Origin of the sequence: Streptomyces sp. NPDC047841 (assembly GCF_040704085.1) — a bacterium.
GTDB classification, from domain to species: Bacteria; Actinomycetota; Actinomycetes; order Streptomycetales; family Streptomycetaceae; genus Streptomyces; species Streptomyces argyrophylli.
Genome location: NZ_JBEYRP010000014.1, coordinates 231,306 through 320,126 on the forward strand (window position 1 = coordinate 231,306; position 88,821 = coordinate 320,126).

Annotated in this window: 73 protein-coding genes, 1 tRNA gene and 6 pseudogenes; 33 read left to right on the forward strand and 47 right to left on the reverse strand. The window is 73.6% G+C overall.

Annotation, left to right across the window (positions count from 1 at the left end):
• Positions 1 to 49 precede the first annotated feature (49 nt).
• The gene (locus tag AB0947_RS24825; protein WP_366752536.1) at positions 50 to 1,186 is read right to left on the reverse strand and encodes a glycerate kinase; all 1,137 of its coding nucleotides are present in this window, start codon (positions 1,184 to 1,186) and stop codon (positions 50 to 52) included.
• A gap of 166 nt (positions 1,187 to 1,352) precedes the next feature.
• On the opposite strand from AB0947_RS24825, the gene AB0947_RS24830 reads away from it, so the two are divergent.
• The 3 genes from AB0947_RS24830 (at position 1,353) to AB0947_RS24840 (ending at position 3,800) form a co-directional block, all read left to right on the forward strand.
• Complete coding sequence (locus tag AB0947_RS24830) at positions 1,353 to 2,426, forward strand: ADP-ribosylglycohydrolase family protein (protein ID WP_366752537.1); 1,074 nt, start codon at positions 1,353 to 1,355, stop codon at positions 2,424 to 2,426.
• A gap of 28 nt (positions 2,427 to 2,454) precedes the next feature.
• Positions 2,455 to 2,949, forward strand: coding sequence for an NUDIX hydrolase (locus AB0947_RS24835; protein WP_366752538.1), 495 nt, complete (start codon positions 2,455 to 2,457; stop codon positions 2,947 to 2,949).
• Positions 2,950 to 3,074: 125 nt separating this feature from the next.
• The gene (locus AB0947_RS24840; protein WP_366752539.1) at positions 3,075 to 3,800 is read left to right on the forward strand and encodes a Sir2 family NAD-dependent protein deacetylase; all 726 of its coding nucleotides are present in this window, start codon (positions 3,075 to 3,077) and stop codon (positions 3,798 to 3,800) included.
• 39 nt (positions 3,801 to 3,839) lie between these two features.
• Here the strand turns inward: AB0947_RS24840 and AB0947_RS24845 are convergent, their stop codons facing one another.
• The 3 genes from AB0947_RS24845 to AB0947_RS24855 form a co-directional block, all read right to left on the reverse strand.
• On the reverse strand, positions 3,840 to 4,331 hold the full coding sequence (locus tag AB0947_RS24845) for a methylated-DNA--[protein]-cysteine S-methyltransferase (RefSeq protein WP_366752540.1): 492 nt from the start codon (positions 4,329 to 4,331) through the stop codon (positions 3,840 to 3,842).
• Positions 4,332 to 4,340: 9 nt separating this feature from the next.
• The gene (locus tag AB0947_RS24850) at positions 4,341 to 5,819 is read right to left on the reverse strand and encodes an AlkA N-terminal domain-containing protein (RefSeq protein WP_366752541.1); all 1,479 of its coding nucleotides are present in this window, start codon (positions 5,817 to 5,819) and stop codon (positions 4,341 to 4,343) included.
• 87 nt (positions 5,820 to 5,906) lie between these two features.
• Positions 5,907 to 6,779 carry a methylenetetrahydrofolate reductase gene (locus AB0947_RS24855; protein ID WP_366752542.1) on the reverse strand — a complete coding sequence of 291 codons (873 nt, stop codon included), beginning with the start codon at positions 6,777 to 6,779 and terminating at the stop codon, positions 5,907 to 5,909.
• Between the two features lie 321 nt (positions 6,780 to 7,100).
• Between AB0947_RS24855 and AB0947_RS24860 the strand changes: the two genes are divergently transcribed.
• A complete protein-coding gene (locus tag AB0947_RS24860; protein WP_366752543.1) occupies positions 7,101 to 7,808 on the forward strand; it encodes a phenylalanine--tRNA ligase beta subunit-related protein in 708 nt (235 codons plus the stop codon).
• A gap of 167 nt (positions 7,809 to 7,975) precedes the next feature.
• Positions 7,976 to 9,535, forward strand: a complete 1,560-nt coding sequence (locus AB0947_RS24865; RefSeq protein ID WP_366752615.1) for a PLP-dependent aminotransferase family protein — start codon at positions 7,976 to 7,978, stop codon at positions 9,533 to 9,535.
• 30 nt (positions 9,536 to 9,565) lie between these two features.
• On the opposite strand, the gene AB0947_RS24870 is transcribed toward AB0947_RS24865, so the two are convergent.
• The 5 genes from AB0947_RS24870 to AB0947_RS24890 form a co-directional block, all read right to left on the reverse strand.
• On the reverse strand, positions 9,566 to 10,030 hold the full coding sequence (locus AB0947_RS24870) for a hypothetical protein (protein WP_366752544.1): 465 nt from the start codon (positions 10,028 to 10,030) through the stop codon (positions 9,566 to 9,568).
• Between the two features lie 163 nt (positions 10,031 to 10,193).
• Entirely contained in the window at positions 10,194 to 10,703 is a 510-nt protein-coding gene (locus tag AB0947_RS24875; protein ID WP_366752545.1) for an O-acetyl-ADP-ribose deacetylase, read from the reverse strand.
• A 21-nt stretch (positions 10,704 to 10,724) separates the two neighbouring features.
• Positions 10,725 to 12,143 (reverse strand): NAD(P)/FAD-dependent oxidoreductase, encoded by a 1,419-nt coding sequence (locus AB0947_RS24880; protein WP_366752546.1) that lies wholly within the window; start codon positions 12,141 to 12,143, stop codon positions 10,725 to 10,727.
• Between the two features lie 88 nt (positions 12,144 to 12,231).
• Positions 12,232 to 13,077 carry an inositol monophosphatase family protein gene (locus AB0947_RS24885; protein WP_366752547.1) on the reverse strand — a complete coding sequence of 282 codons (846 nt, stop codon included), beginning with the start codon at positions 13,075 to 13,077 and terminating at the stop codon, positions 12,232 to 12,234.
• Positions 13,078 to 13,190: 113 nt separating this feature from the next.
• Complete coding sequence (locus tag AB0947_RS24890) at positions 13,191 to 15,011, reverse strand: gamma-glutamyltransferase (RefSeq protein WP_366752548.1); 1,821 nt, start codon at positions 15,009 to 15,011, stop codon at positions 13,191 to 13,193.
• 257 nt (positions 15,012 to 15,268) lie between these two features.
• On the opposite strand from AB0947_RS24890, the gene AB0947_RS24895 reads away from it, so the two are divergent.
• Both AB0947_RS24895 and AB0947_RS24900 read left to right on the forward strand, forming a co-directional pair.
• Positions 15,269 to 16,333 (forward strand): biotin/lipoate A/B protein ligase family protein, encoded by a 1,065-nt coding sequence (locus tag AB0947_RS24895; RefSeq protein WP_366752549.1) that lies wholly within the window; start codon positions 15,269 to 15,271, stop codon positions 16,331 to 16,333.
• A 218-nt stretch (positions 16,334 to 16,551) separates the two neighbouring features.
• Positions 16,552 to 17,220 carry a hypothetical protein gene (locus tag AB0947_RS24900; RefSeq protein ID WP_366752550.1) on the forward strand — a complete coding sequence of 223 codons (669 nt, stop codon included), beginning with the start codon at positions 16,552 to 16,554 and terminating at the stop codon, positions 17,218 to 17,220.
• 142 nt (positions 17,221 to 17,362) lie between these two features.
• Here the strand turns inward: AB0947_RS24900 and AB0947_RS24905 are convergent, their stop codons facing one another.
• The 4 genes from AB0947_RS24905 to AB0947_RS24920 form a co-directional block, all read right to left on the reverse strand.
• On the reverse strand, positions 17,363 to 17,917 hold the full coding sequence (locus AB0947_RS24905) for an FHA domain-containing protein (RefSeq protein ID WP_366752551.1): 555 nt from the start codon (positions 17,915 to 17,917) through the stop codon (positions 17,363 to 17,365).
• The gene (locus AB0947_RS24910; protein WP_366752552.1) at positions 17,892 to 19,904 is read right to left on the reverse strand and encodes an AAA family ATPase; all 2,013 of its coding nucleotides are present in this window, start codon (positions 19,902 to 19,904) and stop codon (positions 17,892 to 17,894) included. Before AB0947_RS24910 ends, AB0947_RS24905 begins: the two co-directional genes overlap by 26 nt.
• 100 nt (positions 19,905 to 20,004) lie before the next feature.
• Positions 20,005 to 21,630, reverse strand: coding sequence for a hypothetical protein (locus tag AB0947_RS24915; RefSeq protein WP_366752553.1), 1,626 nt, complete (start codon positions 21,628 to 21,630; stop codon positions 20,005 to 20,007).
• Positions 21,627 to 24,275, reverse strand: a complete 2,649-nt coding sequence (locus AB0947_RS24920) for a protein kinase (RefSeq protein ID WP_366752554.1) — start codon at positions 24,273 to 24,275, stop codon at positions 21,627 to 21,629. The genes AB0947_RS24915 and AB0947_RS24920 overlap by 4 nt, the downstream gene beginning before the upstream one ends.
• A 167-nt stretch (positions 24,276 to 24,442) precedes the next feature.
• Between AB0947_RS24920 and AB0947_RS24925 the strand changes: the two genes are divergently transcribed.
• Positions 24,443 to 25,627: a macro domain-containing protein gene (locus AB0947_RS24925; RefSeq protein ID WP_366752555.1), complete on the forward strand. Its 1,185-nt coding sequence runs from the start codon at positions 24,443 to 24,445 to the stop codon at positions 25,625 to 25,627.
• On the opposite strand, the gene AB0947_RS24930 is transcribed toward AB0947_RS24925, so the two are convergent.
• A complete protein-coding gene (locus AB0947_RS24930) occupies positions 25,602 to 26,279 on the reverse strand; it encodes a 4Fe-4S single cluster domain-containing protein (protein WP_366752556.1) in 678 nt (225 codons plus the stop codon). The genes AB0947_RS24925 and AB0947_RS24930 overlap by 26 nt on opposite strands.
• Positions 26,280 to 26,516: 237 nt before the next feature.
• On the opposite strand from AB0947_RS24930, the gene AB0947_RS24935 reads away from it, so the two are divergent.
• The 3 genes from AB0947_RS24935 to AB0947_RS24945 all read left to right on the forward strand — a co-directional run bounded on the left by AB0947_RS24935 (position 26,517) and on the right by AB0947_RS24945 (position 29,654).
• Positions 26,517 to 27,203: a hypothetical protein gene (locus AB0947_RS24935; protein WP_366752557.1), complete on the forward strand. Its 687-nt coding sequence runs from the start codon at positions 26,517 to 26,519 to the stop codon at positions 27,201 to 27,203.
• 77 nt (positions 27,204 to 27,280) lie between these two features.
• Positions 27,281 to 28,045, forward strand: a complete 765-nt coding sequence (locus AB0947_RS24940; protein WP_366752558.1) for a hypothetical protein — start codon at positions 27,281 to 27,283, stop codon at positions 28,043 to 28,045.
• The gene (locus AB0947_RS24945; RefSeq protein ID WP_366752559.1) at positions 28,020 to 29,654 is read left to right on the forward strand and encodes a hypothetical protein; all 1,635 of its coding nucleotides are present in this window, start codon (positions 28,020 to 28,022) and stop codon (positions 29,652 to 29,654) included. The genes AB0947_RS24940 and AB0947_RS24945 overlap by 26 nt, the downstream gene beginning before the upstream one ends.
• Positions 29,655 to 29,736: 82 nt before the next feature.
• On the opposite strand, the gene AB0947_RS24950 is transcribed toward AB0947_RS24945, so the two are convergent.
• From AB0947_RS24950 to AB0947_RS24960, 3 genes are read right to left on the reverse strand one after another with little or no spacing between them, the layout of a single operon-like run.
• Positions 29,737 to 30,387 carry an RES family NAD+ phosphorylase gene (locus tag AB0947_RS24950; protein ID WP_366752560.1) on the reverse strand — a complete coding sequence of 217 codons (651 nt, stop codon included), beginning with the start codon at positions 30,385 to 30,387 and terminating at the stop codon, positions 29,737 to 29,739.
• Positions 30,387 to 31,067 carry a hypothetical protein gene (locus tag AB0947_RS24955; RefSeq protein ID WP_366752561.1) on the reverse strand — a complete coding sequence of 227 codons (681 nt, stop codon included), beginning with the start codon at positions 31,065 to 31,067 and terminating at the stop codon, positions 30,387 to 30,389. Before AB0947_RS24955 ends, AB0947_RS24950 begins: the two co-directional genes overlap by 1 nt.
• On the reverse strand, positions 31,064 to 35,212 hold the full coding sequence (locus AB0947_RS24960) for a CHAT domain-containing protein (RefSeq protein ID WP_366752562.1): 4,149 nt from the start codon (positions 35,210 to 35,212) through the stop codon (positions 31,064 to 31,066). Before AB0947_RS24960 ends, AB0947_RS24955 begins: the two co-directional genes overlap by 4 nt.
• Positions 35,213 to 35,413: 201 nt before the next feature.
• Here AB0947_RS24960 and AB0947_RS24965 point away from each other — a divergent pair, with 201 nt between their 5' ends.
• Together AB0947_RS24965 and AB0947_RS24970 are read left to right on the forward strand one after the other, a co-directional pair.
• Positions 35,414 to 35,731: a hypothetical protein gene (locus tag AB0947_RS24965; RefSeq protein WP_366752563.1), complete on the forward strand. Its 318-nt coding sequence runs from the start codon at positions 35,414 to 35,416 to the stop codon at positions 35,729 to 35,731.
• Positions 35,728 to 36,381, forward strand: a complete 654-nt coding sequence (locus tag AB0947_RS24970; protein WP_366752564.1) for a hypothetical protein — start codon at positions 35,728 to 35,730, stop codon at positions 36,379 to 36,381. Before AB0947_RS24965 ends, AB0947_RS24970 begins: the two co-directional genes overlap by 4 nt.
• A 14-nt stretch (positions 36,382 to 36,395) precedes the next feature.
• Here the strand turns inward: AB0947_RS24970 and AB0947_RS24975 are convergent, their stop codons facing one another.
• The 7 genes from AB0947_RS24975 to AB0947_RS25005 form a co-directional block, all read right to left on the reverse strand.
• Complete coding sequence (locus AB0947_RS24975) at positions 36,396 to 37,919, reverse strand: NCS1 family nucleobase:cation symporter-1 (protein WP_366752565.1); 1,524 nt, start codon at positions 37,917 to 37,919, stop codon at positions 36,396 to 36,398.
• A gap of 120 nt (positions 37,920 to 38,039) precedes the next feature.
• Positions 38,040 to 39,059: a TIGR03842 family LLM class F420-dependent oxidoreductase gene (locus tag AB0947_RS24980; protein ID WP_366752566.1), complete on the reverse strand. Its 1,020-nt coding sequence runs from the start codon at positions 39,057 to 39,059 to the stop codon at positions 38,040 to 38,042.
• 11 nt (positions 39,060 to 39,070) lie between these two features.
• Complete coding sequence (gene hydA / locus AB0947_RS24985; RefSeq protein WP_366752567.1) at positions 39,071 to 40,465, reverse strand: dihydropyrimidinase; 1,395 nt, start codon at positions 40,463 to 40,465, stop codon at positions 39,071 to 39,073.
• A 25-nt stretch (positions 40,466 to 40,490) separates the two neighbouring features.
• A complete protein-coding gene (locus AB0947_RS24990; protein ID WP_366752568.1) occupies positions 40,491 to 41,333 on the reverse strand; it encodes a nitrilase-related carbon-nitrogen hydrolase in 843 nt (280 codons plus the stop codon).
• 155 nt (positions 41,334 to 41,488) lie between these two features.
• Positions 41,489 to 43,054, reverse strand: coding sequence for a PucR family transcriptional regulator (locus AB0947_RS24995; protein ID WP_366752569.1), 1,566 nt, complete (start codon positions 43,052 to 43,054; stop codon positions 41,489 to 41,491).
• A gap of 17 nt (positions 43,055 to 43,071) precedes the next feature.
• Complete coding sequence (locus tag AB0947_RS25000) at positions 43,072 to 44,355, reverse strand: aspartate aminotransferase family protein (protein WP_366752570.1); 1,284 nt, start codon at positions 44,353 to 44,355, stop codon at positions 43,072 to 43,074.
• Entirely contained in the window at positions 44,352 to 45,194 is an 843-nt protein-coding gene (locus tag AB0947_RS25005) for a nitrilase-related carbon-nitrogen hydrolase (protein WP_366752571.1), read from the reverse strand. The genes AB0947_RS25000 and AB0947_RS25005 overlap by 4 nt, the downstream gene beginning before the upstream one ends.
• Positions 45,195 to 45,519: 325 nt before the next feature.
• Here AB0947_RS25005 and AB0947_RS25010 point away from each other — a divergent pair.
• A pseudogene (locus AB0947_RS25010) lies at positions 45,520 to 46,020 on the forward strand (WYL domain-containing protein); the annotation flags it as partial.
• On the opposite strand, the gene AB0947_RS25015 reads toward AB0947_RS25010, so the two are convergent.
• Positions 45,978 to 46,229 carry a helix-turn-helix transcriptional regulator gene (locus AB0947_RS25015; RefSeq protein ID WP_366752572.1) on the reverse strand — a complete coding sequence of 84 codons (252 nt, stop codon included), beginning with the start codon at positions 46,227 to 46,229 and terminating at the stop codon, positions 45,978 to 45,980. The pseudogene AB0947_RS25010 and the gene AB0947_RS25015 sit on opposite strands and share 43 nt — an antisense overlap.
• A 63-nt stretch (positions 46,230 to 46,292) precedes the next feature.
• On the opposite strand from AB0947_RS25015, the gene map reads away from it, so the two are divergent.
• Complete coding sequence (map, locus tag AB0947_RS25020; protein WP_366752573.1) at positions 46,293 to 47,069, forward strand: type I methionyl aminopeptidase; 777 nt, start codon at positions 46,293 to 46,295, stop codon at positions 47,067 to 47,069.
• Between the two features lie 202 nt (positions 47,070 to 47,271).
• Positions 47,272 to 49,815 carry an ATP-dependent Clp protease ATP-binding subunit gene (locus tag AB0947_RS25025; protein ID WP_366752616.1) on the forward strand — a complete coding sequence of 848 codons (2,544 nt, stop codon included), beginning with the start codon at positions 47,272 to 47,274 and terminating at the stop codon, positions 49,813 to 49,815.
• A 58-nt stretch (positions 49,816 to 49,873) separates the two neighbouring features.
• Here the strand turns inward: AB0947_RS25025 and ggt are convergent, their stop codons facing one another.
• Positions 49,874 to 51,676, reverse strand: a complete 1,803-nt coding sequence (ggt, locus tag AB0947_RS25030) for a gamma-glutamyltransferase (RefSeq protein WP_366752574.1) — start codon at positions 51,674 to 51,676, stop codon at positions 49,874 to 49,876.
• A gap of 110 nt (positions 51,677 to 51,786) precedes the next feature.
• Here ggt and AB0947_RS25035 point away from each other — a divergent pair, with 110 nt between their 5' ends.
• The gene (locus tag AB0947_RS25035; RefSeq protein WP_366752575.1) at positions 51,787 to 52,533 is read left to right on the forward strand and encodes a hypothetical protein; all 747 of its coding nucleotides are present in this window, start codon (positions 51,787 to 51,789) and stop codon (positions 52,531 to 52,533) included.
• A gap of 48 nt (positions 52,534 to 52,581) precedes the next feature.
• Positions 52,582 to 52,842, forward strand: a pseudogene (locus AB0947_RS25040) (CocE/NonD family hydrolase C-terminal non-catalytic domain-containing protein); the annotation flags it as partial.
• A 70-nt stretch (positions 52,843 to 52,912) separates the two neighbouring features.
• Here the strand turns inward: AB0947_RS25040 and AB0947_RS25045 are convergent.
• The 5 genes and pseudogenes from AB0947_RS25045 to pcaC form a co-directional block, all read right to left on the reverse strand.
• Positions 52,913 to 53,099, reverse strand: a pseudogene (locus AB0947_RS25045) (amino acid ABC transporter permease); the annotation flags it as partial.
• Between the two features lie 175 nt (positions 53,100 to 53,274).
• On the reverse strand, positions 53,275 to 53,694 hold the full coding sequence (locus AB0947_RS25050) for a DUF6278 family protein (protein WP_366752576.1): 420 nt from the start codon (positions 53,692 to 53,694) through the stop codon (positions 53,275 to 53,277).
• 15 nt (positions 53,695 to 53,709) lie between these two features.
• Complete coding sequence (locus AB0947_RS25055; protein ID WP_366752577.1) at positions 53,710 to 54,489, reverse strand: exodeoxyribonuclease III; 780 nt, start codon at positions 54,487 to 54,489, stop codon at positions 53,710 to 53,712.
• A 45-nt stretch (positions 54,490 to 54,534) separates the two neighbouring features.
• Entirely contained in the window at positions 54,535 to 55,170 is a 636-nt protein-coding gene (locus AB0947_RS25060; protein WP_366752578.1) for an MBL fold metallo-hydrolase, read from the reverse strand.
• 36 nt (positions 55,171 to 55,206) lie between these two features.
• Positions 55,207 to 56,496: a 4-carboxymuconolactone decarboxylase gene (gene pcaC / locus AB0947_RS25065; RefSeq protein ID WP_366752579.1), complete on the reverse strand. Its 1,290-nt coding sequence runs from the start codon at positions 56,494 to 56,496 to the stop codon at positions 55,207 to 55,209.
• A 293-nt stretch (positions 56,497 to 56,789) separates the two neighbouring features.
• Here pcaC and AB0947_RS25070 point away from each other — a divergent pair.
• Positions 56,790 to 57,007: pseudogene (locus tag AB0947_RS25070) on the forward strand (PIG-L family deacetylase); the annotation flags it as partial.
• Positions 57,008 to 57,101: 94 nt separating this feature from the next.
• Here the strand turns inward: AB0947_RS25070 and AB0947_RS25075 are convergent.
• Both AB0947_RS25075 and AB0947_RS25080 read right to left on the reverse strand, forming a co-directional pair.
• Positions 57,102 to 57,878: an XRE family transcriptional regulator gene (locus AB0947_RS25075; protein ID WP_366752580.1), complete on the reverse strand. Its 777-nt coding sequence runs from the start codon at positions 57,876 to 57,878 to the stop codon at positions 57,102 to 57,104.
• Between the two features lie 212 nt (positions 57,879 to 58,090).
• A complete protein-coding gene (locus AB0947_RS25080) occupies positions 58,091 to 58,639 on the reverse strand; it encodes a hypothetical protein (RefSeq protein WP_366752581.1) in 549 nt (182 codons plus the stop codon).
• 720 nt (positions 58,640 to 59,359) lie between these two features.
• Here AB0947_RS25080 and AB0947_RS25085 point away from each other — a divergent pair.
• The 4 genes and pseudogenes from AB0947_RS25085 to AB0947_RS25100 all read left to right on the forward strand — a co-directional run.
• Positions 59,360 to 60,013, forward strand: a complete 654-nt coding sequence (locus tag AB0947_RS25085) for a response regulator transcription factor (protein ID WP_366752582.1) — start codon at positions 59,360 to 59,362, stop codon at positions 60,011 to 60,013.
• A complete protein-coding gene (locus AB0947_RS25090) occupies positions 60,004 to 61,272 on the forward strand; it encodes a HAMP domain-containing sensor histidine kinase (RefSeq protein ID WP_366752583.1) in 1,269 nt (422 codons plus the stop codon). Before AB0947_RS25085 ends, AB0947_RS25090 begins: the two co-directional genes overlap by 10 nt.
• Before the next feature lie 38 nt (positions 61,273 to 61,310).
• A complete protein-coding gene (locus tag AB0947_RS25095) occupies positions 61,311 to 62,585 on the forward strand; it encodes a hypothetical protein (RefSeq protein ID WP_366752584.1) in 1,275 nt (424 codons plus the stop codon).
• A 415-nt stretch (positions 62,586 to 63,000) separates the two neighbouring features.
• Positions 63,001 to 63,256, forward strand: a pseudogene (locus AB0947_RS25100) (ATP-binding protein); the annotation flags it as partial.
• 28 nt (positions 63,257 to 63,284) lie between these two features.
• Here the strand turns inward: AB0947_RS25100 and AB0947_RS25105 are convergent.
• A complete protein-coding gene (locus AB0947_RS25105; protein WP_366752585.1) occupies positions 63,285 to 64,076 on the reverse strand; it encodes a hypothetical protein in 792 nt (263 codons plus the stop codon).
• Positions 64,077 to 64,524: 448 nt separating this feature from the next.
• On the opposite strand from AB0947_RS25105, the gene AB0947_RS25110 reads away from it, so the two are divergent.
• On the forward strand, positions 64,525 to 66,210 hold the full coding sequence (locus tag AB0947_RS25110) for a ribonuclease J (RefSeq protein ID WP_366752586.1): 1,686 nt from the start codon (positions 64,525 to 64,527) through the stop codon (positions 66,208 to 66,210).
• A gap of 375 nt (positions 66,211 to 66,585) precedes the next feature.
• Here AB0947_RS25110 and AB0947_RS25115 read toward each other — a convergent pair whose 3' ends face one another.
• The 3 genes from AB0947_RS25115 to AB0947_RS25125 form a co-directional block, all read right to left on the reverse strand.
• Complete coding sequence (locus AB0947_RS25115) at positions 66,586 to 66,990, reverse strand: ATP-binding protein (RefSeq protein WP_366752587.1); 405 nt, start codon at positions 66,988 to 66,990, stop codon at positions 66,586 to 66,588.
• Positions 66,991 to 67,277: 287 nt separating this feature from the next.
• A tRNA-Met gene (locus AB0947_RS25120) sits at positions 67,278 to 67,351 on the reverse strand.
• 195 nt (positions 67,352 to 67,546) lie between these two features.
• Entirely contained in the window at positions 67,547 to 68,023 is a 477-nt protein-coding gene (locus tag AB0947_RS25125; RefSeq protein ID WP_366752617.1) for an ATP-binding protein, read from the reverse strand.
• A 220-nt stretch (positions 68,024 to 68,243) separates the two neighbouring features.
• Here AB0947_RS25125 and AB0947_RS25130 point away from each other — a divergent pair, with 220 nt between their 5' ends.
• Positions 68,244 to 68,561: an STAS domain-containing protein gene (locus AB0947_RS25130; protein ID WP_366752588.1), complete on the forward strand. Its 318-nt coding sequence runs from the start codon at positions 68,244 to 68,246 to the stop codon at positions 68,559 to 68,561.
• A 272-nt stretch (positions 68,562 to 68,833) separates the two neighbouring features.
• On the opposite strand, the gene AB0947_RS25135 is transcribed toward AB0947_RS25130, so the two are convergent.
• The 7 genes from AB0947_RS25135 to AB0947_RS25165 form a co-directional block, all read right to left on the reverse strand.
• On the reverse strand, positions 68,834 to 69,154 hold the full coding sequence (locus AB0947_RS25135) for a MerR family transcriptional regulator (protein WP_366752589.1): 321 nt from the start codon (positions 69,152 to 69,154) through the stop codon (positions 68,834 to 68,836).
• A gap of 788 nt (positions 69,155 to 69,942) precedes the next feature.
• Positions 69,943 to 70,431: a GNAT family N-acetyltransferase gene (locus tag AB0947_RS25140; RefSeq protein ID WP_366752590.1), complete on the reverse strand. Its 489-nt coding sequence runs from the start codon at positions 70,429 to 70,431 to the stop codon at positions 69,943 to 69,945.
• 343 nt (positions 70,432 to 70,774) lie between these two features.
• Complete coding sequence (locus tag AB0947_RS25145; RefSeq protein ID WP_366752591.1) at positions 70,775 to 71,224, reverse strand: DUF393 domain-containing protein; 450 nt, start codon at positions 71,222 to 71,224, stop codon at positions 70,775 to 70,777.
• 7 nt (positions 71,225 to 71,231) lie between these two features.
• Entirely contained in the window at positions 71,232 to 72,077 is an 846-nt protein-coding gene (locus tag AB0947_RS25150) for a hypothetical protein (protein WP_366752592.1), read from the reverse strand.
• A 333-nt stretch (positions 72,078 to 72,410) separates the two neighbouring features.
• The gene (locus AB0947_RS25155; RefSeq protein WP_366752593.1) at positions 72,411 to 73,046 is read right to left on the reverse strand and encodes a DUF5819 family protein; all 636 of its coding nucleotides are present in this window, start codon (positions 73,044 to 73,046) and stop codon (positions 72,411 to 72,413) included.
• Positions 73,047 to 73,160: 114 nt separating this feature from the next.
• Complete coding sequence (locus tag AB0947_RS25160; RefSeq protein WP_366752594.1) at positions 73,161 to 73,409, reverse strand: hypothetical protein; 249 nt, start codon at positions 73,407 to 73,409, stop codon at positions 73,161 to 73,163.
• A 158-nt stretch (positions 73,410 to 73,567) separates the two neighbouring features.
• Complete coding sequence (locus AB0947_RS25165; RefSeq protein ID WP_366752595.1) at positions 73,568 to 74,545, reverse strand: cation diffusion facilitator family transporter; 978 nt, start codon at positions 74,543 to 74,545, stop codon at positions 73,568 to 73,570.
• An 853-nt stretch (positions 74,546 to 75,398) separates the two neighbouring features.
• Here AB0947_RS25165 and AB0947_RS25170 point away from each other — a divergent pair.
• Together AB0947_RS25170 and AB0947_RS25175 are read left to right on the forward strand one after the other, a co-directional pair.
• Complete coding sequence (locus AB0947_RS25170; RefSeq protein ID WP_366752596.1) at positions 75,399 to 76,370, forward strand: alpha/beta hydrolase; 972 nt, start codon at positions 75,399 to 75,401, stop codon at positions 76,368 to 76,370.
• A gap of 128 nt (positions 76,371 to 76,498) precedes the next feature.
• Positions 76,499 to 76,849, forward strand: coding sequence for a UBP-type zinc finger domain-containing protein (locus AB0947_RS25175; RefSeq protein ID WP_366752597.1), 351 nt, complete (start codon positions 76,499 to 76,501; stop codon positions 76,847 to 76,849).
• 176 nt (positions 76,850 to 77,025) lie between these two features.
• Here AB0947_RS25175 and AB0947_RS25180 read toward each other — a convergent pair whose 3' ends face one another.
• Complete coding sequence (locus AB0947_RS25180) at positions 77,026 to 77,982, reverse strand: helix-turn-helix domain-containing protein (protein WP_366752598.1); 957 nt, start codon at positions 77,980 to 77,982, stop codon at positions 77,026 to 77,028.
• 478 nt (positions 77,983 to 78,460) lie between these two features.
• Between AB0947_RS25180 and AB0947_RS25185 the strand changes: the two genes are divergently transcribed.
• The 6 genes from AB0947_RS25185 to AB0947_RS25210 all read left to right on the forward strand — a co-directional run bounded on the left by AB0947_RS25185 (position 78,461) and on the right by AB0947_RS25210 (position 87,658).
• Positions 78,461 to 80,776, forward strand: a complete 2,316-nt coding sequence (locus tag AB0947_RS25185) for a helix-turn-helix domain-containing protein (RefSeq protein ID WP_366752599.1) — start codon at positions 78,461 to 78,463, stop codon at positions 80,774 to 80,776.
• A 34-nt stretch (positions 80,777 to 80,810) separates the two neighbouring features.
• A complete protein-coding gene (locus AB0947_RS25190; protein WP_366752600.1) occupies positions 80,811 to 82,448 on the forward strand; it encodes a helix-turn-helix domain-containing protein in 1,638 nt (545 codons plus the stop codon).
• Positions 82,449 to 82,665: 217 nt separating this feature from the next.
• On the forward strand, positions 82,666 to 83,151 hold the full coding sequence (locus AB0947_RS25195; protein WP_366752601.1) for a DUF1269 domain-containing protein: 486 nt from the start codon (positions 82,666 to 82,668) through the stop codon (positions 83,149 to 83,151).
• A gap of 74 nt (positions 83,152 to 83,225) precedes the next feature.
• Positions 83,226 to 83,492 (forward strand): WhiB family transcriptional regulator, encoded by a 267-nt coding sequence (locus AB0947_RS25200; protein WP_366752602.1) that lies wholly within the window; start codon positions 83,226 to 83,228, stop codon positions 83,490 to 83,492.
• A 128-nt stretch (positions 83,493 to 83,620) separates the two neighbouring features.
• Positions 83,621 to 84,736 (forward strand): helix-turn-helix domain-containing protein, encoded by a 1,116-nt coding sequence (locus AB0947_RS25205; protein ID WP_366752603.1) that lies wholly within the window; start codon positions 83,621 to 83,623, stop codon positions 84,734 to 84,736.
• 171 nt (positions 84,737 to 84,907) lie between these two features.
• A complete protein-coding gene (locus tag AB0947_RS25210) occupies positions 84,908 to 87,658 on the forward strand; it encodes an AAA family ATPase (protein ID WP_366752604.1) in 2,751 nt (916 codons plus the stop codon).
• 79 nt (positions 87,659 to 87,737) lie between these two features.
• Here the strand turns inward: AB0947_RS25210 and AB0947_RS25215 are convergent, their stop codons facing one another.
• Both AB0947_RS25215 and AB0947_RS25220 read right to left on the reverse strand, forming a co-directional pair.
• On the reverse strand, positions 87,738 to 88,595 hold the full coding sequence (locus tag AB0947_RS25215) for an alpha/beta hydrolase (protein ID WP_366752605.1): 858 nt from the start codon (positions 88,593 to 88,595) through the stop codon (positions 87,738 to 87,740).
• A gap of 38 nt (positions 88,596 to 88,633) precedes the next feature.
• Positions 88,634 to 88,821 (reverse strand): annotated as a pseudogene (locus tag AB0947_RS25220) (alpha/beta hydrolase); the annotation flags it as partial.

The following is an 88,821-nucleotide window of genomic DNA, read 5'->3' on the forward strand; positions in this document are numbered from 1 at the left end:
GGCCGACGGGTGGGCGGCACCGGAGATCCGAGGGCTGCGCCCCAGGGCTTCAGCCCAGGTGGTCCTCGGCCAGCCGCGCCGCGACCCGTTCCAGGATCGGCCCCGCGTCCGCGATGCACCGGGCGACGTCGGGCTCGACGGATGTCAGGGGGTAGGCCCGGGCGATACCGGCCCGCAGCAGCGCCTCCGCCGGCAACGCCAGCCGCCCGCACACCGCCACGACCTCCTTGCCCGCCGCCCGCGCCGCCGCGGCGACCCCCGCCGGCGCCTTGCCGTGCAGCGTCTGCTCGTCCAGCGACCCCTCCCCGGTGATCACCAGCGAGGCCCGCTCCAGGGCGGGCGCGAAGCCCAGCACGTCCAGCATCACCTCGATGCCGGGGCGGAACCGCGCACCGAGCAGCAGGGCCCCGTAGCCGATGCCCCCGGCCGCGCCCGCGCCCGGCGCCGCCGCGTACTCGGCGGCCCGCGGCCCGGTCTCGGCCTCCAGCACCTTCGCGAAGCGGGCCAGCGCCGCGTCCAGCGTCTCCACGTCGTCCGGCGAGGCCCCCTTCTGCGGGCCGTACACCGCCGGCGCGCCCTTCGGGCCGGTCAGCGGGTTGTCGACGTCGCTGGCCAGCACCAGCTCGACCGAGGACAGCCGCGGATCGAGACCGGACAGGTCCGCCCGCGCGAGGCCGGCAAGTCCGCCGCCGCCCGGCGGCACCGGCTCGCCCTCCTCGGTCAGGAACCGCGCGCCCAGCGCGGACAGCATGCCCGCGCCGCCGTCCGTCGTGGCGCTGCCGCCGACGCCGAACACGATCGTCCGCGCGCCCGCGTCCAGCGCGGCGCGCAGCAGCTCCCCGGAGCCGTACGTCGAGGCGGTCAGCGGCGCGAAGACCCCGGCGGGCAGCCGTTGCAAGCCGCTCGCCTCGGCCATCTCCACCACCGCGGTGCCGCCGCGCAGCGCGAACGCGGCCGTGACCTCCTCGCCCAGCGGCCCGGCGACCCGCACCTCCCGGCGCTCGAAACCGGCCGCGACCGCCGCGTCCACGGTCCCGTCGCCGCCGTCGGCCACGGGCAGCGCCTCCACCTGGAGATCCGGCACGACCCGGCGCAGCCCGGCCGTCACCCGCTCGGCGACCTGCACGGCCGTCAGCGAGCCCTTGAACTTGTCCGCGGCGATGAGCACCCGACGGGTCTCGTTCACTGCAGCGTCCGCCACCTTGTCTTCCCCTTGCTCTCCGGGCCCCGCGCACGTCGGGGCCAGTCGCGCCGCTGTGACCATAACCGCAGGACACCCCCGCCGTCATGCCCCGCCCGAACCCTGGTCGAGCAGCGGGGAGCCGGCCGGGCGAAGTGGGTACACCCCTGCCATGAGCACCCAGCGCAGCGGTCCGGACCTCGCCGACCGCGTCCACGGCGGCTGGCTCGGCCGGATCGCGGGCAACATGCTCGGCAAACCGGTGGAGCAGGGCGAGGTGTGGACGCGCGACCGCATCGACCGCTATCTGCGCCGGGCCGCGGCCCTGCCGCTGACCGACTACCTGCCCGAGCCGGCCGACGCGGAGGAGGCCGCCGTACTGCGCCCGGAGTGGCGCGCCTGCGTGCGCGGCCGGATCCACGGCAGCTGCCGGGACGACGACATCGACTACGCGATCCTCGGCCTGCACCTGCTGGAGACCCACGGCTTCGGCTTCAGCACCGAGCAGGTCGGCGACCTGTGGCTGCTCAGGCTGCCGTACCTGCAGACGTTCACGGCGGAGCGGGCCGCGTACCGCAACCTCGCCAACGGGCTGAAACCGCCGCTGACGGCGACGTACGACAATCCCTGCCAGGAGTGGATCGGCGCGCTGATCCGCGCCGACGTCTACGGCTGGACCTGCCCCGGCGATCCCGTCCGGGCCGCCGGCCTGGCCCGCCGGGACGCGGTGCTCTCGCACACCGGCAACGGCGTGTACGGCGCGATGTGGGCCGCCGCGCTGATCTCGGCGGCGTTCACCGCCCCGGGCGTCCGGGACGCCCTGGAGACCGCGCTCTCGGTCGTGCCGGCGAGCAGCCGACTGGCCCGGACCGTGCGGCGGGTGGCGAGCCTGCACGAGGCCCGGCTGCCCTGGGAGGAGACCCTGGCCACGGTGTCCGCGGAGACCGCGGGGCTCGGCTGGATCCACACGGTCCCGAACGCCGCCGTCCTCACCGCCGGACTGCTGTACGGCGACGGCGACTTCACCCGGACCATCGCCCTGACCGTGCGCGGCGGCCTGGACACCGACTCCAACGGGGCGACGGCCGGTTCGGTGGCCGGGGTCCTCACCGGGGCAGAGGCCATTCCGGCGCGCTGGCGGGACCCGCTGGAGGACACGGTGCGCAGCGCGGTGTTCGGCTTCGACGGCGTGCGGATCAGCGCGCTGGCCGAACGCACCCTGCGCCTGGCGGCGAGCGGGACGTAGCCGGCGGCCGGCTGGTTACCCTTTCCTGATGACCACCACCCAGGATTTCGCCGCGTACATCGCGAGCCTGCCCCGTGTCCTCGCCGGGGCCGCCGCCCTCTTCCGGGACGCCGGGGGGCGGGTGCTGCTCGTCGAACCCAACTACCGTGACGGCTGGGCCCTCCCGGGCGGGACCATCGAGTCCGACGACGGGGAGACGCCGCGCCAGGGCGCCCGCCGGGAGACGCTGGAGGAGATCGGGCTCGACCGGGAACTCGGCCGGCTGCTGGCCGTGGACTGGGTGCACGGCGCGGGCCGGCCGCCGCTGGTGGCGTACCTGTACGACGGCGGTGTCCTGACCGGGGACGAGCTGAAGGCCATCCGTCTGCAGGAGGAGGAGCTGCTCTCCTGGCGCCTGGTCGCCCGCGAGGACCTCACCGCCCATCTGCCCGGGGCGCTGGGCCGCCGCGTGCTGGCCGCGCTGGACGTCCTCGCGGACGGCTCGGGCACGGCGGAGCTGGAGAACGGCCACCGGGTGGCCTGACCGCCCGGCCCGCCGTACGACCGCCCAGCCCTCCGTGTCGCACGGACGACGCGTTCGACGGCGTCCCGCGGTCCCGGTGGTTATCCGCTCGCGGCGGCCGCGCCGCGCGCCCTACCCTCGATGGCATGGCCAAGCCCCTCGTCGCCCTGCTCAGCGGGGCCGGTATCTCCACCGACTCCGGCATCCCGGACTACCGCGGGCCGAACGGACTGTGGCGGCGCGATCCGGAGGCCGAGAAGCTCGTGACGTACGAGTACTACATGACGGACCCGGAGATCCGGCGGCGGTCCTGGCAGATGCGCCGGGAGAACCGCACGCTCCAGGCCCGGCCGAACGCGGCGCACCGGGCCGTCGCCGAGCTGGAGAGGTCAGGGGTCCCGGTCCGGGTCATCACGCAGAACGTGGACGGCCTGCACCAGCTCGCCGGTATGCCCGCCCGCAAGGTGCTCGAACTCCACGGCAGCGCCCGCGGCGTGGTGTGCACCGGGTGCGGGGCCCGGGGACCGATGGAGGACGCCCTCGCCCGGGTGGCGGCCGGCGAGGCGGACCCGCCGTGCCTGGAGTGCGGCGGCATCCTGAAGTCGGCGACGGTGATGTTCGGCGAGCGGCTGGATCCGGTGGTCCTCGGGCAGGCCGTGGCGGTGACCAAGGCCTGCCAGGTGTTCATCGCCGTGGGCAGCAGCCTCCAGGTGCAGCCCGCCGCCGGCCTCGCCGGCGTGGCCGCCGACCACGGCGCACGCCTCGTCATCGTGAACGCCGAGCCCACGCCCTACGACGACCGGGCCGACGAGGTCGTCCGGGAGCCGATCGGCACCGCGCTGCCCGCGCTCCTGCGCACCCTGAGCGGCTGAGGGCGCCCGGCCTGCGCCGTCGGCGGGGCCGGACCGGGGTCAGAACAGCACGGCCCCCCGTTCGAAGTCCAGCAGGCGGCGCTTGCGGTGGAGGCCGCCGCCGTAGCCGGTGAGGCTGCCGTCGGAGCCGATCACACGGTGGCAGGGGACGATGATGCCCACGGGATTGCGGCCGTTGGCGAGGCCCACGGCGCGGGAGGCGCGGGGGTTGCCGAGGGCGTCGGCCAGTTCGCCGTAGGTGCGGGTCTCGCCGTACGGGATGGCGGTGAGCTGCTGCCAGACGCAGCGCTGGAACGGTGTGCCGTGCAGGCCGAGCCGTACGGTGAACTCCTTGATCTCGCCCGCGAAGTACGCCGTCAGCTGCTCGGCCGTCTCGGCGAAGACGGGCAGGCTGTCGTCGCGCGGGCCGAACCGCTCCTCGCCGGGGCGGTGCCGCTGGTCCACCATGTACAGGCCGCACAGGGCGCCGTCGGCGTCGGCGACGAGGGTGAGCGGCTCGTACGGGCTGTCGATCACGGTGTGGCGGTTCATCGAAGCCCTTCAGGCCGGGAGGAAGTTGATCGGGTGGCTGTCCGTCGCCCACAGGTACTGCACCGCGTACGACCGCCAGGGCCGCCACGTCTCCGCGCGGGCGGTGAGCGCGGCCGGGGTGGCCGGCAGGCCCAGCTCCTTCGCGGCGCGCCGGATGCCGAGGTCGGTGGGGAGGAAGGCGTCGGGGTCGCCGAGGGCGCGCATGGCGATGACGTCCACCGTCCAGGGCCCGAAACCGGGCAGCGCGAGCAGCCGGGCCCTCGCCTCCGCCCAGTCGGCCTCCACGCCCAACTGCAGTCCGCCGTCGGCGAGTTCGCGGACGAGGGTGGTGAAGGTGGTGCGCCGGGTCCGGGGCATCGCCAGGGTCTCCGGGTCGACGGCGGCCAGTGCCTCGGGTGAGGGGAAGAGGTGGGTGAGACCGCCCTCGGGGTCGTCCAGGGGCTTGCCGTGCGCGGTGACCAGGCGGGCGGCGTGGGTGCGGGCGGCGGCCGTGGAGACCTGCTGTCCGAGCACTGCCCGGACGGCGAACTCCGCCTCGTCGACCGTGCGCGGCACCCGGCGGCCCGGGGCCCGGTCCACCAGGGGCGCGAGGGACGGGTCGGTGCGCAGGTGGCCGTCGACCGCCAGCGGGTCGGCGTCCAGGTCGAGCAGCCGGCGGCAGCGGCTGATGGCCACGGTCAGGTCGCGCAGGTCGCTCAGGGTGAGGCGGCAGGCGATGTGGTCGGGGCGGGGCGCGAGCGCGGCGATGCCGTGGCCGTACGGCAGTCGCAGGGTGCGGCGGTAGGCGCCGTCGCGCCACTCCTCGACACCGGGTACGGCGGTGGCGGCGAGGTGGCCGAAGAGGTTGGACGGGTTCAGCGGGGCGCGGAACGGCAGCCGCAGGGAGAGCACGCCGGGGGTGCCCGCGCCGCTCTTCGGGGCCCGGGCGCGCAGCTCGCTCGGGGGCAGGGCGAAGACCTCGCGGACGGTGTCGTTGAAGGCGCGGACGGAGGCGAATCCGGCCGCGAACGCGATCTCCGCCATCGGCAGGGCCGTGGTCTCGATGAGCAGCCGCGCGGTCTGGGCCCGCTGCGCGCGGGCGAGCGCGAGCGGGCCGGCGCCCAGCTCGGCGAGGAGCTGGCGCTCCACCTGCCGGGTGCTGTAGCCGAGCCGGGCGGCGAGTCCGGGCACGCCCTCGCGGTCCACGACCCCGTCCGCGATCAGCCGCATGGCCCGGGCGACGAGGTCGGCGCGCGCGTTCCACTCCGGGGAGCCGGGGCTGGTGTCGGGGCGGCAGCGCTTGCAGGCCCGGAACCCGGCGTTCTGGCAGGCGGCGGCGCTCGGGTAGAACGTCATGTTCTCCGGCTTGGGCGGCACGACCGGGCAGCTCGGCCGGCAGTAGATCCGGGTGGTCAGGACGGCCGTGAAGAACCATCCGTCGAAGCGCGCGTCCTTGGACCGCACGGCGCGTACGCAGTGCTCCCGGTCGAGGGGCATCCCTGTCTGCATACGCCCAGCATGGCCCACCGCGCGCCCCTGCCGCTGGCGGGAATCCGACATCAATGTGGGCCTGGCCAGGGACCCCGGCCGCTTATCTCATGATCGAGCGGTCGGTCGGGTCTCGCTGGGCCGTTCGGATCCGTGGCGGAAGCGGGTGATCCAGTCGGCGGTGGTCCGCAGGCCGCCGAACGTGTAGAAGTGCACCTTCACCGTGCCGTGCCGGGCCGGGTCGTAGCGGTCGGCCAGTGCGTGCAGGAAGCGGTCCGGGCCGGCCGTGCCCACGAGGCTGGTCAGCGAGAAGCCGTACTTGCGGGCCACGGAGGCGCTGGTGCCGACGCCGAACCGGCCGGCGTAGCGCAGCAGCCGGCGCACCCCCGCCGGTCCGGGGACGCCGACGCGGACGGGCAGGGTCACGCCCCGCGCGCGCAGGGCCTCCAGCCAGGCGAGCACCGGGTCGGCGTCGAAGCCGAACTGGGTGATGACGTCGCCGGTGAACCGGTCGGCCCCGAGGGCCGCCGCCTTGTCCGTGAGCGCCTTCCACAGCAGCCGGTCGGCTATCCCGGGGTGGCCCTCGGGGTAGCCGGCGATCCCGACGTGCCGGACGCCGTGGGGACGCAGCAGCCCGGTGCGCAGGACGGCGAGGGCGTCCTCGTAGGGCCCCTCGGGCCGGGCCGGGTCGCCGCCGACGACGAACACGTTCCCGGCGGTGCCGTCGGCCGCCAGCCCGGCGAGGAACTCCTCCAGGGCGGCCCGGGAGGGCAGGCGGCGGGCGGAGAGGTGCGGTACGGGGACGAAACCGAGCCGTTTGACCGCGCGGGCGGCGGCCAGCCGGGTCCGGGTGTCCTCGCCGGCCAGGAAGGTGATGTTGATCCGGGTGCCGGGCGGGATGCCGTCCCGCGCCTCCTCCAGCCCGGGCACGTCCTTGCCGGTCATCTCCAGCGAGAAGTCGTCCAGCAGCGCGGGGTCCATCGTGTTCCTCGTACTCCTCGTGCTCCTCGTACCGCGACACGGCGCACCGCACCCGCCACGGGCGGCGCGCGGGCCCGGCCGATGATGTCACGTGGGGGCGGTGTTTCCGTGGGCAGGGGCCCGGGACGGCTGGTGGGCGGGGGCGATTGGTGGGGGGCGGGGTGCGGCCGGTGGGCCTCGGTCTGCGGAGTTATGGACCGGTGAAGCGGGCCCTGTTTGGTTCTGGTCGTCGGGCCAAGGGGTGGGCAGGGTGGGGGTTCCGATCGTCGAGGAGGTCCCGTTGAGCGTTTCGTCGAACCCGGCTGCCCGAGCGGTGGTGGCGTGACCGTGCGATTCCGGCATGCCGAACCGGTGCGGGCCGCCTTCCCCGGCCTGTCCGCCGGTGCGCTGTACGCCGCCGGCGTCGGCGCCCCCGTGGACACCGGGCCCCGCGCCGCCGCGTACACCGCCCGGGCCGCCGCACGGCTGGCGGGAGCCACCGAGGGCGAGTTCCCCGAGGTGCTGGCCTGGCGGCGGGCCTTCGCCCGGATGGGGCTGAAGCCGACGCGGTACCGGTCCGCCTCCGAGTCACTGCTGCGCCGGCTGCGCAAGGAGGGCGCGCTGCCGCGCATCCATCCGCTGGTGGACCTGTGCAACGCGGTCTCGGTGGCGTACGCCGTTCCGGTGGCCGTCCTCGACGTCGACCGGATCACCGGGCCGCTGCTGGAGGTGCGCCCGGCCCTCGGGGACGAGACGTACACGGCGTTCGGCGGCGCCGTCGAGCATCCGGCACCCGGCGAGCTGACCTTCGTCGACTCGGCGGGCCGGGCCCACGCGCGCCGCTGGACGCACCGGCAGAGCGGCCACTCGGCGGTGGGCACGCACACCGGACGGGTGCTGGTGGTGACGGAGGCGATGCACGAGGGCGGCGCGCAGAGCGTGGCCGAGGTGCTGAAGACGGTCGAGGAGGAGGTGGCGGCGCACTGGGCGGCCACCACGGCGGCGGCCGTGCTCACCCCGGCCGCCGCCGAGTTCGCCTTCGGCGGCTGACCGGCCGAGGGCAGTATGGGCGGGTGGACGAGGGGCGGGACACGGTGGAGATGCCTGCGCGCGGCTCGGACTTCCTGCAACTGGCGGTCGCCGACGTGCCCGCCGGAGGGAAGGCGGAGTGGCTGGCCGGACGGCTGCGGCAGGCCATAGCGGACGGCCGGCTGACGGTGGGCAGCAGACTGCCGCCGACCCGGGTGCTCGCCGCGGAACTGCGCGTGTCGCGGGGCGTGGTGACCGAGGCGTACCGGCGTCTCGCCGAGGACGGCCAGGTGGCGGGCCGCCGCCGCGGAGGCACGGTGGTGGTGGCGGCGCCGTTCGCCACCGTGCCACCGCCGGCTGTGGGTGACCGGTCCGCGGGCGGGTGCGTGCCGGGCACGGGGGACGCGGCGAGTGGGAGCGGGCCGCCGGGTGAGCGTGGGGCGGGCGGCGGCGGGATCGTTCGCGGCGGCGGGAGCGGTGCCGCCGCCGGAAGCGCCGGCGTCGCCGGGCCGGGAGGGCGGTACGCCGATCGGGGAGCGGACGGGCCCGCCGGGCCGTACTCCGGTCCGGCCGCCGTCGGCTCCCCCGGTCGAGGCGACGGTGGGCCCGGTGGGCTGTTCGGTGGGGACCCCGGCGCGGAGGTGTTCGACGCGTTGCGGGCCGCCCCGGCCGCCGTCGACTTCACGCCCGGGCGGCCCGACCTCACCACCTTTCCCCGTGCCGCCTGGCTGCGGGCCGAGCGGGCCGTGCTCGCCGAACTCTCCGCCGAGCAGCTCGGCTACGGCGACCCGCGCGGCGCGCCCCGGCTGCGGCGGGCGGTCGCCGACTGGCTCGCGCGGGTGCGGGGTGTGCGTGTGGAGCCGGACGCGGTGCTGATCGTCGCGGGCACCGCGCAGGCGCTCACCCTGCTGCACCCGGTGCTGCGGGCGGACGGCGTCCACGCGGTCGCGGTGGAGGAGCCCGGCTCGCTGGGGGCCCGCCGGCACCTGCGCAACGGCGGCCTGGCCACCCCGCCGGTACCGGTCGACGAGGAGGGCGTACGGGTCGACGCGCTGCGGGCGACCGGCGCCCGGGCCGTGCTGCTCACGCCCGCCCATCAGTTCCCCACCGGCGTGGTGACCAGCGGCGAGCGCCGGCGGGAGTTGCTGGAGTGGGCGCGGGACGGCGGGCTGATCCTGGAGGACGACTACGACGCCGAGCACCGCTACGACCGGCCCCCGGTCCCCGCGCTGCGCGCCCTGCTGGCCGACCGGGTCTGTTACCTGGGCAGTGTGTCGAAACTGCTCGCGCCGGCGCTGCGGATCGGCTGGCTGGTGGCACCGGCCCGGTACCGCAGGGCGCTGACCGACGCCAAACGCTTCAACGACCTGGGCAACGCGGTGCTGCCGCAGCTGGTGCTCGCCCGGCTGATGGAGTCGGGGGAACTGGAGCGGCACCTGCGGCTGGTGCGCGGGCGCCACCGCAGGCGCAGGGACGCGATGATCACCGCGCTCGCCGAGCATCTGCCGGGGGCGCGGGTGCACGGGGCCGCGGCGGGCCTGCACCTGACGGTGACGTACGCCTCCGACGTGCCCGACACGGAGTTCGCGGCGGCGGCGCTCGCACGCGGTGTGAAGTGCCAGCCGCTGTCCTGGCACCGGCAGGCGCCCGGACCGCCCGGTCTGGTCCTCGGTTACGCGGCCACCGCGCCGGGTGTGGTGGCGCAGGGCGTGGCACTGCTCGGCAGGACCCTGCGTGAGCTGGGGTGACGGGGGCGGGGCCGGAGGCCGGCGGGGGGCTCAGCTCACCGCTTCGTGCCGGGATTCGTGACCGGTTGCCAGCGCCCAGAGCACGAAGACGTCGATGGCCAGCAGGATCAGTGACCAGACGGGGGCGTACGGCAGGAACAGGAACTGGGTGATGAGGCTGAACGCGACGAGGACCATGCCGACGACGCGGGCCCAGGCCATGTGCATGAGCAGGCCCACGCCCGTCGCCAGGACCAGGGCGCCGATGACGATGTGGATCGTGCCCCAGCCGGTGAGGTTCATCTTGTAGATGTAGCTGCCGATGCGGTAGTAGACGGCGTCCCCGGTGACGGCGGCGATCCCCTGGAAGAGGGCGAGGAGGCCGCTGCACATCATCAGGACCCCGGCGAACGTGACGCCGCCGGTCGCCCAGGCGCCGCCCCGGGCGCCGGGCTGCCGCGGCGGCCACTTGCCGCCCGGGCTGGTCGGTCCGGTGGGCTGCGCTGCCTGGCTCATGAGCGTGTCCTTTCTGCCTCCCCGTTCGTCCGGATGCCCGCGCGCTCCCGGGGAGCGGGTGGGCACTCCGAGCGTTGGCCAGGCAGCCGCCGGGCGCACCGAGGGATACGCCGTTCGGGTGACCCCCGGTCGATCGGCCGGGGCCGGCCGGCGGCGGCGCGCGTCAGCCGGCCTCCCGGGCGAACGCCGCGTACGCCCGTTCGTCGAAGAGCACGAACCGCGCCTCCTCCACCGCCGTCGGCGTGTTCCGTACGGTCTGCACCGCGATGCGGGCCGCGTCCCGCATCGGCCACCGGTAGACGCCGGTGGAGACGGCCGGGAAGGCGACGGCCCGGGCGCCGAGTTCGTCGGCGACGCGCAGGGACTCGCGGTAGCAGGAGGCGAGCAGGTCGGAGCGGTCCTCGGTGGCGGACCAGACGGGTCCCACGGTGTGGATCACCCAGCGGGCGTCCAGTGCGCCCGCCGTGGTGGCGACCGCCCGGCCCGTGGGGAGGCCCTTTCCGTACCGGGAGGCGCGCAGGGCGCGGCACTCCTCGACGATGGCGGGGCCGCCCCGGCGGTGGATCGCGCCGTCCACGCCTCCGCCGCCGAGCAGGGAGGAGTTCGCCGCGTTGACGATGGCGTCGGCGTGCTGCCGGGTGATGTCGCCCTGGACGAGGGTGATGACGGTCATGTCTGCCTCGGCTGGTGGTCGTCAGGTCTGTCTCAGTCTCCGCCAGACGGCCTTGGCCGCGTTGTGTCCGGACATGCCGTGGACACCGGGACCGGGCGGGGTGGCGGAGGAGCAGATGAAGACGGCCGGGTGGGGGGTGTGGTACGGGAACAGGGTCGGCTTGGGGCGCAGCACCAGCTGGAGTCCGGAGGCCGCGCCGCAGGCGATGTCACCGCCGACGTAGTTGGCGTTGCGGGCGGCCATCTCGGCGGGTCCGGCGGTGGCGCGGGCGAGCACGCGGTCGCGGAAGCCGGGGGCGAAGCGCTCCAGCTGGCGTTCTATCGCGTCGGTGAGGTCGCCGGACCAGCCGTTGGGCACATGGCCGTAGGCCCAGAAGACGTGCTTGCCCTCGGGGGCGCGGGTGGGGTCGGCCAGGCTGGGCTGCACGGTGATCATGAACGGCCGGTCGGGGGCGCGGCCCTCGCGGGAGACGGCGCGCAGGGCGGTGCCGATCTCGGTGTGGCTCGCGCCGATCTGGACGGTGCCGGCGTTACGGGCCTCGGGCGCGGTCCAGGGCACCGGGCCGTCCAGCGCGTAGTCGATCTTGAAGACGCCGGGGCCGTAGCGGTAGCGCGCGTAGTGGTCGCCGAAGCCGGCGATCCGGGCGAGCGCGGTGGGCGAGGTGTCGAAGACGTACGCGCGCGCGGGCGGCAGGTCGTCGAGGCGCTTGACCTCGTAGTCGGTGTGCACGGCGCCGCCGAGGTCGGTCAGGTAGGCGGCGAGGGCGTCGGAGATGGCCTGGGAGCCGCCGCGGGGCACGGGCCAGCCGCGGGCGTGGGCGGAGAGCGCGAAGACGAGCCCGATGGCGCTGGTGGCCAGGCCGCCCAGCGGTGCCATCACATGGCCGACCAGGCCGGCGAAGAGCGTCTTGAACCGTTCGTCCTTGAAGCGGCGCATCAGCCAGGTGGACGGCGGGAGCCCGGCCAGGCCGAAGCGGGCCAGGGTGACGGGGTCGCGGGGCAGCGCGGACAGCGGCAGGGACATGAAGTCCCGCACGAGGGTGTCCCAGTGGGCGAGGAGCGGCTCGACCAGTCTGCGGTACGCGCCCGCGTCGCGCGGTCCGAAGGAGGCGGCGGTCTCGGCGACCGAGCGGGAGAGCACGGCCGCGGTGCCGTCCGGGAACGGGTGGGCCATGGGCAGCGGGGCGTGCAGCCATTCCAGGCCGTACCGGTCGAGCGGAAGGGCACGGAACGCCGGGGAGTTGATGCCGAGGGGGTGCGCGGCCGAGCACGGGTCGTGCCGGAAGCCGGGCAGGGTCAGCTCCTCGGTGCGGGCGCCGCCGCCGACGGCGGGTTTCGCCTCGAACAGGGCCACGGAGAAGCCGCGGCGGGCCAGCTCCACGGCTGCGGTCAGTCCGTTCGGCCCCGCACCCACCACGACCGCATCGAGCATCGACGACACCTTCGGACCCCTTCGTCAGCCGACGGTCATTCGCGATCAGGATATGCCGGGGGTCCGGCACTCCCCCGGCCCGGGTGGTCCCGGGGAGTCAGGACCCGGTGCGCAGCAGGTCCGCCACCCGGCGGGCGGTGGCGGCGTCCCGGGCGGCGGTGAACGGCAGGGCGTTGCCGCCGGTGACGCGGAACGGCTCGCCGGTCAGGGTGAGGTGCGTGCCGCCCGCCTCCTCGACCAGGAGCAGACCGGCCGCGTGGTCCCAGGCGGCCTCCCAGGAGAACGCCACGGCGTCCAGCTCGCCCCGGGCCACGGCGAGGTACTCCAGGCCCGCCGAGCCGCACGCGCGCGGGGCGATGCCCTCGGTCCACAGCGAGCGCAGCGCGTGCTTCTGCTCGTCGGTGGTGAAGTCCGGGTGGGAGGTGGCGACGACGAGGTCCCGGCCGGGCGCGGGCGGCCCCGCGAACAGCCGCTCGCCGTCGAGGTGGGCGCCCTGGCCGCGGACGGCGGTGGCGAACTGGTCGCGTGCCGCCGCGTAGGTCCAGGAGGCGATCACGGTGCCCCGCCGGACGAGCGCGACCAGGGTGCAGAAGCCGTCGTCGCCGTGCACGAACTGGCGGGTGCCGTCTACCGGGTCGACGATCCACACCGGTACGTCGTCCTGGATCGCCCGGTACACCGCCGGGTCGGCGTGCACCGCCTCCTCGCCGACGACGACCGAGCCGGGCAGCAGGGCGCCGAGGTCCTCGGTGAGCCGCAGTTCGGCGAGGCGGTCGGCGTCCGTCACCAGGTCGTGCGGGCCGCTCTTCTGGTCGACCTCGTGCGCGGCGAGGCGGCGGAAGCGGGGCAGGATCTCGGCCGCGGCGGCCTTGCGGACCGCCTCCTCCACGTCGGCCGAGCAGCGGGCGAGAAACTCCTCGATGGTTTCCGTCTCTTCGATCATGCCCCCCATGAGAGCACGTCCCACTGACAATCCCCGCCCCCGTCCGGTGTACCCGGGGTGGAATCGGGATGAAGAGCGGGGGCCGGTGCCGTCCGCGGGGCCGGGCACGGCCGTCAGCGGCCCACGGCGTACCCCTGCATGCCGCGCGGGTTGGCCGCCGCCGACAGGACGCCGGTCTCCGGGTCCCGGGCCACCGCGCACAGCCGCCCCTCGGACCAGGCGGGGCCGACGGTGACGTCGTGGCCGCGCCGCCGCAGCTCCTCGATCACCCCGGCGTCCATGCGGGACTCCACGGTCACGCCCCCGGCGTGCCGGCCGCGCGGATGGAAGGAGCTGGGGTGGTTGTCGTTGTGCCAGTTCGGGGCGTCGATGGCGCCCTGGAGGTCGAGGCCGCCGCGGACGGGGGCGCGCAGGGCGGCGGCCAGGAAGAAGTGCAGCTGCCACTGGTCCTGCTGGTCGCCGCCGGGCGTGCCGAACGCCATGACCGGCACGCCGTCGCGCAGCGCGAGGGACGGGGTGAGGGTGGTGCGGGGGCGGCGGCCGGGGGTGAGGGTGCCCGGCAGGCCCTCCTCCAGCCAGGTCATCTGCAGGCGGGTGCCGAGCGGGAAGCCCAGCTCGGGGACGACGGGGTTGGACTGGAGCCAGCCGCCGCTGGGGGTGGCCGCGATCATGTTGCCCCAGCGGTCGACGACGTCCAGGTGGCAGGTGTCGCCGCGGGTGGTGCCGTCGGCGGCGACCTCGGGCTCGCCGGGCAGCCCCGCCACGGTCGGTTCACCGGCGCCCATCGGGTCGAAGCCGTGCTCCGCGCCGTCCCGCACGCGCGCGCGTGCCTGCGCGGGCAGCCGTGGGGTACGGCCGCCGGGGCTGCCGGGGCGCAGCCCGTGGTCCGCCTTCTCCCCGACGAGGGCGCGCCGGGACGCGTTGTACTCCTCCGACAGCAGGTCCGCGAGGGGCACCTCGGCGGCGTCCCCGTACCAGGCCTCGCGGTCGGCCATGGCGAGCTTGCAGCCCTCGATCAGCAGGTGGACGTAGTCGGCGGAGCCGTAGGCGGGCAGCTCGGGCGGGAGCAGGGCGAGCTGCTGGAGCAGCACCGGGCCCTGGCTCCAGGGGCCGGCCTTGCACACCGTCCAGCCGTTCCAGTCGTACGTCACCAGTGTCTCGTAGGCCGCCGACCAGCCGGCGAGGTCGGCCTCGGTGAGGGTGCCGGTGTGCCGCTCGCCGCTGGTGTCCAGGGTGGGCCGGCGGGACTGCCGTACCAGGGCCTCGGCGATGAAGCCGGAGCGCCACACCTCGCGCGCGGCGTCGATCCGGGCCTCCCGGCCGCCCGCGCGGGCGGTCTCGGCCAGCAGCCGCTTCCAGGTGGCGGCCAGGGCGGGGTTGCGCAGCAGGGCGCCGGGCCGGGGTGCCCGGCCGCCCGGGAGGTACAGCTCCGCCGAGGAGGTCCACTCGGTCTCGAACAGCCGCCGTACGCTCTCGACGGTCAGGCCGACGTTCTCCACGGGCGCGTGCCCGTGCTCGGCGTAGCCGATGGCGTACTTCAGGACGTCGTCCAGCGACTTGGTGCCGTGGTCGCGCAGGAGCAGCAGCCAGGCGTCGAAGGCGCCGGGAACGGCGGCGGCGAGCGGTCCGGTGCCCGGTACGAGGTCCAGCCCGAGCCCCCGGTAGTGGGCCGCCGTCGCGCCCGCCGGGGCCACGCCCTGCCCGCACAGCACGCGCACCGCGCCGCCGGCCGGGGCGAGCAGGATGGGCACCTCGCCGGCCGGCCCGTTGAGGTGCGGCTCCACGACGTGCAGCACGAACGCCCCGGCCACGGCCGCGTCGAACGCGTTGCCCCCGTCCTCCAGCACCGCCATCGCCGACTGGGAGGCGAGCCAGTGGGTGGAGGACACCATGCCGAAGGTGCCGCTCAGGGTGGGACGGGTCGTGAATCGCATACCTGACCTCGGTGTCTGTGGACGTCGACGGGCCCGCGCGGCAGCGCGTACGGCCTCGGCGCCGGCCGCTGCTGCCCGCAGGGTAGGTAGGCGCGACCGGCCGGCGCCACCCCTTCCGACCGCCCGGACGGACCTCCGGACCGGCGGCGCCACCGCTGGGGAGGGCCGCGCGCGTGGTCGGCGGCGGCCCGCCGGCCGGGGGAACACCACGGCCGGTCCCCGCGTTGATCCCTTGCGGAGGGACGGAGGCCCAGGCAGTGCACGGTGAGTACAAGGTGCCCGGCGGCAAGCTCGTCGTCGTGGACGTGGACGTCGAGGACGGCGTGCTGCGGCACGTGCGCGTCGCGGGAGACTTCTTCCTGGAGCCGGACGAGGCGCTGGAGGCGGTGGACCGCGCGCTGGAGGGCGCCCCGGCGGACACGGACGCGGCGGGACTGGCCGCGCGGATCGAGGCGGCGCTGCCGGCGGGGACGGTGATGTACGGGCTGACGCCGGAGGGTGTCGGCACCGCGGTGCGCCGCGCGCTCGCGCACGCCACGGACTGGACGGACTACGACTGGCAGCTGATCCACGAGGCCCCGCAGCCGCCCGCCCTGCACATGGCGCTGGACGAGGTGCTGACCGCCGAGGTGGCCGCGGGGCGGCGGCCGCCGACGCTGCGGGTGTGGGAGTGGGGCGCCCCGGCGGTGATCATCGGCAGCTTCCAGTCGCTGCGCAACGAGGTGGACCCGCAGGGCGCCGCCCGGCACGGCATCGAGGTGGTGCGGCGGATCTCCGGCGGCGGCGCGATGTTCGTGGAGCCCGGCAACACGATCACCTACTCCCTGTCGGTGCCCGAGTCCCTGGTGCAGGGCCTGTCCTTCCAGGACAGCTACGCCTATCTGGACGACTGGGTGCTGGGCGCCCTCGGTGACATGGGCATCCGGGCCTGGTACCAGCCGCTGAACGACATCGCGACCGACCAGGGCAAGATCGCGGGCGCCGCGCAGAAGCGGATCGTCGGCCCCGGCGGCGGCCCGGGTGCCGTACTGCACCACGTGACCATGTCGTACGACATCGACGCGGACAAGATGGTCGAGGTGCTGCGGATCGGGCGGGAGAAGCTGTCCGACAAGGGGACCAGAAGCGCGAAGAAGCGGGTGGACCCGCTGCGGCGGCAGACGGGGCTGCCGCGCGAGGCCGTCATCGACCGGATGATCGCGTCCTTCCGCGCGCGGTACGGCCTGGAGCGGGGCAAGGTCACCGACGAGGAGCTGGCCCGGGCCGAGGAGCTGGCCCGCACCAAGTTCTCCTCGCCGGAGTGGACGGCGAGGGTGCCGTAGCCGTACCCGCGCCGCGCCGGCCGCCGTCGGCGGGTCGTGGTGCTCGGGGCCGGGCGGCGGGGCATAACGGGCAGAGCAGCACGTCGTGAACGGGCGGCCGTGACCGGGTGGGTACGCAGCGAGTTGGCCCTTCCGCCGCACAGGGAGTCGTGTGAGACTGTCGTCCCCGTCCACCATGCGGACTCCTTCCGCACCCCCTCCCCCACGAGAAGTGCGCCGTGCGTTCCCTTCCTCTGCCGCTCGCTCTCACCGCGCGTCTGACGCCGGTCGCGGTGCTCGCCTGTGCCGGCTGGGCGCTGACGTCCGGTCCGGCGGCGCCGCCCGCCTCCGCCGGGCGCCCGACGGCCCAGAAGACGCCCGCCGGGTCCTCCACGGCCGCCCCGTCGTCCACCACGGCGGCGAAGACGTACAGCTCCGCGCCCGCCCCCTGCTCCGCCGTGCCCGCCGGCACCGTCAAGTCCCTGGTGCCCGGGGCGAAGACGGCGGGCAAGGAGATACCGTCCACGGACACCGCACTGCGCCGCACCTGCTCCTGGAACGCGCTCCAGGGCTACGACTACCGCTGGCTCGACGTGTCCTTCGAGATCAGCGAGTCCGACCAGCAGGCGAAGAAGGAGTACGAGCAGCGGGTCGCCGAGAAGAGCGGCGGCGGGGTCGTCCCCGGCCTCGGCGACAGCGCCTACTCCGTCGTCAACCTCACCACGGAGGACGGCCAGCAGACCCGTGAGGGGGTGGTGCTGGTCCGTGCCGCCAACGCCCTCGTCGTCGTCACCTACAACGGCAGCGACTTCGAGAACAAGAAGGCCCCCGGCACGGACGAGATCAACAAGGGGGCCATCAAGGCGGCGAAGTCCGCGGTGGCCGCGCTGGGCGGCAGCCGGGGCTGAGCCGCACACCGGTCCGGTGACGAGCCGGAGCCGAAGCCCGTACACGCAGCCCCGTGCCGAGCTCAAGCACCGTGCTCCAGTGCCGAGGACGAACACTTCGTGCCGCCCTTCCGGAGGCTCGGGCGGTGCCCGTGTGCGGTGGTCAGTCCGGGGCGTCCGTGGGGTCGTCCTCGATGCCGCGGACCACGAAGCCGACCCGGGGGCCGAGTTCGACGCGGTCGCCGTTGCGCAGGCGAACGGCGCGGTCCGGCACCAGGACACGGTCGTTGACGCGCGTGCCGTTGGTGGCGCCCTGCGCGACCTCGGTCACCCAGGCCGCCCCGTCCCCGGTGTGCACGACGGTGGCGTGCCGGGCCGAGACCGTTTGCTCGTCGCCCAGGATCGCCGCCGCCTCGGGCGCCCAGCTGCTGCTGCGTCCCAGCCGGAGCTCCCCGCCGCGCGGCACGTCGAGATGCCGGCCGCCGGCCCGGAAGACGAGCCGGAGCACACCGCCCGGCAGCCGCTCCGGCCGCGGACCCGCGCCGATCCGGGACAGGCACCCGGGGCACACGGCCGTACCGGCGGGAACCACCCTGCGGCACCCCGGGCACCGCTCACCGACGGGCGGCGGGGACGGGCGGGAGACGGCGGCCGGGGAGCCGATGTCGGCGCCCACCTCCCACTCGTCGTCGTCATCCCAGTCGTGCACCTCCGTCACCCGCGTCTCCCTCCTTGAGCACGACCGTCGTGTCCACTCGTCCGCTGTCGGTCTCCCGTACGTCCGTCACCACGACCGTGGTGCCCGGACCGAGGTCGGGGGCGGCGAACAGTTTCCGGGCGAGCGGGTTGATGAGGTGCGTCTCCAGGACCATGCCGATGCCACGGCCGCCGTTCCACTTGTCCCGGGTGCAGTGTTCGAGGAGTTGGCGCCGTGCCGTGTCCTCGATCCGCAGGACGAGTTCGTGGCCCTGGGCCAGCTGGCGCTGGATGTTGCCGACCTGGAGGTCGAAGATCCGCTCGGCGACGTCGTCGGAGATGAAGTCGAAGACGACGACGTTGCCGCCGATCCGGTTCATCAGCTCCGGGCGTCCGATGACCTGTTCGAAGTGCTTCTTGACGTTGTCCCGGACGGTGGCCTTCAGCTTCTGGTACGGGGTACCGGGTTTCACGATCCACTCGCGTTCACCGGTCTCCGGGTCCGTGCGCTGCACGCCGAGGTTGGAGGTGAAGATGAGCACGCACTCGCTGAAGTAGGTGGTCACACCCTGCCCGTCGGTGAGCCTGCCGTCCTCCAGCACCTGGAGGAACTTGTCCAGGATTCCCTTGTCGGCCTTCTCGATCTCGTCGAAGAGGATGACGCGGAAGGGGTTCTCCCGTACGGCGGAGGTCAGTTCGCCGCCCGCCTCGTAGCCGACGTAGCCCGGGGGCGCGCCGACGAGCCGGTCGGCGGAGTGCGCGGCGGAGAACTCGCTCATGTCGAACCGGAGATACGCCTGGTCGCTGTCGAAGAGCACGGAGGCGACGGCCTTCGCCAGTTCCGTCTTGCCGGTCCCGGTCGGGCCGGCGAAGAACAGCACACCGCGCGGCCGGTGTCCGGGGTTGGTGGCCTGTGCCCCGGACAGTCCGAGCGCGGCGCGCTTGAGGATGTCCAGGGTCATCGCCACGGCGGCCTCCTGGCCCAGGACGCGGCTGGGGATGGACCCTTTGTTGCGCGGGTCCTCGCCGCGCTGGATGCGCCGGCGGATCTCGTCGCGGCTCCAGGGGTTCTTCTCCACCCCGAGCCGGTAGATCCGTACGGCGTCCGGCATGGCGGCGAACGGCAGGCCGCGGGAGCGGGCGAGCTTCACGCTCTCCTCCATGGCCCGCAGGCTCAGTCCGTTGGCCGCCCGGGCGAACGCGCCGACCGCCCGCGCCGCCTCCTCGGCGTCCGTACCGCCCGCGTTCGCACCGCCGTCGCGGGCGCCGTGCCCGGGGTAGCGCTCGTAGCGCTCGTGCAGGAGGCCGGCCATCGTGGTGCGCTCGTCCGCGTCCGGTTCGGGGACGGCGACCGCGCGGATCCGCTCGCTGCCGGAGACCAGCCACGCGGGGACGTCCCGCTCCCCCTCGGCCAGCCAGACGACCGGGTTGAACAGACCCGGCCCCTTCGGTACGACACCGGTCCCGACGCGGGGCTCCAACGGCTCGACCTCGTCGGCGAGTTTGAGGCAGGCGAGGAAGAAGTCCCGTTCCTCGGGGGTGACCCGGGAGGGGTCGCTGAGCAAGCGGGAGGCGTGGTCGATCACCAGGGCGACGCGCAGCGGCCGCAGCCGGCGCCCGTCGCGCACCGTCTCCTCCCGCTGCCGCGCCCATCCGCTGGTGATGTTCCGCAACTGCTCCAGCACCGCCTGGCGTTGCGCCGCCGTCTGGCCGGGGAACTCGTGCGGTCCCTGGAGCAGTTCCTCAACGGCCGCGCGGACCTCGCCCTCACCGACCTGCGCCACCCGGAAGCCGCTGACCTGGTCGCACAGCACCAACGCCTCGTAGCCCTTCTCCCGCAGCGGGTTCCAGAGCACGTCGTGCAGCGAGTGGAACCGGTCCCGGCCGCGCCGGCGCACCAGGTGCAGGTCACGGATGTTGCCGTGCAGGACGTACTGCGCGTGCACCCCGAGTGTTCCGGTCAGCTCCTCCACGAAGGGCGGGAGCCGGTCTTCCTTGGACAGGTCCATCGTTCCTCCCCGATGCGCGCTGTTGCGGGCCGCGCGCCCGCCTCAGGTGGTCCCGCCGGCGCGCGCCCGGCTTCCCGGCGGCGCGCGGCGCCCTTCGGTCTCAGCGGCGGCGGTCGCCGTCGACGGTCTGGTACCGGGGTCCGTCCCGGTGGTCGTCCCGGTGCGTGCCGGCGGCGCCGCGGACGTCCTCGACCAGTTCGTCGAGCACCCAGGCGTCCTCCCCCAGCACGCCCGGCAGGGCCCCTTCGGTGCGTTCGACCTGGATCTCCAGGTCCAGGCCCAGCGCGCCGGTGATCTCCTCGAACTCGGCGAACCGCTCCCGGGCCTCGGCGCAGCGGGCGTCGTCCAGGGCGCGCTGCTCGGCCGTCCGCTCCCCGGGCGCGCCCCGGTACATGGTCGCCACGCGCAGCCGGCCGTCGACGAGGGTCGCCCTCAGCCAGTGCCCGGGCTCCCAGCCGTCCGGCGTCCAGTCGAGGCGGATCTCCTGCCCCTCGGGCCGGCCCGCCCCGGCCGGGCCGCCGAACCTCCTGGCCAGCTCCGCGACGGCGCCGGCGCACTGCTCGCGCACGTACATCGCCTCCAGGGCGTGCAGCCGCTCCTCCACCCGGTGCCGGACCAGTTCCTGTTCGGCCGGGGTCAGCGCGGTCCCGTCCTTCAGGGTCCGGCGGAGCAGCGCGACGGCGTCCGGTGCGGGGGCCAGGTCCTCGGCGCCCTCCGGGGTCTCGTACACGAGGAAGTCGTGGTGCAGGGCGGCCTCCTCCTGGGCCTCCCGCGTCTCCTGCGCCCGCTTGTTGGCGTCCCGCACGAACTTGCGTGCCTCCGTGAGGTGGATGCGGGCCCGGCGGGGGTCGCCGGCGGCCCGGCGTACGGCGTCCCGGACGGCGCCCGCTGCGAGTTCGGCGGCGTGGGCGTCGGCGTACGGGTCGAGTTCGCCGAGGATCTCCGCCCCGGTGCGGCGGACCTCTCCGGGGTCGAGCGCGGCGGGGCCGCGCCGGGCGGCGGCCTGCGGGGGCAGCTGCCGTGCCTCGGCGTCCGCGGTGCGCTCGGCGGAGAACCGCCGCAGGGTGCGCTGCCGGCTCTCGCGCAGGGCGCGCTGCCAGTCGTCGTCCCGGTCCTCGTCCAGCCGCAGCAGGGCGGCGAGCCGTCGCTGTTCCCATGCGGCCTGCTGGTCCTCCGCGCGGCGCAGGGCGTCCTCGGCGCGGGCCAGTTCCGCCCGCAGTTCGCCCAGTCGTTCCCCGATGGGTGTCAGCGGCGGTGGCACGTCGGGCGGGGGCGGGGGTCCGGGCGGGCCGGAGTGCGTCGCGGCCCGCGCCACCCGGGACAGCAGGGCGCGCCTGCGGGCGTTGACGCGGACGGCGGCGAACGCGGCGGCCTCCCACTGCTCGGCGGCCGTGGCCGCGAGTCGCTGCTGCCGCTCCAGGCAGCGCTGTTCCTCCGCGGCCCGCACCGCCGCGGCGGCGAGGACCCGGGTGCCGAGCAGGGCGGCCCGCCCGGCGAGCAGGACGCCGCTGAGCGAGCCGAGCACCTGGAGCGCGGCGTCCGCGGCCTGGTGGACGGCGTGCCCGGCCGCGTCGGCGAGGTGGGCGGAGGCCTGTCCCGCCGCGTCGTGCAGGTGCAGCATGCCGGTGTGCGGCAGTGCCTGCGGGTCGAGGGGCGGCGGGGGCGGTGCGAAGTGCACGGCGGGTGCCACCGTCTGGATCATGGGGATGCCCAGACCCGAACTCATGCCTGCTCTCCTGTCGTGTCGGTCGTCGTCCCGGACCGCCGGCGGGCCGGCCGCCGTCCCCGGCTCTCGCGCCATCGCCGCCATGGGCCGCCGGCACCGGGGCCCACCGCCTGCCGCGTCCCGGGCCCCCGGTCCCCGGCACCCCGGCGCACCCCTTGCCGCACGCGCCGCGACGCGTCCCCGGCGATCCGGCTCACCGCCTGCCACGAGCGGAGCCCGGCGGCCCGGCGGACTGTCCTGCGCCACCGGTCCCCCACGACCCGGCCGACCGCCCGCCGCACCCGGCGCCACCCGTCCCCCGCGCCACGGCGCACCCTCCCCGGCAACTGCCGCCAGGTCCGGCCGCCCGGGTCGCCGGATCGGCGGCCGGGGCGGCGGTCGCGGCCCCGGCGGCGGGCCGTGCGCCGGGCCAGGTGGTCGCGGCGCAGGCGGCGCCACGCCCAGCCCCGGCGGACGCTCCACACGGCGACGGCGGCGGCCGAGGCGAGCGGCCACAGCCAGGGCACGACGGCGATGGCGTAGAACGCGACGACGACGGCGAGGACGAGCAGCGCGGCCGCTACGTAGCGCCCGGCCCGGGTGCGGGCCAGCCTGGCGGGGCGGTCCGCGCTGCGGATCAGCAGGCCCGCGAGCGACCGGCCGGGGTGGTAGAAGGGCGGGCCGATGTACACGGCGGTCCACAGTTCCACCACGAAGACGAACGCGGCGGCGGGCAGCGCCTCGAGCCAGGCCGTGACGACCGCCTCCTGGGAGGCGCGGCCCAGCACGTCCGCGAGGCCGATGACGAAGCTCCAGGGCGCGGTGACGACGGTGGCGCCGAGCAGCGCCCAGCCGAGGGTGGGCAGCCGGTCCAGCCGGCGCAGTACGGCGAGCAGGCCGTCCTGGTCGGCGGCGAGCAGCCGCAGGTGCTCCTCGGCGACACGGGCGCGTCTGAGTTCCTGCGCGTCCTCCTGGGCGCGGCCCGCGAGCAGGAGGGCGACGACCAGGCGCAGGTCGTCGTCCCGGGCGGAGAGCAGGGCGTCGAACCACGCCACCCGTTCCGGAAACTCGGCGCGCAGCCGCATGAGCCGGCCGGTGAGCCGGCTCCTGGTGCGTTCCGGTTCGCGCGCCAGCTGGAGCAGCCAGGCGTCCACGGCCACGGTGCGCTGGAGGGCCGCGCGGTCCCGGCGGTCGCGCCTCAGTTCGCGGGCGGTCGGCTCCCAGCGGGCGCGCAGGACCCGCCAGGCGCGGTCCGTGTCGTCCAGGCCGTCGCCGCCCGGCCGCTGCGCGAGTCCGGTCAGCACCTCCGGGTGCCGCGCCAGGTGCCGCAGCAGCGCGACCGCGCCGGCGTGTCCGTCCCGGGCGCCCTGGCACAGCCGGCGCGTGCCCGGCGCGTCCAGGGGGGCACCGTGCCAGGTGGCGTCGAGGCCGGGGCCGAGCCAGTTCAGGAGCCGTACGACGCCCGCGACGGACGGGGGCTGTGCCAGTTCCCGCCGCAGGTCGGCGAGCCGGCCCAGCTCCTCGGGGCTGCGGCCGCCGACGGTCTCGAACTGCCCCAGCCACGCGACCAGCCGGGCCCGGTCGCCGTCGTCGGCCAGCATGCGCGCCGCCGAGACGTGGTTCTGGTCGAGGTGGACGGCGAGGTGCTCGGTCCCGGTGAACTCCTGGCCCATGAACGGGAAGGGGTCGATCGCGGGGCGGGTGGGGTCGTCGGGGAAGATCCGCCCGTCGGTGCGCGGGGCGACGCCGGGGTCCCGGCCGTCGAGCCAGTCCCGCACCTCGGCCGCCTGCCAGCGCTGTTCGGGCGCCCGGGTGAGCAGGCCCTCGCAGAGCAGCCGGGTCCTGCGGTCGGTGATGCCGCCGACGTCGGGGTCGTGCGTGGCGATCTCCGCGAGCACGTCCTCGTCCCGGCGGAACTCGATGGGGTGCCTGCCGAGGGCGAGCTGGGCGACGACCATGCCGAGCGACCACCAGTCGCCCGCCTCGGAGACGGTCTGCCGGAGCAGTCCGGCCTCGGGCGCGAGGTAGAGGGGTTTGCCGCGCCAGTCGGTCCGGGGTTCCAGCGCTTCCTCGGGCCGGTGGGCGGCGGCGCCGAAGTCGACGAGGACGAGGTCGACGGTGCCGGCGCGGCGGGTCTGCACCATGATGTTGTCGGGGGTGATGTCCCGGTGGACTACGCCCCGTTCGTGCAGGGCGGTGACGGCACCGTGGAGCTGCTCCACCACGGCGCGGACGGCCTCGGGCGGCAGCCCGTCGGGGTGGTCCTCGTGGTACTTCTCCAGGGTCTCCTCGCCGTGCGACCAGTACAGGTGCCAGGGGTGCCCGTGCGCTTCCCCGGTCTCCAGGAGCCGTTCCAGGTGGGGGGTGGGGGGCTCGGCGAGGTCCCGCAGCTCCGATTCGACGTCCGGGTCGGGGGCGTGCAGACGGTGGTACCACTTGAGGACCAGGGGTATCTGCGAGGCTCCGTGACGGCCCGTCAGATCGCATACGCGCAGGACGACGGCCCCGGCGGGTTCCAGCGCCTCGGAGAGCAGGGCGACGAGCAGGAACCGGTCGGCCAGTTCGGGCGGCACTTCGGCGGTGACCGGACGTGTCTCGATGATCCGTGCATTGGTGAAACCCCCGTCCGCGGGGTCCACGAAACGGGTGGGCGGGGTGGTCGTCATCTTCCGGCCTTCCGGGAAACGCGCGGGGTGAACCGGGGGGCCACAATGCGGAGCGAACCGGCCCGACGCGCGGGCCGCGGGACGATGAAGATAACGCGATTCCCGTTCGCCGGCGGTGACTTTCCCGGATCTTCAGGGAATCCCCGGCCGGGGCTACGATGCGCATCATGCAGCCCCTGCCCCCGCACGAGAATGTCGTCGCCGAACTCAGGGAACTGAGGCTCCGCGGCCTGCCCGGGTTGCGCCACTGCGCCCGGGACGCGCTGCGCGCAAGCGCCGTGGCGGCCGGTCTGTGCACCGGGCCGGACGACGAGCAGACCGGCATCGAGGAGCTGCTGGGCTCGGCGGTACGGCGGCTGGCCGGCGGGCGTCCGGTGCGGGACGACGACTCCTGCGATCCGCTCGCCCGGGCCGCCGCCCACTCCTTCGGGATCTTCGCCGCACGGCGCGGGGTCCCCGGCACCGACCGGCGCAAGGCCGCGGCGGCCGTCTACGGCGTGACCACCGAGCGGTTCCGCAAGAGCCAGGAGCACGACGTCATCGCCGAACTCGCGGCGGCGGTCCTGGCCGTGGCCCGGGAGGCGGGCCTCGCGAAGACGCCCGGTCGGCAGGTGGTCGTGGTGGGGGAAGCGGCGACCGCGGCACCGGCCACCCCGCCGGCGCACGCGGCTCCGTCCGTCGCGGGGCTGCCGCCCCGGCGCCCGGGTGCCCGGCCGGCAGCCGTCGCACCGGTGGCCCCGGCGGGCAGCGTCACCGTCCGGGTGTGCCCGATCCAGGAGGTGCGGGACGTCGACGTCCTGGTCTCCTCGGAGAACACGTACCTGGAGATGTCCAAGACCTTCCATCCCACGGTGTCCGGCGCCCTGCGCCGGGCCGCCGCCCTGCGGGACGCCTCGGGGGAGATCGTGGACGACGTCCTCTCCCGCGAACTGCGCGTGTGGCAGCGCACGCACGGCCGGGCGGGCATGCCCGTGCGGCCGGGCACGGTCGTCGCCACGTCGTCCGGCGCCCTGGCGGCGCAGGGCATACGCCGCATCCACCACGCGGCGATCGCCACCCCGGTCGGCGACGGCGACCGCTATCACGTGTCCCCGGCCGTGCTCGCCGAGGCGGTGCGTGCGTCCTTCGAACTGGCGCGCCACGAGAGCGAGTTCCTCTCCCTGCCGATGTCCTCGATCTGCTTCCCGCTGCTGGGCTCCGGCCGGGGCGGGCTGCCCGTGGAGACGGTGGCCCGCCGGCTGCTCGCAGCGGTCCGGGCGGAGCTGCGCCGGGACCCGTCCTGGTCGGTGCTGCTGGTCACGCCGGAGGAGAGCCACGCCCGGCTGCTCACGGCCGCCAGCTCCGTTCCGTGAAGCCGACTCCGCCCTGCCCCAACCGCCGCTCCAGCTCCGTGAGTTCACCGCGCAGCGGGACACCGTAGAGCCGTAGCTCGCCGTCCCCGCCCGAGGCCACCTGCAGCCGCGGGCCCGGCGCCTGCCGGGCCAGGTACGGGCCGTAGCGGGCGGCGCCGAGCGCGGTCAGCGGGACGATCCGCTGGTTGGCCGAGCCCCGCCAGGCGAGCCGGGTGGGCTCCGCCACCCGGAACCGGCCGGTGATCACGGCGTCCGCGCCCCGTAGGGCGGCGCGCCGCTCGGGTGTCAGCTCCGCCCGCTCGTACCCCGTGTACACCAGCACGTCGGCGGGACGGCGCCCGGCGCTCCCCTCGTGGCGCCGGGCACCGTCCCGCAGGCGTACCGCACCGGCCAGGAGCCCGGCGAGGGCCGCCGCCTGCTGCAGGGGCTCGCCGCCGCTGACCGTGAGGCCGTCGGCCCCGTCGGCGAGGGCCCGCCGCCACAGCGCGAGCACCTCGGAGACCGTGGCCGGCGTGCCTGCCGCCGGGTCCCAGGTGTGCCGGGACATGCATCCGGCGCAGGCCAGGGAGCAGCCCTGGAACCAGACGCCGAGCCGTTTTCCGGGGCCCAGCGTTTCCAGCGGGTAGTGCGTCCCTTCGAGGCGCAATTCCACGGCATCTCCTCCTCGCACCGGCTTGGAGTATCCAGTGCGCCGAGGGGAGCCCGCAATTGCCGGAAGGCTTCGATCCGGCTCTCCGCCGGGCGGGAACCGGTTGTTTTCCGGAGCACCGCAAAGAATGATCGGTTCCTCTTAAATCACGTGTCCCGTTAGGGGTTTTGCTCCGCTACTCTCTCCCCATCGCGGCGCCTTCCCACCCGGACCGCCCGCGACGAATGGGGGCTCTTCGAAATGATCAACAAAGCTCGAATAAATGTCCGGGTCCGACGGCTGAAAGCGGGGCGCCTCTCCTCGGCACGCGCCCGGTTCCACGGCCGCCGGGACGCGGCCGGGCTCCGGGAATTCCTGACGGACGCCGCGGCCGGCCGCACACCGGCCGACGACGACGGCCTGCCGCCCTACATCCTGGGCCTGCGGGCCCAGGTCCGGCGCGGCACCGCACGGCTGCGCACCCGCACCCTCGCGGCACACCGCGCGCTGCACATCCGCATCCAGGCCGAGTCGGTGCGGGTCGTGACCCAGTACACGGTGCGCGGGGAACCGGCGCCCGCCGCGCTCGCCCGGTTCGGGCGGATGGTCGGCGAGTGGCGCTCCGCCGCCTCCGTCTGCCGCCAGCAGGCCCAGCAACTCGCCGACGAGGCCAACCAGTTGATCGCCTGCTACTGGGACGGCGCCTGGATCCGCGGCCAACGCGACGGCCATGTCAGCGGGTCACGGCCCACGGGCTGGCTGCCCGGGGAGATCTCCCTGGACCACACCTGGTCCCACCTGGACGACGGCCTGCTCAACGACCGCTGGTACGCCCCGGAACGCGCCGGGCGCGGCACCGATCCGTCGGCCGTCGCGCAGGCACTGCACATCCTCGACCACCAGGCGGCGCGCGGCGGCGACGCCACGAGCGGCGTCCGCGGGCGATGACCGCCCCTCTTCCGCCCGCCGTCCGCTCCCCGTCCGCTCCCCGTCCCCCGCTCCCAGGAAGGCCAAGGAACGTCATCGTGCATCACTCGGCCCGGACCGCTCACCGGTCCACCGCCCGCGCCGCCGCCCGGCTCGCCGTCGTCGTCCCGCTGGTGTGCGCGCTCGGCTCCCTCGTCTCCTGCACCAAGCAGGAGGAAGCCCTCACCACTCCGTGCGGGGTGGTCGTCGACGGCTCGGGGTCGGCCGCCGCGGTCAAGCAGGGGTTCGACTCGGAGGCCAAGCTCAAGGACAGCCTCATCGAGTTCCTCACCGACCAGAAGTGCGGCACCGTGGACTTCGCGCCCATCACCCGGTCCTCGCGCAGCTCCTCCTGCCGGCAGGGCCAGGTGGACCTCGACCCGCCGCACGACGCCAACACCGACCAGAAGGTCCAGCGGGCCGGCGCACAGCGGGACGCCGCCGTCGCCGCCCTCGCCGAGCTCAAGTGCGCCCGCGCGCAGAACGGTTCGGACGTATGGGGGGCGCTGGCCCGCATCGGGGAGACCGTTCCGGACAACGGCAAGGCACCGAAGGTGCTCGTCGTGAGCGACTTCGCCCAGGCCGACCCGGAGTTCTCCCTGTACCGCCACGACCTCAGCACCAAGGCCCGGCGGGCCAAGGTCATCGACTCGCTCGTCGAACAGCGGGGCCTGCCCGGCATCGAGGGCATGGACGTCTTCCCGGTCGGGCTCGGCATGCAGTACTCGGCGAAACCCAGCGAGGCCGACGACTTCGAGTCCTTCTGGGTGGAAGCCCTCGAAGGGAGGGCCAAGGCACATGTCGACACCCAGTACAAGCGCTGACACCCCGGAGCCGCGCCGCCGACGGCTCACCCGCTATGTGCCGTTCCCGGGACGGAGCACACAGCAGGCCACCCGGCCCCGGCCCGGCCCCGGCCCCGGCGGGTTCGCCGCGCGGCGGCCCCTGGTCCTCGACGACAGGGCCGAGAGCGGCCTGCTCGGCACCGCCCGCAAACGGGGCAGGCAGGCCGGCCGGAAGCAGACGCTGGACCCGTGGGTGCTCAACAGCGGCGACCGGCTGCCGTACTTCGCGGAACTGGCGTCCGTACGGGACACCGTGATCCACCGGATCGAGGAGGACCTGCGGCTGTGGGAGGAGGAGGCGCGGCTCCAGGACGCCCGGGCGGCCACCGCCGTCACCGCGGGCGAGGAGGAGACCCGGCTCCTGGACGAGCGGCTGAGGGAGGCCGACCGGGACATCGAGGCGGCCCGCGGCCAGCTCGACCTCCTCGCCCTGCGGTCCTCGCGCTGGCTCCGCTTCCGGGACCGGTTGCGCGAACGCGTCGAGGAGCGCTGGCTGCGCGCCCGCTTCCCGGACGCCGACGGACCCCCGGCCACCCGCGGCACGGACCCGGACGCCGACGGGCTCCCGTCCGCCCGCACCACGGACCCGGACGCCTCCACGGACGAGCCGGGGCCGTCGACCGGCAAGGACGGGAGCGCGGAGCCGGGGGACGACTGGCAGTCGGTGTCGACGGCGGGCGCCCCCGCGGACGGCCTCTCGCCCGCCGCGCTGCGCGAGGAGGTCCGCGCGGCACGGCGGGAGGCCGGCATCGGGTCGGGCGAGGGCTGGGAGGGGCTCCAGACCCGCCCCGGTCTCCCCCGGTGGCTGACCCTGGCCCTGCTGGTCGTCATCATGGCCGTCGAAGTACCGGTCTACTGGGTCGCCTACCAGCCCTTCCACGGGGTCGGCAGCACCGGCGGGGACGCGCTGTCCGGGACGCTCGCGGTCTCCTCCGCCGTCATCATGCTGATCCTGCCGCACCTGGCGGGAAACATGCTGCGGTGGCGCTCGGCCACCGGATCACCGCGTGGCGGATGGGTGCCCGCCCTGTCGCTGCTCGGCGTGTGGGGCGGGCTGACCTGGGTGCTCGGCACGCTGCGCGCCAAGTTCGTGATGCAGCACGACGCCCCGGCGCCCACCGGCGGGACGAGCGCGGGCTTCCGCGGGCTCGGCGGCTCGTCCGCCGGGACCTCGACCCTGGTGGACCGGCTGCACCTGTCGACCCAGACGGTGACCTGGCTGTTCTGCGCGCTGCTGCTGCTCTCCGGCGGGGTCGGCTTCCTGCTCGGCCTGTTCCGGGAACACCCGTTCCTCGACGCCTACCGCACGGCGCTCGAACGGCGCGCGGAGCTCCAGCGGCGGCGCGAGCGGAGCGCCGCCGCCACCGAGCGGGCCCGGGCCGCGCAGCAGACGGCCGAGGACCGGCAGGGGCACCGCAGGGAGGCCGCGAACGAGCGGATCGCCGCGGCCCGCCAGCTGTACGAGGCCGCCGCCCACGAGTACCTCGACGGGGTGATGACGGCCTCCCGGGACACCGCCGTCACCGAGTCGGCGATGCGCCTGTCCCGGAACTGGCCGCTGCTGCCGGCACCGCTGCGGGACCGGTGAGGCACGGCCGGCGTCCCGGAGCACCGCACGCGTGACTGCCCCGCCCCCGCGAGGGGACCGGGGCGGTCACGCGTCCTCGAGGTTAGTCCTCCGTGGCGGAGACGACGGCGTGCAGCGGTGCCAGCAGCCGGTTGACCTTGCGTACGTCGTCCGTCGACGCCAGCCGCAGGCACTCCCGCGGGCGGGGGTCGAGGGACGGGTCCGGGCAGCGGTCCTGGAAGAGCTGGAGGGCGGGGCGCGGCCGGCAGCGCTTGGACGTCCACCACAGCCCCTGGACGTCGTCGCAGCGTTCCCGGATCACCCGCACCCAGTACCGGGTCCCGGCGTACTCCTCGGTGTCGATCAGCCAGTCGTCCTGCCATACGGCGGCCAGGCCCTCGGCGGTCGTGAGGTCCACCAGACAGAGGTCCGCCGTGGTGCGGACCGCCGACAGGACGTACCGGGAGGCCTGCGCCCAGGGGATCTGGCGCACCCCGTCGTCACCGAACTCGACCGACCTGAGCAGGACTTCGGACAGCGCGGTGACCGGGTCGAGGGCCGCGTAGAGGTAGGGGTAGGGGTCCTTCTCGGTGGGGTCGAAGCGGCTGCCCTTGAAGAACTCGTGGGCGACGTTCGGGTTGAACTCGCCGGGCCCGAACCGCTCCTCGTGGCACCGCCACAGCACCGTGCCCGCCGCGAGGGTGTGCCGCACCGGCCGCATCGGGACGCCCTCGGGCGGCAGCTGACGTGCCATCAGTACGCCCCCACCAGCTCGGCCGCGGCGCGTTCCAGCGCGTCGTCCGGCAGGACGCCGAGCAGTTCCGCCGGGACGCCGCCCAGCCACCGGTTGCCGCCCAGCCACCAGTCGGCGGCTCCCCAGGGGTCGCGGTCCGCGCGGAGCAGTACGTTGATCCGGCGGACGACCGGCAGCGGTTCGGCGGTGCCGGGCCTGAACTGGAAGCGGGGGTAGCGGATGCCGCGGTCCGGGTCGCGCAGCCGGATCAGCCCGGTGGGCCCGTCGTCGGGACCCCCGGCCGGGGCGGCGGTCAGGGCCGTGTGCTCGGCCTCGCTCAGCGCGGGGGCGTCGAGGAGCCGGCGGCGGGCCGACCGCAGCAGTTCGGCCGGGGCGGGCGGCGGGGTGCCGAGGACGTCGATCACCGCGTCGATGGTGGTGAGGCTGGGGAGTTCGCGGGTGCCGGTGGCGTAGCGGTGGCCGCCGAGCGCCCGCGCCACGGGGTGGTCGGACGGCAGCGCGGACAGGGTGCGCCTCAGCCGGCGCACGACGCGGGCGACGGCCGCCGGATGGCCGGCGGCGGTCTCCTCGCGCATCTCCCGCAGTGCGCCGGAGACCTCTTCGAGGCCGTCGTCGTCCAGCCCCGTGATGACGGTGGTCCAGTGGCTCTCCAGGAGCCGGAGCAGTTCCTCCGACGTCATGCGCGCTCTCCTTCCCGCCGCCGGGCGGGGGCCGCCGGTGCCGGGTTGCCGTGGTGGACGAAGGCCGCCCAGGTGTCGGGCCGGTCGCGGAAGTCCTCCGCGAGCCGCCGGGGCGCGGACAGGCCGCGCAGCGCCGGGACGGGCGGGCGCTCGCCGGGCGGGGTGAGCATCCAGCGCTGGGCGGCGCGCAGCGCGTCCGGCGGGGCCATGCCCCGGGCGAGCGCGTCGTGCAGGACGAGCATCAGCAGTTCGGACCGCATGTCGTCGACCTTCCAGCGGGAGCCGATGGCGTCGGCGGCCAGCCGGTGCACCAGGACCGAGGTCACGGTCAGGGCCTCGTCGTGGTCGCGGGTGGTGAGGTCGGTCTCGCAGCCGCCGCACACGACGAGGGGACCGGCCGAGCGGAAGGCATCGCCTTCGGCGGGCGTCTCCAGCAGCGTGCTGAGCGTGAGCTCCCCGGACGCCTCCCCGGCCCCGTTCGATGCCGCCAGGTGCAGGGCCGAGCGCGTGGGGTCCGGCCCGGCGAGCCCGTGGCAGGCCAGGTGCACGAGGGACGCGGGGGCCGTGGCCCGGCCGCCCAGCAGGGCCAGTACGGTCTCCGGGGTGGCGGGGTCGTCGTCGGGATGGTGGACCAGGGCGCCCGGATAGAGCACGCCGGCCAGGGTCTCGATCTCCTCCTCGGCCCACTCCAGGTCGTCCACGGCGTGGAACACCAGGGCCGGCCGCTCGGTGAGCGCCATACGCCGACGGGCCGCGGCCCGCAGGAACTCCCGCCCGGAGGCGGCGTACGTGAGCACGCCGACCTCGCAGACCCGCACCGCGCGCGCCACGCCGGGCACCTCCAGCACCCCCGCCTGCCAGGGCACGACGCCCAGCTCCCCACAGGGCACGATGACGAGCCGTACGGCGGGGGGCGGGGCGGGGCGGGGGTGGGCGGAGGTCCCGGAGGCGACGGCGCTCGGCGGGGCGTCGGCCGTCCGGGAACCGGCGCCGTCGGCCGCCGCCCCCGTCAGCCCTGCCTCCGCCAGGGCCCGGTCCCACAGTGCCAGGTGGTCCAGGGCGGGGCCGAGTACGCCACCGGCCCAGACGCACAGGTCGTCCAGGGCCCGCAGCCAGCGGCGTTCGGCGCGCTCCCGCTCCCGCGGGTTGACGGTGTCCTCGTCGGCGGCCTCCAGGCGCTGGCGGTCGGCACCGGCCGCCAGGTACCGCGCGACGGGCTGGCGGCCACCGGGGGTGAGGCCCGGGAGGGGCAGCGCGGTGACGGGCCCGTCGGCGGGTACGACCAGGACCGCACCGTCGGCATCGTCCAGGCCGGGTATCAGGTACAGCAGCGCGTCCGCCCCCGTCGCCCGCAGCCCGGCACGCAGGTCGTCCACGGAGGCGACCACCGGCTCCACGTCGGCCCCGCCCCGGCCCCGCAGCAACTCCAGCGAGCGGCGCCGCAGGTCACCGGGGAGACCGGGAACGCCCGCGCCCACCGCGGCGAGCACCTCCAGCGGGCTGCGCTCCCGCGGCGCACCGGGGGCACCCGGCCCCCCGCCGGCATCCTTCCCCAGGGCGTCGCGGCCCGGCGTCTCGCCGCCGGCGTCCCCCCTCGCGTCAGCGGACGCCTCCGCCGCGGAGCGTTCCCGCACCGCGCCGGCCCCCGCGTCCACCTCGGCCGAGAGTTCCAGCAGGGAGCGGTCGTCGTCGGCCCGCTCCCAGGAGGGCTCGGCCGCGGCCTCGCGCCAGCGGCCGGCCAGTTCCGTCTCTCCGAGGGCCGTCAGCCGGTCGGCCACGCCCGCCGAGACGGCCGCAGCGCCGAGCACCAGCGAGCGGCCCGCCTCCAGGCACGCGATGGCCTCCTCGGCGAGTCCCGCGCGCAGCGCCCAGAACGCCGCTCGGCGGCCCCGGTCGGCCGCGGCACGCGCGATCCGCAGGCCGCGGCCGACGCCCTGCTGGAGCAGAACGTCGTCGGCGGACAACCGCAGTGACCTGCGGGCGAGCCCCACGGCGGCACGCAGATCGCCACCCACACCGGCCGCCTCCGGCGGAGAAGCGGCGCCGGCACCGGCTTCCCCCACCCGCGAGCCACCGTCCACACCGTCCGCCCCCACCGCAGGAACCGCGTCGCCACCGGACCCGCCCGTCCGCAGCGCGTCGTCACCGTCGGCGGACCCACCAACCCGCGAGCCGCCATCCACACCGGACACCCCAACCACAGAAGCCGCGTCACCACCGGACACCCCCACCGCAGGAACCGCGTCACCACCGGACACCCCCACCGCAGAAGCCACGTCGCCACCGGCCCCGCCCGCCCGGAGGGCAGCGTCGCCACCGGACCCATCCCCCCGTAGACCCGCCCGCTTCGCGTGCAGGGCCGCCAAGTCCCAGGTGAGGCCCGCGCTGCCCGGGCTGCCGTCGGGGAGTTCCGCCACCGCCTGGGTCAGTTCCCCGATCGCCTCGTCCAGCGCGCCGGTGTCCCCGGTGAGCAGGTGCAAGGTGTCCAGGGCGAGCGCGATGCCGCCGCGGGCGCGGGGGCGGAAGTCGGAGGTGAATCCGGTGGCGTCCAGGGCGGCCCGGGCGCGCTGGACGCCCTCGGCGATGCGGCCCGGGTCCGACTCGACGATCGCCGTCAGGGTGATCAGCGGGGCCCACGCGATGTCGAGGAAGCTGCGCAGGACGGGCACGTCCACGGACGTCTCCACGGCCCGCTGGAGGTGGTGCACGGCCGCACGCAGATGTGCGGTGCGGTCCTCCGCGTACGGCACGAGCACGACGTGGCTGAGGTAGGCCATGCCGAGGACGAAGCCGGTCAGCGCGCCGGTCCATGCCTCGGCACCGTCGTAGGTCTCGTCCAGTTCCAGTTCGCACAGCTCGTCGATGATGTCCTCGACCTCCACGACGTCACCCCGGTCCACGGCCGACGCAACCCGCCCGTGGAGCCGGACGGCCTCCCCGCACAGACGCAGGCTGGCGACGAGGTCGCTCGTGGGTTCACCCTCCCACCGCTGTGCCTCCAGCAGGTCCCGGGCCATGTCCTCGTCCTGGAGGCTGCCGCCGGTGAGGGCGGCGCCGAGGAGCAGTCCGGGCACGACGGCACGGAGCCACTCGCCGTGGGAGCGGCTGTCGAGTTCCCCGTTGGCCGAGGCCTCGTGCATCAGCCGGAGCGCCGTGCGGAATCCCTCCATGTCACCGGTGCGGGTGGCGAGGGCGACGTGGGCGAGCGCGGCGACCATCCGGGACGGCAGGGGCGCGGGGCCGTCCTGCGCCGCGGTGGCCGCCGGGTCCCCGGAGAGTTCGGCGAGGAGTGCGGAGAGCTGCTGCGGCGCCATCAGCCCGGGCGACATGACCTCGGCGAAAGCCAGCAACTGGCTCAGGAAGTGCCGGGTATCGGCGGACGAGCCGGAGGAGTCGTCGGCCGGCGCCCCGCCGGCCTCGTCGGACGGCCCCCGCTCCAACTGGTCGAGTAACAGCGACACCATGGTGCCCAGCGACGACGGCAGCGATCCGCCCGGCATGGTGCCGGCGATCCGCCGGCCCCCGCGGACGAGCGCGGCGGTGTCACCGGACCGCAGCGCGTCGGTCATCTCACCGAAGGTCCGGAGGTTCTCCCGGAGCTGGGGCTCCATCGCCGGGTGCTCGCGTTGCAGCAGCAGCCGGACGAGCAGCGCGCTGTCCTCCACCATCCCCGAGCCGCCTTTGGCGAGCGGGGTGCCGAGCGCGGCCAGGGACATGAGCCGGTCGACGGTCCACTCACCGTTGGGCATGGCCATGACCTCGCGGCTGAGCCGCACGAGCCGTGACCCGACCAGCGCCACGAGGTCCCGGTACACGGCGTCCCGGTCCGCCTCGGCGAGCAGGGGCGAGCCGAGGGCCTGCTCCAGCAGCGGCAGCGCCCGCTCGCGGTCGGCCGGGGCGCCCTCCAGGACGAACCGTACGGCGTGGCAGCGGCCGAGCCGGGCAGCCACCCCGGCGGCCGTCCCGTCGCCCTCGGCCGGTGGCAACTCGGCCAGCAGTGAGGTCAGTTCGTCCGTGAGGGCGTCGAGCTGCGGCCCTCGTGTCCCTGTGTACGCCTCCGGTTCGGCCGGTACGGAGAATCCGTCGGCGCGGGCGAGCGCGGCGGCGGCGCGGGCGGTCACGGGTGCGGTCCCGGCTTCGGTCATGCGTCCTCCCCTCCCGCCGCCATGGTCACCCGTTCCCGTGCCGCGGTGGCCGGGTCCGGCGGAGCTCACCGGCATCCTGCCGGACAACGCCCGGCTCCCGGCCGGTTTCCGCCCGATCCGCCGTGGCCCGGCGGGGGCCGGACGGGCATGCTGGGGTTGCCGGCCGAGGACGGCCGCACGGGTGAGCGAGGGGGGAACGCGGTGACGAACTCCGGACCGGGGCGGGGCCCCCTCGCGCCGTACCTGGAGACGACCCACGGGGACTACGCGGCCCGTTACACGGCCGGACTGCGAGTCGAGGCGGCCGACGCCGGCGTGGTCGTCCTGTACGGCCGCTGCCCCCGGTGCGGCTGCGCGTTCACGTACACGCACACGGACCGGGTGTTCCGCTCGCCGCGCCGCGGGCCCCGCCCGGCGCACGTGCCGGTGCTCTGCGCGTGCGAGGCGGGGCATCCGGGCCGGCCGGCCGACGAGACGGGGTGCGGCGCCTACTGGAACGTCGTCGTGGAGCGGGGGTGACCCCGCGCCCCCGGGTCCGGCCGGGACCGCCGGGGACCCCCGCCGACCGTCAGGCGGCCCGGCAGACCCGTGAGTTGCTCGCCGGTGAGCTGTCCCGGGCCCGGGAGGCGGCGCTCGCCTGGCGCAACGGGCTCGCGGCGCTCTTCGCCGGGCTGTTCGGGTTCGGCCTGGTCAAGGGCCGTACCGACGTGGGCGGACTGGCCTGGCCGTACGACGCCGTGGTGGGCGGCGCGCTGCTGCTGTGCCTGGTGTGCGGCACGCTGGGCGCGCTGCTGCTGCTGAGGGCGGCGCACGGCGCGCCCACCGGGGTCCGGCTGCCCACCGGCGTGCCCGCCACGGCCACCGCGCTGCACCTGGGCGATCACATGGAGACCCGCCGCACGGTACGGGCCCTCACCCGCGGGGTGGCGCTGACGATCTGCTGCGGGGCGCTGCTCGTCACGGCGGTGGCGCTGACCTGGTACGGCCCGGCGAAGGACGGACCCCGCGTCCTGGTGCGCACCCCGTCGGGGGTGGTGTGCGGTAAGCCGGGGCGCACGCGGGACGGGGTGCTGTGGGTCAGGACGGACACCGGCGAGGTCGCGGTGCGCCTGGCCCGGGCCGAGGCCGTGACCGCGGTCGACGACTGCCCGGGCGCCGCGCCCCCCTGAGGGTGCCGGCCGGTTCAGCCGCCGGCGCGCCGCCCGGAGGCCAGGGTGAGGGCCAGGTACAGCACCAGGGAGGTGCCGAGGCCCACCGCCCAGCCGTAGTCCGCGAGGGGTGCCAGCGCGGGGATGGGGCGGCCGTCGGTCAGGGGTCTGAGGCTCGCGCCGCCGAGCGCGAGGACACCGCCCGCGAGGAAGGCGACGACCGCCCGCCAGTTCCAGCCGCCCGCGTACCAGTACCGGCCGCCCGGGCGGTAGAGGTCGCCGAGGTCCAGGCGGGTGCGGCGCAGCAGCCAGTAGTCGGCGACGAGGATGCCGGCGACCGTGCCGAGCAGGCCGCCGACCAGGCCGAGCCAGGTGAAGATGTAGCCCTGCGGGTCGGAGTACAGCTTCCACGGGCAGATCAGTACGGCGAGGACGGCGGTGATCAGGGCGCCGGTGCGGAAACTGACCTTCCTGGGTGCGACGTTGGAGAAGTCGAAGGCCGGGGAGACCAGGTTGGCGGCGATGTTCACCGACAGGGTGGCCACCAGGACGGTCACGAGCGCGTAGAGCAGTCCGGCCACGTTGTCCGTCTTGGCCGCCAGCTGCACCGGGTCCCAGACCGGTTCGCCGTACACGGCCTGCGAGCCTGAGGTGACCAGCACGGACAGGAACGCGAACAGGGTCATGGTGGTCGGCAGGCCGAGTGCCTGGCCCCAGGTCTGCGCGCGCTGGCTCCTGCCGTAGCGGGTGAAGTCGGGGATGTTCAGCGACAGCGTCGACCAGAAGCCGATCATGCCCATGAGGGACGGCCAGAACAGCTTCCAGAAGTCGCCGCCCCAGCCGAGCCTGGACGGCTGGTCGAAGAGCGGCCCGACGCCGCCGGCCTTGCCGCTCATCCACCACAGCATCACGAAGGCGCCGATCAGGACGAACGGCGCGGCCCAGTTCTCGAAGCGGCGGATGGTCTCCATGCCACGGTGGATGATGGCCACCTGGATCGCCCAGAAGACCGCGAAGGACAGCCACATGGTCCAGGCGTGGCCGCCGATGTGCCCCGCGTTCTGCCAGCTGTCGCCGATCAGCTTCCCGGCGAGGAAGTAGATCGCCTCCCCGCCGATCCAGGTCTGGATGCCGAACCAGCCGCACGCCACCAGCGCCCGGACGACGGCGGGCAGGTTGGCGCCGCGCACGCCGAAGGAGGCGCGGGCGAAGACCGGGAAGGGGATGCCGTACTTGGGGCCCGCGTGCCCGGTCAGCAGCATCGGCACCAGCACGATCAGGTTGGCGAGGGCGATGGTGAACACCGCCTGCTTCCAGTCCATGCCCACCGCGATCAGCCCGGAGGCCAGGGTCCAGGAGGCGGTGTTGTGGGCCATGCCGACCCACAGGGCGGAGAAGTTGTACGTCGTCCAGGTGCGCCCGGCCGCAGGGACCGGGAGCAGGTCCTGGTTGGCGTGGGGGCCGCTGGGCGGCGGCGTGCCGGGGGCGAGTTCCACGCGCCCGTCGGGGAGGGTCACCTGGCCGGATATCGGTCTGGCCGTGGGAGCGGTGTCGGTCATGGGCTGGCCAATCGGGAGAGGCGGATCGGGATGGCCGTGCGGGCACCAGCCCCCTCCCCGGGACGGCGGGGAGGGGAGACCAAGAGGGGCGTGGGGGGACTCGGAAGGCGTGGGCGGGGGTCAGGAGTTGACGGCGGGGATGACGTGGCGGCCGTAGGCCTCGATGGTGGCCTCCTGCGCGTCGTGCATGTCGTACACCGCGAACTGGTCGACGCCCAGGGCGCGCAGCGCGGTCAGTTTCTCGATGTGCTTCCCGGCCGGGCCGATGACGCAGAACCGGTCCACGATCTCGTCGGGCACGAACGCGGTGTCCGGGTTGCCGCTGCGTCCGTGGTGGGCGTAGTCGTAGCCCTGGCGGGCCTTGATGTAGTCGGTGAGTTCCCCGGGGACCCGCGCGGAGTGCTCGCCGTACCGGGCGACGAGGTCGGCGACGTGGTTGCCGACCATGCCGCCGAACCAGCGGCACTGGTCGCGGGCGTGCGCCAGGGCCTCGGGCGAGTCGTCCTCGGTGACGTACGCCGGGGCGGCGACGCAGACGGTCACCTCCGACGGGTCACGCCCGGCCGCGGCCGCCGCGTCCTTGACAGCCTTCACCATGTACTCGGTCAGGTACAGGTCGGCGAGCTGGAGGATGAACCCGTCGGCCTCCTCGCCGGCCATCTTCAGCGCCTTCGGTCCGTACGCGGCCATCCAGACCGGGAGTTCGGCGCCCTCCTTGATCCACGGGAACCTGATCCTGGTGCCGCCGAGGTCGGCCTCCTCGCCCCGGCCGAGGGCGCGGATGACCTTCATGGCCTCGCTGATCCGGGCGAGGGTGTTGGGTTTGCGGCCCGCGACGCGCATCGCGGAGTCGCCGCGGCCGATGCCGCAGACGGTGCGGTTGCCGAACATGTCGTTGAGGGTGGCGAAGGCGGAGGCGGTGACCTCCCAGGTGCGGGTGCCGGGGTTGGTGACCATCGGCCCGACCTTCAGCTTCTGCGTGTTCGCCAGGATCTGGCCGTAGATCACGAACGGTTCCTGCCAGAGCACGGCGGAGTCGAAGGTCCAGCCGTAGCGGAAGCCGTTGCGCTCGGCCCGTTTCATCAGGCTGACGACCCGGGAGGCGGGCGGGTCGGTCTGGAGGACGAGTCCGAAGTCCATGGGCGTCACTCCTAGCTGAGGTACTGACAGGTGGAGCGCGGGGTGAAGACGCCGTGCCCGGCGCGTCCGGTGTACTCCCGCTGGTCGATGACGAGTTCGCCGCGTGACAGGACCGTCTCGACGCGGCCGGTGACGCGCCTGCCCTCGTACGCCGAGTAGTCGACGTTCATGTGGTGGGTCTCGGCGGACATCACCTGCTGCGCGTGCGGGTCGTAGATGACGACGTCCGCGTCGGCGCCCGGGGCGATGGTTCCCTTCTTCGGGTACAGGCCGAACATCCGGGCCGGGGCGGCGCAGGCGATCTCGATCCAGCGGCGGCGGGAGATGTGCCCGTCCACGACCGCCTGGTGGAGCAGGTCCATGCGGTTCTCCACGCCCGGCAGCCCGTTGGGGATCTTGGAGAAGTCGCCGCGGCCGAGTTCCTTCTGGCCGGTGAAGCAGAAGGGGCAGTGGTCGGTGGAGACGACCTGGAGGTCGTTGGTCCGCAGGCCGCGCCACAGCCTGGCCTGGTGCTCCTTCGGCCGCAGGGGCGTGCTGCACACGTACTTGGCGCCCTCGAAGCCGGGCTCGGCCAGGTTGTCGGTGGACAGGAACAGGTACTGCGGGCAGGTCTCGCCGAAGACGTTCAGCCCCTCGTCGCGCGCCCGCGCCAGCTCGGCCACGGCCTCCGTCGCGGAGACGTGCACGACGTACAGGGGCGCGCCGGCCACCTGGGCGAGCTTGATGGCCCGGTGGGTGGCCTCCGCCTCCAGCAGCGCCTTGCGCACCTCGCCGTGGTAGCGGGGATCGGTCTCGCCCCGGGCGAGCGCCTGCTCGACCAGGACGTCGATGGCGATGCCGTTCTCGGCGTGCATCATGATCAGCCCGCCGTTCTCGGCGGAGCGCTGCATGGCGCGCAGGATCTGCCCGTCGTCGCTGTAGAAGACCCCCGGGTAGGCCATGAACTGCTTGAAGCTGGTGACCCCCTCCTCGATCAGCAGGTCCATCTCCTTGAGCGTCTCCTGGTTCACATCGGAGACGATCATGTGGAAGGCGTAGTCGATCGCGCAGGTGCCCTCGGCCTTGGCGTGCCAGGTGTCCAGGCCCTCGCGCAGGGTGTGGCCGACGCTCTGCACCGCGAAGTCCACGATGGTCGTCGTACCGCCCCAGGCCGCGGCGCGGGTGCCGGTCTCGAAGGTGTCGGAGGCGAAGGTGCCGCCGAACGGCAGCTCCATGTGGGTGTGGGCGTCGACGCCGCCGGGGATGACGTACTTCCCGGTGGCGTCGATCGTGCGGTCCGCGTGCCAGTCCTGTGAACCGGGCGCGGCGAGAGCGACGACGCGGGAGTCCTCGATGAGGACGTCGGCGTGCATCTCGTCGGACGCGGTGATGACCAGGCCACCGCGGATGACGGTACGGCTGCTCATGGTGCTCCCTCTGTCAACGTTGCCGTCAGGGCGCCGTCAGCGGTCCGTAGGCCCCCGGCGCCCGGTCCCGGTAGAACTGCCAGCGGTCGCGGACCTCGCGGAGCTTGGCCGGGTCCAGGTCGCGGACGACGAGTTCGGTCTCCTTGTCGCTCGCGACCTCGCCGACGAACCGGGCCTCCGGGTCCACGAAGTACGTGGTGCCGTAGAAGTCGTTGTCGCCCAGGTCCTCCACGCCGACCCGGTTGATCGCGCCGACGAAGTACTCGTTGGCGACGGCCGCCGCCGGCTGCTCCAGCTGCCAGAGGTAGCGGGACAGGCCGCGCGAGGTGGCCGACGGGTTGAAGACGATCTCGGCGCCGGCGAGGCCCAGCGCCCGCCAGCCCTCCGGGAAGTGGCGGTCGTAGCAGATGTAGACGCCGATCCGGCCGGCGGCGGTGTCGAAGACGGGCCAGCCGCTGTTGCCGGGGCGGAAGTAGAACTTCTCCCAGAAGCCCTGGACCTGCGGGATGTGGGTCTTGCGGTACTTGCCGAGGTAGGAGCCGTCCGCGTCGATCACGGCGGCCGTGTTGTACAGGACGCCCGGCTGCTCCTCCTCGTACATGGGCAGGACCAGGACGATGCCCAGCTCGCGGGCGAGGGCCTGGAAGCGCCGGACGGTCGGGCCCTCGGGGATCCGTTCGGCGTACTCGTAGAACGCCTTGTCCTGGACCTGGCAGAAGTAGGGGCCGTAGAACAGCTCCTGGAAGCAGAGGACTTGCGCGCCCTGGGCGGCGGCGTCGCGGGCCGCCTGCTCGTGCACCTGGATCATGGACTCCTTGTCGCCGGTCCACGCGGTCTGGAAGAGGGCGGCACGGATCACTCGGCTCATCGGGACCTCCGGTAGCTCGGTGTGCGGTGAGCGTAGGGAGCCCGGACGGCCGGTTCGACGGGCAGCGTGTCACGTCCGCGGGTGGTCGGCGTGCCACCGTGTCACGCGTCCCCGGTCCCATGTTTCACCGCCGTTTTCGCAGGTCGTCGCATGTTTCAGCCCTGTTGCGCGTCGTGCGCGAGAAGCGCGATGTGCACGGAGGCCGCCTGTTCGAAGTCGTCCAGGTCGATCCCGAGGCGGATCTGTATCGCCTCCAGGCGGCGGTAGAGGGCCGGCCGGGAGACGTGGTGGAGCTGGGCGGTGCGGGACTTGTTGCGGCCCGTCGCCAGATAGGTCCGCAGGACGTTCAGCAGTTCCGGTTCGGCCTCGCACAGCAGCCCGTCCAGCTCGCGCTCGGCGAAGGACTGCACCTGCGGATCGTCGCGCAGCAGACGGATCAGCCCGCGCAGGTGGACGTCCTTGAGGCGGACGACGGCCGGCAGGTCGAGGGCGGCGGCGGAGCCGGCGACGGCGTCGGCGACGTGCCGGGCCTCGCGCAGCCCGGCGGGCACGTCGTCCCACGCGGTGCGGGGAGCGGCGGCGGCGACCACGGCCGGGGACGCGGCGCGCAGCCGGGTCGCGAAGTGCCCGGTGAGGGCCTCGGCGTCCTGGTCGCGGGCGAGGCTGAGCAGCACGGTGGCGGCGCCCTCGGCGAGCTCGGCGACGAGGCCGGGCAGCCCCAGCAGACGCAGCACCCGGTCGAGCTGTCCGGCCGTACGGCCCTGGACGACGAGCGGGACGAAGGTGCGGCGGTTGACGGGCAGCCCGGCGGCCCGTACCCGCGGCAGCAGCTGCCGGGCCGGTACGACCCCGGAGACCAGGTCGGTCAGCAGGCCCTGCGCGGACTGCTCCTCCCAGCTGCGCGCGGGGGCGCCGCCGAGCATCCGGTGCAGCACCAGGGCCTCGGCGGCCCGGTCCGCGAGCAGCCGCCCGGTGGCCGCGTCGCCCCGGTAGCCGCACAGCAGCAGCCGGCCCCACCGCTCGCCGCGCCCGCCCAGCTCGGCGCGGACCCAGCCGTCTCCGGCGTCGCCGCCGGCCTGCCGGGCGATCCGCTCCCAGTCGCGCAGCACGTCGTCGACCGCGGACCGCTCCCCCGCCGTGCCGACGACGCGGTGGGCGAGGTTGGTGACGACGACCGGGCAGCCGGCGTGCCGGGCGACCTCGTCGAGCAGCCGTTGCAGCGGCGCCCCGGCCGTGATCAGCCCGGTGAGGGCGGTGCGCACGCTCTCCGACAGGCTGATCGCGGCGAACTTGCGCCGCACGAGCCGGGACTGCACCTCCTCGGTGAGCTCGGCGAAGGGGAACGGCCGGTGCAGGACGACCATGGGCAGCCCGCACCGCTCGGCGGCCCGGCGCATCACCTCGGGCGGCGCGGGGAAGGCCCGGCCGAGACCGAGGACGACGGCCGCCGCCTCCGCCCGGTGCAGGGACCGGACGTACTCGGCCTGCCGGGCCTCGTCCCCGGCCAGCAGCACACCGGTGGTGAGGACCATCTCCCCGCCGCTGAGCATGACGCCGACGTCGGCGGCCTCGGCGACGTGCACCCAGCGCACCGGCCGGTCGAGCTGCGCGGCGCCGGCCACCACCTCGGGCTCCCCGGCGAGCACGCGCTCCAGGGTCAGCACCTGGCGCACGGAGAGGGTGGGTTCCAGCACGTACGGGAATTCCGAGGTGATGCTCATGGCCGTACACCCGTTCTCTAGTACGTGCTCCTCAGCGCCTCTTCCAGGATCGCCGCGCCCTCCTCGGCCTCGGCGACCGTCAGCGACAGCGGCGGGCTGATCCGCAGGGCGCTGGTGTCGTGCCCGCCGCCCTTGCCCAGGAGCAGCCCGCCCTCCCGGGCCGCCTCCAGCACCGCGGCGACGGCCTGCGGGTCGGCCTCGTCCGTGCCCGGTCTGACCAGCTCGACGCCGATCATCAGCCCGCGTCCGCGCACCTCCCGCACCCCGGGCAGTTGCGCGCCGACCGCCCGCAGCCGCTCCAGGAGCAGGCCGCCGACGCGCCGGGCGTTGCCCTGGAGGTCGTGTTCGAGGAGGTAGGTGAGGTTGGCGAGGCCGGCGGCCATGGTGATCTGGGTGCCGCCGAAGGTGGAGATGCTGTTGGCGTCCAGGCAGTTCATGATCTCGGAGCGGGCGATGACCCCGCCGATGGACATGCCGTTGCCGATGCCCTTGGCGAAGGTGACGATGTCCGGCGGGCCGCTGCGGGCGTGCGCCTGCCAGCCCCAGAAGTGGTCGCCGGTGCGGCCCCAGCCGGTCTGCACCTCGTCGGCGATCCACAGGACGCCGCGCTCCTTCAGCACCTCCCGGAAGGCGGCGTAGAGGGTGTCCGGCGGGGAGGTGAACCCGCCGACGCCCTGGACGGGCTCGGCGATCAGCGCGGCCGGCGGCCGGGTGTGGCCGAGGACGTCCTTCAGGTCGGCGACACAGGCGTCGATGAACGCGCGGTCGTCGAGGTGGGCGAACGGCCCCCGGGTGCGCACGCCGCCGTGGACGTAGAGGGTCTGGAGCGGGGAGAGGGAGGTCGGGGACCAGCCGCGGTTGCCGGTGACGCCGATCGCGCTGAAGGACCGGCCGTGGTAGCTGTTCCGCATGGCGAGGACGGTGTTGCTGCGCCGGTAGGTGGTGGCGAGCAGCAGGGCGGTGTCGTTGGCCTCGGTGCCGGAGGTCGTGAAGAACACCCGGGCGTCCGGGATGCCGCTCACCTGGGCGATCCGCTCGGCGAGTTCGACCATCGGCCGGTTGAGGTAGAGGGTCGAGGAGTGGATGATCCGGCCGGCCTGCTCGCTGACCGCCTTGGTCACCTCGGGCAGGGCGTGCGCGGTCAGCGTGGTCAGGATGCCGCCGAAGAAGTCCAGGTACCGCCGGCCGGCGGTGTCCCAGACGTGACGTCCCTCGCCGTGGCTGAGCTCGATCGGGTCGTCGTAGTAGAGGGCGAGCCAGTCGGGCAGGACCCTGCGGTGGCGGGAGTAGAGGTCGGTCACGGCTGCACCAGCCCTTCGTAGGCGTCGGGGCGGCGGTCGCGGTAGAAGGCCCACTGCCGCCGCACTTCCTCGATGAGGTCGAAGTCCAGGTCCCGCACGAGGAGTTCCTCGCTCTTGTCGCTCGCGACCTCACCCACGAACCGTCCCCGCGGATCGACGAAGTACGACGTCCCGTAGAAGTCGTTGTCGCCGTACTCCTCCTGCCCGACCCGGTTGATGGCGGCCACGTAGTACTCGTTGGCGACGGCCGCCGCCGGCTGCTCCAGCTGCCACAGGTGGGCGGACAGGCCCCGGTGGGTGGCGGACGGGTTGTAGACCAGCTGGGCGCCGTTGAGGCCGAGTTGCCGCCAGCCCTCCGGGAAGTGGCGGTCGTAGCAGATGTAGACGCCGACCTTGCCGACGGCGGTGTCGAAGACGGGCCAGCCGAGGTTGCCGGGCTTGAAGTAGTACTTCTCCCAGAACCCCTTGACCTGCGGGATGTGGTGCTTGCGGTACTTGCCGAGGTAGGTGCCGTCGGCGTCGATCACGGCGGCGGTGTTGTAGTAGAAGCCGGACCGCTCGACCTCGAAGACCGGCACGACGACGACCATGCCGGTCTCGCGCGCCAGTTCCCGCATCCGGCGCACCGTCGGGCCGTCGGGCACGGGCTCGGCCCAGCGGTAGTGCTCCGGTTCCTGGACCTGGCAGAAGTAGGGGGCGTTGAAGACCTCCTGGAACCCGATGATCCGCGCGCCGCGGCGGGCCGCCTCGCGGGCGTGTTCCTCGTGCTTCGCGACCATGGACTCGGTGTCGCCGGTCCAGGTGGCCTGGACCAGAGCGGCGCGGACGACGTTGGTCATGAGCTGCTCCTTCGACACGACGTCAGAGCCTCTACGCCCGTAGAGCAGGCCGTAGAGGGACGAAAGTAAGCCTCCGCGCGGCCCTTGCCAAGACCATCGCCGTCAACCCGCTGAGTCGATTTCGATTGGCACCCCTGTGGGTGAGCCGCCTGCCCGGCCCCGTGGCACGGATCGTGACACACCAGGACACTACCCAATCCGGCCCGTCACGTGACGCACCCGGCGGCACGCGGGGCGCACACGAGGCCCCGGTGCCGCCGGCCGGGACGCCGAGGTTTCTCCGGCAGAAGGGGCCGCTCATCGCGGCACCTCGACCGCCTCGCACCCGGTGTACGCCGACCGGGGCCGGGCCGGCGGGTACCGGACGCGGCCGACCGGGCCGGCCCGCGGCGAGGCGGAGGCTCTGTTCCCGAGCGGGGTGCCGGGGGCGCTGCGCGAGACGGGGCTTCAGGACGCGGCCCCGGCGGCCCGGCTGAAGGTGCCGGCGGCGCTGCTCCCCTCGCCACGGGGCACCGCCGCGCAGCGCTTCCACCCGGACGCTCCGGCCTGGTTCCGCGAGCCCGGGACCGCCGAGGCGGTGGGCGACCGGCGGGTCGACGCCGGCTGCCGGCGCGGGGACGGGACGGCCGAGCGGCGGCTTGAGCCGTACGGGCTCGTGCCGGAGGCGGGTGTCCGGTACCTGTGCGCGCGGGTCGCCGGGTCCGGCGCCTTCCGCACGTACCGGATCGACCGGTTCACCGCGGTGACCGGGCTCGACGCCCCGGCCCCGCCGCAGGGGTCCCTTCAGGCGGCCACCAGGGCACACCGGGCGACCAGGTCGTCCATCGACAGGCCCAGCACGCGCGCCAGCGCGGCCACGGTGAAGAACGCCGGCGTCGGCGCCCGCCCCGTCTCGATCTTGCGCAGCGTCTCGGCCGAGACGCCCGCCTCAGCGGCGACGTCGACCATGCTGCGTTCGCCACGCGCCGCCCGCAGCAACTGCCCGAGCCGCTCGCCGCGTTCACGTTCTTCGGGGGTGAGGGGGGTGCGCACCATGCGGCCCATTCTAATACCACCCCGCGTCCGGCACCCCATTCAAATACCGGTATAGTAATTGGCATGGTGGAACTGATGACGGACACGTCGATCGACGCGATGCACGCGGCGGGCCGGGTCGTCGGCCGCGCCCTGACGGCCGTACGGGAGGCCGCGCGCGTGGGCGTCTCCCTGCTGGAGCTGGACGAGGTGGCCCGGGAGGTGCTGCGCGAGGCGGGCGCGACGTCGCCGTTCCTCGGCTACCGCCCCTCCTTCGCCCCGACCCCTTTCCCTGCGGTGATCTGCGCCTCGGTGAACGACGCGATCGTCCACGGCATCCCCACCCGGTACCGGCTCCGCGACGGCGACCTGCTCTCCGTCGACTGCGGCGCGCTGCTGGACGGCTGGGCCGGCGACTCGGCGATCAGCTTCACGGTGGGCCGCCCGCGCCCCGCGGACCTCCGGCTGATCGAGACCGCCGAGCGGGCGCTGGCCGCGGGCATCGAGGCGGCGGTGGCCGGCAACCGCGTCGGCGACATCGCGCACGCCGTCGGCCGGGTCTGCCGTACGGCCGGTTACGGCATCCCGGACGGCTTCGGCGGCCACGGCATCGGCCGCCGTATGCACGAGGAGCCCGACGTCCCGAACGAGGGCCGCCCCGGCCGCGGCCTCCCGCTGCGTCCGGGCATGGTCCTCGCCATCGAACCCATGGTGGTCGCGAGCGGCAGCGACGCCTACTACCCTGCGGCCGACGGCTGGACCCTGCGCACCTCCGACGGCTCCCGCGCGGCCCACTGCGAGCACACGGTCGCGATCACGGAGGACGGCCCCCGGGTCCTGACGGCCCGCGAGGTTCCCTGAGCGGCGCGGGGCGTGCCACGGACGCGGCCGCGTCCTCCTGGCACGAGCCGCCACGACACGCCCGCGGACGCCGTGCCGGACCGGTCCCGCACCCCACTGGGCGAACGTGCCCGCCCCCACGGATCGTGTCATCGTGGGCATGAGCAACCCGCCCCCGGGTTACCCGGCCGCTCCGCATGTCGTCAGCGAAGGAACCCACGCGATGACCAACGGCTACCCTCCTGACCCCTTCGGTGAATTCCTGGCCCGCTTCTTCGGCGGCTCGGGCGGAGCCCCCGGGCCCCGCCACATCGACATCGGCCGCCTGCTCAGCCAGCCGGCCCGGGAGCTGGTCAGAGGGGCCGCCCAGTACGCTGCCGAGCACGGCAGCCGGGATCTGGACACCCAGCACCTGCTGCGCGCGGCCGTGTCGACGGAACCCACCCGGAGCCTGCTGAGCCGGGCGGGCGCGGACCCGGACTCGCTCGCCACGGAGATCGACGGCCGGGCGGGCCCCGTCCAGCACCCGCCCGGCGAGGCACCGCCGCCGACCTCGCTGTCGCTGACCCCGGCGGTCAAGCGCGCCCTGCTGGACGCGCACGACATGGCGCGGGCCAGCGGCGCCGGGTACATCGGCCCGGAGCACGTGCTGAGCGCGCTGGCGGCGAACCCGGACTCGGCGGCCGGGCACATCCTGCACGCGGCCCGGTTCTCGGCGGGCGGCATGCCGCCCGAGGCCCCGGAGGGGGCGCCGCCCCGCCCGGAGCGGCAGCGTCAGCGGCCCACCGGCACGCCGACCCTGGACAAGTACGGCCGTGATCTGACCGACATGGCCCGGCAGGGCCGGATCGACCCGGTGATCGGCCGGGAGACGGAGATCGAGCAGACCATCGAGGTGCTGTCGCGGCGCGGCAAGAACAACCCGGTGCTCATCGGTGACGCGGGCGTCGGCAAGACGGCGATCGTGGAGGGCCTGGCCCAGCGCATCGCGGACGGCGAGGTCCCCGACGTCCTGGCGGGGCGCCGGGTGGTGGCCCTGGACCTCACCGGGGTGGTGGCCGGCACCCGCTACAGGGGCGACTTCGAGGAGCGCCTCACCAACATCGTGGAGGAGATCCGCGCCCACTCCGACCGGCTGATCGTGTTCATCGACGAGCTGCACACCGTCGTGGGCGCGGGCTCCGGCGGGGAGGGCGGCACACTGGACGCCGGGAACATCCTCAAGCCCGCGCTGGCCCGGGGCGAGCTGCACATCGTGGGCGCGACCACGCTGGAGGAGTTCCGCCGGATCGAGAAGGACGCGGCGCTGGCCCGCCGGTTCCAGCCGGTCCTGGTGCCCGAGCCGACGGCCGAGGACACGATCGAGATCCTGCGCGGGCTGCGGGACCGGTACGAGGCCCACCACCAGGTCCGCTACTCCGACGAGGCGCTGGTCGCCGCCGTGGAGCTGTCGGACCGGTACCTCACCGACCGGCGGCTGCCGGACAAGGCGATCGACCTGATCGACCAGGCGGGCGCGCGGGTCCGGCTGGGTGCCCGGACGAAGGGCACGGACGTGCGCGCGCTGGAGCGCGAGGTCGAGCAGCTGGTCCGGGACAAGGACCAGGCGGTCGCGGACGAGGACTACGAGCAGGCGAAGCAGCTGCGCGACCGGATCGGCGAGCTGAAGCAGCGCATCGCCCAGGTGACCGGCGGCGACAAGGCCGACGAGGGCCAGGACCTGGAGGTGACGGCGGAGGCCATCGCCGAGGTGGTGTCCCGGCAGACCGGCATCCCGGTCAGCCGGCTGACCCAGGAGGAGAAGGAACGGCTGCTCGGCCTGGAGCAGCACCTGCACCAGCGGGTGGTGGGCCAGGAGGAGGCGGTCGCCGTGGTGTCCGAGGCGGTGCTGCGCTCCCGCGCCGGCCTGGCGAACCCGAACCGGCCCATCGGCAGCTTCCTCTTCCTCGGCCCGACCGGCGTCGGCAAGACCGAGCTGGCACGGGCGCTGGCGGAGGCGCTGTTCGGCAGCGAGGACCGGATGGTCCGGCTGGACATGAGCGAGTACCAGGAGCGGCACACCGTCTCCCGGCTGGTGGGCGCCCCGCCCGGGTACGTCGGCCACGAGGAGGCCGGCCAGCTCACCGAGGTGGTGCGCCGGCACCCGTACTCGCTGCTGCTGCTGGACGAGGTGGAGAAGGCGCACCCGGACGTCTTCAACATCCTGCTCCAGGTGCTCGACGACGGCCGGCTCACCGACTCGCAGGGCCGGACCGTGGACTTCACCAACACGGTCATCGTGATGACCAGCAACCTGGGCTCGGAGGCGATCACCCGGCGCGGTGCCGGGATCGGGTTCGGGCCGGGCGGCGCGGAGGCCGACGAGGAGGCGCGGCGCGAGCAGATCCTGCGGCCGCTGCGCGAGCACTTCCGGCCGGAGTTCCTGAACCGGATCGACGAGATCGTGGTCTTCCGGCAGCTGACGAGCGAGCAGCTGCGGCAGATCACCGATCTGCTGCTGGAGACGACCCGGCGGCTGCTGGACGGGCAGGGCGTCTCGGTGGACTTCACGGGCGCGGCCGTCGACTGGCTCGCCGAGCGCGGCTACCAGCCCGAGTACGGCGCCCGGCCGCTGCGCCGCACCATCCAGCGGGAGGTGGACAACCAGCTGTCGCGGCTGCTGCTGGACGGCACGATCTCCGAGGGCAGCCGGGTGACCGTGGACGCGCGGGACGGGCGGCTGGACTTCCGCACGGAAGCCGCCCAGCCGCCCGCACCCGAACTCTGATCCGACGGCCGGGGCCACCGACGCGTCACGGCCCCGGCCGGCTTGGCCGGTGTCTGCTTCAGCGCTCCGGGCGGACCACCATCGCCGAGCCGCCGCCGCGCCGTACCTTCTCGGCTGCGGCCAGCCACCTGCCGTCCGGCAGCCGCTGCACGCCCGTGGCCGCCCCGATCTCCGGGTTGAGGCTGAAGGAGTGCCCGATGGCCTCCAGCCGCTTGCGCAGGCCGCTGTCGTAGAGCCCGGGTTCCAGTTCGGTCCGGGCGGCGTTGCGCTGGCTGGCGCGCGGTGCGGCGATCGCGTCCACCAGGGGCAGCTTCCGGTCCAGGAACCCGGTGAGCGTCTGCAGCACGGTGGTGATGATGGTCGCGCCGCCGGGTGAACCGAGCGCCACGACCGGCCTGTTGTGCTGGTCCAGGACGATCGTCGGGGAGATGGAGGAGCGCGGCCGCTTGCCCGGGCCCGGCAGGTTCGGGTCGTGCACGGCCGGGTTGGCCGGGGCGAAGGAGAAGTCGGTCAGCTCGTTGTTGAGCAGGAAGCCCCGGCCCGGGACGGTGATGCCGCTGCCGCCGGTCTGCTCGATGGTGAGCGTGTAGGCGACGACGTTGCCCCACTTGTCGGCCACGGTGAGGTGGGTGGTGTTCTCCCCCTCGTAGGTCGTGGGGGCCGCCGTACCGCCCTGGCCGCAGGCCGCCGGGTGCCGGGGGTCGCCGGGTGCGAGCGGGCTGCCGAGGACGGCGTCGTCCTTGATCAGGCAGGCGCGGGAGTCGGCGTACCGCTGGGACAGCAGCTCCTTCGTCGGCACGTCCTCGAAGGCGGGGTCGCCGACCCAGCGCCCGCGGTCCGCGAAGGCGATGCGGCTGGCCTCGATGAAGTGGTGCAGGTACTGCACCTCGCTCGCCTTCGACAGGTCGGTGTTCTCCAGGATGTTCAGCGCCTCGCCGACGGTGGTGCCGCCGGAGGACGAGGGCGCGATGGAGTACACGTTCAGGCCGCGGTACGACGTCCTGGTGGGCGCCTGGAGCTTGGCGCGGTAGACGGCGAAGTCCTTCTCGGCCAGCTTGCCGGGGCGGGCGTTCCAGCCGGAGGCGGGGTCCACGGGCGGGTGTTCGACCGTCTTGACGATGTCGTCGCCGATGTCACCGCGGTAGACGGCGCCGATGCCCTGCCGGCCCAGCTGCTCGTAGGTCCGGGCGAGTTCGGGGTTCTTGAACGTGGAACCGACGACGGGCAGCTGTCCGTTCGGCAGGAACAGCTTGGCGGTGTCCGGGAAGTAGCGGAACCGGGTCTCGTTGGACGCGGTCTGCGACCGGAAGGTGTCGTCCACCGTGAAGCCGTCGCGGGCGATGCGCTCGGCGGGCTTCAGCAGGGTGCCGAGCCGCTTGCTGCCCCACTGGTCCAGCGCCTGCTGCCAGGTGGCGGGCGTGCCCGGGGTGCCGACGCTCAGGCCGCTGCTGACGGCGTCGGCGAAGGCGAGCGGTTTGCCGTTCTCCGTGAACAGGTCGGCGTCGGCGCTCAGCGGCGCGGTCTCGCGCCCGTCGATGGTGTGCACCGTGCGGGACTTGGCGTCGTAGTAGACGAAGTAGCCGCCTCCGCCGATGCCGGCCGAGTAGGGCTCGGTGACGCCGAGCGCGGCGGCGGTGGCGACGGCCGCGTCGACCGCGTTGCCGCCGTGCTTGAGCACTTCGATGCCGGCGGCGGAGGCGTCGGCGTCGACGCTGGCCACGGCGCCGCCGTAGCCGACGGCCACCGGGACCTTCGGCGGCGTTCTGTGCGCCGTGGCGGCGGGCGGCGCCGCCGCCCCCACCGACACCACGGCGGCCGAGACCGCCAGAACCGCCAGTTTCCGCGTGCCTGGACGACCCATCCGTACCTCCCGTCGGGACAAGTCCGCGCAGCGTAACCGGATGACCGGTAATACCGACAGTACGCCTGCCGCACCGTGGCCGTCGCCCGGGCCCGCTACCATGCGCGGCCATGAACGACGACGTGCGCAACATCGTCCTCGGAGTCATAGCCGCGGGCGTCTCGGCCGCGCTGGGCTGGGTCGCCCGGACGTACCTGTGGAAGCGCCGGCTGCGCCGCAAGCAGGCCTTCTTCGGGCTGCCCGACCACGCCGAGTCGCTGCTGGTGGTCAACCGCAACGCGGGCGGCCCGGAGCTGTCGGTGATGCGGCACGACGTGTTCGCCCTGCTGGAACTGTCCGCCCTCATCAAGGACTGCAACGCCCACGCGCAAGTGGTCGCGCACGACGCCGCCCAGCAGGGGTTCGGCGAGCGCACGGAGTTCTGCCTCGGCGGTCCCGCCTCGAACCGCCGGATGGAGGCCCACCTCTCCTCGCTGCTGCCCGGCGTGCGGATGAACGCGGAGGCCGCGACGGGCCCGGACGTCGGCGCCATCCGGATCGGCGGTGAGGAGTACCGCATGGACGGCGGGCGCAGCGAGTACGTGCTGCTCGCCCGGCTCACCGCGGACGGCGGCCCGGACACCCGCCCGGTGTTCCTCTTCTGCGGCCAGCGGGCGATCACCAACCAGGCGGCGACCCGCTACCTCGCCCGCCACCACGAGCGGCTGGCCCGCAAGTACGGCGGCGGTTCCTTCGTGTTGCTGCTGAAGGTGGTCAACTCCCAGGCGTACGGCCCGGACGTGGTGGAGCTGGTGGCGGACGTGACCCGGGCGGCGCGGGCACCGCTTCCGGAGCCCGCTCCCAGCGCCGCCGAGTGACACGCCGACAGTCGCTTCCGCGGCCCGGCGCGAGCTCGCGCTCACCGCGACGTGGGCCCGCCCGGCATCGGCAAGCTCGTCACGCACGCACCGTGGACCTGGCACGGGCGGACGCCCGGCGAGCCGTTCGCCGTCGACGTGGACCTGTACTCCACGGCCTACGACGTCCCCGCCGGGCACCGCCTCGCGCTGGTGGCCGACACGGTCGACCCGCTCTACGCCGAGCACAACCCGTCCGGCGCGCAGCTGACCTTCTCCTCGCCCCCGGACGACCCGTCGTACGTGTCCGTCCCGCTCGGCGAGCAGTGATCTCCGGCTGCCGCCGGACGAGCCTGGCCCGTTGAACTGCCGCCCCCCTGGCGGCAGCGCCCCCGGACCCGGGAGCGGCGACCACCGCCCCCTCGGTCCTGGGGCCGCGCCGCTCCCGCCGGGACACCCGGTCGGCGAACCGGAAGAGCAGCACGCACATCCGATGCGGATCGGCGACATCACCATCACCACAGGGATGAACGGCAAATCGTAGTCGAGGTTGGAGGCGATGGGTTCCCCGCATGGATGAACTCCTCGCAGGGGGCTCCCGCGCGCCGGGCGCGAACGCGGCCCCGGCCCGGCCGCGTTCGAGGGGCACCGGTGCTGCCGGGTGCGCGCCGCGGCGGTGCGCCGACGGCGAACGGAACAGCGGGGGCCCGGTGTTGATGCCCGGACGCGGGGCCCTTGTCGCGCGGCACGGTGGCCCGGGCGTCAGGTCTCGGCGATCTCCGCGTACAGCTGGGACAGCTCGGGGACCCCGCTCACCGCCCACTCCTCCCCGGCCGGCACCACCTCCACCGCACGGCCGGAGGCGAGGCGTACGACGGGCTCGCCGTCGGGCCGGATCCGCCAGGCGGCGCCGGGCACGGTACGCACGACGACCGTGCCCAGGTACAGCCCGGCGTCGTGGCCCAGCCAGGGCAGGGTCTCCGGGTCGTCCCGCCAGCGCGGCACCATCTGGTCCAGGGCCTCCAGGGAGGCCGGGGTGTCGTCGAGGAGGACGCCCGCCCGAGCCGCCTGCGAGCGCAGCAGCTCGCACTCGGACAGCAGCGCGGCGACCGCCTCGGGGTCGGCGCGGAGCGCCGCTCCGGCCTTCTTCGCGTGCCGGGGGCCCAGGAACGGAAGGTTCATGGACCCAGCGTGGCATCACACGTCCAGGTCGACCACCACCGGCGCGTGGTCGGAGGCGCCCTTGCCCTTGCGCTCCTCACGGTCGACGTAGGCGTCCTTGACGGCGTCGGCGAACGGCTGGTTGCCGTACACCAGGTCGATGCGCATGCCGCGGTTCTTCGGGAAACTGAGCTGGCGGTAGTCCCAGTAGGTGAAGGGGTGGTCGTACTTCAGCGGGCGCGGCACGACGTCGTTCAGGCCCGCCTCGCGCAGGGCGGCCAGCGCGGCGCGCTCGGCCGGGGTGACATGGGTGGAGCCCTCGAAGGCGGCCGGGTCGAAGACGTCGTCGTCCGTCGGCGCCACGTTGTAGTCGCCCAGCACCGCGAACGGGCGGCTGCCCTGCGCGTCGCCGTACACGGCCGCCCTCAGCGCCTCGAACCACTGGAGCTTGTACGCGTAGTGCGGGTGGCCGACCTCGCGGCCGTTCGGCACGTACACCGACCAGACGCGGACCGGGCCGCAGGTCGCCGCGAGGGCGCGCGGCTCGGTCACGCCGTCGAAGCCCGGGTCGCCGGGCAGGCCCTTGACCACGTCCTCGATGCCGACGCGGGAGAGCACCGCCACGCCGTTCCACCGGCCGGTCGCGTGGACCGCGGCCTCGTAGCCCAGCTCGCGGAGCTGGCCGAACGGGAACTGCTCCTCGGCGATCTTGGCCTCCTGGAGGCAGAGCACGTCGGTGCCGCTGCTCTCCAGCCAGGCCAGCAGCCGGGGAAGGCGGGCGGTGATCGAGTTCACGTTCCAGGTAGCGATGCGCATGCCTTCCAACCTACCCGGCGGGTCCGACAACGCCGGTCCGGGCGCTCAGACCTCGGTCCACGCCCCGGGGTGCAGCCGCTGGTGCTCCGTGCCGCCCAGGCGGCCGAGGTGGCCCTCGTAGAGCGGCAGGGCGAGGTCGGTGAGCAGGGCGTCGTGGACGTCGTACGCGCGCCGCGGGCCGACCTCGCGGACGTAGTCGATCACTTCCGAGATCTTGTTCCAGGGGGCCATCACCGGCAGCAGCAGCGTCTCGACCGGCTCGCCGGGCACGGTGAGGGCGTCGCCGGGGTGGAAGACCTTCCCGCCGTCGATCAGATAGCCGACGTTGGTGATGCGCGGGATGTCCGGGTGGATCACCGCGTGCAGTTCGCCGTGGACCTGGACGTCGAAGCCGGCGGCGGTGAAGGTGTCGCCGTGGCCGACGGTGTGCACCCGGCCCGGGAAGGCCGCCTCGACCTGGTCCGCGACCGACTTCAGCGTCCAGATGCGGGCGGCCGGGTTGTTCTCCATGGCGGCCCGCAGCCGGAACTCGTCGAAGTGGTCCGGGTGCTCGTGCGTGACCAGGATCGCGTCCGCGCCGAGGGCGGCGTCCTCCTCGGAGAACCCGCCCGGGTCGATGACGAGGGTCTGCCCCTCTTTCTCCAGGCGGACGCAGGCGTGGGACTTCTTCGTGAGCTTCATGTCTCCCCATCCTGCCGTCTGCGGCCGCCCGGGGCGCTACTCGGCGGGCGTGGTCTCCTCCCGGATCACCTGCTGGGCCACCCGGAACGCGCTGTTCGCGGCCGGCACCCCGCAGTAGACGGCCGTCTGGAGCAGCACTTCCTTGATCTCGTCCGGGGTGAGCCCGTTGCGCAGGGCCGCCCGGGTGTGGAAGGCCAGCTCCTCCAGGTGGCCGCCCGCGACCAGCGCGGTGAGCGTGACGCAGCTGCGGGTACGGCGGTCGAGGCCGGGCCGGTCCCAGATCTCGCCCCAGGCGTAGCGGGTGACGAACTCCTGGAAGTCCCCGGAGAACTCGCCGGCCTGCGCCAGCGCCTGGTCCACGTGGGCGTCGCCCAGCACCTCGCGGCGGACCTTCAGCCCGGTCCGGTACCGGTCCGGCTGCCCGTCGGGCCGCTCCGGTACGGCGGCCGGGGCGATCTCGGCGACCGGTGCGGGCTGCGGCGCGGCGGCCGGGACCGGGGCGGCCGGCATGCCGGGCAGGGCGGTCTGGCCGGTGTCGTAGGGCTGCTGCCAGGCGGTGGAGAAGTGGTGGACGAGCAGGTCGGTGACGGCGGCGGGCTGCTCGACCGGCACCAGGTGGGAGGCGCCGGGGACGACCGCGAGCCGGGCGTCCGGGATGCCGGCGACCAGGGTGCGGGCCTCGGCCGGGCCGGTGACCTGGTCGTCGGAGCCGACCAGCACCAGCGTCGGCACCCCGACCCGGCCCAGCTCGGGCCGTACGTCGAAGGCGGCCAGGGCCTCGCAGGCGGCGATGTAGCAGCCGGGGTCGGTGGTGCGGACCATCTGCACGGCCCACTCGGTGATCGCGGGCTGCGCGGCGGCGAACCCGCCGGTGAACCAGCGGTCGGGCGCGGTCCGGGCGATCGGGTCGAGCCCGTTGGTGCGCACGACCACCCCGCGCTGGCGGAACTCGTCGGCGGTGCCGAACCGGGGCGAGGCCGCGACGACGGCGAGGGAGGCGAGCCGCGCGGGGTGGCGCAGGGCCAGCTCGATACCGATCGCGCCGCCCAGCGCGCAGCCCGCGTAACCGAACCGCTGTACGCCGAGCGCGTCCAGCGTCGCCAGCAGCCGGGCGCTCAGCTCGGCGACCGATCCGGCCGGGTGCGCCGGGGCGCCGCCGTGCCCGGGCAGATCGAACCGGAAGACCCGCCACTGCTTGGCCAGCTCCGGCACCTGGCGGTCCCACATGTGCCATGTGGTACCCAGTGAGGGACCCAGGATCAGGACCGGAGCGTCTTCTGGCCCGTCGAAGCGGTATTGCAGGGTGTTCGGGGGTGTCTCACTCACGCCCCAGACCCTCTCACGTCTCACGACTGCCCCTCTAACGAGGGTTGCGACTGCACAGGTCCGACCAGGTGGAACGATTTCGCGCCGGGTCTTGCCCTCCTTGATCCGGCGCTCGTCATGGTCCTGGGTGCGCTCGCCTGGGCACGGGCCTTGACCGCGGCGTCCTTGGCGAGCTTGCAGATCCGTGCGCTGTGCACCGGACCGTCGCCGGACTTGGCCCGGGCCCGGGCACGACCGCCGAGCACGGCCCGCGCGGCGGCCTGAGCGTCGAGCGGGTCCGACTTCCCGAGCAGCGGGCGGGCGAAGCGATCGCCCTGGCCGCCTCCCGGGGCGAAAGGTCACCATCGCCTGCCTAACCTTCGGCGAGCGCGGCGAGTCCGCCAAGGCGTGGCGCGAGGGCAGGACGCCGGCGGAGATCAAGGCGGTACGCCGCGAGGAGGCGGAGCAGGCCGCCGCCACCCTCGGCGCCCCGGTCCGCTTCTACGGCGCCGACGACTACCCGCTCACCGCCCCTGCCGTACACCGGCCGCCCGCCGCCTGCCGTACTCGGGCGGCACCGGCCAACGGCTCGGCGGGCGGACCGTCGCCCGCCCCCGGGCAGGGGATCAGCCCTCGTCCGGATCCTGTACGTCCAGGCCGGTGCAGGCCAGTTGTTCGGCCACCTCCGCGCAGGCCTCAACGCCCCGGGGGGAGCGTACGGAGAGCATCGGGCTCGTGTAGCCGGTGGTGTCGTCGGCCGGGTAGGTCGTGGAGAGGACGTCCCGGCCCGCGCGTACCGAGACCTCGCGGGCGTGCGGGGAGCGCACCCGCACCTCCGACCAGGCGGTACCGCAGGCCGGGGAGTACCGCAGCCGGACGGTGTAGGCGGGGTCGGTGACGGTGCTGGTGGTCCGCGCGTCGCGTGCGCAGGCCGTCGCGTCGGGCAACTGGCCCCGGCAGGAGGGCCTGTGGCAGTGCGGGACCGCCATCACGACCGGCGTACCGGTCGAACCGCTCCGGTCGTGCGCGGCGACGGCGGCGCCCACCGCGGCCGTCACCCCCGCCAGCGCGAGCACACACAGTGGCAGCCACCGCCGCCCGCCCGAGCGCCGGGGTCCGATCCCGTCCGGGGTGCTCGCGGGCGACGGCCCGTCGGCGGTGTGCTCGGTGGCCTCCCACAGGGCCAGTACCGCGTCGGGATCGACGCGGGCCAGCCGGGTGAGCGCCTCCACGGCCGGCCGCGGTGGCCGCTGAGCACCGGTCAGGTAGCGGTGCCAGGCGGACTTGCTGTACGGGGTGCGCGCTGCCAGCGCCGCCAGGCTCAGCCCCGTACCGTCCTTCAGTTCCCGCAGTCTGACCACCAACGGTTCGTCGGGCGCGGTCGGTTTTTCGGGGTGGGGCATGGTGCGTCCCTCGACTCCTCTTCCGCTATGGGCGCTTCGCCCTTGATGCCGGAATGGCTTCCCGAGGGGAAGGCGGTTGCAACACTCAGTGAGGTGTGACGAGACTGAGGCACATGAGCGCGCCGAAGGCCTGTTCGGGGATGCGTGATCCTCGAACAGGCCTCGACGGTCGGGGTGGGCGGTGGTTCAGGGGGTACGGCGGTGGGGGACCGTCAGCACCACGGGAGCGTGGCGTCGACCCTGACGTAACGGGCGGAGACATAGCCCCTGTGGTGGGACAGCCGGTACCACGTGTGGTTGCCGGACACCCCGGTGCCGTAGCGCTTGCAGGTGAGGGCCACGAGCCGGTGGTGGTGCCGGTGGCCGACCACCCGGTAACCGGTGCCCGGGCCGGAGCGGACGTTCAGCGTGAGGCGGTGCGTGACCACGCGGCCCACGGCGGGGATGCCACGCCGGTACGACGCGGTGTGCACGATGACGCGGTGGAGCCGGTGGGTGCGGTACGCCGAGTGGAGGCGGCGCCCGGCGTGGTGCTTGCAGTGCACGCGGTGGACGCTGCGGTGGTGGCGGGCGGTGCGGTGCTTCGCGGACTGGTGCCGGGTCGGAGCGGGCAGCAGCGAGGGGAGGGTGTGCCGCACGCCGGCCGCGGGCGTGGGGTACGGGGTGGTGCCGCCCGCCGGGGCGGCACCGGCCGCCGTGGGCAGGATGGCGAGCACCGCGACCGCGGCCAGCAGGCCGCTCTGCAGGGTCCGTCGGATCATGGAAACCTCCGGCTGTCGTTCTCGTGACCACGCACCGTGATCACGACAGCCAGCGTTTCCGTGACGAGCTGTCAGAATGCCGTTCCCACGTCCCGTGGGACACCGGGGACGTCCCCGGGAACGGGCGGGGGACGGGGGAACCGCGAGGGCGGGACGAGGCCGGGCCGTCCAGGGGCCGCCTGGCTGTGCCTGCGTGCAGGGCCGGGTCCCCGGTCAGGGGTTCAGCGCGGCACGGATGGGAGCGCGCGGTTCACCGTCTGTGGCGGCCGCCATCTCGGTGGACCGCAGCCGAATGGTGGCCTTTCCGCTGATGAGCTCGGGAGGGCGGAAGCTGAAGCCACCATCGCGCTCCGTTGCCCACCCGTGGATCGAGACGCCGTGCTGCCAGACACCGACGTGCGGCCTGCGCTTTTCGACCCGGTAGGTGGGATTCCGTAGGACAGCGCCACACTCGCCTGCGGGAATTCCTCCAGGATCAGCCCGCTCACCCGGGCGAAGAGCCAACGGTGACCTGGCGCGATGGAGTCGACGTACCCCCGCACCGAGCCCATGCGACCCATTGCGGTCCTCCCGCGAACACCGCTGCTGCGGGCTCGGCCCTCGCACCCGGCCGTCGGGGCTTCAGGGCAGGGGCGTGCGGCACCAGCGGCCCGCTCCGGGCCGTCAGGCGGCTGACCTGGGAAGATGGAGAACCGGGCCGGGAGTATCTAGGGTCAGCCCGTGGCTCTCATCATGGTGTGTGAAGACGACGCGGCGGTCCGCGGCGTCCTCAAGCGCGCCCTGGAGCACGACGGGCACACCGTCTCCGTCGCCGCCACGGCCGACAGCCTGCTGCGGCAGCTCTCACCGGCGCCCCATCTGGTCGTCCTGGATCTCGGGCTCCCGGACGCCGACGGCCGCGACGTCTGCCTGGCCCTGCGGGCCCGCGGCGTCGACGCGCCGGTGCTGATGCTCACCGCCCTGGACGGCCTGCATCACAAGGTGGGCGGCTTCGAGGCCGGCGCCGACGACTACATGACCAAACCCTTCGACATCCCGGAACTGCTGGTCCGCGTCCGGGCGCTGCTGCGCCGGGCCACCGTGACGCCCGCACCGCGCGAGGTCGTCCTCGATCCGGCGAAGCACGTGGTGACCCACGATGCGGTGACCATGAGCCTGACCCCGACCGAGTTCCGGCTGCTGGGCCGCCTGATCGCCTCGCAGGGCGACGCGGTACGCCGCCACGCCCTCATCGCTGCCGGCTGGCCGCACGGAGCTCAGGTCAACGACAACACCCTCGACTCCTATGTGCGCCGGCTGCGGGCCAAGCTAGGTCCGCTGGGTGTTGCCGAGCGGCTGGCAACCGTCCGCGGTGTGGGCTACCGATGGCAGTGACGGGGTTCCGTAAGCGGGTCGTCGCACTCACCGTGCTGATCGCCACCGCCGTGGTCGCGATCCTGGTCGTCGTCTCGCACGTGCTGCTGAGCCGGGTGACGGACGCCGACGCACACGATCTGGCACGTACGCGCGCCGAGGCGGTCGCGGGGAACGTCACCGCGAAAGGCGGCCGTGTCGTATTGACGGAGAACGGCAGCGAGGCGCTGGACGAGGTCGCCTGGCTGTATGCCGACGGCCGGCTGATCGACGGAAACGTACCGCCGAGCCTGGTCGGTCGCGTCGAGGAGCTGGCGGACACAGGGCGCTCGCAGACCGCGTCGGTCGGCGATTACCTCCTGTACGCGCGGAAGGTCCCGGGCCACGGCCACCACGTCATGGTGATCGTCCGGGTCGACCTCACTCCCTACGAGACGTCCGAGCAGCGCAGCCTGACCTTGTCCCTGATACTGGGCGGCCTCACGGTCCTCCTCGCCGGCGGTGTCGCACACCTCGTGGTGCGCCGCGCGCTGCGGGTCGTCCACGAGATGGCCGCCCTCGCCGACGACTGGGGCCGGCACGAACCCGGGCGCCGCTTCAACCTCGGCGTCCCCCGCGACGAGTTCGGGGAACTGGGGCGGACCCTGGACCACCTCCTGGAGCGCGTCGACAACGCGCTGGCGGACGAGCGCCGGCTCACCGATGAGATCGCCCACGAGTTGCGGACACCGCTCACGGTCCTGCGGGCCGAGGCGCAGCTGGCGCAGCTCTCCGGCGAGCCGGTGCCGACGGAGGCGGTGCTGAGCGAGGCCGACCGCCTTGATGCGGCGATCACGACGCTTCTGCGCGCCGCGCGCGCACGGACGGACAAGGGAACCCGGTGCGACCTGCGCGCCGCCGCGCGGCAGGCGATCGCCGGCCGCGCGGTCGAGGTCGCCTTCTCCGCGAAGGTCGAGGTCGCCGTGGCGGCCGACGTCGCCGTGTCGCTGCTGTCGCCCCTGCTGGACAACGGCCTGCGGCATGCGAGGTCCCGGGTGTGGATCACCGCCCGCGACCAGGGCGAGGCCATCGTGGTCGATGTCCTGGACGACGGCCCCGGAATCGATCCCGCGGACGTCGACCGGGTCTTCGAAGCGGGGGTGACCGGCGGCGGCGGGTACGGGCTGGGGCTGCCGGTGGTCCGGCGCATCGCCGCCTCGGCCGGTGTGGAGGTCCGCGCGATCGCAGACGGCCGCGGTCACGTCGAGGTGACCCTCCCGGCCGCCCGTGCAACCGCGTAGTCAGGTTATGTGCAGATTCCCCGCGCCAACCTCGCTGCATGACAACGACAACGGAAGCACGCACGCGCAGCGGGCGTCTCATGCTCAACAAGGTTCCCGAGGTCACCGTCTGGTTCTGGGTGATCAAGGTCCTGTGCACGACCGTCGGTGAGAGCTTCGCCGACTGGATCAACATGAAGCTGGGCGTCGGCCTGGTGAACACGGCCTGGATCTTCACCGCGGTCTTCGTGGTGGTCCTGGCCGTCCAGCTGCGGCTGAAGCGGTACGTCCCGTTCCCCTACTGGCTGACCGTGGTCGTTGTCAGCGTCACCGGCACCCTGTACACCGACATCCTGACCGACCAGCTCAATGTGCCGCTGTGGATCAGTTCCGCGGTCTTCTCGGTACTGCTCGCCGTGGTCTTCGGCGTGTGGTGGCTGCGCGAGCGCACCCTGTCGATCCACTCGGTCACCACGCTTCCGCGGGAGTCGTTCTACTGGCTCGCCGTTCTCGTCACCTTCGCGCTCGGCACCGCGACCGGCGACTGGACCCTCGAGCTCACCGGCTGGAGCCCGGGAGTCTCGGTCCTGCTGCCGCTCGGCCTCATCGCGGCGATCACGCTGCTGTGGAGGTTCGGCGCCAACCCGGTGCTGTCCTTCTGGCTCGCCTACATCCTGACCCGCCCGCTGGGCGCGAACATCGGCGACTGGCTCGCCTCCCCCAAGGTCGCCGAGAACCCCGGCGACCCCACCGGTCTCGACCTGGGCACGTTCACCACCAGCTTGATCTTCCTCGGCCTGATCCTGGCGACGGTGGTCTACCTGACGGTGACGCGCCCGGATGTGACCGAGACCCACGAGGCTGCCCTCGCCGCACACGCCACCGGCGACCCGCGCAAGGAGCGCGTCGCACTGGCCGGCTTCGGACTGCTCGCCGTCGCCACCGCGGGCCTGCTGGTCTGGGCCCACGGCCAGCCGCACGTCGGCCCGGCGCCGGAGGAAGACAACACCTCCGCCGTCCGGATGGCTCCCGGCCAGGCGGTGAAGAAGTTCCCGCCCGCCAAGGTCGCCGCGCTGAAGACCCTCGCCTCCACCTCGCTCAAGGACGCGCGCTCGGGGAACGCGACCGGGGCCCACGCGGCCGCCCAGAAGCTGCGTGACCTGTGGGACGCCGACCAGGCGTCGCTGCAGCCGCTGGACCAGACCGGCTGGACCTCCATCGACGCTCAGATGGACAAGATGCTCAAGACGTTCGGCATCGACCACTCGAACCCGCCGATGTCGCCCGCGCAGCAGGAGAAGGAACTGAACGCCCTCCTGACGGACATGGGCTGATGACGGACATGGGCTGACAGACCGCACAGCGCCCGCCCGGCCCCCGGCCGACGGGCTCGGTGTGCCGGGGCGGCGCAGAGAACCGCGCTCCCTCGGCACACGCCGGCGGCCCGCGGACACCGCGATGCGGCCGCAGACCCGCGTGGGGCGGTCGCTGACCGGATGGCGTGGGCCACACATGAGTGCAGGCCCTACGGCGCGAGCAGGGGAGGGCCGCTCAGCGCTTCGCCCCAGCCCCATCGCTCCAGCCGCAGCACTCGAAACGGCAGCCATGCCCTCGGACCGCGCTGATGTGAGGCGACCGGCAAGGGGCGACCGGACTCCTCGGCGGCCTGGGTGGGACGTCGGCGCAGGCCGGCCATGGTGACGTCCAGAGCCTGGTGAGGGCGAACCAGTTCGCGTCCCACACCTCTGCATCGCCGTCCACGCCCACCGCGCACCCGACGGCGCACGCATCGACGTCATAGACGACAGCCCCCGGCGTACCGCCCCCGTTCGCCGGACAGCTCTGCGAGCACGGCCGGCGCGCGGATCCCGGCGACGGACACAGCGGAGCGGGCCTGGGACTGCCGCCGGCGCGGCGTCTGGCCCGCTCCGCCGGCGGCGAGGTGACGTACGACCCCGGACACACTCCCGGGGCACGGTTCGTGGTCAGCCTGCCTGCCGGGTGACCACGCCGCACTCGACGCTACCGGAGCATCACGGCGTGGTGTCGCGCTGGACGTCCTTGCGGGAGACGGCCAGGTAGCCGACGAAGCCGAGGATCGCCACCGTCCAGGCCAGCGTGACCGGCCCCAGGCCCAGGTCGAGTCCGCCCCTGCCGTGGCCGACGGCCATCCAGTCGGCGACAGAGGCGCCGAGCGGGCGGGTGATGACGTACGCGGCCCAGAACGCGGCGACCGCGTTCAGGCTCCCCCACCGGTGGGCGACAGCCGGGACGGCGATCGCGGCGGCGAACAGGACCGCGGAACCCAGGTAACCGAGGCCGATCGAGGCGGTGAGGTCGCCCGCGGCGGTGCCCAGCGCGAACGTGGCCAGCACGGCGGCCCAGTAGAAGCTCTCGCGGCGCCGGGTGTGGATGCTGTGGATGGACAGGGTGCGCTCTGCGCGGTACCAGAGGGCGAAGACGGCGGCCAGCGCGGCCATGAAGAACGGAGTCGACAGCGTGTACGGCACGCCAAGGCCGACGTGCAGGACGTCGGCGGCCATGGTGCCGAACACGCTGACCATCACGATCGCCGTCCAGTAGACCCAGGCCACGTACCGACGGACGGCGAACTGCACCGCCAGAGCGGCCACCAGGGCGATGCCGCCGAGGCCGACAGCGGGGATCGGGCCGAGCAGGTGGGCCAGGAAGTCGGACGCCGTCTCGCCCATCCCGGTGGTCAGCACCTTGATGATCCAGAAGTAGACAGTCACCTCCGGCACCTTGCTTGCCGCGTGACGGATGTGGCCCGCGGGCCGGTAGTGAGTGAGGTGATCAGTCGACATGGCAGGCACCATGACATGGTGCGCGGCACTCGCCCCAGACCCCTTTGCCAGAGTTTTGACGCTTCCAGTACGGGAGTTGCCCGAGGCTCAGCCGAACCTGAACGCGACCTGAACACAGAGACCGATGCACTGGTCAGAAGCGTGCGGCCAGTGATATTTGCCCTGGCGGACAGCCTTGCCGCCCGCCTTACGAGCTGTCGTTCGTCGACCATGGCACGAACGGCCCACAGACTGGCGAGGGACACCTCACTGCCGAGGCGTCTCGGGTCGTCCCCCGTCGAGCAGCTGCGACGGTCACGCTCGTTCACCTTCCGACCCGACGGCTCATCGCGTAGCCGGCGGCCAGCGGTCGGCGAACGGCAAGTACGTCGGCGGCAGGGCGTGTCGAGCACTCGGATCCCGCAGGCAATGGATCATCCTGCGCCGCTCTCCGGGTACCGTCAGGGGTATGAGTCATCCACACCCCGAACTGAAAGCCGCCCCACCCCTTGCCGAAGGAGGGCTGCGGGTCATCGCCCTGGGCGGCCTGGGTGAGATCGGCCGCAACATGACCGTCTTCGAGCACGCGGGCAAGCTGCTCGTCGTCGACTGCGGCGTCCTGTTCCCCGAGGAGACCCAGCCCGGCGTGGACGTGATCCTGCCGGACTTCACCTCGATCCGGGACCGGCTGGACGACATCGTGGCCGTGGTGCTCACCCACGGCCACGAGGACCACATCGGCGGCGTGCCGTACCTGCTGCGCGAGCGCTCCGACATCCCCGTCGTCGGCTCCAAGCTGACGCTGGCGTTCCTGGAGGCCAAACTCAAGGAACACGGCATCCGGCCGCGCACGGTGCGGGTGCGGGAGGGCGACCGGCGTGGCTTCGGGCCCTTCGACTGCGAGTTCGTGGCGGTCAACCACTCCATCCCCGACAGCCTCGCGGTCGCGATCCGCACCCGGGCCGGGCTGGTGCTGCACACCGGCGACTTCAAGATGGACCAGTTCCCCCTCGACGACCGCATCACCGATCTGCGCGCCTTCGCCCGTCTCGGCGAGGAGGGCGTGGACCTGTTCCTCACCGACTCCACCAACGCCGAAGTACCCGGCTTCACCACCTCCGAGCGTGAGCTGAACCCGGCGATCGAGCAGGTGATGCGCACCGCGCCGCGCCGGGTCATCGTCTCCAGCTTCGCCAGCCACGTGCACCGCATCCAGCAGGTCCTGGACGCCGCCCACCAGCACGGCCGCAAGGTCGCCTTCGTCGGCCGGTCGATGGTCCGCAACATGGGCATCGCCCGTGACCTGGGCTATCTGAAGGTCCCCTCCGGTCTGGTCGTGAGCACGAAGGAGCTGGAGAAGCTCCCGGACCACAAGGTCACTCTGGTGTGCACCGGCTCCCAGGGCGAACCGATGGCCGCGCTGTCACGGATGGCCAACCGCGACCACGTGATCCGTATCGGCAAGGGCGACACCGTCCTGCTCGCCAGCTCCCTCATCCCCGGCAACGAGAACGCCATCTACCGGGTGATCAACGGGCTCACCCGGTGGGGCGCCCACGTGGTCCACAAGGGCAACGCCAAGGTGCACGTCTCCGGGCACGCCAGCGCCGGCGAACTCGTCTACTGCTACAACATCGTCAAGCCCCGCAACGTCATGCCCGTGCACGGCGAATGGCGCCACCTGCGGGCCAACGGCGACCTCGCCATCCGTACTGGTGTCGACCCCGAACGGGTCGTCATCGCCGAGGACGGAGTCGTCGTCGACCTCGTCGACGGGCGCGCGTCCATCACCGGCAAGGTCCCCGCCGGCAACGTCTACGTCGACGGCATGGAAGTCGGCGGCGCCACCGAGGCGTCCCTCAAGGACCGCCTCACCCTCGCCTCCGAAGGCGTGCTCACGGTGGTGGCGATCGTCGACGCGGACACCGGCGCCCTCGCCGAGGCCCCCGACTTCCTGGCCCGCGGCTTCGTGCACGACGACACCACCTTCGAGCCGGTCATCCCCGTCATCGAGAAGACACTGGCCACCGCGGCCGAGGAAGGTGTCGGGGACGCGCGCCAACTCGAACAGCTCCTCGCCCGCGCCGTGGCGAACTGGGCGTTCCGCGCCCACCGCCGCAAGCCCCTCATCATCCCCGTCATCATCGACGCCTGAGCCACAGCCCGGCGGCACTGTCGCGTTCCGGCCGCGGGGCCGCCGGCACCGAGGCCGGGCACGGGGGTCGGCAGCCACCCCGGCGGGCCGGGGTGGCGCCCGCCGCGTTGTCGTGGTCGTCCGGGGAGGTAGCAGCGTAGGGCAGTGCCGTCGAGGCCGGTGTGGACACGGACGAGGTCCGCGGGTCGGCAGACGAGTAGGAGTTCCCTGCCGCCGGCTGCGCGGGAGGGGGCGGGCGGCGACCGGCCAAGAGATCGTTCAGCTGTCCGCCGCCGTGGACCTCGTAGACGATCCGGGCGCTCTCGGCCCGGATCCGTAGCGTGCCCGAGCCGGCGCCGTGGACGACCGCTGCTGGTGGTCGGCTCCGCACCGTGTTCAGGAGTCGAGGCCGAGTTCGGCCCAGACCGTCTTGCCGGGGTGACCCGGGGTGACGCCCCAGCGTCGGGCGAGCCGGTCGAGGAGTTGGATTCCAAAACCGCCGGGCTCGGTGTTCGCAGTGGCGCGCTTGCGGGGCAAGCGGTCGCTGGAATCGCTGACGGCTATGTGCAGCCACCGCCCGTTCCAGGTGACCTGGATCCGGGGCGGGCCGGAGCCGTGGCGGATGGCATTGGTGATCAGTTCGGAGGCGAGCAGTTCGGCGGTCTCGATCATCCGGTGCCGGCGCAGCGGGCCGCCGAAACCGTGCACGCAGTCGCGGACCCAGTGCCGGGCGGCCGTGATGCTCGCCGTGACTGCGGGGAAGCGCGTCTCGCAGGATGGGATGGTCGATTCACCGTTCACGAGGTTCCTCCAGCGCGGGTGACTCTGGGCCGCCGCCGACCGGTGCTCTGCCCAGCCGGTGGGAGCCCTCTGTCGGGTTACCCATGCCTGCCCGGTGAACCATCTGTGTCTGCCGGGTGACCGGCAGATCCCGTGAAAGTCATCCGCCGGGAATTCGACAGTGCCGGCGCGTGCCGGGTAGTGCGCTGCGGCCCCGGCCAGGAACCCAGCCCTGTTCGCCGAGAGCCAGGTCCGAACCGGCACACACGCAGTGAAGGCCCGGTGGATACCGGGCCTTCACGTTTGAGTAGCGGGGACAGGATTTGAACCTGCGACCTCTGGGTTATGAGCCCAGCGAGCTACCGAGCTGCTCCACCCCGCGTCGGTACGGTGAACTGTACGGCACCGATCGGCACCGGCCTAATCGACTTTCGCCTGCGCTCGGAGCGGGCCCGATTGCTCATGATCGACCGACATGGCTGCTCACCCGGTCTGGGCTGCCGCAGGGGGCGAGCGGTGGCAGCCGGGATGGCCGCGATGACGCACGCCGGCGAGGCTGCGGTGGCCGACCGCATTCCTAGGGTGTGTCGCGGATGCCGGCCGGGCCGGGGACGTCAGCGAGGGCGATGCGGGCGGTGATGCGTTTCCCGACCGGTTCGCGCCGGGCTTCCACCCCCTGCGCGACGGCCATCACGATCTCCAGGCCGTGCTGCCCTACGCGGCCGGCGTCCGAGGCACGCGCCACCGGCAGGACCGGGTCGGAGTCCCACACGACGACCTCCACCATGTCGCCTATGATCCGCAGTTCCATCAGTACGGGTCCGGGCGCGTACTTGCGGGCGTTGGTGACCAGTTCGCTGACCACGAGCTGGGTGAGGTCCACGGCACGCTGCGAGACCGGTACGCCGTGCCCGCTCCGGGCACGGGCGAGAAAACCTGCGGCCAGCCGGCGAGCCCGGGCGATGCAGGCGCCGTCCCCCTTCAGCGCCACGGCGGTCTGCAGGACACGGGCGTCAGGCGCGGTGTCGTCCTCCCCGGCCGGGCCCGACTCCATCACAGCCGCCATTCGTTCCCCGTTCACAACGCCCCGCGCATACCCCCGCAACCGAGGTTCACGCCTTGCCCGCCTTGTTGACTGTGCCACACAAAGACTCCGCCCGTACCATTCCGGGCGGCACTGCGTACGACGGCGTGAATATGCCAGGATCACCTATATGGCTGAGGCAGAGATGACCAATACCGGACCCGCTGAGCCGCCAGACCGACTGTCGGTCGTGTCCACGACCGTCGACGGCATCCGCGTAGTGACCGTGGCCGGAGAGATCGACCACCACACCGGCGACGCACTCCGCCAGGCCCTGGACGCCTTCCGTACCCCCCGCCCCGGCGTCGTGGTCGACCTGCACCGGGTCACCTTCATAGACTCCAGCGGCATCAACATCCTCATCGCCGCTCACCTCGCCCTCCGCGAAGCCGACGGCTGGCTGCGCCTGGCCGCACCCGGCGAATCCGTGATGCGCACCCTGAACATCGTCGGCGTCGACACCCTCATCGACTGCCGGGAAACGCTCGACCAAGCCCTCAGCAACTGACGCTTCAGCGCCGGCCTCTCTGTCGCCGGGAAGGAGTTGGGGTTGCTGGACATGGCAGGAGGCGGGGGCTGCCACGCCGAAGGGGAGGTTGGCCGCGAGCTGGACCTCTTCCCCCCTCGCCGCTCCTTCTCCCCGGGCTCGCGCGTCTGCACCCGGTAACTCCGTCGCGCCCGCTCGCGGCTTCTCTTCCGTCGACAACCTGGTTGACGCGTTCGGCCCGCCTGAGCTGTGGACCGGCGGTGGGGTTTCTCGGCCGCCTCGTCCGCCGGCGGCTAGCCGCCTTCGGCGCGCAGTTGCTCGTTGATGCGCTGGGCCTCTGCGAGCTGGTCTTCGAGGATGACGATGCGGCAGGCGGCCTCTATCGCGGTGCCCTGGTCGACGAGTTCGCGGGCGCGGGCGGCGATGCGCAGCTGGTAACGGGAGTAGCGGCGGTGGCCGCCTTCGGAGCGCAGCGGGGTGATCAGGCGGTGTTCGCCGAGGGCGCGGAGGAAGGCGGGGGTGGTGCCGAGCATCTCGGCGGCCCGGCCCATGGTGTAGGCGGGGTAGTCGTCATCGTCGAGGGGGACGATGGGACGGGAACTGGCAGGGGGCATAGACCTCTTCTTCCAGGGGACGCATCGGGGGGCCCGGGTGCCACATGGCACCCGGGCCCCGAGCTTTCAACACCATCTACCGGCCGACTGCGCCGGCCTTCTGTGTCCGCACGTTCCGCCTGGAAGGACGGGACTGCGGGGATCGCGGATGCGTGACCGGGGACCACCTTCCAATCCGGGGTCTTGCGGTACCCGGGCGGACTGCTTCCTCGCCCGGGCGATCCTGATGGCGTTCGGCTCCTTACCTTCGATTACTCGGTTGTACAGCTGGATACCGCGGGTACTGCTCGCGGCCCCCGTGGGGCCGGTCCTGCTTGACCTGCTTGCGCGGCAGTTCGTGTCTGCCGTGCCCTCTTCGACTTCCTGGGTACGACAAAACAGTAACCCCGCTACGGGCCAATGTCTACTCCAGCCATGACAGTTTTTCTCCACGGAGTGCGCGTCTGCTTCTGCCACAGGTACGCCAGCAAGAATGCTCACTCGAATGGCGGTCCCCGCTCAGGACCGCGCTCCGACTGGAGATCCCGCGGGACGTGGCCGCGCACGAGCCGCGTTCAGAGTGTCCTTCGGCCGGCGCCGGGGACGGGCTCAGGCCTCAGCAGGATCTCGGACCGTGCCGACCCACCCGTCAGTTTCCCGATGTCACAGCTGCTCACGGCGCCGCCTCGTACCGGACGGTGCTGGACCGCGTCGGCGTCTGCAAGAGGCGTGCGACGGAGGCACTGCGTGCTGCCGGTGGTAGCCGACCCCCGGCACGATCGTCCGGTGCCCTGCGAACCGGCGTCGCGTCACTGCGAAGGAATGCGGAACTCGAATTCGGGCCGGTCCCACGGCACGGCGGGCGGATTCGCGAACGCGGTCCCGGTCCGCACCGCACCTGCGCGGTGGTAGAAGTCCTCGGCGGGACGATGCGACACGACCTTGACACGGTCCAGCCCGGCGGCCCGGGCCTCGGACTGCATGTGCGCGACGAGCAGTCGTCCAATACCCCGCCCTTGCGCTTCGTCGGCGACGAACAGCAGGTCGAGTTCCGGTGGAGCGAGGACGAGCGAGTAGAACCCGAGGACCCGGCCTCCATGCTCGTCGGCCCCGACGGCCACGAACGTGCGGTGGGCCTCGATGTAATCAGGACCGACCCGGTAGCCCGCGACCGCGGCTGCGTACATACCCTGGTAGGCGCCTGAGCCGCGCACGAGCCGCGTGAGCCGCTTGGCATCCCGCGCGACGGCCCTCCGTATGGTGATCGGCCGGCTGACCGGGGAAGTGCGTGAACTCATCGGGAGAGTATTGCACCGGGAGGTGCCGTCATGCGGCGGGTCGGCCGCTCGGGCAGGACTCCCGCACCGCTTCCGGCAACCGCCTGCCCAGGCTTCGGTCGGCCGAGTCACCGCGGCCCCGCACCGGCCGCCCGCCGTGGCGACTTGGACGCCCGGACCGCTGCGGAGGAGCCGGGGAACGCGGTGGCCGACCGCTGCTTCCCCTGGGCCTGCCGCAGCGAATGCCAGCGTGTGCGGGACGACCTCGGGCCGGCCTCGTGACCCGCATCAGGAGACGCTGGACCGCACGCCGGCGAACGGATGCGCCCTGGTTGATCGCGTAAGCCCCCGGGCCCCCGTCACCTCAGTGCGACGGCGGGGCCGGCTGGGAGGATTGCGCCGGCCGGCCCGTACGGGCGCCCGCACGGCACGTCGCTGTGCCGCCCGGCAGCTGGTGGCGTCTGGCGGCGACCAGTCTGTAGACGCCGTGGGAGAGCCACCGGACGGGGACCGTGAGCAGGAGGCCGCCGAGGATGTGCCACCTGGGGCCTGCGCTCAGCAGGGCCTTGGCCAGGGCTTGGGAGCCGCCGTACACCGTGCCCGTCGGGGTGACCCAGAGCACTTCGTGCTGTGCCCGCCGCTCCGTGACGCCGAGTGCTTCGAGATCCGTGAACTGCCAGGCGGAGACGGTGCACTTGGGCCTGACATGGCGGGTGATGAACCGTACCGAAGCGGTGCAGAAGCCACAGTCGCCGTCGTAGACGAGCAGTGAAAGCTGTGGGAGCCGGCCGTCGGTGCGGTGGGAGAGGTTCATCGGATGCTCACGCCCCTTGCAGGCATCCGTCCGCGGATCGTCCGTGGCGCTCGCGGATCCCCCGCGCCAGCGCGGTGATCCGGCCGCCGGCCCAGACCAGAAGAGCTGTTGGCAGGAAGACCGAGTCGCTGACGATCATGGCGAGCGAGAGGAAGGGGATCCCCAGGATGACCGCGATCCCGACGTGCTCGAGGATCATGACGGCAAGCAGCACGTTCTTGACCTTGCGGTACATGAGGGTGAAGGGAAAGGAGATCTGCATGATCACTGTGCCGTAATACAGCAGGAAGACCAGCAGCATGTTCGCCGAGACGAGACCGGTCAGCCACGGCCAGGGGCGGAAGAGGTCCAGATGCATCGCATAGTAGACGGCGCTTCCGTCCTGCCACTTCGTCCCTTGGCTCTTGTACAGGCCCGCCGAGGCGTAGATCAGACAGACCTGGGCGGCGATGACCAGCATCGCGCAGTTGTGCAGCATGGCGGCGCCGGAATCCAGCAGGGCGCGCGTCTCATGGCGAGGGGCCCACCGGTTCAGGGCGAACCACACCCCCTGGAGGCTCCACATGGCCCAGAAGATTCCGAGCCAGCCGTCCCAGTGGACACACGAAGCCCACAGCAGCAGGGGGCCGAGCACGGACCACAGGGCCACCCCGGCCCGGTCTTGCCGTGTGCCGTCGGCACGATGTCCACGGCGGCGCGCGTCCAGCGACCAGACCCGGCCACAGCGGGTGAAGGCCAAGTACACCGCCATGATCCGGATGATGTCGTCACCCGCGTCGCCTGCGAACGGACTACGGTTCTCGATCGCCAGTACCCCCACGAGGAAGAACACCGCCGTGGCGCGGGTGCGCAAGCATCCTGTTTCATGGTCAGCGACCATGGGTTGTGGTCACCGAACAGCACGCGGCGGTTCGGCCACTCCCGGAGCAGGTAGCAGGCGAAGAAGAAGCCGTAGCCGATCCGGATGACAGCGGCCTGGTACGGGGAGTGGGTGCGGCCGGCGAAGGCCATGAGTCGCGAAAGCCGCGCGATGACGCGTTCGCGCACGGCGACCCGAACGGCAGGATGCCCGGTTGTCGACGGCTGGGGCTTTGCGGCCGATGAGGGCGGGGATGCGGTGACGCCGTCTGCGGGAGGTTGCGGCGCCGGAACGGCGACCGCCGCCGCGTTGCGGTTCTCGTACACGTCACAGCTCCTTGTAGGACTTCTCATCGACCGGCCACCACGGCAGGATTCTGTAGGCCGTCGCGTCCGGCGCCTTCTGCCCCGTCCACTTCGGAGGGGCGACGTCAGTGGTACGGCTCGCGAGTTGAATACGGGTGATCCGCTCGCCGTGCCACTGACGGCCGAATCGCTGAAGTGCGATCCGCTCCAGGTACTCGATGGAAAGCGCGCTGCGCATGCCGTTCGTAGGCTTTTCCTTCAAGTCATGCGTTTGCGTGTAGAAATCCCAGGACCGGCGGAGGACGTTCTGATCCAGATGACTGGGAACCGAGTTGTGTTCCATCGCTTCGAGATGCGAGAACGAGAGGTTTTCCCAGTCCCACGTGTGCCGGGCGCCATGGCGCCCCAGGGTCTGGACCCGCGCACCGACCGACACGTTCTGGGCCAACGGGTTGGGTGCGAACATCTGCCACTTCTGACCGAATTCAGGATAGATATAACCGTTGATCTTCTGTTGATATCTGTTGGTCACGGAACTGGCCGGCGCCAGAGTCAGGAAAACCATACACAGGTGCCATAAAGCCGCGCCGATCAGAACGGCGGCCGCGACCGTCAGCAGCGCCAGAGATGTCGACGGTTTCGGGGGCGACGCCGCCACGCCCGCGCCGAGAAGGACGGACGGTTCACTTTCGGCGCGCCGTGTTGCCTGACTGGCCGCCCCGGGGAAAACCGGCGGCGTGTCGGGGCTTCTGGGCGGCGCGATGTCGCCCGTTTAGGCGTTGGTCGGGTTGTTCGTGCCGTTGGATCCCCCGATGATGCCGATGGGAATCAGGGTCAGCGTCAGGGTCGGGTTGAACGTCGCGTTCTGAGTGCAGTACCCGAAGGTGCCACCCTTGCAGTTGTGGTCCAGGTTCAGGGACGAGGAGCCACTTCCGTGGTCCGGACCGCCGTAGCCGAGGGTGTGGCCGACGGACGAGATCACTCGGTGCGCGGGCAGGACGGACGGGTTCGCGAGCGCCACCCCTCCGCTTGAACACGCAGGGAAAGTTGACCCACATGCCTTAATATCCCCCGGAGATTCACCCGCCCGACCCAACCGCCCTCCATGGAAATAACAGGCCGTTGGATGTAATTTGAGCCGTTCGAGTTCTCGATGTGCGGCAGGCTCGTTCATCCGCTTCAGTCACGGCCGGAGGCTGATCCCCGCCCCACCACCTGCCCGAGACCCGGTGTCGGATCCAGGTACAGCTGTCTGATCACCGGGAACAGCTCCCGCAACTGCGCTTCGGCGCGTTCACATGCCCCCACGACGTCGGTCGCTGTCGCCGTTCCCTGGAAGTCGACCTTGGCGGCGACCAGGGCCTGGCGCGGACCCTGCACCAGGGTCGTCAACTCCAGGACGGCCTCGATGTGTTCGATCTGGAGCAGCTCGGCGCGTATCCGCTCCCGAACGTCACGCGGGAGAGCGCGGCCGATCAGGAACTCGGCGTTGGACCGGCCGAGCACGCAGGCGACGTACAGCAGGAGCGCGCCGATGCACAGGGAGGCGATGCCGTCCCAGACGCCGGAACCGGTCAGCTGTCCGCCGAGCAGCCCGGCCGCGGCGAGCAGCAGGCCCACCAGGGCGGTGGAGTCCTCCAGGACGACGGCCTTGACGGCGGTGTCGGGGGTGCGGCGCAGGAAGCGCCGGAAGGGCACTTCGACCCGGGCCGCCTCCCCGCGCGCCTGCTTCAGGCCGGTGCGCAGCGAGTAGCCCTCCAGGAGGAAGGCGACGACGAGGACGACATAGGAGACCAGGGGGTCGCCGGGCTCTTCGCCCTCGACCAGGGTGTGGAGGCCGTCGTAGAGGGAGAAGGCGGCGCCGCCGACGAAGGTGGCGACGGCGGCGAGCAGCGCCCAGATCCAGCGTTCGGGGCCGTGGCCGAGGGGGTGGTCCTCGTCGGCGGGGCGGGCGCTGCGTTTGAGGGAGGTCAGCAGCAGCACCTCGGTGACGGTGTCGGCGACCGAGTGCGCGGCCTCGGACAGCATCGCGCTGGAGCCGCTGATCAGGCCGGCGACGGCCTTGGCCAGGGCGATGCAGAGATTGGCGAGGGCGGCGACGACGACCGTGAGGAGGCTCTCGCCGTTCCCGGCCGCCGTGGGTACTGGTTTTGACATGGCCTCGAGTGTCCTGTGTGCGGTGAACGGGAGGGCGGGCCGGGCGCCCGCGGTGGAGGAGTCGGCGTGCTGTCGCGGCAGCGCCGGGCGGTGATCCACCACACGGCCCGCCCGGCGAAGGGCCGTCGCCGACGAGCTGGTACGGCGGCGGGCGGCTGCCGGGAGCAGGCCGGCCGGGGGCGCGGGGGCGCGGCCGGTGCGCACGGGAAGCGGCGTCGACGGCGGCACGGCCGAGCACCGGGTCCTGGGGCGGGGGTCGTCGTGGCGCGCGCGGTGGGCACCGGCAGGGCGGGGAGACTGACTGTGCCGTCGCCGGGTCCGCGGAGCACCGGGTGTGGTCTGCCGGCGAGCGCCGCACCGGCCTGGCGTCCCGCCCGGGAAGCGGTGGGCGCGTCACCGGCACACCGGTGACGCGCGGGACGTCCGTGTCACCGTCCGCTTCCGGGGGTGGTGCGTCGCGAACCGCGGGCATCTGGGCTCCCTCCGCGCCGTGGCGTCGCCGGCGGGACGCACTGCCACGAGTCCCTGCGCGCCGGTGCGCGTCCGTGCGGCGAACGCTAGGCGCACGGCCGCCGAGGACGTGCCGGTCGGTGCACGGCCAGGGCGCCGAGAGTGCACAGCGGTGCCCGGATGCCGTCCTGCGGTCCGGCCGGCACGGAGCCCCCCGGTACCAGCCGCCGCCCGGCCCGCCCGCACTCCGGATTGTGCGCGGGGTGGTCAGAGTCCGTGCGCACGCACGCAAGAGGGGGCGCGGCAGCGGCCATAACGTGGCCGCAGTCCAGTGGATCCCGCATCCGGTGGGCATGGCCGCGCCGGGACCACCGGCACATCCACGACGTCTCAGGAGTGTGCAATGTCTTACGTGTACGAGCCGGTGCAGCCGGTGCTGGAGCCCGCCGCGGCGGCGTTCGCCGAGGCGACCGGCAAGCCGCCGTACCTGGCCGACCTGGGCCCGGTCGAGGGCCGCAAGACGGTCGACGAGGTGCAGTCCGGCGACATCGCCAAGCCCGCGGTGGACGACGAGTGGATCACCGTCGAGGGCGGACCGACCGGCTCGGTGCGGGCCCGGATCGTCAAGCCGGCCGGGGCCGGGGGCACGTTGCCCGTCATCCTCTACATCCACGGCGCCGGCTGGGTGTTCGGCAACGCCCACACCCACGACCGCCTGGTCCGCGAACTCGCCGTCGGCGCCAACGCGGCCGTGGTCTTCCCCGAGTACGACCTCTCCCCCGAGGTCCGCTACCCGGTCGCCATCGAGCAGAACTACGCGGTCGCCCGCTGGATCGTGAAGGACGGCGCCGGCAAGGGCCTGGACGCGTCCCGCCTCGCCGTGGCCGGTGACTCGGTCGGCGGCAACATGGCCGCGGCGCTGACGCTGATGGCCAAGGAGCGCGGTGACGTCTCCCTGGTGCAGCAGGTGCTGTTCTACCCGGTCACGGACGCGAGCTTCGAGACCGGCTCCTACCACCAGTTCGCCGAGGGCTACTTCCTGCGCCGCGACGGCATGCAGTGGTTCTGGGACCAGTACACCACCGACGAGACCGAGCGCGCCCAGATCACCGCCTCCCCGCTGCGCGCCACCACCGAGCAGCTCGCCGGCCTGCCCCAGGCCCTGGTCATCACCGCCGAGGCGGACGTGCTGCGCGACGAGGGCGAGGCGTACGCGTCCAAGCTGCGCCAGGCCGGCGTAGCCGTCACCGCCGTCCGCGTCGAAGGCGTCATCCACGACTTCGTGATGCTCAACGCCCTGCGGGAGACCCACGGCGCGGAACTCGCCATCACCCTGGCGGCCCGCACGCTGCACGCCGCTCTGCACACCAGCTGACCGCGGGCGGGACGGCGCGCACGGAGCAGTACCGTGCGCGGGGAAAGGCGGCCAGCCCACCGGCTGGCCGCCTTTCGCCGTACGACCGGCCGCCGCCCCGCCCCCGCCCTACACCTCGTGGAGAGACAGTGACGACTTCCAACGGCATCGACCCCGACGTCCCGCCCAGCGGCACCGGCTGCGTGGAGTGCGAAGCCACCGGCGGCTGGTGGTTCCACCTGCGGCGCTGCGCGGGCTGCGGTCACATCGGCTGCTGCGACGACTCCCCCTCCAAGCACGCCACCGCCCACGCCCGGACGAGCGGCCACCCGTTCATCCAGAGCTTCGAACCCGGCGAGGACTGGTTCTGGGACTACGGCACGTCGACCTTGTACGAGACGGGGCCGCAGCTCGCTCCGCCGCACAGCCATCCGGCCGACCAGCCCGTTCCCGGACCCGCGGGACGCGTGCCGGCCGACTGGCAGGACCGGCTGGGCTGACGCCGGGCCGCCCCCGCCCCCTCCCTCCCGGCCTCGGGCGCGGGCATTGGTGGCAGGGGCGCGGGCGCCGGTGGCATCGGTGGGCCGTCGCCGCCGGGCCGCTGCCGACCGGCCCCCGCCGTCCTGACCGCGCCGGCCACCCCGCCTACCCCTCGGCCGGATGGAGCGTCAGTGCGTCAGGCCTGGAGGCGGACGCTGCGCCACTCGCGGGGCGAGAGGCCGTAGGCACCGCGGAACGCCCGGCTGAAATGTGTCGGGTTGACGAACCCCCAGCGCTGGGCGACGGCGGACACGGTGGGCGTGGTGCGGCCGCGCCGCGCCAGTTCACGGGCGCACTTCTCGAGCCGGCGCCGCTGTATCAGCCGGCTGACGGTGATGCCCTCGTCCTGGAAGAGCCGGTGCAGGTACCGCACCGAGATGTTGTGCGCCTTGGCCACGGACTCGGGTGACAGGGCCGGGTCGCCGAGGTTCTGGTCGATGAACTCGCGGACGCGGGCCACGAGATGGTTGCCGGTGCTGCCGTCGCCCTGGGCCTTCGCCTCCATCTGCTCGGCGACCAGGGTGGAGAAGAGGTCGACGAGACCGTTGGCCAGCCCGCCCGAGGCCGAGGGCAGGTACTTGTGCGCGGAGGCCACGACCGTGAGGATGAACGGCTTCAGGACCGCGGCGCACCCCCGTCGCGTACTCATGACCCTGCCCATGACGCCGTCCAGCTCGTCGTCCGTGAGGGCGAGCATGCGGCGCGGGATGTACACGACGCGCAGCGAGAAGGGCTCGGGGTTGTCCATGAGGCACGGGCGGGCCGTGCCGTAGACGAAGAGGTCGCCCGGTCCGGCCGTCCCCTCGTGGCCGTTCTGCGCGAGGACGGTCCTGCCCGTCGTCTGCACGCCCACGGCCACGAAGGGTTCCGGGGAGCGCTTGATGTGTGCGGCCGTCCGCCGGACCCGCTGTGCGTCGGCTTCCACGGTGGTCACCCGCAGCCCGCCGATCCTGTCGGTGACGATCCGCCCCCGGAAGGAGCTCTCCTTGTCCGGGACGACGCTCACGGGCACCAGCGCACGACCGAGGGCGTCGCGCCAGTAGGCGCCTTTCTGCTCGCCGGGCACCAAGGCCGTCGTCAACACCGGGCTCATCCGGTACTCCTCTCCCACCACATGACACTGGCGGGGACCGGTGCCTTGGCACGGTGCGGGCCGGCGTCCAGGCCGACCGCGGAACGTCCCGTCGGCTCCCTCGGCGACGGGTGCCAGGCGACGACCTCGCGGCCTGCGTCCCCGCACCGGACAGCCAAGCGGCCGGCCTGGGCGATCACCAGGCACGAAGCAGGCAGTCCGGACGAATCGTGAGCCACCGGCCCCCGCCGGGGCGGGGCGACCGGGCCCGGCCACGCGTGACCACGTCGCACGCGGCACCTCGTTGACCGGCTGCGCACGGGTCGTTGCACCAGCGCGAACTCCGGCCCCCCGGCGCCCTTCTCGCAGGCGCATCCCGTACGGCCCCGGCATAGCCTGAACTCGCATCAGCCGGCACGACCAGGGGCCGCTTGATGCCACTTCATCTGTTGGAACTCCGGTCAGCAGACAGTGGCGAGGTGCTTTGAACATGACAGCCGTGGAACCTGTGCGCGCGGCGGCGGAGCCGGCCTTCGGCTCCGTTCTCCGGGAGCTGCGCCTGGCGGCCTCACTCACCATCGAGGGACTGGCCGAGGCCAGCGGCGTGAGCGTCCGGGGCATCAGCGACCTGGAGCGCGGACACCGTACGGCGCCGCAGCGGCGCACCCTCGCCGCCCTCGCGCGCGGCCTCGGCCTGTCCGGGCCCGGTCTGCGGCGTTTCCTGGGGGCGGCCCGCGCCGGGCGCAGCGACGCGTACACACCGGTCGGTGTCCAGGCCGTACCGCAGGGCGTGCCCGGCTTCGTCGGCAGGGAGCGGGAGCTGTCCCGGTTCGCCGAACTGGCGGCGCTCGCGGCGCGCGGGCGCGCGGGGAACGGCGAGGGTTCCGCGTCCGCTGCGGGCACGGCACCGGTGGTCGTGGCGGTGTCCGGCCCGCCGGGCGTGGGCAAGACGACGCTGGCGCTGCAGGCCGCGCGCCGGCTCGCCGGCCGCTTCCCCGACGGCCAGCTGGTGGTGGACATGCGGGGGCTGGACGACGAGGCGCCCACGCCGGTGCAGCTGATGCTCGGCGTCCTGCGGGCCCTGCGGGTGACCGACCGTGAGCTGGGCACCGCCGGGCCTGAGGGCTACATCCCCCTCTACCGGCAGACGATGGCGCAGCGGCGCTTCGTGCTGGTCCTCGACAACGCCCGGGACGAGGCGCAGGTGCGCCCGCTCCTGCCCGCCGCCGGCGAGGGCGTGGTGATCGTCACCAGCCGGCGCATGCTCACCGGTCTGGAGGGTGTGCACCGTGTTCCCCTGGATGTCCTGAGCGCGGCCGAGGCCACGGCGCTCCTGGCGAGGCTCGGGGGCGACGAGTACGCGGCGGCCGGCGCCGGGGAACTGGAGCGGATCGCGCTGCTCTGCGGGCGCCTGCCGCTCGCCCTGCGCCTGGCGGGCCACTGGCTGGCCACGCGCAGGACCGGGCCGGTGGCCCGCCCCGCCGACCCGCTGGTGCCGGCCGCGGAGCGCTGGGGCCGCATGGTCGCGGGAGACGTGCGGGTGTCCGGGGCCTTCGACCTGTCGTACCGGCAGCTGAGTGACGCCGCCGGCCGCATGTTCCGGCGGCTGGCGCTGGTGCCGGGTCCCGACGTCTCCGCCGCGGGAGCGGCGCGGTTGTGCGGACAGCCCCTCTTCGACGCCGAGGACGCCTTGGAGGAACTGGTGGAGGCGGGGCTGCTGGGCGTCGAGCGGGACCGCTACCGCATGCACGACCTGCTGCGGATCCACGCGGGGAACAAGCTGGGCGAGGAGGAGGACGCGGCCGCCGTGGCGCGGGCCGGGGAGGCCCTGCACGACTGGCTGCTGCGGACCGCGATCGTGGCCGGCCGGTGGTACGAGCCGGGCTACGGGGCGCCGCCGGCCGGCTGGGAGGGGGACGTCGACCTGTCCACGGCGGACAAGGGCCGTGCGTGGCTCCAGGAGGAGAGCGCGAACTGGCTGGCCGCGCTGCGCGCCGCGGCGGCCTCGGGCCGGCACGCGACGGTGGTGGAGGTGGCGGAGTCCCTGCACTGGTTCTCGGACCAGTGGGTGTTCTGGGGCCACTGGCCCGAGGTGTTCGCCGTCTCCGCCGACAGCGCGGAGCGGACCGGCGACCCGGTCCTGCACGCCACCCACCTCAACTACCTGGCCTGGGCGCGCCTGGTGTGCGAAGGACGCCACCGGGACGGCCTCGCGCTCTCCACCAGGGCCCTCGACGTCGCGCGGCTGGCCGGCGATCGGCCGCAGCAGGCGTGGGCCCACTTCTACCGGGCCTGGGCACACCGCAAACTCTCCGCATACGGAACGGCGGCCGGCCACATGAGCCGGGCGAGCCGTCTCTTCGACTCGGTGGGCGACCTCGAAGGGGGCCTCTCCGCCCGGCACGGGGTCGCGCTGATCCTGACGGAAGCCGGCCACGCCAAGGAGGCGTTCGATGCCTTCCGCCGGGCCCTGGAGTACATCGACGCGGCGAGGGACCGTCTGGAGCCGCACGCGGTCGTCTTCGCCCGGATCGGGATCCACGGGGGCATGGCGGACTGCTGCGAGCGGCTGGGCAGGCCCAAGGAGGCCGTGTTCCACCTGCGCACGGCCGTCGGGCTCAGCGCCGAGAGCGGCAACACCGGTTTGCAGAGCCGCGATCTGCACCGGCTGGGCGTCATGCTGCTGGAGACGGGACGCACGGCGGACGCGCGCGCCGTCTTCGCCCGCGTCATCGCTCTGGGGCCCTCCGCGGACCCGCGGGTCGTCCGGGAGGCCGCCGCACGGCTCGAAGCCCTCGACGCCGTCACCCTCTGACCGTGTTCGCGCAAGACCGTGGGGAGCCGCGAGGGTGAGTGAGGGGACACACGAGTTCGGCGTGCTGCTGCGACGCCTGCGGACGGACCGGCTGCTGACCATGGAGGGCCTCGCCAGGGCTTCGGGGGTGAGCGTCCGGGGCATCGGGGACCTCGAACGGGGCCGGCGCGCCGCCCCGCAGCGGCGCACGGTGGCCGCGCTCGCGGCCGGCCTGCGCCTGGACGAGGAGCAGCGCCGGCGCCTGCTGGCCGCGGCGCGGGCCGACCGCTCCGGGTCGGTGCCTCCCGTGTCGGTCCGTACGCTCCCGCGCGGCATCGACGATTTCGTCGGGCGGCGGCACGAACTGGCCGCGCTGGCGGCAGCGGCGACGGCCCTCGCCGCGGCACCCGACGCCGCGGCCGGCGGTCCCCGGCCCACGGTCGTGGCCGTGTCGGCTCCGCCGGGCATGGGCAAGACCGCGCTGGCGCTTCAGGCGGCCCGGGTCCTCGCGGACCACTTCCCGGACGGCCGGGTGGTGATGGATCTGCGGGGCATGGACGAGGATCCGCCGTCGGCGACGGACGTCATGCTGAGCGTGCTCAAGGAGTTCCACGTCGCGGACGCCGAGATCGTGCAGGCGGGTGCCGCCGGACGGGCCGCGCTCTACGAGAGCGTCCTCGGCGACCGGCGGTGCCTGCTGATATTCGACAACGCCCGCGACGAGTCCCAGATCGCCCCGCTGCTGCCCCGGCGGGGCCGGGTCCTGTCCGTGGTGACCAGCCGCAAGGTGCTCACCGGCCTGCGGGACGTGCGGCGCATGAGTCTGGGGGAACTGTCTCCCGGGGAAGCCGTCGCCTTCCTCGGCGGGATGATCGGGGAGGAGCGCGCCCGCCGGGAAGCCGCTGCCCTCGGTGAGGTGGCCCTGCGGTGCGGGTACCTGCCGCTGGCCCTGCGGATCGCCGGCAGCCGGCTCGCGACGCGTACCGGCTTGAGCGTGCGCCGCCTGGCCGACCGGCTCGCCGTGGACAGGCGCCGGCTCGACGTCCTGGTGGCCGGGGACCGCAAGGTCTCGGCGGCCTTCGACCTGTCCTACCGTCAACTCACGCCCGACGCCGCCCGGTTGTTCAGGCGTCTGTCCGTCGTGCCCGGCGCGGACGCCGGCGCGGCCTGCGCCGCGCATCTGCTCGGCCAGGGCCTGTCCCGCGCCGAGGACGTCCTCGGCGAACTCGTCGGGGCCGGCCTCCTCGAGGCCGTCGGCGACCGCTTCCGGCTGCACGATCTCCTGCGTCTGTACGCGCACAACCATTTGGAGGCCGCGGAAGGGGAGGCCGGAGCCGAACGCGTGCGGGCCGGCCTGTACCGCTGGCTGCTGGAGACGACCGTCGCGGCCGGCCGGTGGTTCGAACCGGGACGCGCAGCCCCTCCGTCGTCCCGGCGGGGGCTGGTGGACCTGTCCTCCGCCGATCTCGCCGGTCGGTGGCTGCGCAGTCAGGGCACCAACTGGCTGGCCGCGTTGCGCGCCGCGGCGGACGCGGGAGAACACTCCGTAGTGGTGGAGGTGGCGGAGTCCGTGCGCTGGTTCTCCGGCCGGTGGATCCTCTGGGGCCACTGGCCGGAGGTGTTCCGGATGGCCGCGTTCAGCGCCGGCAGGCTCGGCGACGAGGCAGCCGGAACCATCCGTCTCGGCCCCTGACCGCGCGGACGCGATTCCGCGACGGGCGCGGGCCCGCTCCTCCCAGGACCGGGCTCACGGCACGCGCCCGTCTCGTCGGCATGCGGGCGGGCGGCGGCGTTTCTGCCTCTGCGTGCATCGATGTGTGCTGACACCGCACGCCGGGACGGCCGGGCCTGAAAAACGCCGCGGACGCATCTTTACTGGGACGCACAGCCGCGAACGGAAAGGTTCATCGATGGCCACGCTGACGGTCTGGAAATTCGACACGCCGGAAAGTGCGGAGCAGGTGGAGCAGACACTGCTCGAGTTGCAGAAGCAGGAACTGATCACCGTGGTGGACGCCGCCACCGTCAGCTGGCCCGAGACGGCGAAGAAGCCCAGGACCAGGCAACTGACCGATCTGGTCGGGGCGGGTGCCCTGTCCGGCTCCTTCTGGGGACTGCTCTTCGGCCTCATCTTCCTCATGCCGCTGCTCGGCGCCGCCGTGGGCGCCGCGGCCGGCGCCCTGGGCGGCAAGCTGACCGACGTGGGCATCGACGACGACTTCATCGAGTCGGTGAAGGCGCAAGTGACCCGCGGTACGTCCGCGTTGTTCCTGCTGACCCGGGACGAGGTGCTCGACCGGGTGAAGGAGGCGTTCCCCACGGAGCACGCCGAACTCATCCGCTCGAACCTCGACCGGGACCAGGAAGCCCGCCTGCGCGAGGTCTTCGCGGGCTGAACTCCACCGAGGGGCGGGCCGGTCCTCCACGGGAAGGAACTGGGGCAGCGCCAAGCAAGAGAGGAAGGAATCTCGTGAAATCCACCACCAAGCCACTGTTGCGTTTCTGGGAATGGCAGGCCCAAGCCGCTTGCCGTGGCATGAAGAGTTCGATGTTCTTTTCTCCGGCGGGCGAGCGCGGAAGTGCCCGCAGGCGCAGGGAGGCGCGCGCCATCGCCGTCTGCCGTGGCTGCCCGGTCCAGTCCGACTGCCGGTCCTTCGCCGAGAACTCCCGGCAGGCGTACGGCGTCTGGGGCGGTTCCACCGAACGGCAGCGCCGCGCCCTCGGCCCCGGCGGCTGAACCGGGCCCGGAAGCGTACGACGGGGTGCGCGGCCGGGCGGGGCGCGTATCTGGAACGTTCACGCGATGTACCGGCGTCCGGCGGCTGGCACGGTGTCCTGAGGCAGACAGGCTGAGGGGCAGGACACGTGCCGGCAGACGCAATCACACCGGGCAGGACACGGGGCAGGACCGGGAACTCGTTCAGTGCTCGTTACTCCACCGACGCGGTGCCCGAGCACCACAGAGCGGCTTACTGGTCCGACGCCCTGGCCCGCACGTTCGCGGGTGCCGAAGCCTCCGTCCCGGGTGACCGCTGCCGGGGCAGGCTCCAGACCACCCGGCTCGGCCCGGTGCAGGTGGTCACCGTCGAGGGCGGTCCCGTGCGGATACGCCGGCCCGCACAGCCGGCCGAGTCCCCGCCCGACGGCTGCCTGATGGTCATGTCCCTGTTCGAGGGCGGCGCCGTCGTGAGCCAGGGGCACCGGGAGACGCGCGTGGGGCCCGGCGAGACCGTCTTCTACGACGCCGCCCATCCCATGCGCATCACCTTCACCGGCACCTTCCGCGTGGCCTGCCTGGTCTTCCCCCGGGGGCTGATCGGCCTGACGGAGACGCGCCTGAAGCGGGTGCTGGCGACGCCGATCAGCAGGTGCGCGCCCTCCGCCGCGCTGCTGTCGCCGCTGCTCGCCCGCCTCGGGGACACCGTCGCGAAACTGCCGCCCGGCACCAGCGAGGTACTGGTGCGCCACGTCGTCGGCCTGCTCTCCGTCCTCGCCGAGGAGCAGCTGCCCGAGGAGGTCCCGCTGCCCGGGGGCGCGCAGGACCTGCTCGCCCGCGTGAAGTCGTACATCGACCAGCGGCTCGGCGATCCGGACCTGACCCTGCTGTCCATAGCCCGCAGCCACCACATCTCGACCCGCTACCTGCACAAGCTCTTCGAGGCCGAGGACACCACGGCCAGCCGGTGGATCCAGCGCCGCCGGTTGCAGCGGTGCCGCCGCGAGCTGGCCCGTCAGGGGTCCGCCGCCATGACCATCTCCGCCATAGCGCGCCAGTCCGGTTTCTCCAGCGCGGCCCACTTCAGCCGCGCCTTCCGCAGGATGTACGGGATGTCGCCGGCCGAGTGGCGGGAGAAGGCGCTCCTGGACGGTGAGCCCACGCCTGCCGGAGGAGCCGCCGCCCACCGGGCCGGGGCGGAACCGCGGGTGCCGCGTCTGAGCGCGCTTCCGGCCCGACGGCCGTCCGGGACGGCCGCGGCCTGATGCGGTCGGCCGCCCTCCCGGCCAAGGGGGCTTTCCCGTCATCCCTGTGTTTTTCGGCCGAACTCGCCTGTGCGTGCGATAGTGGACCACCGGCGCGTCGTGCGGGGCGCACGCAACGGTCGGTGATATGGCCTGGCCTCGGCCGGGTGCTCGTGGAGGAAGGGAACGCCTGTGACGGCGGCGGGGCAATCGCTGTCCAGAAGCGGTCTGCGCGGCCGGGAAGCCGAGGTGGAGCGGCTCCGGACGCTGGCCGGCTCGGTGGCCCGTACGGGCAGCGCGGCCCTGGCGCTGATCACGGGCGAGGCGGGCATCGGCAAGACGGCACTGCTAGAGGACTGCGCCGGACACGCGGAAACGCTGGGCTTCTCCGTCGGCCTCGGCAGGGCCGACGAACTGCACCACCTGGTGCCGCTCTCCTCGCTGCTGGCCTGCCTCACCCACCATGACCGGCCACTGCTGTCGGACGAGGCGTTCGCGGATCTGTCCCGGGGTCACGACCACCGGATCTGGCTGGTGCAGCACCTGGCGGAGCAGATCGAGGTGCTGGCCGCGCGTACCCCGGTGCTCATCGGCCTGGACGACGTGCAATGGGCCGATCCGCTGAGCCGCTTCGTCCTGACGCAGCTTCCGGCACGCGTGCGCGCCTCGCCCGTGCTGTGGCTGCTGACCAGGCGTCAGGATCCGTCCCGGGAGGCGGACGAGACGCTCGCCGCAGCGTCCCGCGCCCTGCCGGCCGTCGACGTGCGCCTGGGCCCGCTCTCGTCGTCGGCCATCGAGCAGCTTGCGGACGACGTGCTGGGGACCGACGTCGACGAACAGGTGCGCGACCTGCTCGCGGGCGCCGGAGGCAATCCCTTCCTGGCGGTCGAGCTGCTCACGGGACTGCGGTCCACGAACCCCTCCGGTGAGCCGGTGCCGACGGGCCTGGTGGCCGGTGTGCGCGGCAGGCTTTCGGCCCTCTCCCCCGGCACGCTGCGCTTCCTGGAGATCGGGGCCGTGCTGGGGCGCAGGTTCCGCTTCCAGGACGCCGTCGCGCTGAGCGGCCGGCCCTCGCTGGACATGGTCGGGATGCTGGACGAGGCGGTACGCGTGAACGTACTCGCCGACGAGGGGGACTTCCTGGTCTTCCGTCACGACCTGCTGCGCCAGGCGGTCTACGCCGGCATCCCGCCCTGCGACCGCCGGGCGCTGCACCGGGAGGCCGCCCAGCAGCTCGTCGCCGCCGGTCACCAGCCCATCGAGGCCGTCTCCCACCTGCTCACCGGGGCACTGCCCGGTGACGAGGAGGCGGTCTCGCTGCTGCGGCGAGCCGCCGACGACGTACTGCCCGTGACCCCGGGCCTCGCCGCCGACCTGCTCGTCCGCGCGCTGGAACTGACACCGCCGCGGAGCCCCGCCGGCTATGACGTCGGCGAGCGGGTGATCGTCGCCCTGACCCGGGCCGGCCGGAACAAGGAGGCGCTCGCGACCGGGGAACGGCTCCTCGCGCGGCAGCCCCCGCCGGACGTGTCCAGCCGCCTCCAGGCAGCGATCGGTGCCACCTTGTGGAACCTGGACCGGGCCGAGGACCTGCGGCGCCGCGTCGACACCGCGCTCGCGGCCGGCGGCGCCGGCCCGAAGACCGCGGCGCGGCTGACGGCCCTGCGCGCCCTGGCCCGCTCCCGCGGCAACGACCTGTCCGCCGCGCGGGCGGACGGCGAGGCGGCGCTACGGCAGGCCGTCGCGACCGGCGACAGCGAGGCACACGTCCAGGCGCTGTTCGGGCTCGGTGAGGCGGCACTCAACGCCGGCGAGACCGCCGCGGCCCTGACCCTGTTCACCACCCTCGGCGCGGTCGATCCCGCGTACCTGCCCGAGGAGATCATGGCCTGTCAGCACCTGGACGACTTCGCGCGCGGTGAGCGCCTGCTCGCCCGGGCGACGAGCCGGAAGGACGGTTCGCTCCGCGAGGGCATGCTGCTGTGGGCCCAGGGACACCAGCGCCTGGGGCTCGGACGGCTCGACGACGCCGAGGCCGACTTCGTCACCGTCGAACGCCTGGAGAACGAGGTCGGTGCGCCGGTGCACCAGGTCAACGCCCGGGTCATCCGGTCCCGCATCGGCCTGCTGCGCGGCGACCGGCAGGCGGCGCGGCGCGACCTGGCCGCGGCGCGGGAACGGCTGGCGGTGAAGCCGAATCCCGGCAACACCGCCGCCGTACGGTTCCTGGAGGCACTCCACGCCCGTGCCGCGGACGATCACGCACTGGCCCTGGAGCGGCTCCGGGAGGTCCAGCGGCACGACGCCCTCATGCGGTGGCGCCTGCTGCGCGCCTGGGTGGACGACGCGGTCCGCATCGCCCTGCGGGGCGGCGACCGCGAGCTGGCCGAGGATCTCGCCGCGCAGGCCGAGGCGCACGCCGCCCGCAACCCGGACGTGCCCACCGCCACGGGCCTGGCGGCGCAGGCACGGGGGCTGGTCGCGAACGACGTCGACCTGCTCCGGCGCTCCGTGACCCTCCTGCGGGGCGGTCCCCGGCCGCTGAACCGGGCGGCGGCGCTCGTCGACCTGGGGACGGCGCTGGTGAACGCCGGTCTGCGGACGGAGGCCGCCGAGGCCCTGACGGAGGCGCGGGCCACGTACGCCGAGGCGGGGGCCCATGCCGCCGCGGCGCATGCGCACGGCCTGTCGGGACGTGCGGGAAGGCGCGCCCGGCGGGTGCCGGCCGGCCCGCGCCCGGCCCACGGCTGGGAGGCGCTGACGGCGTCGGAGCGGAAGGTCGCGCGCCTGGTCGCCGCGGGCCACACCAACCGTTCGGCAGCCGACCTGCTCGTCGTGTCGCCGCACACGGTCAACACCCACCTGTCCTCCGTCTTCCGCAAGCTGTCCGTCAACTCCCGCGTCCAGCTCACGCGCGTGGTCGCCGCCTCGGAGGACGGCTGACCGGCGCACCGGGTCCGTTCGCGGGAGGAGACCCCGGCGCACGTGCGCCCCTACGTCCCCGCCGCCCCCGCCCGCCCGCTCAGTGGCCGGCGCGCACGGACCGCACGGCGTCGAGGATCACGTCGGTCACCGCGCGTGGGTCGCTGACGGCGACGGCGTGCGGGGCGTGGACGGCGGTGGTGCGGGCCTTGGCCCGGGTGGCCATCCAACGCTGGGCGGCGGGCGGGATGTTGCGGTCCTCGGTGGCGATGAGGTACCAGGTGGGCAGCTCCTTCCAGGCGGCCGCTGTGGCGCGTTCCCGCAGGGCGGCCACGGTGACGGGACGCTGCCCCACGGCCATGACCTCCGCCGTGGCGGCGGGGACGCCGGCGGCGAACTGCCGGTGGAACAGGTCCTGGCGGATGAGGAGTTCGTCGCCCTGGCCGCCGCCGGGCAGCGGGTACTTCCGGGTGACGGTGGTGCGCGCCAGGGAGCTTCCCGGGTAGGTGTCGGTCAGCCCGGCCGCGCTCTCGCCGGCGTCGGGGACGAAGGCGGCGATGTAGACGAGGGCCTTGACGTGGGCGGCGCCGACGGCGGCACGGCTGATCACGGAGCCGCCGTAGGAGTGGCCGACGAGGACGACGGGGCCCTCGATGGTGTCGAGGACGCTGCGGAGGTGGGCGGCGTCACCGGCCAGTGAGCGCAGGGGTACCGGCGGGGCGACGACGCGGTGCCCCCGCTCGATCAGCCGCTCGACGACGGGAGCCCAGCTCGAGGCGTCGGTGAAGGCGCCGTGGGCGAGGACGATGGTGGGGTGGGGCGCGTCGGGGGCGGCCGGGGCGGTCGTACCGGCCGGGGCGGGTGCCGGGGTGGCGCGGGCGGGGCCGGTGGCGCCGAGGGCGGCCGCGCCGGCCAGCAGGGTCACGGTCACGGTGCGCCGTGACAGGGGTGTGTTCATCGGTGGCTTCCCGAGGGGTGTGTGCGGTGCGCGGGCTGCTACTTGGTGGTGGCGGCGACGGCTTCTTCGATGAGGGCGATGACGCGGGCGGGGTGGGCGAGCATGACGAGGTGGGAGGAGTCGACCTCGACGGTGGTCATGCCGGCGCGCCGGTAGCCGAAGCGTTCGACGTCGGGGTTGATGGTGTGGTCGGAGGAGGAGACCAGGCCCCAGGAGGGCTTGGTCT

Excerpts from the sequence above, each read along its gene's own strand:
- AB0947_RS24830 (WP_366752537.1), top strand. The coding sequence starts at position 1,353 with ATGAGCACCCAGCGCAGCGGTCCGGACCTCGCCGACCGCGTCCACGGC.
- AB0947_RS24835 (WP_366752538.1), top strand. The coding sequence starts at position 2,455 with ATGACCACCACCCAGGATTTCGCCGCGTACATCGCGAGCCTGCCCCGT.
- AB0947_RS24840 (WP_366752539.1), top strand. The coding sequence starts at position 3,075 with ATGGCCAAGCCCCTCGTCGCCCTGCTCAGCGGGGCCGGTATCTCCACC.
- AB0947_RS24845 (WP_366752540.1), bottom strand. The coding sequence starts at position 4,331 with ATGAACCGCCACACCGTGATCGACAGCCCGTACGAGCCGCTCACCCTC.
- AB0947_RS24850 (WP_366752541.1), bottom strand. The coding sequence starts at position 5,819 with ATGCAGACAGGGATGCCCCTCGACCGGGAGCACTGCGTACGCGCCGTG.
- AB0947_RS24855 (WP_366752542.1), bottom strand. The coding sequence starts at position 6,779 with ATGGACCCCGCGCTGCTGGACGACTTCTCGCTGGAGATGACCGGCAAG.
- AB0947_RS24870 (WP_366752544.1), bottom strand. The coding sequence starts at position 10,030 with ATGAGCCAGGCAGCGCAGCCCACCGGACCGACCAGCCCGGGCGGCAAG.
- AB0947_RS24875 (WP_366752545.1), bottom strand. The coding sequence starts at position 10,703 with ATGACCGTCATCACCCTCGTCCAGGGCGACATCACCCGGCAGCACGCC.
- AB0947_RS24885 (WP_366752547.1), bottom strand. The coding sequence starts at position 13,077 with ATGATCGAAGAGACGGAAACCATCGAGGAGTTTCTCGCCCGCTGCTCG.
- AB0947_RS24890 (WP_366752548.1), bottom strand. The coding sequence starts at position 15,011 with ATGCGATTCACGACCCGTCCCACCCTGAGCGGCACCTTCGGCATGGTG.
- AB0947_RS24910 (WP_366752552.1), bottom strand. The coding sequence starts at position 19,904 with ATGGACCTGTCCAAGGAAGACCGGCTCCCGCCCTTCGTGGAGGAGCTG.
- AB0947_RS24915 (WP_366752553.1), bottom strand. The coding sequence starts at position 21,630 with ATGAGTTCGGGTCTGGGCATCCCCATGATCCAGACGGTGGCACCCGCC.
- AB0947_RS24920 (WP_366752554.1), bottom strand. The coding sequence starts at position 24,275 with ATGACGACCACCCCGCCCACCCGTTTCGTGGACCCCGCGGACGGGGGT.
- AB0947_RS24925 (WP_366752555.1), top strand. The coding sequence starts at position 24,443 with ATGCAGCCCCTGCCCCCGCACGAGAATGTCGTCGCCGAACTCAGGGAA.
- AB0947_RS24935 (WP_366752557.1), top strand. The coding sequence starts at position 26,517 with ATGATCAACAAAGCTCGAATAAATGTCCGGGTCCGACGGCTGAAAGCG.
- AB0947_RS24945 (WP_366752559.1), top strand. The coding sequence starts at position 28,020 with ATGTCGACACCCAGTACAAGCGCTGACACCCCGGAGCCGCGCCGCCGA.
- AB0947_RS24950 (WP_366752560.1), bottom strand. The coding sequence starts at position 30,387 with ATGGCACGTCAGCTGCCGCCCGAGGGCGTCCCGATGCGGCCGGTGCGG.
- AB0947_RS24955 (WP_366752561.1), bottom strand. The coding sequence starts at position 31,067 with ATGACGTCGGAGGAACTGCTCCGGCTCCTGGAGAGCCACTGGACCACC.
- AB0947_RS24960 (WP_366752562.1), bottom strand. The coding sequence starts at position 35,212 with ATGACCGAAGCCGGGACCGCACCCGTGACCGCCCGCGCCGCCGCCGCG.
- AB0947_RS24975 (WP_366752565.1), bottom strand. The coding sequence starts at position 37,919 with ATGACCGACACCGCTCCCACGGCCAGACCGATATCCGGCCAGGTGACC.
- AB0947_RS24980 (WP_366752566.1), bottom strand. The coding sequence starts at position 39,059 with ATGGACTTCGGACTCGTCCTCCAGACCGACCCGCCCGCCTCCCGGGTC.
- hydA (WP_366752567.1), bottom strand. The coding sequence starts at position 40,465 with ATGAGCAGCCGTACCGTCATCCGCGGTGGCCTGGTCATCACCGCGTCC.
- AB0947_RS24990 (WP_366752568.1), bottom strand. The coding sequence starts at position 41,333 with ATGAGCCGAGTGATCCGTGCCGCCCTCTTCCAGACCGCGTGGACCGGC.
- AB0947_RS24995 (WP_366752569.1), bottom strand. The coding sequence starts at position 43,054 with ATGAGCATCACCTCGGAATTCCCGTACGTGCTGGAACCCACCCTCTCC.
- AB0947_RS25005 (WP_366752571.1), bottom strand. The coding sequence starts at position 45,194 with ATGACCAACGTCGTCCGCGCCGCTCTGGTCCAGGCCACCTGGACCGGC.
- AB0947_RS25015 (WP_366752572.1), bottom strand. The coding sequence starts at position 46,229 with ATGGTGCGCACCCCCCTCACCCCCGAAGAACGTGAACGCGGCGAGCGG.
- map (WP_366752573.1), top strand. The coding sequence starts at position 46,293 with ATGGTGGAACTGATGACGGACACGTCGATCGACGCGATGCACGCGGCG.
- AB0947_RS25025 (WP_366752616.1), top strand. The coding sequence starts at position 47,272 with ATGACCAACGGCTACCCTCCTGACCCCTTCGGTGAATTCCTGGCCCGC.
- ggt (WP_366752574.1), bottom strand. The coding sequence starts at position 51,676 with ATGGGTCGTCCAGGCACGCGGAAACTGGCGGTTCTGGCGGTCTCGGCC.
- AB0947_RS25035 (WP_366752575.1), top strand. The coding sequence starts at position 51,787 with ATGAACGACGACGTGCGCAACATCGTCCTCGGAGTCATAGCCGCGGGC.
- AB0947_RS25050 (WP_366752576.1), bottom strand. The coding sequence starts at position 53,694 with ATGAACCTTCCGTTCCTGGGCCCCCGGCACGCGAAGAAGGCCGGAGCG.
- AB0947_RS25055 (WP_366752577.1), bottom strand. The coding sequence starts at position 54,489 with ATGCGCATCGCTACCTGGAACGTGAACTCGATCACCGCCCGCCTTCCC.
- AB0947_RS25060 (WP_366752578.1), bottom strand. The coding sequence starts at position 55,170 with ATGAAGCTCACGAAGAAGTCCCACGCCTGCGTCCGCCTGGAGAAAGAG.
- AB0947_RS25075 (WP_366752580.1), bottom strand. The coding sequence starts at position 57,878 with ATGCCCCACCCCGAAAAACCGACCGCGCCCGACGAACCGTTGGTGGTC.
- AB0947_RS25080 (WP_366752581.1), bottom strand. The coding sequence starts at position 58,639 with ATGATCCGACGGACCCTGCAGAGCGGCCTGCTGGCCGCGGTCGCGGTG.
- AB0947_RS25090 (WP_366752583.1), top strand. The coding sequence starts at position 60,004 with ATGGCAGTGACGGGGTTCCGTAAGCGGGTCGTCGCACTCACCGTGCTG.
- AB0947_RS25095 (WP_366752584.1), top strand. The coding sequence starts at position 61,311 with ATGACAACGACAACGGAAGCACGCACGCGCAGCGGGCGTCTCATGCTC.
- AB0947_RS25105 (WP_366752585.1), bottom strand. The coding sequence starts at position 64,076 with ATGTCGACTGATCACCTCACTCACTACCGGCCCGCGGGCCACATCCGT.
- AB0947_RS25110 (WP_366752586.1), top strand. The coding sequence starts at position 64,525 with ATGAGTCATCCACACCCCGAACTGAAAGCCGCCCCACCCCTTGCCGAA.
- AB0947_RS25125 (WP_366752617.1), bottom strand. The coding sequence starts at position 68,023 with ATGGAGTCGGGCCCGGCCGGGGAGGACGACACCGCGCCTGACGCCCGT.
- AB0947_RS25135 (WP_366752589.1), bottom strand. The coding sequence starts at position 69,154 with ATGCCCCCTGCCAGTTCCCGTCCCATCGTCCCCCTCGACGATGACGAC.
- AB0947_RS25140 (WP_366752590.1), bottom strand. The coding sequence starts at position 70,431 with ATGAGTTCACGCACTTCCCCGGTCAGCCGGCCGATCACCATACGGAGG.
- AB0947_RS25145 (WP_366752591.1), bottom strand. The coding sequence starts at position 71,224 with ATGAACCTCTCCCACCGCACCGACGGCCGGCTCCCACAGCTTTCACTG.
- AB0947_RS25165 (WP_366752595.1), bottom strand. The coding sequence starts at position 74,545 with ATGTCAAAACCAGTACCCACGGCGGCCGGGAACGGCGAGAGCCTCCTC.
- AB0947_RS25170 (WP_366752596.1), top strand. The coding sequence starts at position 75,399 with ATGTCTTACGTGTACGAGCCGGTGCAGCCGGTGCTGGAGCCCGCCGCG.
- AB0947_RS25180 (WP_366752598.1), bottom strand. The coding sequence starts at position 77,982 with ATGAGCCCGGTGTTGACGACGGCCTTGGTGCCCGGCGAGCAGAAAGGC.
- AB0947_RS25195 (WP_366752601.1), top strand. The coding sequence starts at position 82,666 with ATGGCCACGCTGACGGTCTGGAAATTCGACACGCCGGAAAGTGCGGAG.
- AB0947_RS25215 (WP_366752605.1), bottom strand. The coding sequence starts at position 88,595 with ATGAACACACCCCTGTCACGGCGCACCGTGACCGTGACCCTGCTGGCC.